Source organism: Rhizobium sp. N731 (assembly GCF_001664145.1).
Classification (GTDB): Bacteria; Pseudomonadota; Alphaproteobacteria; order Rhizobiales; family Rhizobiaceae; genus Rhizobium; species Rhizobium esperanzae.
In genome coordinates this window covers 55,917-171,259 of record NZ_CP013603.1, presented here as the reverse complement: position 1 = coordinate 171,259, position 115,343 = coordinate 55,917, and the positions used below count along the sequence as shown (strand labels likewise).

The 115,343-nt window shown below is 60.3% G+C and carries 100 protein-coding genes and 3 pseudogenes (2 of these 103 cut by a window edge); 49 read left to right on the top strand and 54 right to left on the bottom strand.

What is annotated here, in order from left to right:
- The 5 genes from AMK02_RS22480 to AMK02_RS22460 all read right to left on the bottom strand — a co-directional run.
- A protein-coding gene (locus AMK02_RS22480; protein ID WP_064806909.1) for a CbbQ/NirQ/NorQ/GpvN family protein crosses the window boundary here: on the bottom strand, positions 1–499 show its 5' portion. It extends 317 nt beyond the left edge of the window; 499 of the gene's 816 nt are visible here — the first part of the coding sequence; it begins with the start codon at positions 497–499; the stop codon falls past the left edge of the window.
- Between the two features lie 35 nt (positions 500–534).
- On the bottom strand, positions 535–1,875 hold the full coding sequence (locus tag AMK02_RS22475; RefSeq protein ID WP_064806905.1) for a cbb3-type cytochrome c oxidase subunit I: 1,341 nt from the start codon (positions 1,873–1,875) through the stop codon (positions 535–537).
- 19 nt (positions 1,876–1,894) lie between these two features.
- Positions 1,895–2,347 (bottom strand): c-type cytochrome, encoded by a 453-nt coding sequence (locus AMK02_RS22470; protein ID WP_064806903.1) that lies wholly within the window; start codon positions 2,345–2,347, stop codon positions 1,895–1,897.
- 101 nt (positions 2,348–2,448) lie between these two features.
- Positions 2,449–2,742 (bottom strand): hypothetical protein, encoded by a 294-nt coding sequence (locus AMK02_RS22465; protein ID WP_064806901.1) that lies wholly within the window; start codon positions 2,740–2,742, stop codon positions 2,449–2,451.
- A complete protein-coding gene (locus tag AMK02_RS22460; protein ID WP_064806900.1) occupies positions 2,739–3,287 on the bottom strand; it encodes a cytochrome c oxidase subunit 3 in 549 nt (182 codons plus the stop codon). Before AMK02_RS22460 ends, AMK02_RS22465 begins: the two co-directional genes overlap by 4 nt.
- A 96-nt stretch (positions 3,288–3,383) precedes the next feature.
- Between AMK02_RS22460 and AMK02_RS31850 the strand changes: the two genes are divergently transcribed.
- Both AMK02_RS31850 and AMK02_RS22455 read left to right on the top strand, forming a co-directional pair.
- A complete protein-coding gene (locus AMK02_RS31850) occupies positions 3,384–3,539 on the top strand; it encodes a hypothetical protein (RefSeq protein ID WP_167377210.1) in 156 nt (51 codons plus the stop codon).
- 1 nt (position 3,540) lies between these two features.
- Positions 3,541–4,029 (top strand): hypothetical protein, encoded by a 489-nt coding sequence (locus tag AMK02_RS22455; RefSeq protein WP_064806898.1) that lies wholly within the window; start codon positions 3,541–3,543, stop codon positions 4,027–4,029.
- Positions 4,030–4,056: 27 nt separating this feature from the next.
- On the opposite strand, the gene AMK02_RS22450 is transcribed toward AMK02_RS22455, so the two are convergent.
- From AMK02_RS22450 to AMK02_RS22425, 6 genes are all read right to left on the bottom strand, one after another.
- The gene (locus AMK02_RS22450) at positions 4,057–4,539 is read right to left on the bottom strand and encodes an NUDIX hydrolase (protein ID WP_064806896.1); all 483 of its coding nucleotides are present in this window, start codon (positions 4,537–4,539) and stop codon (positions 4,057–4,059) included.
- A gap of 66 nt (positions 4,540–4,605) precedes the next feature.
- Positions 4,606–6,135, bottom strand: coding sequence for a copper resistance CopC/CopD family protein (locus AMK02_RS22445; protein WP_237358364.1), 1,530 nt, complete (start codon positions 6,133–6,135; stop codon positions 4,606–4,608).
- A gap of 218 nt (positions 6,136–6,353) precedes the next feature.
- Positions 6,354–6,881, bottom strand: a complete 528-nt coding sequence (locus tag AMK02_RS22440) for a YcnI family copper-binding membrane protein (RefSeq protein WP_064806894.1) — start codon at positions 6,879–6,881, stop codon at positions 6,354–6,356.
- A gap of 58 nt (positions 6,882–6,939) precedes the next feature.
- Entirely contained in the window at positions 6,940–7,383 is a 444-nt protein-coding gene (locus AMK02_RS22435; RefSeq protein WP_064806892.1) for a pseudoazurin, read from the bottom strand.
- A gap of 330 nt (positions 7,384–7,713) precedes the next feature.
- Positions 7,714–9,639, bottom strand: coding sequence for a hybrid sensor histidine kinase/response regulator (locus AMK02_RS22430; protein WP_064806889.1), 1,926 nt, complete (start codon positions 9,637–9,639; stop codon positions 7,714–7,716).
- A gap of 26 nt (positions 9,640–9,665) precedes the next feature.
- A complete protein-coding gene (locus AMK02_RS22425) occupies positions 9,666–10,391 on the bottom strand; it encodes a Crp/Fnr family transcriptional regulator (RefSeq protein ID WP_064807183.1) in 726 nt (241 codons plus the stop codon).
- 236 nt (positions 10,392–10,627) lie between these two features.
- Between AMK02_RS22425 and ccoN the strand changes: the two genes are divergently transcribed.
- The 16 genes from ccoN (at position 10,628) to AMK02_RS22345 (ending at position 27,294) form a co-directional block, all read left to right on the top strand.
- Positions 10,628–12,250: a cytochrome-c oxidase, cbb3-type subunit I gene (gene ccoN / locus AMK02_RS22420; protein WP_064806887.1), complete on the top strand. Its 1,623-nt coding sequence runs from the start codon at positions 10,628–10,630 to the stop codon at positions 12,248–12,250.
- Positions 12,251–12,258: 8 nt separating this feature from the next.
- Positions 12,259–12,993, top strand: a complete 735-nt coding sequence (gene ccoO / locus AMK02_RS22415) for a cytochrome-c oxidase, cbb3-type subunit II (protein ID WP_064806885.1) — start codon at positions 12,259–12,261, stop codon at positions 12,991–12,993.
- Positions 12,994–13,001: 8 nt separating this feature from the next.
- Positions 13,002–13,154 carry a CcoQ/FixQ family Cbb3-type cytochrome c oxidase assembly chaperone gene (locus tag AMK02_RS22410; RefSeq protein ID WP_003568501.1) on the top strand — a complete coding sequence of 51 codons (153 nt, stop codon included), beginning with the start codon at positions 13,002–13,004 and terminating at the stop codon, positions 13,152–13,154.
- A gap of 1 nt (position 13,155) precedes the next feature.
- Positions 13,156–14,019 carry a cytochrome-c oxidase, cbb3-type subunit III gene (gene ccoP, locus AMK02_RS22405; RefSeq protein WP_064806883.1) on the top strand — a complete coding sequence of 288 codons (864 nt, stop codon included), beginning with the start codon at positions 13,156–13,158 and terminating at the stop codon, positions 14,017–14,019.
- A 10-nt stretch (positions 14,020–14,029) separates the two neighbouring features.
- The gene (locus AMK02_RS22400; RefSeq protein ID WP_016737114.1) at positions 14,030–14,215 is read left to right on the top strand and encodes a hypothetical protein; all 186 of its coding nucleotides are present in this window, start codon (positions 14,030–14,032) and stop codon (positions 14,213–14,215) included.
- A 170-nt stretch (positions 14,216–14,385) separates the two neighbouring features.
- Complete coding sequence (gene ccoG, locus AMK02_RS22395; protein WP_064806881.1) at positions 14,386–15,954, top strand: cytochrome c oxidase accessory protein CcoG; 1,569 nt, start codon at positions 14,386–14,388, stop codon at positions 15,952–15,954.
- The gene (locus AMK02_RS22390) at positions 15,951–16,433 is read left to right on the top strand and encodes a FixH family protein (RefSeq protein WP_064806879.1); all 483 of its coding nucleotides are present in this window, start codon (positions 15,951–15,953) and stop codon (positions 16,431–16,433) included. The genes ccoG and AMK02_RS22390 overlap by 4 nt, the downstream gene beginning before the upstream one ends.
- Positions 16,430–18,712 (top strand): cation-translocating P-type ATPase, encoded by a 2,283-nt coding sequence (locus tag AMK02_RS22385; RefSeq protein WP_064806878.1) that lies wholly within the window; start codon positions 16,430–16,432, stop codon positions 18,710–18,712. The genes AMK02_RS22390 and AMK02_RS22385 overlap by 4 nt, the downstream gene beginning before the upstream one ends.
- On the top strand, positions 18,709–18,867 hold the full coding sequence (gene ccoS, locus AMK02_RS22380) for a cbb3-type cytochrome oxidase assembly protein CcoS (RefSeq protein WP_064806876.1): 159 nt from the start codon (positions 18,709–18,711) through the stop codon (positions 18,865–18,867). The genes AMK02_RS22385 and ccoS overlap by 4 nt, the downstream gene beginning before the upstream one ends.
- A gap of 32 nt (positions 18,868–18,899) precedes the next feature.
- Positions 18,900–19,565: a Crp/Fnr family transcriptional regulator gene (locus AMK02_RS22375; protein WP_064806874.1), complete on the top strand. Its 666-nt coding sequence runs from the start codon at positions 18,900–18,902 to the stop codon at positions 19,563–19,565.
- A 97-nt stretch (positions 19,566–19,662) separates the two neighbouring features.
- Entirely contained in the window at positions 19,663–20,535 is an 873-nt protein-coding gene (ccmI, locus tag AMK02_RS22370; RefSeq protein WP_064806872.1) for a c-type cytochrome biogenesis protein CcmI, read from the top strand.
- A complete protein-coding gene (ccmE, locus tag AMK02_RS22365) occupies positions 20,532–21,044 on the top strand; it encodes a cytochrome c maturation protein CcmE (RefSeq protein ID WP_064801355.1) in 513 nt (170 codons plus the stop codon). The genes ccmI and ccmE overlap by 4 nt, the downstream gene beginning before the upstream one ends.
- Positions 21,041–23,035, top strand: coding sequence for a heme lyase CcmF/NrfE family subunit (locus AMK02_RS22360; protein WP_064806870.1), 1,995 nt, complete (start codon positions 21,041–21,043; stop codon positions 23,033–23,035). Before ccmE ends, AMK02_RS22360 begins: the two co-directional genes overlap by 4 nt.
- A gap of 132 nt (positions 23,036–23,167) precedes the next feature.
- Positions 23,168–23,845, top strand: a complete 678-nt coding sequence (locus AMK02_RS22355) for a CBS domain-containing protein (RefSeq protein WP_064806868.1) — start codon at positions 23,168–23,170, stop codon at positions 23,843–23,845.
- A 275-nt stretch (positions 23,846–24,120) separates the two neighbouring features.
- A complete protein-coding gene (gene hemA, locus AMK02_RS22350; RefSeq protein WP_064806866.1) occupies positions 24,121–25,335 on the top strand; it encodes a 5-aminolevulinate synthase in 1,215 nt (404 codons plus the stop codon).
- A gap of 96 nt (positions 25,336–25,431) precedes the next feature.
- Positions 25,432–27,294 (top strand): ABC transporter transmembrane domain-containing protein, encoded by a 1,863-nt coding sequence (locus AMK02_RS22345; protein WP_064806864.1) that lies wholly within the window; start codon positions 25,432–25,434, stop codon positions 27,292–27,294.
- A gap of 45 nt (positions 27,295–27,339) precedes the next feature.
- Here AMK02_RS22345 and AMK02_RS22340 read toward each other — a convergent pair whose 3' ends face one another.
- Complete coding sequence (locus AMK02_RS22340; RefSeq protein ID WP_064807181.1) at positions 27,340–27,543, bottom strand: hypothetical protein; 204 nt, start codon at positions 27,541–27,543, stop codon at positions 27,340–27,342.
- Between the two features lie 129 nt (positions 27,544–27,672).
- On the opposite strand from AMK02_RS22340, the gene AMK02_RS22335 reads away from it, so the two are divergent.
- The gene (locus AMK02_RS22335; protein ID WP_064807179.1) at positions 27,673–28,236 is read left to right on the top strand and encodes a hypothetical protein; all 564 of its coding nucleotides are present in this window, start codon (positions 27,673–27,675) and stop codon (positions 28,234–28,236) included.
- Between the two features lie 187 nt (positions 28,237–28,423).
- The gene (locus tag AMK02_RS22330) at positions 28,424–29,797 is read left to right on the top strand and encodes an ISNCY-like element ISRel26 family transposase (protein ID WP_064802647.1); all 1,374 of its coding nucleotides are present in this window, start codon (positions 28,424–28,426) and stop codon (positions 29,795–29,797) included.
- Positions 29,798–29,994: 197 nt separating this feature from the next.
- Here AMK02_RS22330 and AMK02_RS22325 read toward each other — a convergent pair whose 3' ends face one another.
- From AMK02_RS22325 to ugpB, 7 genes are read right to left on the bottom strand one after another with little or no spacing between them, the layout of a single operon-like run.
- Positions 29,995–30,795, bottom strand: a complete 801-nt coding sequence (locus AMK02_RS22325) for an HAD family hydrolase (protein ID WP_064806862.1) — start codon at positions 30,793–30,795, stop codon at positions 29,995–29,997.
- Entirely contained in the window at positions 30,792–31,574 is a 783-nt protein-coding gene (locus AMK02_RS22320) for a DeoR/GlpR family DNA-binding transcription regulator (RefSeq protein WP_064806860.1), read from the bottom strand. The genes AMK02_RS22325 and AMK02_RS22320 overlap by 4 nt, the downstream gene beginning before the upstream one ends.
- A 9-nt stretch (positions 31,575–31,583) precedes the next feature.
- Positions 31,584–32,333: a glycerophosphoryl diester phosphodiesterase gene (locus AMK02_RS22315; RefSeq protein WP_064806859.1), complete on the bottom strand. Its 750-nt coding sequence runs from the start codon at positions 32,331–32,333 to the stop codon at positions 31,584–31,586.
- 59 nt (positions 32,334–32,392) lie between these two features.
- Positions 32,393–33,439, bottom strand: a complete 1,047-nt coding sequence (locus AMK02_RS22310; protein ID WP_064806856.1) for a sn-glycerol-3-phosphate import ATP-binding protein UgpC — start codon at positions 33,437–33,439, stop codon at positions 32,393–32,395.
- Between the two features lies 1 nt (position 33,440).
- Positions 33,441–34,289: a sn-glycerol-3-phosphate ABC transporter permease UgpE gene (gene ugpE / locus AMK02_RS22305; RefSeq protein ID WP_064806854.1), complete on the bottom strand. Its 849-nt coding sequence runs from the start codon at positions 34,287–34,289 to the stop codon at positions 33,441–33,443.
- A gap of 12 nt (positions 34,290–34,301) precedes the next feature.
- Positions 34,302–35,186 (bottom strand): sn-glycerol-3-phosphate ABC transporter permease UgpA, encoded by an 885-nt coding sequence (gene ugpA, locus AMK02_RS22300; RefSeq protein WP_064806852.1) that lies wholly within the window; start codon positions 35,184–35,186, stop codon positions 34,302–34,304.
- Positions 35,187–35,244: 58 nt separating this feature from the next.
- Positions 35,245–36,567, bottom strand: coding sequence for a sn-glycerol-3-phosphate ABC transporter substrate-binding protein UgpB (ugpB, locus tag AMK02_RS22295; protein WP_064806851.1), 1,323 nt, complete (start codon positions 36,565–36,567; stop codon positions 35,245–35,247).
- 470 nt (positions 36,568–37,037) lie between these two features.
- Here ugpB and AMK02_RS22290 point away from each other — a divergent pair, with 470 nt between their 5' ends.
- Complete coding sequence (locus tag AMK02_RS22290) at positions 37,038–38,330, top strand: mechanosensitive ion channel family protein (protein WP_064806848.1); 1,293 nt, start codon at positions 37,038–37,040, stop codon at positions 38,328–38,330.
- A 30-nt stretch (positions 38,331–38,360) separates the two neighbouring features.
- On the opposite strand, the gene AMK02_RS22285 is transcribed toward AMK02_RS22290, so the two are convergent.
- Positions 38,361–39,083: a hypothetical protein gene (locus AMK02_RS22285; protein WP_064807177.1), complete on the bottom strand. Its 723-nt coding sequence runs from the start codon at positions 39,081–39,083 to the stop codon at positions 38,361–38,363.
- Positions 39,084–39,155: 72 nt separating this feature from the next.
- Positions 39,156–39,941, bottom strand: a complete 786-nt coding sequence (locus tag AMK02_RS22280; protein ID WP_064806847.1) for an IclR family transcriptional regulator — start codon at positions 39,939–39,941, stop codon at positions 39,156–39,158.
- A 202-nt stretch (positions 39,942–40,143) separates the two neighbouring features.
- Here AMK02_RS22280 and AMK02_RS22275 point away from each other — a divergent pair, with 202 nt between their 5' ends.
- The 5 genes from AMK02_RS22275 to AMK02_RS22255 are packed head-to-tail and all read left to right on the top strand — an operon-like array spanning position 40,144 to position 45,483.
- On the top strand, positions 40,144–41,661 hold the full coding sequence (locus tag AMK02_RS22275) for an ABC transporter substrate-binding protein (RefSeq protein WP_064806846.1): 1,518 nt from the start codon (positions 40,144–40,146) through the stop codon (positions 41,659–41,661).
- A gap of 33 nt (positions 41,662–41,694) precedes the next feature.
- Positions 41,695–42,615: an ABC transporter permease gene (locus AMK02_RS22270; protein WP_064806845.1), complete on the top strand. Its 921-nt coding sequence runs from the start codon at positions 41,695–41,697 to the stop codon at positions 42,613–42,615.
- On the top strand, positions 42,612–43,529 hold the full coding sequence (locus AMK02_RS22265) for an ABC transporter permease (RefSeq protein ID WP_064806844.1): 918 nt from the start codon (positions 42,612–42,614) through the stop codon (positions 43,527–43,529). The genes AMK02_RS22270 and AMK02_RS22265 overlap by 4 nt, the downstream gene beginning before the upstream one ends.
- Positions 43,529–44,500 (top strand): ABC transporter ATP-binding protein, encoded by a 972-nt coding sequence (locus AMK02_RS22260; RefSeq protein ID WP_064806842.1) that lies wholly within the window; start codon positions 43,529–43,531, stop codon positions 44,498–44,500. The genes AMK02_RS22265 and AMK02_RS22260 overlap by 1 nt, the downstream gene beginning before the upstream one ends.
- On the top strand, positions 44,497–45,483 hold the full coding sequence (locus AMK02_RS22255; protein ID WP_064806841.1) for an ABC transporter ATP-binding protein: 987 nt from the start codon (positions 44,497–44,499) through the stop codon (positions 45,481–45,483). The genes AMK02_RS22260 and AMK02_RS22255 overlap by 4 nt, the downstream gene beginning before the upstream one ends.
- A 33-nt stretch (positions 45,484–45,516) precedes the next feature.
- Here AMK02_RS22255 and AMK02_RS22250 read toward each other — a convergent pair whose 3' ends face one another.
- Positions 45,517–47,736: an EAL domain-containing protein gene (locus AMK02_RS22250; RefSeq protein ID WP_064806839.1), complete on the bottom strand. Its 2,220-nt coding sequence runs from the start codon at positions 47,734–47,736 to the stop codon at positions 45,517–45,519.
- A 360-nt stretch (positions 47,737–48,096) separates the two neighbouring features.
- Between AMK02_RS22250 and AMK02_RS22245 the strand changes: the two genes are divergently transcribed.
- Complete coding sequence (locus AMK02_RS22245) at positions 48,097–49,500, top strand: NfeD family protein (RefSeq protein WP_064806836.1); 1,404 nt, start codon at positions 48,097–48,099, stop codon at positions 49,498–49,500.
- Positions 49,501–49,529: 29 nt separating this feature from the next.
- On the top strand, positions 49,530–50,291 hold the full coding sequence (locus tag AMK02_RS22240) for a slipin family protein (RefSeq protein WP_064806834.1): 762 nt from the start codon (positions 49,530–49,532) through the stop codon (positions 50,289–50,291).
- 70 nt (positions 50,292–50,361) lie between these two features.
- On the opposite strand, the pseudogene AMK02_RS31990 reads toward AMK02_RS22240, so the two are convergent.
- Positions 50,362–50,466: pseudogene (locus tag AMK02_RS31990) on the bottom strand (ATP-binding protein); the annotation flags it as partial.
- Positions 50,467–50,961: 495 nt separating this feature from the next.
- On the opposite strand from AMK02_RS31990, the gene AMK02_RS22235 reads away from it, so the two are divergent.
- Positions 50,962–52,311 carry a polysaccharide biosynthesis C-terminal domain-containing protein gene (locus AMK02_RS22235; protein ID WP_082929709.1) on the top strand — a complete coding sequence of 450 codons (1,350 nt, stop codon included), beginning with the start codon at positions 50,962–50,964 and terminating at the stop codon, positions 52,309–52,311.
- Between the two features lie 205 nt (positions 52,312–52,516).
- On the opposite strand, the gene AMK02_RS22230 is transcribed toward AMK02_RS22235, so the two are convergent.
- The 4 genes from AMK02_RS22230 to AMK02_RS22215 all read right to left on the bottom strand — a co-directional run bounded on the left by AMK02_RS22230 (position 52,517) and on the right by AMK02_RS22215 (position 55,730).
- Positions 52,517–53,323, bottom strand: coding sequence for a hypothetical protein (locus AMK02_RS22230; RefSeq protein WP_237358366.1), 807 nt, complete (start codon positions 53,321–53,323; stop codon positions 52,517–52,519).
- Between the two features lie 124 nt (positions 53,324–53,447).
- On the bottom strand, positions 53,448–54,110 hold the full coding sequence (locus AMK02_RS22225) for an acetyltransferase (RefSeq protein ID WP_237358363.1): 663 nt from the start codon (positions 54,108–54,110) through the stop codon (positions 53,448–53,450).
- Between the two features lie 195 nt (positions 54,111–54,305).
- Entirely contained in the window at positions 54,306–54,980 is a 675-nt protein-coding gene (locus AMK02_RS22220) for a class I SAM-dependent methyltransferase (protein WP_064806827.1), read from the bottom strand.
- A gap of 42 nt (positions 54,981–55,022) precedes the next feature.
- A complete protein-coding gene (locus tag AMK02_RS22215) occupies positions 55,023–55,730 on the bottom strand; it encodes a WbqC family protein (protein ID WP_064806825.1) in 708 nt (235 codons plus the stop codon).
- 178 nt (positions 55,731–55,908) lie between these two features.
- Here AMK02_RS22215 and AMK02_RS22210 point away from each other — a divergent pair, with 178 nt between their 5' ends.
- The 5 genes from AMK02_RS22210 to AMK02_RS22190 all read left to right on the top strand — a co-directional run bounded on the left by AMK02_RS22210 (position 55,909) and on the right by AMK02_RS22190 (position 60,012).
- Positions 55,909–56,214: an EamA family transporter gene (locus AMK02_RS22210; RefSeq protein ID WP_189637035.1), complete on the top strand. Its 306-nt coding sequence runs from the start codon at positions 55,909–55,911 to the stop codon at positions 56,212–56,214.
- 20 nt (positions 56,215–56,234) lie between these two features.
- Entirely contained in the window at positions 56,235–57,188 is a 954-nt protein-coding gene (locus tag AMK02_RS22205) for a class I SAM-dependent methyltransferase (RefSeq protein ID WP_082929708.1), read from the top strand.
- Positions 57,188–57,802 carry a class I SAM-dependent methyltransferase gene (locus tag AMK02_RS22200; protein WP_064806821.1) on the top strand — a complete coding sequence of 205 codons (615 nt, stop codon included), beginning with the start codon at positions 57,188–57,190 and terminating at the stop codon, positions 57,800–57,802. Before AMK02_RS22205 ends, AMK02_RS22200 begins: the two co-directional genes overlap by 1 nt.
- Positions 57,803–57,907: 105 nt before the next feature.
- A complete protein-coding gene (gene rffA, locus AMK02_RS22195) occupies positions 57,908–59,065 on the top strand; it encodes a dTDP-4-amino-4,6-dideoxygalactose transaminase (protein WP_064806819.1) in 1,158 nt (385 codons plus the stop codon).
- A gap of 8 nt (positions 59,066–59,073) precedes the next feature.
- A complete protein-coding gene (locus tag AMK02_RS22190; protein WP_064806817.1) occupies positions 59,074–60,012 on the top strand; it encodes a glycosyltransferase family 2 protein in 939 nt (312 codons plus the stop codon).
- 63 nt (positions 60,013–60,075) lie between these two features.
- Here AMK02_RS22190 and AMK02_RS22185 read toward each other — a convergent pair whose 3' ends face one another.
- The 3 genes from AMK02_RS22185 to AMK02_RS22175 all read right to left on the bottom strand — a co-directional run bounded on the left by AMK02_RS22185 (position 60,076) and on the right by AMK02_RS22175 (position 64,368).
- A complete protein-coding gene (locus AMK02_RS22185; RefSeq protein WP_082929707.1) occupies positions 60,076–61,140 on the bottom strand; it encodes a class I SAM-dependent methyltransferase in 1,065 nt (354 codons plus the stop codon).
- Positions 61,141–61,514: 374 nt separating this feature from the next.
- Positions 61,515–63,356, bottom strand: coding sequence for a hypothetical protein (locus tag AMK02_RS22180; protein ID WP_064806813.1), 1,842 nt, complete (start codon positions 63,354–63,356; stop codon positions 61,515–61,517).
- A gap of 19 nt (positions 63,357–63,375) precedes the next feature.
- Complete coding sequence (locus AMK02_RS22175) at positions 63,376–64,368, bottom strand: glycosyltransferase family 2 protein (protein WP_082929706.1); 993 nt, start codon at positions 64,366–64,368, stop codon at positions 63,376–63,378.
- Positions 64,369–64,747: 379 nt separating this feature from the next.
- Here AMK02_RS22175 and AMK02_RS22170 point away from each other — a divergent pair, with 379 nt between their 5' ends.
- The gene (locus AMK02_RS22170; protein WP_064806811.1) at positions 64,748–66,589 is read left to right on the top strand and encodes a hypothetical protein; all 1,842 of its coding nucleotides are present in this window, start codon (positions 64,748–64,750) and stop codon (positions 66,587–66,589) included.
- Positions 66,590–66,684: 95 nt separating this feature from the next.
- On the opposite strand, the pseudogene AMK02_RS30340 reads toward AMK02_RS22170, so the two are convergent.
- Both AMK02_RS30340 and AMK02_RS22160 read right to left on the bottom strand, forming a co-directional pair.
- Positions 66,685–67,634, bottom strand: a pseudogene (locus AMK02_RS30340) (IS630 family transposase).
- Positions 67,635–67,923: 289 nt separating this feature from the next.
- Positions 67,924–69,597 (bottom strand): hypothetical protein, encoded by a 1,674-nt coding sequence (locus AMK02_RS22160; RefSeq protein WP_145924250.1) that lies wholly within the window; start codon positions 69,595–69,597, stop codon positions 67,924–67,926.
- A 445-nt stretch (positions 69,598–70,042) separates the two neighbouring features.
- Between AMK02_RS22160 and AMK02_RS22155 the strand changes: the two genes are divergently transcribed.
- Both AMK02_RS22155 and AMK02_RS22150 read left to right on the top strand, forming a co-directional pair.
- A complete protein-coding gene (locus AMK02_RS22155) occupies positions 70,043–72,601 on the top strand; it encodes a thiol-disulfide oxidoreductase DCC family protein (RefSeq protein WP_145924249.1) in 2,559 nt (852 codons plus the stop codon).
- A 27-nt stretch (positions 72,602–72,628) separates the two neighbouring features.
- Complete coding sequence (locus AMK02_RS22150; protein WP_064806805.1) at positions 72,629–73,441, top strand: phytanoyl-CoA dioxygenase family protein; 813 nt, start codon at positions 72,629–72,631, stop codon at positions 73,439–73,441.
- A 233-nt stretch (positions 73,442–73,674) separates the two neighbouring features.
- Here AMK02_RS22150 and lpdA read toward each other — a convergent pair whose 3' ends face one another.
- From lpdA to AMK02_RS22115, 7 genes are all read right to left on the bottom strand, one after another.
- Positions 73,675–75,069, bottom strand: a complete 1,395-nt coding sequence (gene lpdA / locus AMK02_RS22145) for a dihydrolipoyl dehydrogenase (RefSeq protein ID WP_064806803.1) — start codon at positions 75,067–75,069, stop codon at positions 73,675–73,677.
- A 3-nt stretch (positions 75,070–75,072) separates the two neighbouring features.
- Complete coding sequence (locus AMK02_RS22140) at positions 75,073–76,311, bottom strand: dihydrolipoamide acetyltransferase family protein (RefSeq protein ID WP_064806801.1); 1,239 nt, start codon at positions 76,309–76,311, stop codon at positions 75,073–75,075.
- A 3-nt stretch (positions 76,312–76,314) separates the two neighbouring features.
- Positions 76,315–77,328 carry an alpha-ketoacid dehydrogenase subunit beta gene (locus tag AMK02_RS22135; protein WP_064806799.1) on the bottom strand — a complete coding sequence of 338 codons (1,014 nt, stop codon included), beginning with the start codon at positions 77,326–77,328 and terminating at the stop codon, positions 76,315–76,317.
- 1 nt (position 77,329) lies between these two features.
- Positions 77,330–78,562 carry a 3-methyl-2-oxobutanoate dehydrogenase (2-methylpropanoyl-transferring) subunit alpha gene (locus tag AMK02_RS22130; RefSeq protein WP_064806797.1) on the bottom strand — a complete coding sequence of 411 codons (1,233 nt, stop codon included), beginning with the start codon at positions 78,560–78,562 and terminating at the stop codon, positions 77,330–77,332.
- Positions 78,563–78,627: 65 nt separating this feature from the next.
- Positions 78,628–79,755, bottom strand: coding sequence for an acyl-CoA dehydrogenase family protein (locus AMK02_RS22125; protein WP_064806795.1), 1,128 nt, complete (start codon positions 79,753–79,755; stop codon positions 78,628–78,630).
- 19 nt (positions 79,756–79,774) lie between these two features.
- A complete protein-coding gene (locus AMK02_RS22120) occupies positions 79,775–80,962 on the bottom strand; it encodes an acetyl-CoA C-acyltransferase (RefSeq protein ID WP_064806793.1) in 1,188 nt (395 codons plus the stop codon).
- 22 nt (positions 80,963–80,984) lie between these two features.
- Positions 80,985–81,752, bottom strand: a complete 768-nt coding sequence (locus AMK02_RS22115) for an SDR family NAD(P)-dependent oxidoreductase (RefSeq protein WP_064806791.1) — start codon at positions 81,750–81,752, stop codon at positions 80,985–80,987.
- A gap of 82 nt (positions 81,753–81,834) precedes the next feature.
- On the opposite strand from AMK02_RS22115, the gene AMK02_RS22110 reads away from it, so the two are divergent.
- The 6 genes from AMK02_RS22110 to AMK02_RS22085 all read left to right on the top strand — a co-directional run bounded on the left by AMK02_RS22110 (position 81,835) and on the right by AMK02_RS22085 (position 89,111).
- Entirely contained in the window at positions 81,835–82,902 is a 1,068-nt protein-coding gene (locus tag AMK02_RS22110; RefSeq protein ID WP_064807173.1) for an AraC family transcriptional regulator, read from the top strand.
- A gap of 298 nt (positions 82,903–83,200) precedes the next feature.
- Entirely contained in the window at positions 83,201–84,346 is a 1,146-nt protein-coding gene (locus AMK02_RS22105; RefSeq protein WP_064806789.1) for an isovaleryl-CoA dehydrogenase, read from the top strand.
- Positions 84,343–85,953, top strand: a complete 1,611-nt coding sequence (locus AMK02_RS22100) for a carboxyl transferase domain-containing protein (protein WP_064806787.1) — start codon at positions 84,343–84,345, stop codon at positions 85,951–85,953. Before AMK02_RS22105 ends, AMK02_RS22100 begins: the two co-directional genes overlap by 4 nt.
- Positions 85,954–85,960: 7 nt before the next feature.
- Positions 85,961–87,826 carry an acetyl/propionyl/methylcrotonyl-CoA carboxylase subunit alpha gene (locus AMK02_RS22095; RefSeq protein WP_064807171.1) on the top strand — a complete coding sequence of 622 codons (1,866 nt, stop codon included), beginning with the start codon at positions 85,961–85,963 and terminating at the stop codon, positions 87,824–87,826.
- On the top strand, positions 87,826–88,278 hold the full coding sequence (locus AMK02_RS22090; protein WP_064806785.1) for a MaoC family dehydratase: 453 nt from the start codon (positions 87,826–87,828) through the stop codon (positions 88,276–88,278). The genes AMK02_RS22095 and AMK02_RS22090 overlap by 1 nt, the downstream gene beginning before the upstream one ends.
- Entirely contained in the window at positions 88,275–89,111 is an 837-nt protein-coding gene (locus AMK02_RS22085; RefSeq protein WP_064806784.1) for an HpcH/HpaI aldolase/citrate lyase family protein, read from the top strand. The genes AMK02_RS22090 and AMK02_RS22085 overlap by 4 nt, the downstream gene beginning before the upstream one ends.
- An 18-nt stretch (positions 89,112–89,129) precedes the next feature.
- Here the strand turns inward: AMK02_RS22085 and AMK02_RS22080 are convergent, their stop codons facing one another.
- The 3 genes from AMK02_RS22080 to AMK02_RS22070 all read right to left on the bottom strand — a co-directional run bounded on the left by AMK02_RS22080 (position 89,130) and on the right by AMK02_RS22070 (position 92,675).
- Positions 89,130–90,581, bottom strand: a complete 1,452-nt coding sequence (locus tag AMK02_RS22080) for an efflux transporter outer membrane subunit (RefSeq protein WP_064806782.1) — start codon at positions 90,579–90,581, stop codon at positions 89,130–89,132.
- A gap of 115 nt (positions 90,582–90,696) precedes the next feature.
- The gene (locus AMK02_RS22075) at positions 90,697–91,986 is read right to left on the bottom strand and encodes a HAMP domain-containing sensor histidine kinase (RefSeq protein ID WP_064806780.1); all 1,290 of its coding nucleotides are present in this window, start codon (positions 91,984–91,986) and stop codon (positions 90,697–90,699) included.
- A gap of 2 nt (positions 91,987–91,988) precedes the next feature.
- Positions 91,989–92,675, bottom strand: a complete 687-nt coding sequence (locus tag AMK02_RS22070; protein WP_064806778.1) for a response regulator — start codon at positions 92,673–92,675, stop codon at positions 91,989–91,991.
- 153 nt (positions 92,676–92,828) lie between these two features.
- Here AMK02_RS22070 and AMK02_RS22065 point away from each other — a divergent pair.
- The 5 genes and pseudogenes from AMK02_RS22065 to AMK02_RS22045 all read left to right on the top strand — a co-directional run.
- A pseudogene (locus tag AMK02_RS22065) lies at positions 92,829–93,766 on the top strand (efflux RND transporter periplasmic adaptor subunit); the annotation flags it as partial.
- A gap of 34 nt (positions 93,767–93,800) precedes the next feature.
- Positions 93,801–94,790 carry an SDR family NAD(P)-dependent oxidoreductase gene (locus AMK02_RS22060; protein ID WP_064806777.1) on the top strand — a complete coding sequence of 330 codons (990 nt, stop codon included), beginning with the start codon at positions 93,801–93,803 and terminating at the stop codon, positions 94,788–94,790.
- Between the two features lie 79 nt (positions 94,791–94,869).
- The gene (locus tag AMK02_RS22055; RefSeq protein ID WP_064807170.1) at positions 94,870–95,226 is read left to right on the top strand and encodes a hypothetical protein; all 357 of its coding nucleotides are present in this window, start codon (positions 94,870–94,872) and stop codon (positions 95,224–95,226) included.
- A 545-nt stretch (positions 95,227–95,771) separates the two neighbouring features.
- Positions 95,772–96,830: an efflux RND transporter periplasmic adaptor subunit gene (locus tag AMK02_RS22050; protein WP_406869906.1), complete on the top strand. Its 1,059-nt coding sequence runs from the start codon at positions 95,772–95,774 to the stop codon at positions 96,828–96,830.
- Complete coding sequence (locus AMK02_RS22045) at positions 96,830–99,985, top strand: efflux RND transporter permease subunit (protein ID WP_064806773.1); 3,156 nt, start codon at positions 96,830–96,832, stop codon at positions 99,983–99,985. The genes AMK02_RS22050 and AMK02_RS22045 overlap by 1 nt, the downstream gene beginning before the upstream one ends.
- Before the next feature lie 219 nt (positions 99,986–100,204).
- On the opposite strand, the gene AMK02_RS22040 is transcribed toward AMK02_RS22045, so the two are convergent.
- The 12 genes from AMK02_RS22040 to AMK02_RS21985 form a co-directional block, all read right to left on the bottom strand.
- Positions 100,205–100,924: a ribonuclease activity regulator RraA gene (locus AMK02_RS22040; RefSeq protein ID WP_064806771.1), complete on the bottom strand. Its 720-nt coding sequence runs from the start codon at positions 100,922–100,924 to the stop codon at positions 100,205–100,207.
- Positions 100,925–100,934: 10 nt separating this feature from the next.
- Entirely contained in the window at positions 100,935–102,677 is a 1,743-nt protein-coding gene (araD, locus tag AMK02_RS22035; protein ID WP_237358362.1) for an L-arabinonate dehydratase, read from the bottom strand.
- An 82-nt stretch (positions 102,678–102,759) separates the two neighbouring features.
- Positions 102,760–104,181 carry a hypothetical protein gene (locus tag AMK02_RS22030; RefSeq protein ID WP_064806770.1) on the bottom strand — a complete coding sequence of 474 codons (1,422 nt, stop codon included), beginning with the start codon at positions 104,179–104,181 and terminating at the stop codon, positions 102,760–102,762.
- The gene (locus AMK02_RS22025) at positions 104,178–105,194 is read right to left on the bottom strand and encodes a hydroxyacid dehydrogenase (protein ID WP_064806768.1); all 1,017 of its coding nucleotides are present in this window, start codon (positions 105,192–105,194) and stop codon (positions 104,178–104,180) included. Before AMK02_RS22025 ends, AMK02_RS22030 begins: the two co-directional genes overlap by 4 nt.
- Positions 105,191–106,018, bottom strand: a complete 828-nt coding sequence (locus AMK02_RS22020; RefSeq protein ID WP_064806766.1) for a sugar phosphate isomerase/epimerase family protein — start codon at positions 106,016–106,018, stop codon at positions 105,191–105,193. The genes AMK02_RS22025 and AMK02_RS22020 overlap by 4 nt, the downstream gene beginning before the upstream one ends.
- Before the next feature lie 30 nt (positions 106,019–106,048).
- Entirely contained in the window at positions 106,049–107,911 is a 1,863-nt protein-coding gene (locus tag AMK02_RS22015) for a GH39 family glycosyl hydrolase (RefSeq protein ID WP_064806764.1), read from the bottom strand.
- Positions 107,912–107,961: 50 nt separating this feature from the next.
- On the bottom strand, positions 107,962–108,795 hold the full coding sequence (locus tag AMK02_RS22010) for a 5-deoxy-glucuronate isomerase (RefSeq protein WP_064806762.1): 834 nt from the start codon (positions 108,793–108,795) through the stop codon (positions 107,962–107,964).
- Positions 108,795–109,853, bottom strand: coding sequence for an ABC transporter ATP-binding protein (locus tag AMK02_RS22005; RefSeq protein ID WP_064806761.1), 1,059 nt, complete (start codon positions 109,851–109,853; stop codon positions 108,795–108,797). The genes AMK02_RS22010 and AMK02_RS22005 overlap by 1 nt, the downstream gene beginning before the upstream one ends.
- The gene (locus AMK02_RS22000; RefSeq protein ID WP_064806760.1) at positions 109,853–110,902 is read right to left on the bottom strand and encodes an ABC transporter ATP-binding protein; all 1,050 of its coding nucleotides are present in this window, start codon (positions 110,900–110,902) and stop codon (positions 109,853–109,855) included. Before AMK02_RS22000 ends, AMK02_RS22005 begins: the two co-directional genes overlap by 1 nt.
- Positions 110,892–112,025: an ABC transporter permease gene (locus tag AMK02_RS21995; protein WP_064806759.1), complete on the bottom strand. Its 1,134-nt coding sequence runs from the start codon at positions 112,023–112,025 to the stop codon at positions 110,892–110,894. The genes AMK02_RS22000 and AMK02_RS21995 overlap by 11 nt, the downstream gene beginning before the upstream one ends.
- Before the next feature lie 12 nt (positions 112,026–112,037).
- Complete coding sequence (locus AMK02_RS21990; protein ID WP_064806758.1) at positions 112,038–113,024, bottom strand: ABC transporter permease; 987 nt, start codon at positions 113,022–113,024, stop codon at positions 112,038–112,040.
- 99 nt (positions 113,025–113,123) lie between these two features.
- The gene (locus AMK02_RS21985; protein ID WP_064806757.1) at positions 113,124–115,049 is read right to left on the bottom strand and encodes an ABC transporter substrate-binding protein; all 1,926 of its coding nucleotides are present in this window, start codon (positions 115,047–115,049) and stop codon (positions 113,124–113,126) included.
- Between the two features lie 188 nt (positions 115,050–115,237).
- On the opposite strand from AMK02_RS21985, the gene AMK02_RS21980 reads away from it, so the two are divergent.
- Positions 115,238–115,343, top strand: the beginning of a protein-coding gene (locus tag AMK02_RS21980) for a LacI family DNA-binding transcriptional regulator (protein ID WP_082240366.1). 902 nt of this gene lie beyond the right edge of the window; only the first 106 of its 1,008 coding nucleotides appear in the window; its start codon is at positions 115,238–115,240; the stop codon falls past the right edge of the window.

Genomic DNA, 115,343 nt, shown 5'->3' with positions numbered 1-115,343 from the left:
TGCTGGGCTTCAGGGATTTCATCAGATTCTGGTAGCCGGGATTGTAGGATACCACCACCATGAAAGACGATTGCGCCTCGATGAGTTCACCGGTGCGCTCGAGCGGCAGGAGCCGGCGGTCGTCGGTCAGCGGATGAAGAACGACGGCGACGTCTTTGCGCGCTTCGACGATCTCGTCGAGGTAGCAGATGCCGCCCTCGCGCACGGCTTTCGTCAGCGGACCGTCGACCCAGACGGTTTCGCCGCCTTTCAAGAGATACCGGCCGGTCAGATCCGCAGCGGTGAGATCGTCATGGCAGGAGACGGTCGAGACCGGCAGCCCCAGGCGCGCGGCCATGTGATGCACGAACCGGGTCTTGCCGCAGCCCGTCGGCCCCTTGAGCAAAATCGGCAATTGCCGGCTCCAGGCGCTCTCGAACAGCGCGCATTCGTTTCCATGGGCAGTGTAGTGCGGGATTCCCGCATTCGCATCGAGCGGCAGATTAAACGCGATCGTCATTTCTTCTGTTCTCCAAAGAGGGGAGGGGAGCCCGCCTATTCGGCGGGCTGTGCAATTGCGTCGGGCAGGCGGGCGCGGCCGGGGACGAGAACCGACCAGATGAACATCAGCGCGCTGATGAAGACGAAGATGCCGGAGCCGAGCCTGACCCAGTAGAAGACGCTGAGCTGATCCTGCACGTCCATGTAGGACTCGCCGAGCACCCTCTGCAGGTGAACCTGGATGATGCCTGCAAATGTGAGGGCGAAGGTCATGACCGACATCGCCGAGCACATGACCCAGAAGCTCGTGATCGAGAGCCACTGATTATAGGGCGCGCGGCCGCGGATCTGAGGAATGGCATAGGCCATTGCCGCGAGATTGAGCATGACGTAGGCGCCGAAGAAGGCCAGGTGCCCGTGCGCCGCGGTAACCTGTGTGCCATGCGTATAATAGTTCACCGAAGACAGCGTATGGAGGAAACCCCAGACGCCGGCGCCGAAGAAGGCCATGACCGAGCAGCCGATCGACCACAGCAGCGCCGCCTTGTTCTCGTGCTTGCGGCCGGCCTTCCAGGTCATCACGAAGGTGAAAACCACCATGGTGAAGAACGGGGCAACCTCCAGCGTCGAAAAGAGCGAGCCGATCCACTGCCAGTATCCGGGCGCGCCGATCCAGTAATAGTGATGGCCGGTGCCGAGAATGCCCGAGAAGAGCGCCAGGCCGATGATCACATAGAGCCATTTTTCGATGACTTCCCTGTCGATGCCGTTCAGCCTGATCATCAGGAAGGCCAGAACCGACGCCATGATCAGCTCCCAGACGCCCTCGACCCACAGGTGGACGACATACCACCAGTACATCTTGTCCAGCGCGAGATTGACCGGGTTATAGAAGGCAAAGAGAAAAAAGATCGCCACGCCCCAGAGTCCGAACAGCAGGATGTTGGTGATCGTCGTCTTGCGTCCTTTCAAGGCTGTCATGGTGACGTTGAACAGGAACATCAGGGCGACGATAACGATGCCGACCTTGATCGCGAAGGGCTGCTCGAGAAACTCGCGGCCCTCGTGAATGTGGAACAGGTAGCCTGTGACGGCGACCGCCGCGGCCACCAGGAATATCCAGAACTGCGCGATGGCGAGTTTCGGGCTGTAGAGCTCCGTCTCGCATTCCTCCGGAAGAAGAAAATAGGTGGTGCCCATGAAGCCCATCAGCAGCCACACGATCAGCGCGTTCGTGTGGATCATGCGGACGATATTGAACGGCAGCTCGACCGACAGCGTGTTCGGCAGGACATAGATCGTTCCCGCCAGGACGCCGAACAGCAGCTGTGCCATGAAAAGGCCGAGAGCTCCGTAGAAATAGAGCATGGCGACGCTTTGTGTCTTGTATTTCATTGCTTGATCCTCTCGCCCGTCAGCCCGCCTGGTTCGGCGGCCACCCCTGCGTGTTCATCTTGCTGACCCATTCGAGGAAGTCCGCGAGATCGTTCACTTCTTCTTCCGTTAGATTGAATTGCGGCATCTGCCTGCGGCCCTCGATGCCGGAGGGTTGTGCCGCCATCCAGGCGTGGAGCGCCTCGCGCGCGCTAGCCGGGTCCTTGTCGCCGCCCCAGCGGATCCAGACATTGGAGAGCTCGGGAGCGAAATAGGCGCCTTCGCCGTCCAGCGTGTGGCAGTTGATGCAGGCGTTCTTTTCCCAGATGTGTTTGCCTCTGGCGACGCTCTCGGTAAGTGTCGCCTCGTTGGTCGAGACGGTCCGGATGTAATAGTGGCTGTGGGCGGTAAGCCCGATGAATATGGCGAAGAAAAAGGCCGATCCGCCGTAGAACACGTTTCGGGCCGCGGTTTTTGTCAGGCGCTCAGCCATCGATGATCCTTTCATGTCCGTGGCGGAGCCCGCCGTGACGTCGAAAACGGAGCCTAGGGCTCACGCTTCCTGGATGACGGAATGGCGGCGGCGGGTCTTTGTTAATTCGCAAAGACCGCCGAGAATGCGAGCGCACTGGCCAAGGCCGGGAGCAGCACGGCTGCCGCCCACAGGATCAATGCGAGGCCGAGCGGCGAACCCTTGAAGCGCAGGCCGAGGAAACCGGAGACGACCAGACGCACTTTCGCCAGCGCAATCAGCCCGGCGGCTAGCGCCAGTGCGGGCTTTGCCGCAGCGCCCGACAGAAGCGTCGAGGTTGCGAAGACGCAGGCTGTCAGCATCAGCAGAAAGATCAGCGCCCGCGAGGGAGCATTCACCCTGTTTTGTACAGTCATAAGAGATAGACCACCGGGAACATGACCAGCCAGACGATGTCGATGACATGCCAGAGGGTCGTCACGAGATGGATATTCTGAGGCGATGGAAACCGGGCCATCAGCGCCAGGACCAGAGATCCGAACAGGACATGAACCAGGTGAAATCCTGTTATCAGGACGTAGAGCTGCCAGAAGCTGTCCTCGGCAAGCAGCGATGCGCCTTCCACCTGGTATTCGTAGAGTTTGAGGGCGACGAACAGAATCCCGCCGGCGGCCGAAGCAAACAGGGCTTGCCGTTGCTGCCGCAAATTGACGGACCGCGCGGCGAGCGCCGCACACCAGCCGCTCACCAGCAGGACCACTGTATTTGCGAGTGCAATTTCATGATGGAGCCTGGCCTTTCCGGCCGCAAATAATTCCGGCTGGAACCACGACGCGATGACGAAGCCCATCATCATCGCCGCAAAAGCCGCGAGTTCGCTCCACGCCAATATCCACACCATCAGGTCGTCGCTTTGGGCTGTGGACTGGCTGCGGAGCTCGGGGGAAATCATCGCTGTCATGGCTGTGACGATAGAGATGATTTCGCGCGCGCTCTTTGACCGATCGCAAAGAGTGGGCAGATCAGAAGACCTAGGTTTTGCCGAAAGGAGAACCCGATGACCGATGCCCAGATAGGACTGTCGATAGCAACGCCCGTGATCATCATATTCGCGATCGCCCTCTATCGGATGGGCGTCCTGCAGCGGACGGGCACGGTCTCCGCGGTTCTCGCGGCGGTTGCGATCGCCGCCAGCCTGTTCCTGCAGAGGTAATATGATGAAGCCGATCCCGACCGATTTCACAGAACTCGAACGCTGCTACGATCAACTGATGTCGTGGTGCGACGTGCTCCAGGCAATCGCCGATTTCCTGCCTTGCCACATCGACGAAGACATTTGCGACCGTATCTCAGACGGCCTGCTTCCGCTGCTGCAAACGACACACGAGCTCGAAGAGCAGCTGACCTCCTCCGGGCTCGGATTGATCATGGACGCCGCAGAAAAGGCCGGCGCGGAAGAACGGCGGCGGGCAGGCCGCCTGATCGATCGTGGCGCCGCGCGAGACGTCGTCGTCACGCTGGAAACGCTGGGCGAGGGACGCTGCCGGCTCTCCTGGGAAGCCGTCGGATACCAGCTGCGTTCGTTCTTCTGCTCGACGCGCGGTCATATCAGGTCCGAACGCGAAATCATGAGGTTAGTGCAGCGGGCGATGGAAATTGCCGCGCGGTTAGAAGAGGCGACCGATCAGACCGAAGCGGCCTGAGCAAAGGCGGATCACCGTCCCGACGCCTCAGGGAAGCGCTTGCCGTTCCACGCGCCGCAACAGGCTTTTCAATTCCGGCTCGTTCACCAATGAGGCCGCTTCGAGAGGCGGCATCCAGGCGAGCTTGCGCTCCTTGTGTTCCGGGAAATGGGCCTTGGTGCGGCGAACCGTCATGACGTGCACCGTCACGAATGACGGCACCTGTTTTCCGTCCGGAAGCGTCTTGAGATAGGAGAAGCAGCCGAAAGCACGTTTCTTCGCCCGCCCCTTCACACCCGCCTCTTCCCAGGCCTCGCGCTCGACCACCTCATGCGGCGCGAGACCCTTGATCGGCCAGCCCTTGGGAATCGTCCACCTGCCGGTTTCGCGCGTCGTGATGAGCAGGACCTCAAAACCGCCGCCAGGCTCCTCCCGCAGGCAAAGCGCGCCGAATTGCTCCATGGCCTTGCCGAGGAGAATCGTCTCGGCATGGCCGGCAAGCTGGGACAGGAGTGTCGGCGCCTTGTTCATCGATCAAAGATGTGTCGGCTGTTTATCTTGGCAAGTAGACGCCATGGTTGAATTCCGGAGTGACCGTCATTCCGACAGGCTGCCTTCGAGATGCACCGAATGGAAATCGTCGATCAGCACCTCGAGATCCGCCAGCCAGCCCTTCGGATCGCGCACCGGAAGGCCGCTCGTCTCCCACCCGCCCTGCGCCGCCCGGGCGAGTTCGAATTTCATCGGCTCGATTTCGGAGTCCGGCTTCTTCAGGCGAAGAACGACCTGTCGGGGATCGAGCGCGCCGAAATCGGGAGCCATGACCGCCACGTGGATCTTCCCGGTTCCGTTTGGCTCGGCTTCCAGCTCCAGTTGAGCCATTGCGCTGTCGGCATGCAGATGAACGGATGCTATCGGCGTAACATCGGCGGCATCCGCTTGCCCGGGGCCGGCAAACCGCCAGAGGCCGGCCGCGCCGATGATTGCGACGGCCAGGACAATTTCAAAGGCAATGCTTCGGCGCAGACGTCTTCTCGCAACCGCGTCTCCCGCCAAAGTCGCGCCGGTCAGCCAGAAGCGGTTGTAGGCGGCCAGCATACAAAGAACGGCGACAAGCATGATCTTGACGACGAGAATCCGGCCGTAGAGCGACGACTGGATTTGCGCGAGCGCCGGAAGCTCCGCGACCGCCAGTACGGTTCCGGCAACGATCGTCACGGCGAACGCAAGGGGAATGCTGCGCGAGAAGCTCTCCAGCGGACGCAGCTCCAGCGGCATTCGGCAGAGCCGCCAGAGCGGTGGAAGGCTTCCTATCCAGAACAGCAGCGTTGCGCTCTGGAGAAAAATGGCGGTCCTTCCTATCCAGCGCGGCTCGACGATACTGCAATGCCCGCTGAATGCGAAGGCGCCCGCGGCCAGCGCCAGGGCAACGGCGGCAAGGATGCGGCCGGCGATTTTGCGGTCGCCAAAGGGAAGCGTGGTGACCATGAGCGACAGAAAGAACAGGCCGGCGCAGATCGCCGCATTGCCTTGCAGTGCGATCTCGAACGGTTCGCCGCCGGCCAAGACAAGGCCACGTCCTGCTTCGTCCAGCCCCTGCAGGTAGAGGCCCGCCGCCAGCAAAGCGGCTCCCGGCAGCAGGACCGCTGCGACGCCTGCTGCCCGGCCGCGGCCCGCGCCCAGCCAGCGATCGAAGAGCGCGCCGCCGACGATGAATGCCATGAACAGAACCGTGGCGGTATGCACGAGCCAGATGGCGATCGGCAAAGAAGGGTCCGTCCGTTCGCCAAGGGCAACGGGCAATCCCGTGGAGGGCGCGCCGATATTGAACGCGAGGGCGCCGCCGACGGGATGGCCGTCCTCGGACTCGACGCGGTAGCTCACAATCACGGTGCCGCGGACATTGGAATTTGCAAATCGCAATCGAACGTCGGCACCCGAAGTCTCGGCGGCCAGCTCCTGGCTCGGGCCGCTGCCGTCGTTTGCTGTCGCCCGGATAAGCCGGACCGGTTCATTGAAATGCAGTTCGACTGCGGTCGGCGGCCGGTCCAGTGTCTCGTTGGCGGCCGGCGTCGAATTTTTCAAGGTGGCGTGGGCAAGCGCGCCTGTCGGCAGACACGTGCCCATAACTATGACAGCGGCAGCGCAAGCCGGCCTGGAGCAATTCCAGGAAAAGTGCGAAGCGGGTTTTCCCAGGCAAAGCGCGAAGCGCTTTTGCCGGGAATTGCGTAAATCCAAAAGGTTGGAGCGGTTCCGCGCTTCCATGAAAAGCTGAACCGCTCTAAGGAGCCGTGTCGCGAGGTTTCCCATTCTCAAGGGCCACATTATCGACGGCTCTCACCCGTTCACGAACGCGGTTGTTCGATCACGTCGAAATAGGGAGCAGGGGCGTCATAGTAGTCGGAAGACTTGCCTGCCGCAGGAATTTCAATCCAGCGTTCGACCGCGCCTTCAGTGCATTCCTGGACGACAGGAACGTAAATGCGGGTTTTGGCCGGGATCTCCTTTGCGACCGTCGCACGGAAAACGAACTCGTCATATTCATCGTCGGCGAGGTTGCCGCCTGACCATGTGATCTCACTGACGCCTTCCTTCACAGGTTTGCCGTACAGATCGTAGCTCTGCTGATAGGCCGCATTCGCCTTCTCGACGGTCCAGCCGGGTTTCGGCATCGGCTTTGCCGATAGCAGACCCTCCGGGATCTTCACGCGGATCTTGACCGTTGCCTTGCCCTCGCACCCATGTCCGACGCGAAGCACTGCCTTGTACGCTTTGCCCGACAGCGCCTGGTTCTGCTCGAGGGTAATGTGAGCATCGGCCACCCCGGCCGCGCAGACAACTGCCGCGAAAGCAAGCATCATGGGCTTGAACATGATGGTTCTCCATCGTGCGGGATGGCGCGCGAGCGCTGCCATCCGCACCGGTCGTTGATCACTGGGTGATATGGACAAGATCGGCATCGAGCCGCTTGCGTACCATGTTCGGCACCTTTGCCGTCTTGATCGCGTCGAGATTGGCGGGGCTGTCGCCGACCTGGATCAAGGCAACCATGCCCATGCCGGCATGCGGCGTGCATTTCACGACGTAGGCACCGGGGACATCGAATTTCGCCTGATACTGTTCGTTCGGCTTGGATTTGAATTCGGCGACGCCGTCCGGAATGAGGCCCTTGAAGGTCTCGACGTTGTGGCTCTTGTCGGTAGGAATGAAGGTGATGGTGTCGCCGGGGGCGATCTTCAAGAAGCCGGGCTCGAACACCATTGCGCCGTCGGCGCCCTTGTTAAGCATCTGAACCTGGTGGTCGGCGGCCAGCAATGGCGCTGCCGAGGCAATCAAGGCTGCCGCTGCAGCGATCAGACCGAATTTCAAACGCATTTGCAATCTCCTGTTCTGCGAGGCTCGATCAGCCTCATGAACATGGTTTAAGAGATACCGGAACCGGGTTCTTTGACGCCCGTCAAATTCGCGAAAAAAGCCGGGAACCAGGTTTTGGCTGTTTGCCCGATGCCGTGCCAAGAATGCCATTGCCTTGCGCGGCCATGCGGCCTTGCGCCAGTTGCCGGGCCGGCGATCCAGTTTTTCAACGGCGATCGCAACTTGCCGGAACGCTCCGACGAAGCCGTCGGGCGACGCGGATGACGGGCAGGACCTTCGCTTGGCGAGCGTCAGTTCCAGACGGCTATTCGAGATGGCGCAGGCCTGAGATCACTTTGCGTCGAGAAGCTCGCGGATCTTCAACGCCAGCTCTTTGGCGGTATAGGGCTTGCGCAGCCACTGTGCGCCGGGAACGATGCCTTTGCCCGCAAGGCCCGGCTCGGAATATCCCGACGTGAACAGAACCGCGATGTCGGGGCGCAAAACGCGCACCTCCCGGGCGAGTTCGTCACCGGTGATTCCGCCCGGCATGACGATGTCGGTGAACAGGAGCGCAATGTCGTCGTTTTCCTGCAGGACTTCGAGTGCGCGGCGGCCGTTTTCGGCTTCACGCACCGTGTAGCCCATTGACGCGAGCCTGGCGACGGCCACGCGGCGGACGCGGGCGTCATCCTCGACGACCAGCACCGTTTCATCGCCGCACGGCAGCTGGCTCTCGCCGGCGCCCTGGTCCAGCGCCGGCTCGCGGGGCTTGGCGCCGGCGACGGCCGGCAGATATATCCGAACCGTCGTGCCGCGTCCCACCTCACTGTAAAGCTGGAGATGCCCGCCCGACTGTTTGACGAAACCATAGACCATGCTGAGCCCGAGACCCGTGCCCGAGCCGACTTCCTTCGTCGTGAAAAAAGGTTCGATCGCGCGCTTCCTGACCTCCTCGGTCATGCCCGTGCCGGTATCCGTCATGGTAATGAGGACGAAGTTGCCGCTGCGCACCTCCGGATACATTTTCGCATAATCGGCATCGAGGTGAACGCGCGAAATCGTTGTCGTCAGGCTGCCGCCCTTCGGCATGGCGTCCCTTGCGTTCAGGGCGATGTTCAGAATGGCGTTCTGAAGCTGTGAACTGTCGACGAGAACGTTGAGGCCCGACCCGTCAATGACGGTCGACAGCCTGATATCTTCGCCGAGCGTTCGCCGCAGCAGATCCGAAAAGCCGCTCAGGAGCTGACCGAGATCGGCATGCTTGGGGTTCAGCGGCTGCCGGCGGCCGAAGGCCAGCAGCTGGCCGGTCAAGATCGCTCCGTCCTGCGCGGCGGCCTGGGCCTCGTTGAGAATGTCACGAAGGCTGCCGGGCGGCAGCTTGTCCTCGATCATTTCGAGATTGCCGCTGATGACGGTCAGGAGATTGTTGAAGTCATGCGCGAGGCCGCCGGTCAGCTGTCCGATCGCCTCCATCTTCTGCGCCTGGCGAAGATCCTCCTCGATCTTGAAACGGCTTGTCAGGTCCCGGACGAAACCGGTGAAAATGCGCTCGCCGTTGGCGGTCGCCTCGCCGACATGCAGTTCCATGGGGAATTGTGAGCCGTCGGCCCGCTGTCCGGTTACCACGCGCCCGTAGCCGATGATGCGCTTCTCGCCGGTTTCAATATAGTGGTCGATATAGCCGTCATGAGCCTCACGGTAGGGGGTCGGCATCAGGTTGCTGACGTTGCGGCCGCAAATCTGGTCCGCGGGCATTCCGAACAGCTTTTCGGCGGCCTTGCTGAACGACAGCACCGTTCCCTTATGGTCGATCACCACCATCGCATCAGGGACGGTATCGAGGATCGAGCTGAGATGCGCCTCACGCGACTTGACCGCCTCCTGAGCCTGCCTCAGGGCGCTGACATCGCTGTTTGTCTGGATCACGGTAAGCTCCCCGTCCGGCAGATTGACCAGCACGCAGCGGGATGCGACATGAATGTCGTGCCCGCTCTTATGGCGATGAATGATTTCGCCCTGCCAGAAGCCGCGGGATTTCAGCTGATCGCGGATATTTTCCGCCGGTTCGGAAAACTTCGTCGCCAGAAGTTCGTGGACCTTCTCGCCGACGGCCTCCTCTCTTGCCCAGCCATACATGTTCTCGCAGCCGATCGACCAGTGCGTGATCGTTCCGTCGAAACGATGGACCACGATATCCGCTCCGTCGAGCACGTGCACCATAGCGTCCAGCTCCTGCGGCGATGCGGTTCTCGGTGACACGAGGCGGTGAGGCATGACGGTCGATCCTGCGGCTTGTTGCATCAGTGCAGGTTGACCCTATGACAGGAATCGTCAGAAAAATCATCAGCGTCGCCGGACAACTGTTTCAGCCGGGCGAGATTGACGATTCTCAGGTCGTGCCTGCCCTCGGGAATGACGATGTTGCGCGACGCCAGTTTCGTGATCGTGCGAGACACGGTCTCGATGGTGAGGCCGAGATGATCCGCAATGTCCTGGCGGTTCATGGGAATGCGCACCAGACCCTGGCGCGGGTTGCGGCGGGATGCAAGTTTGACGATGAAGCTGCAGAGACGCTCCTCGGCATTCTTTTTCGACAACAGCACCATCTGCTCATGCGCGGCGGCCGCCTCCTGGCAAAGCAGGGAGATATAGGCCGGGCCGAGTGCGTCGGAGCGGGCGACTTCGTCATGAAAGCTCTTGCGCGACATGCGCCGGATCTTGCATTCGGTGACGGCCTCCGCCGTGAAAATGAAGTCATTTTGCAACGAGGCGCCGATGAGATCGCCGGCAAAATGGAAGGCGGTGATCACCCGGCGGCCTTCGCCGATGATGCGATGCAGGCGAACGACGCCTTCTTCCACCTGAAAGAGATGTTTCGCCTGGTCGCCCTCCCAGCAAATCGCCTTGCCGGCGGCGACGGGTTCCGCCGCCGAGCTCAGGAAAAGCGACGAAAGCGATTGGCCGGCATTAATGGCTTCGCCCGTTTTCTCGGCATTTTCGAACGCGTGGTTGTCCTGCATCAGCATCGTCATGTCCCTCGTGGCAGTGGGTGCAGTAGAAAGCCGCTGCGTCACACGCGAATGAGCGGACGGTGCCAAAGGGTGAAAGAGTGTAACAATGTGTAACAGCGGCGGCCCATTCGCGGCTTGGAGTCTCCTTGTTGATGTAGATCAAGGAGCCGTCGCCGGCTTCGTGACAGTCCTGCCCCGAACTACGAGAAAGCCGGCCGCGGGGCGGTCGTCTTTGCACCGGGGACGACATCATGAATTATACGATGGAAACAATGATGCTCGCGGTCGCGGCATTTCTAGCACTGCTGGGAGCCGCATTCGCGCACGATCATCTCTTTGCGGTCCATATGGGCATACTCAGCTTCTGCCTGATTGCGGGAACCCTGCTCCTTGTCAGGAGGGTCGACTTCGCACCGGCGGACCAACGGCGGAAGGTCGACCTGTCCGGCTATTTCGACGACGTGATCCGCTATGGCCTGATCGCCACCGTATTCTGGGGCGTGGTCGGCTTCCTGGTCGGCGTCATAATTGCGCTGCAGCTGGCCTTTCCCGATCTCAATATTGCGCCCTATCTCAATTTCGGCAGGCTGCGGCCGGTTCACACATCGGCGGTCATCTTCGCTTTCGGCGGCAATGCGCTGATCATGACGTCCTTTTACGTGGTGCAGCGGACCTGTCGCGCGCGCCTCTTCGGCGGCAGTCTCGCCTGGTTCGTCTTCTGGGGCTACCAGCTTTTCATCGTCATGGCGGCGACCGGTTACGTGCTCGGCATCAACCAGGCCCGCGAATATGCTGAGCCCGAATGGTATGTCGACCTCTGGCTGACCATCGTCTGGGTCGCCTATCTCGCCGTCTATCTCGGAACGATCCTGAAGCGCAAGGAACCGCATATCTATGTGGCGAACTGGTTCTATCTCGGCTTCATCGTCACCATCGCGATGCTGCACGTGGTCAACAACCTTGCGGTTCCCACCTCGTTCCTGGGCTCCAAGAGCTATTCTCTCTTCTCGGGCGTGCAGGATGCGCTGACGCAATGGTGGTACGGCCACAACGCCGTCGGCTTTTTCCTCACCGCCGGCTTCCTCGGCATGATGTACTATTTCGTGCCGAAGCAGGCCAACCGGCCCGTCTATTCCTACCGGCTGTCGATCATCCATTTCTGGGCTCTGATCTTCATGTATATCTGGGCCGGTCCGCACCACCTGCATTACACGGCGCTGCCCGACTGGGCGCAGACGCTCGGCATGGTGTTCTCGGTCATGCTCTGGATGCCCTCCTGGGGCGGCATGATCAACGGCCTGATGACCCTTTCGGGCGCTTGGGACAAGATCCGCACGGATCCGATCATCCGCATGATGATCGTCGCCATCGCCTTTTACGGCATGTCGACCTTCGAAGGCCCGATGATGTCGGTCAAAACAGTCAATTCGCTCAGCCACTATACCGAATGGACGATCGGCCACGTGCATTCCGGCGCGCTCGGCTGGGTGGGGATGATCACCTTCGGGGCGATCTATTACCTGACGCCGAAGCTTTGGGGACGCGAGCGTCTCTATAGCCTGCGGATGGTCAACTGGCACTTCTGGCTCGCGACCCTCGGCATCGTGATCTACGCCGCGGTGCTCTGGGTTGCCGGCATCCAGCAGGGGCTGATGTGGCGCGAATACAATTCCCAGGGCTTCCTCGTCTATTCCTTCGCGGAGACGGTCGCGGCGATGATCCCCTATTACGTGCTGCGCGCGGTCGGCGGAGCGCTTTACCTGGCGGGCGGCCTGGTCATGGCCTGGAACGTGTTCATGACGATCCGCGGCCACCTGCGCGACGAAGCTGCAATCCCGACCACTTTCGTGCCCCAGGCACAGCCTGCCGAATGAGGTGAGACATGGCATCGATACTTGATAAACATAAGATCCTCGAGAAGAACGCGACGCTTCTTCTGGTCGGCTCGCTGCTCGTCGTCAGCATCGGCGGCATCGTCGAAATCGCACCGCTGTTCTACTTGCAGAACACGATCGAGAAAGTGGAAGGCATGCGGCCTTACACGCCGCTGGAGCTCGCCGGACGGAACATCTACATCCGTGAAGGCTGCTATCTCTGCCACAGCCAGATGATCAGGCCGTTCCGCGATGAAGTCGAACGTTACGGCCATTACTCGCTGGCCGCGGAATCGATGTACGACCATCCGTTCCAGTGGGGCTCCAAGCGAACCGGGCCGGATCTGGCCCGCGTCGGCGGACGCTACTCAAACGAATGGCACGTCCAGCATCTCGCAAATCCGCGCGCCGTCGTGCCGGAATCGATCATGCCGAGCTACGCCTTCCTCAAGGAGCAGGAGGTGACGGTCAAGGATGTCGGAATGGACCTCAAGGCCAACGAGGACGTGGGCGTGCCTTACAGCGACGACATCCTGGCGAATGCCGAGGCCGACATGAGGGCTCAGGCCGATCCGAATGCGGACACGACGGCGCTGCTTCAGCGCTACCCGAAGGCGAAGATCGGCGATTTCGACGGCGACCCGGCCAGGCTGACCGAAATGGACGCCCTGGTGTCCTACCTGCAAATGCTCGGAACGCTGGTCGATTTCTCGACCTATGACGACGCGACCGGCTACCGGTGAGGGAATTCATGGAAACCTATACTGCAATGAGACACTTCGCCGACAGCTGGGGCCTCCTGGCGATGGCGGCATTCTTCGTCGGCGCGGTCGTGTTCACCCTTCGCCCAGGCAGCAAGCAGACGGCGAAAGAAGCCGCCGATATTCCCTTGAAGGACGATTGAGATGTCGGAAAACCATATCGATGAATTGAGCGGCGTCGAAACGACCGGACATGAATGGGATGGCATCCGAGAACTCAACAATCCGATGCCGCGCTGGTGGGTCTGGACGTTCTACGTCACGATCCTGTGGGCGATCGGCTATGCCATCGCCTATCCGGCCATCCCGATGATCACATCCGCCACGAAAGGCTATTTCGGTTACTCGACGCGCGCCGAGCTGCAGCAGGACCTCGATCTCGCCAAGGCATCCCAGACGAAGTTCCATGATCTGATCGCTGCCAAGACGGTGCAGGAAATCGACGCGGATCCGGCTTTGCGTGAATTCGCCATTGCCGGCGGCGCGTCCGCTTTCAAGGTCAACTGCGCGCCCTGTCACGGCTCGGGCGCGAGTGGCGGCCCAGGGTTCCCGAATCTCAACGACGATGACTGGCTGTGGGGCGGGGACCTCGATGCGATTCAGACCACGATCGCTCATGGGATCCGCTTCGACGGCGATACGGAGACCCATGCTTCCGAGATGCCGCCCTTTACCGACGTGCTGCAACCCATCCAGATGAAGCAGGCCGCGGCCTATGTCTGGGGCCTGACCAATACGCCCTCGGACCCCGCTCTCGCAGAGGCGGGAAAGCAGGTCTTCCTTGACAATTGTGCCGCATGTCACGGCGAGGACGCCAAGGGCAAAGCCGAAATGGGCGCGCCGGATCTCGCCGATGCGATCTGGCTCAAAGCGCGCGGCGAAGACGCCATCCTTCGCCAGGTGGCCTCTCCCAAGCATGGCGTCATGCCGGCTTGGGCGGGACGTCTCGGCGATACGACAGTCAAGGAGCTGACCATCTTCGTCCATTCGCTCGGCGGCGGCACGTAAGGAGAAAGCCATGACAGCCCACGACCACAATCCGATCCTCGGTCTCTACGGCACGCCGCGTGCTGTTATCCGATCGCGTGTCTCGGCGCGCGCCCAACCGATGCCTGCATCTTCGGAGCAGGACGACCCGGCAAAGATCGGCAATTCGATCGTGAGTTTGACCAGCCTCAAAGATCACAAGCAGACGAGCCGATAGTATCGGCTCCTGTCGAGGACGTCCCAGCGGCGTTTCTCCCCCGCTGTCCTCCGGCCACGCCCTTACCCCGGGCGTGGCCTTTTCGCTTCCGGAAAGGTCATTCTTGATCTGCATCAAGGAACGAATGCGCCGCGGATGGGACAAGAGCGGGTGAAAACCGGACAGGTCCCATGAATCTCTATACCGCCCCCGATCCAAATGACATTGAGCGCGTCAGCGTCGAGCCGGTCAATGCCCGGCGCAACCGCCAGCCTCTCTATGCGCCGCGCAAGAAGATTTTCCCGAAGCGCGCCGAGGGGCAATTCCGCCGGTTCAAATGGATCGTGATGCTGATTACGCTCGGCATCTACTACCTCGCGCCGTGGATCCGTTGGGATCGCGGCCCCTACGCGCCCGACCAGGCAATCCTCGTCGACCTCTCCTCGCGGCGTTTCTTCTTTTTCTTCATCGAGATCTGGCCGCAGGAATTTTATTATGTGGCGGGCCTGCTGGTCATGGCGGGGTTCGGCCTGTTTCTCGTCACCGCCGCGGTCGGCCGTGCCTGGTGCGGCTACGCCTGTCCGCAGACCGTCTGGGTCGACCTCTTTCTCGTCGTCGAACGCGCCATCGAAGGCGACCGCAACGCGCGCATGAAGCTCGACGCCGGTCCCTTCACCTTCGACAAGATCAGGAAGCGGGTGACCAAGCATGCGATCTGGCTGCTGATCGGCATCGCCACCGGCGGCGCATGGATCTTCTATTTTGCCGACGCGCCGGGCCTGGCGGCGTCGCTGTTTGCCGGCAGCGCACCCGCGGCCGCCTATGCCACGATTGCCATCCTGACCGCCACGACCTATGTCCTCGGCGGCCTGATGCGCGAGCAGGTGTGCACCTATATGTGTCCGTGGCCGCGCATCCAGGGCGCCATGCTCGACGAGAATTCGCTTGTCGTCACCTACAATGACTGGCGGGGCGAGCAGCGGTCGCGCCACGCAAAGAAGGCCCAGGCCCAGGGTCTGCCGATCGGCGATTGTGTGGATTGCAATGCCTGCGTCGCGGTTTGCCCGATGGGGATCGACATTCGCGACGGCCAGCAGATGGAGTGCATCACCTGCGCGCTGTGCATCGACGCCTGTGACGGCGTCATGGACAAGCTCGGAAAGCCGCGCGGCCTGATCGCCTATGCGACGCTCAGCGAATATTCGAGCAACATGTCGCTTGCGACGGACGGAGGGCAAACAGCCATCCGCCCCTCCAATGTGCGAAACGACGACGGCAGCTTCATCCCGGCGGTCCGGCATTTCGACTGGCGCATCATCTTCCGTCCGAGAATTCTCTTCTATGCCGTCGTCTGGGCATCGATCGGCGTCGCCATGGTCATGCATCTCGCCTTCCGCGAACGGCTCGAGCTCAACGTCGTCCACGACCGTAACCCCCAATATGTTCTGGAAAGCGACGGTTCCATCCGCAACGGCTACACGCTTCGCGTCCTCAACATGGTGCCGAAGCCGCGGGACGTGACCATCACCCTGGTCGGGCTGGAGGGAGGCAAGATGCGCATTCCCGAGTTCGGCCGGCAGGATGGCCGCAGCTTTACCGTCCATGCCGAACCCGACGCGGCGACGACGCTCAAGGTCTTCGTCACACGCAAGCCCGACGGAGCCGCCATCAGTGAATTCCTCTTCGTCATCGAGGATACGGACCATGCCGACCGGGCGACCTATCGCGCGGCGTTCAATGCACCGGGAGACGTGAGATGAAGGCTTCCAGAGGTTTTACCGGCTGGCACATGCTGCTTGCCACCTCCGCATTCTTCGCCGTGGTGATCGCCGTCAACGTCACCATGGCCGTCTATGCCTCTTCCACCTGGAGCGGCCTGGTCGTGGAAAACACCTATGTGGCCAGCCAGGAATTCAACGGCAAGGCGGCAGCGATGAAGGCGATGGCCGCCTCGGGCCTCGAGGGCGCGCTCTCCATCAAGGGCCACGAGATCCGCTACGACGTCCACGATGGCAAGGGTGCGCCTGCGATCATCGACGATGTCACGCTGAACTTCAAACGGCCGGTCGGCGATCACGAGGACTTCCACCTGACGCTCCGGAAGATGGGCGAGGGCCGCTTCGAAACCGATCATGAGGTCGCCGGCGGCGACTGGATCGTCGAAGCCATATCGACAAGGAACGGCGCGGTCGTCATGCATGAGGCCAAGCGCATCGATACTGCGGAGTTTGGCCAATGACCTGCTGCTCCATGGATACGGAAAGCGTGCTCGCCCTCAGTGCGACATCCGCCAGCGCCGAGGAAGTCCGGCTTGCCAGCCACTCGCTCGGGGCCGGATTGCACCAGCTCGACCTCAGCGTACCCGACATCCACTGCGGCGGCTGCATAGTCACCATCGAAAAGGCGCTGTCGGCGCTTCCTTTCGTCCGGAGAGCCCGGGTCAATCTCACTGCCCGCAGGGTGAGCTGCGTCTACCAGGAGGAAATCGAGACGCGGCCGACCGATCCGTCGGCAATTCTCACCGCCATCAACGCGGTCGGATACCGCGCGCATCTCTTCACGCCCACGGCACCTGAAAACGACAGGACCAGGAACCAGCTGCTGCTGGCGATCGGCGTTTCGGGTTTTGCAGCGGCCAACATCATGCTGCTCTCGGTGTCGGTCTGGTCGGGCGCCGATGCGGTGACGCGTGACATGTTTCACTGGGTTTCGGCGATGATCGCGGCCCCTGCGCTGGTCTATGCGGGACGCTTCTTCTTCAAATCGGCCTGGAACGCGCTGAAGCGCGGGCGCACCAACATGGACGTTCCGATCTCGCTTGCAGTGACGCTCTCCTATGCCGTCTCTCTGTGGGAGACCGTGCATCACGGCGAACATGCGTGGTTCGACGCCTCGGTTTCGCTGCTGTTCTTCCTGCTGATCGGCAGAACCCTCGATCACGTGATGCGCGAAAAGGCGCGCGCGGCGATCAACGGGCTGGCAAGACTGGCCCCGCGCGGGGCGCTGCTGATGATGCCGGACGGATCGCGCCGCTACGTTCCGGTGGAAGAGATCACGGTGGGTGATGACATCGCGATCGCGGCGGGCGAGCGCATCCCCGTCGACGGCACGATCGTCAACGGCGAGAGCGACGTGGATCTCTCCATCGTCACCGGTGAAAGCAGTCCGGTCGCCGTCGCCAAAGGGAGTGCGGTGAATTCGGGTGCGATGAACTTGACCGGCTCGCTCATCCTGCGGGCGACGAAAGTGGCGAGGGATTCCCTTCTATCGGAAATCATCAGCCTTATGGAAGCCGCCGAAGGCGGCAGGGCCCGCTATCGCCGGATCGCCGATCGGGCCGCAGCGCTCTATTCCCCGGCCGTGCACCTGTTGGCGCTGGTCTCCTTTCTCGCCTGGGGATTTTTCGGCGGCGACTGGAAACAGGCGATGCTGGTGGCGGTCGCGGTGCTGATCATTACATGCCCGTGCGCGCTCGGCCTTGCCGTTCCCGTGGTCCAGGTGGTCGCGGCGGGTGAGCTTTTCCGCAAGGGCATCATGGTCAAGGACGGTTCGGCGCTCGAAAGACTGGCCGAGGCGGATATCGTCGCCTTCGACAAGACCGGAACGCTGACAATGGGGCGGCCCCGTCTCGTCAGGGTCGAAGCGACCGAGGCAGGCAACACTGCGATCGCCTGCGCATTAGCCGCGCATTCACGGCATCCTCTTTCCCAGGCGCTGCTGCGGGACATGGAGCAGGCTTCTTCATTCTCGTTCGACAAGGTCACGGAAATCCCCGGCGGCGGGCTGGAGGCCAGCAACGGATCGGATGTCTATCGGCTGGGCAACCGGGCCTTTGCCTGCGGAACCGGCCTTACGCCCGGCGCGGGCGACAGTCCGTTTTCGGAGGTGGTCCTGTCGAAGAACGGCGCCGATCTGGCATGTTTCCTCTTTGACGACACGCTTCGCCCGGGCGCTGCCGAGGCCGTCCGCGATCTCACTGCCGCCGGCCTTGAAACGCTGATGGTATCGGGCGACAGGCAAACTGTCGTCGACAACACGGCGCAGGCTCTCGGCATTCAGAGGGCTCTGGGCGTCCTGGCGCCGAAGCAGAAGGTCGAGGAATGCCAGAGGCTGAGCGGCGAGGGCCGCCGCGTGCTCATGGTCGGCGACGGGATCAACGACGCTCCGGCGCTTGCCGCCGCGCATATCTCGATGGCGCCCGCCACGGCATCCGACATCGGCAGGCAGGCCGCCGACCTCGTCTTTTTCAACGAACGGCTCGATGCCGTCCCGCAAGCGATCGCCGTCGCGCGAAGATCCGCAAGCCTCATCCGGCAGAACTTTGTTCTGGCCATCGGTTACAACGTGCTGGCGGTCCCGATCGCGATTGCCGGCCTGGCGACGCCGCTGATCGCAGCGGTGGCCATGTCGACATCATCGATCATCGTCGTAACCAATGCGCTGCGGTTGAATGCCTTCGGCAAACATTCCCCCATCCGGACCGAAGCGCGAGCCGGCGGAGAGGTGAAAACCGCATGAACATGCTGATCTATCTGATCCCGATCGCGCTGCTGATGGGGGGGATAGGCCTCCTGGCATTCCTCTGGTCGCTGAAAAGCGGCCAGTATGACGACCTTGAAGGCGCCGCCTGGCGAATTCTCGTCGACGACGAAACCGACCGCGAAAAATCTTGAGCCGCATACAGATCAAGACGAGAGGAAGATCGATGCTTGCGAAAAATCCCGTACTTTTGCGGTCTGACCTATTCGACGGCCTCGACGAGGCGACGGTAGAGGAGCTCGCCGCTGCGGCTCAGTTTCAAACCTTCGCGCCGGATGAGCGGATCATCGCCGAAGGCCAGCCGGCGTCATTCGTCTATTGCGTGATGAGCGGGTTCGTCCGACTTTCCAAATCCGAATCCGCCGGACGCGAGGCGGATATCTGCATCTGCGAGCCCGGCGAAACCTTCGGCGAGTATCTTCTGTCGGGCGGCGGCGCCTACGCCTACAGTGCGTGGTCCGCCGACGGGGCGGAGGTGGCCTTGTTCGAACTTCCGGACTTGCGGGCGCTCGCCGAGCGGTACCCCATCATTCATCGCAACGTCATGCGGATCATGACCCGGCATCTGCTCGGCGCGATGGATTGCATAGCAGGAGACCGGCTGCACACGGCCGCGCAGCGTGTCGCGAACTACCTCGTAAGCCGATGCCCGGCCTCGGCCTCGCAGGCCACGTTTCGCCTGCCTTACCGGAAGAGAATTCTGGCCGGCAAACTGGGGCTTGCCCCCGAAGCCCTGTCCCGAGCGTTCGCCGCGCTCGTTCCCGCAGGTGTCGAAGTCAGAGGCAAGATCGTGCTGGTCGACAGTGTCGACCTGTTGCGGAAGGCGTGCTGACATCGGGAACAAGCCGGAAAGCACGCCGTAATTTGACCGGCGTCAATGTGGCCAGCGCCCGTTCCACTAAGGTCAGGGCAAAAGGCACCTCGACGTCATGCTTATCTGGATTGTTTTCGCGGTCATCGCGACTGCCGTCATCGTTTCCCTTCTTCATCCGCTTGCTTCGGGCCTTGCCCGGATCGACAGTGGCGCGGCTGATGCATGCCAGGTCTACCGGGACCAGCTTGTCGAGCTCGACAGGGACATGGAGACGAACCAACTCCCTCGCAACGAGTATGAATATGCCCGTGCCGAAATCGCGCGGCGGCTTTTGAAGGCAAGCGAGCAGCAGCGTGAAGAGCGCCGGAGACCGCCGCATACCCATCGATGGCTGAAGCCGGCCATCGTCTTATTTCTGCCGCTCGCAAGCATCGGCCTTTATGGCCGGCTGGGTTCGCCCGACGTGCCGTCGCAGCCGCTGCAGGCGCGGCTGGAAGATCCCGGCCGGAATATCGCAATGCTCATTGCAAGGACGGAACGCCATCTCGCAAGCCAGCCCGATGACGGGCGGGGATGGAACGTCATCGCTCCGGTCTATCTCAGGACCGGCCGGATCGCCGAGGCACAGTTGGCTTATCGGAATGCGCTGCGGATCCTCGGCCCCGACGTCGATCGCCTGGGCGGCCTTGCCGAGGCCCTGATGATCGAAGCGGAAGGTTCGGTGACCGCGGATACGCTCGACATCCTGCGGCAGATACTTCGGCTCGAACCGAAAAACCCGCGCGCGCTGTTCTACATCGCTGTCGGCATGGAGCAGGCGGGGCGGACCAGCGAGGCGCTGGCAGATTTCGAAGGGCTGGCAAAATTGTCGCCTGCCGGCGCGGCGTGGCTGCCGCTCGTCAACCAACATATTTCCGCCAATGGCGGCGTTCCGCTGACCGCTTCGGGGCAGAAGCCTGACATGACAGCTGCAGGAGGTTCGAGATGACGCGCAAGCAGAAGCGCCTTGCGGTGATTGCTGGCGGGATGAGTTTCATCCTGGCGGCGGTGTTGTTGGTGATGTTCGCCTTCAGCCAGTCGGTGGCCTATTTCTACATGCCGGCCGATCTGGCAAAGACGCCGGTGGCGCCGGAGACCCGCATCCGGCTCGGCGGCCTGGTCGGGGCCGGCAGCGTCGTGCGCGGCGCCGGTTCGACGGTGGAGTTTTCCGTCACCGACGGCAGCGCCAATGCGGTGAAGGTTCAATATACCGGCATCCTGCCCGATCTGTTCCGCGAAGGGCAGGGCGTCGTCACCGAAGGCATGTTTGCCGCCGGAACGAACGTCTTTACAGCCGACACGGTTCTCGCCAAGCATGACGAGACCTATATGCCGAAGGAGGTGGCCGACAAGCTGAAGGCGCAGGGCCTGTGGCAGGATGGCCAAGGCGGACAAAGCCAAGGGGGACAAGGCCAAGGGGGACAAGGCCAAGGGCAGGAGGCGAAAGCGACGCCATGATCATCGAGATCGGCCATTACGCTTTGGTGCTGGCGCTGGCGACGGCGCTGATCGTCTCGATCGTGCCTGTGATCGGCGCCCGCCGCCATGACCGGGCGATGATGGATGTGGCGAGCGTCGGTTCGCTTGTCATGTTTGCGCTCGTCGCCTTCGCCTTCGCCGTTTTGACCTATGCCCATGTCGTCTCCGACTTCTCGGTCGAGAACGTCTGGGAGAATTCGCATTCGCTGATGCCGCTGATCTACAAATATTCCGGCGTCTGGGGCAATCACGAGGGCTCGATGATGCTCTGGCTGCTGATCCTGGCGCTGTTCAGCGCCCTGGTCGCGATCTTCGGCGCCAACCTGCCGGAGACGCTGAAGGCCAATGTGCTTGCCGTCCAGGCCTGGATCTCGCTCGCCTTCACCCTGTTCATTCTCTTGACCTCCAATCCCTTCCTGCGGCTCGATCCGGCCCCGGCCGAGGGCCGCGACCTCAATCCGGTGCTGCAGGATATCGGGCTCGCCATCCACCCGCCGCTGCTCTATCTCGGTTATGTCGGCTTTTCCGTCTGCTTCTCCTTTGCCGTGGCGGCTCTCCTCGAAGGCCGGATCGACGCCGCCTGGGCCCGCTGGGTGCGGCCCTGGACGCTGGCTGCCTGGACCTGCCTGACGCTCGGCATCGCCATGGGCTCCTACTGGGCCTATTACGAGCTCGGCTGGGGCGGCTGGTGGTTCTGGGATCCGGTGGAGAACGCCTCGTTCATGCCGTGGCTGGCCGGCACCGCGCTGCTGCATTCGGCCCTCGTCATGGAAAAGCGCGAGGCGCTGAAGATCTGGACGGTGCTGCTCGCCATCCTGACCTTCTCGCTGTCGCTGATGGGCACCTTCCTGGTGCGCTCCGGCGTGCTGACCTCGGTGCATGCCTTTGCCAGCGATCCCACCCGCGGCGTCTTCATCCTCTCGATCCTCTTGATCTTCATCGGCGGGGCGCTGTCGCTGTTTGCCCTGCGGGCGCCGAAGCTTGCGGCCGGCGGGCTGTTTGCGCCGATCTCGCGCGAGGGCGCGCTCGTCCTCAACAATCTGATCCTGACGGTCGCCTGCGGCACGGTGCTGACCGGCACGCTCTATCCGCTGCTTCTGGAGACGATCACCGGTGACAAGATCTCGGTCGGGCCGCCCTTCTTCAACCTGACCTTCGGCCTGCTGATGGCGCCGCTGCTCGTCATCGTGCCGTTCGGGCCGCTGCTGGCCTGGAAGCGCGGCGATCTGCTCGGCGCCCTGCAGCGGCTCTACCTTGTCGCGGCTCTCGCCTTCGCCGCCGCTCTGGTCTTCTTCTATCTCCAACATGGCGGGCCGGTGCTCTCCGTGCTCGGGCTGGCGGCCGGGCTGTTCCTGATCCTCGGCGCCATTGCCGATCTCTGGTATCGGGCCGGCATCGGCAAGGTGGCGGGCTCTGTCGCCTGGCGCCGCCTGTCGGGCCTGCCGCGCTCGGCTTTCGGCACGGCGCTTGCCCATGCCGGGCTCGGCGTCAGTGTGCTCGGCATCGTCGCCGTCACCACCTTCCAGAGCGAACATGTCGTCGAGATGAAGCCGGGTCAGACGGTCGAGGCCGGCGGCTACAGCCTTGAGTTCGACGGCATGCGGGCGGGCAGGGGGCCGAACTACACCGAGGAGCGCGGCCACTTCACCATCCGGCGCGCCGGTGTCACCATTGCCGACACCTGGTCGGCCAAGCGGCTCTATACCGCCCGGCAGATGCCGACGACGGAGGCGGGCATCCTGACCTTCGGCCTCAGCCAGCTCTATGTCTCGCTCGGCGACGCCACCAAGGACGGCGGCATCGTCGTGCGCATCTGGTGGAAGCCGTTCATCCTCTGCATCTGGGGCGGCGCCCTGATCATGGCCGCCGGCGGCTGCGTCTCGCTCTCCGACCGGCGCCTGCGCGTCGGCGCCCCGCGCCGGAAGGCGAAGGCAAAACCGGCCGCGCCTGTGATGGAGGCGGCGGAATGATGCGGCAAATCCCCGCCCGCGCCCGGAGCGAATGTGACGGCGATCATGAACAGTTTGATGAAGATCAAAGCGGTATGACCGCCCGCTCTCTAGCATATCTCTAGAATAATAATGATCGGTGAGGCAGAGACCATGCAAGCAAGGGATATAATGACCACGAATGCGGTTTCGATCAGCCCGGTGGTCAGCGTGCGCCATGCGGTCGCGACGATGCTGCAAAATCACGTCAGCGGCCTTCCCGTCGTTGACGACCACGGCCGCGTCTGCGGCATGATCACGGAAGGCGATCTGCTTTTACGCCGGGAGGTCCGCTTTTCTCCCCGTCCGGCGCGGGCGCCGGAGCTGATTTCCGAGATCGACCTCGAGCGTTACATCGGCAGCAACGGATGGTGTGTGGCGGACATCATGTCCCAGGACGTCATCGTCGCCCGGCCGGACAGCGAAATCTCCGATATCGCAGAAAGCTTGCAGGTGCACCGCATCAAACGGCTACCGATCGTCGAAGATGAACGTCTGGTCGGGATCGTGAGCCGACGGGATATCCTGCGTGTCATTGCCGAGGCGCCGACGACCGTATTGCCGCGGGGAGACGAGGCCATCAGGCTGGCGGTGCGAACCCGGCTGAGATCGGACCTCGGTCTCACGCCGCAAAAGGTCCAGGTATCCGTCCGGAACGGGCAGGTGACGGTCGACGGTCAGGTGGAATCCGAACTCAAGCGCAGGGCGATCAAGGTTCTCATCGAGGGCCTTGGCGGGATCGCCGGCTATAAGGATTGCCTGCTCGTATCGCCTGTTCAAACCCAGGATTGAAAGCTCGCTTGCTTTGGCGCGCCGTCATCGCGCCAAATGACGAGGAGGCTTGCTCGATCTGTCAAGATCGAGCAAGCCATCTGTCAACTTCCCTGCTTGACACGGAAACTCCCGACTCGCCCTAGGATTTTAGCCCAACCGCCGGACTTCCTCTTTGATGAAAGTCAATCGCGCCGAGATCGACGAAAGCACGCGACTTGCGCCGAACTTGACGGAGATCAAATACCGACCGGCTGCCCCGATGTATCGGTTGACCGTGCAAAAGGGAGCATATGATGGATTTCGAAGCATTTTTCAAAAACGAGCTGGACGGGCTTCATGCCGAGGGCCGCTACCGCGTTTTTGCCGATCTCGAACGTCACCGCGGCAACTTCCCGCGGGCGACGCGCCATACGGCCGATGGCGAGAAGGAAGTCACGGTCTGGTGCTCCAACGACTATCTCGGCATGGGCCAGAACCCGAAAGTGATCGAGGCGATGAAAGCCGCCATCGACCACTGTGGCGCGGGTGCGGGAGGCACCCGGAATATTTCTGGCACCAACCATTACCACGTCCTGCTCGAGCGTGAGCTTGCCGATCTGCACGGCAAGGAATCGGCGCTGATCTTCACCTCAGGCTATGTCTCCAACTGGGCCGCACTCGGCACGCTCGGCGCCAAAATCCCCGGCCTGATCATCTTCTCCGATGCGCTCAACCATGCCTCGATGATCGAGGGCATCCGGCATGCCAAATGCGACAAGGTGATCTGGAAACACAATGACGTCGCCGATCTCGAAGCCAAGCTTGCCGCCGCCGATCCGAAGGCGCCGAAGCTGATCGCCTTCGAGAGCGTCTATTCGATGGACGGCGACATCGCCCCGATCAAGGAGATCTGCGACCTCGCCGACAAATACGGCGCGATGACCTATCTCGACGAGGTGCATGCGGTCGGCATGTACGGCCCGCGCGGCGGCGGCATTGCCGAGCGCGAGGGGCTGATGGACCGGCTGACGGTCATCGAGGGCACGCTCGGCAAGGCCTTCGGCGTGATGGGCGGTTATATCGCCGCGTCGACGGCGCTGTGCGACTTCATCCGCTCGTTTGCCTCCGGCTTCATCTTCACCACGGCGCTGCCGCCGGCGCTTGCCGCCGGCGCCGTCGCCTCGATCCAGCATCTGAAGGTCAGCCAGTTCGAGCGCGCCCGCCATCAGGACCGGGTGCGCAAATTGCGCTCGCTGCTCGATCAGCGCGGCATTCCGCATATGCACAATCCCAGCCATATCGTGCCGGTGATGGTCGGCGATGCAGCCAAGTGCAAGTGGATCTCCGACCTCTTGCTCGACAATTGCGGCGTCTATGTCCAGCCGATCAACTATCCCACCGTGCCGAAGAAAACCGAGCGGCTGCGCATCACCCCGACGCCGCTGCATTCCGACGCCGATATCGCCCATCTCGTCGACGCCCTGCATTCGCTCTGGTCGCGTTGCGCGCTGGCCCGGATGGTAGCCTGACACACGGGAAAATGCCCAATATTGACCGCGATCAAGGATTTAGCTCGCCGCTCGCGGGACAAGGCGCGAAGCAAGCACCGAGGAGACAACGCGTTGATGATAGCCCCGCATGACCGGCAAGCCGCCATCTCATCAGAAACAGTCTCCGCTATCGGCGAGGAGGTCGAGAAAGAATCCCCTTCGCGGAACCGCACATTCACTCCGCTCTTCAGCCTGCTTCCGCGTCTTCGCCGACATAGGTCGCTCTCGGTTTGCGCTCTTCTGGCGCTCACATCGGCAGCGCTCATCTCGCTCGCCCTACCGATGGCTGTGCGGCGCATGGTCGATCACGGCTTCAACCAGGCGGACGGAGCCTTCATCAATCGCTATTTTCTCATGCTGATCGCTCTCGCCGTCGCGCTGGCGATAGCAAGTGCGGCGCGCTATTACTTCGTCACGACATTGGGAGAGCGGCTGGTCACCGATCTTCGCTTCGAGGTCTTCCACCATATCATCCGGCTTCCGGCGGCATTCTTCGACCGAAACCGCTCGGGCGAAATTGCGTCGCGCCTCGTAGCGGATGCGACCCAGATCAAGTCCGCCATCAGTCTCACGGCATCGGTGGCTTTGAGAAATTCAATCCTCTGCCTCGGCGCCCTGGCCATGATGTTCGTGACCAGTGCCGGCCTATCGGCCATCGCTCTCGGGGCCATTCCCCTGGTGGTGGCCCCTCTGGTCCTGTTCGGTCGCTCGGTGCGAAAGAAGTCCCGCATAGCACAGGATGCACTTGCCGAGGCTTCGGCCTATGCGAGCGAGATCATCGCGGCAAGCCGCACCGTGCAGGCCTTCAACGGCGAAGATGCTGCAGGGCAGAGATATGGGCGCGATGTCGAACTTTCCTTCGACCGGACAGTCGCGGCCTCCCGGGCAAGAGCCCTGCTGACTGCCATTGCCATCACGCTGGTCTTCGTCAGCGTCGTCGGCGTGCTGTGGCTGGGCGCCCATAAGGTGCTGGCGGGAACGCTCTCGGCTGGCAGCCTGAGCCAATTTCTCATCTACGCGGTGATCGCAGCCGGTTCTCTCGGCTCACTGTCGGAAGTCTGGGGAGAACTTTCGCAGACAGCCGGCGCCGCCGGACGGCTGTTCGAACTTCTGAACGAACAGACCGACGAGCGCGAACCGCAAGCCTGCATGTCGCTCCCCACCCCCATCCAGGGAGGCATGGAACTGCATGACGTGCGCTTTTCCTATCCGGGCGCACCGGAAAAGGAGGTTCTGAACGGCCTTTCCTTTCGCGTTTCGCCAGGCGAAACCGTCGCCCTGGTCGGCCCTTCCGGATCCGGAAAGAGCACCGTTTTCTCCCTGCTCCTCGGCTTCTACAAAAACCAGACGGGCAGCATTTCCATCGATGGCAGGGAACTCGGCCTGATCCCGCCGCAGACCCTGCGCAAGGAAATCGCCATTGTTCCGCAGGAGGTGACGATGTTTGCGGCCTCCGTTTACGACAACATCGCCTTCGGAAGGCCGGATGCACTGCGCGAAGACGTGATCGCCGCGTCGATCAAGGCACAGGCGCACGGTTTCGTCGCGAAGCTGCCGAACGGCTACGACTCGGTTCTCGGCGAGCGTGGGCTGACGCTGTCTGGCGGACAGAGACAGAGGCTGGCCATCGCACGGGCCATGCTCAAGAACGCTCCGATCCTGCTCCTGGATGAAGCCACCGCATCGCTCGACGCCGAAAACGAGGCGCTCGTCCAGCGCGGCCTGGAGGAATTGATGGAGGCGCGGACCACGATCGTGATCGCGCACAGGCTCGCCACCGTGCTCAAAGCGGACAGGATTCTGGTGATGAACAAAGGCAGGATCGTGGAGGAGGGGACTCACGCCTCGCTCTTGCGCCAGGGCGGCCTTTACACGCGCCTGGCGGAGTTGCAGTTCAAGATTCCGGCCGGTCTCGAACCGGAACAGGACGCAGCGTGATGATATCATCCGGCGTCCGCGCAGCGGCACTTTGATCTTCCGGCGCTATTCTTCCAGGAGGAGAGCCGTCGCGAGATAACCCATGCCGATTGTGCTCGCAAAGAGGTAGATGAACAGGCCCTGAGCTAGATAATTCTGAGGCGCGCCCGCCGCAGCAAAACCGTTTTGCCAGATGAAGAACCCCACGGCGCATCCGATTGCAAAGCCCGTGGCCAATCGAGTGAGCATGAACCTGATCATGCCGGGCATGGCGCTTACCTCTGACATAACCGCAATAAACGTCCGGGGTGCCCGGAATGTTCCGCCCCGGAAATGATCTCTGTCAACGACCGCCAGGCGCGGCCGTGCAAGAAGTGGAAGAAACCGGAGATCGTAACAGTGCATCTTCTGCCTTTCGCAGCGGGCGTTTTCACGCTTCTCATCCTGCCCGGACCGACCAACGCCATATTGGCGATGGCATCTCAGGGCCTGACTTTCGGACGCGCCATCGTGCTGCTCGCCACCGTCCTGTCCGCCTATCTTGCGATCGTCCTTCCGGCGTCCAGTCTGGCCGGCTCTTTTCTCCGCGACCACCCTCTGGTTTCGCAAGGCGTCAAACTTGTCTCGGCGATCTGGGTTTTGTACCTGGCGCTGCGGCTCTGGGGCATCGGATCGAGTCCCGTCGAGGCCGTGCGCGTGCGGCAGCTGGCCGTGACGACGCTGTTAAATCCCAAAGCGCTGATCATCGGATTGACGATGATGCCTGCAGCGCGAGAGGTGCCTGTGACGGCCTCCATCGCCATTCTCGCATCCGTGGTCCTAGCGGTATCCTCGATCTGGCTGTCGATCGGCAGGCTCATCCTCGGACGTGAAAAACGGATACCGTCATTTGCCCGGCGGTGCGGATCCGCAACCCTCGTGGCATTCTCCGCCGTGCTGACGCTCAGCGCCCTTGGCGGATGAACCTCCGGCTACGCGCTGCGCGCGGCCTAGCGAACACCTACACAAGCCGTCGTGCGGCTGGAAAAGGCTGTTGTTCCATAATGCGTCTTACGCCACATTTTACTGTAGCCGCAAAGTTAAAGTGTCCTGTTTCTGCAAAGTTAGAATGTCACTCTCTTCCCGTTTTTGATGACGGTGGAGATTGCGGATGGGATTGATAGCGATGAGCGAGCGCGATCTGCAGCGGATCGAGATTTTGTCGAAGGTGGTCGACGGCCGCATGACGTTGGTGTCGGCGGCACATGTGCTTGATCTGAGCGAGCGCCAGGTGCGTCGGCTGCTGGATCGGATCCGCACTGACGGCGCGGCATCGATAAGGCACAAGGCGATCGGTCGGCCATCGAACAACCGGATCAGCGACGGCGTTCGCGATTATGCGATGACGTTGGTTGGCGAACGCTATGCGGATTTCGGTCCGACGCTGGCGGCCGAGAAGCTGGCCGAACGCGATGGATTGCGTGTGTCGCGCGAGACGTTGCGCAGCTGGATGGTGGAGGCTGGCCTGTGGCTATCTGCCAAGCAGCGGCGGACGTTTCATCAGCCGCGGCTGCGGCGCGAGGCCTATGGCGAGCTGGTGCAGATCGACGGGTCGGAACACCGCTGGTTCGAGGATCGCGGGCCGCCGTGCTCGCTGCTGGTGTTTGTCGACGATGCGACTGGCAGATTGATGCAGTTGCGGTTTGTGCGCTCGGAAAGCGCCTTCAGCTATTTCGAGGCACTGGCGCTATACCTCAGGCGTCACGGCGCGCCTGTGGCCTTCTACTCCGACAAGCATTCGGTATTCCGGGTGGCGAAGAAGGACGCCAAGGGTGGCCAGGGGATGACCCAGTTCGGGCGGGCGCTTTGCGAGCTAAACATCGAGATTCTTTGCGCAAATTCGAGCCAGGCCAAAGGTCGCGTCGAGCGCATGAACCGGACGCTACAGGATCGGCTGGTCAAGGAATTACGGCTGGCGGGGATCTGCGACATGGAGACTGGCAATGCGTTTTTGCCTGGCTTCATGGAGCACTACAATGCGCGGTTTGCGATCATCCCTGCCCGGTCCGAGGATTTGCACCGGCCGCTGAATCTGGCCCCGGGTCGGTTAACTGAGATCCTTTGCAAGCGCGAGCAGCGTTACGTCGGGGCGCAGTTGACGTTTTCGTTTGAACGCAAGCGGATCATGCTGGAGGAGGCCGAGGTGACGCGCGGTCTGGTGGGCCGCTATGTCGAGACCTATGCCTATGCTGACGGCCGCCTGGATGTGCGCTGGAAGGGACATTCCCTGCCCTACACGGTGTTCGACAAGGACCAGCGGGTGACGCATGCGGCAATTACCGAGAACAAGCGGCTCGGTGATGTTCTGGCCTATATCAAGGAGCGTCAGGACCAGCAGGAAAAGCCGGTCGTGAAGAGCAACAGCGACAAAAATGGCTATAAGCCGAGAGGTCGCAAGCCCGGAAGGCGCACGGACTACATGAATGATCCGGCGGTGATTGCGCGGCGAGAGAAAGCGCTGTTGAGGCAGCAGGCTGCCGAGTGAACCGTCGATCGGATAGTCTCAAAGCTAAAGCCGAAGGGGTGTCTCTCACCCGCCCCGATCTGCTCTTGCAACCGGTATCAGCCGCTCAGATCGGGGCTGATCGGTGTGCCGCGTAGCAACCTCGCGGACATTTCTACTTTGCACAACGGCGGACATTCCAACTTCCCCGCCACATTTACAATTTTAGATTTGAATAGCTAGCTATCGGTACATTCTGTCCTGGCATTCAGAATGGTCGAGGCAATATCGGCAAAACCAAGCCCTGCAGGCTGGGAGGAAATCCACCTCGGCACATGCTGCAAATACGGAAGAACAGGAAGGATATTTCCGACGCCGAAAGAATTTCGGATGAAACCGAACATTGGCACATCGTTTCGAGAATCGCCGACGAACGCCGTGACGGAGGGCAATTCAGCGGGGTCGACCTCGAACATGCCGGTCAGGAGGCGTTCGCTCATGGCGCGTTTGTCATAAACGCCTATCCAGGTGTTGATGTGGATGGAACTGATGGCGACGGTGCCGCCGATTGCCCTGATATCGGATGCCAGATCTTCGACGTCCCGGGTATTATGACCCTGAATGTCGATTGCCACGTCAGCCAGGCGGAACACCTGGTCGTGAGCGATCTTGAAGGTGCCGCCTTTTTCCGAGATCAGCTTTTCGATGGCACCAAGATGCTGGCGTTGACGCTCGCCCTGCAGTGCGCCGTTCTCCCAGTATTCGAAAACAACCTCACCGTTGCGGCGCATAACGGCATAAGCGCCGCTTTCGCCGATGACCGCGGCAACCGGCCAGGCACGGACGATGTGTTCGCACCAGCCGGCAGAACCACCCGTGACCGGCACGACGGCGATGCCGGCCCGGCTGAGCTCCCAAAGGGACTCATAGGTAGACGGCAGAAGCTTGCCTTCCGTCGTCAGCGTATCGTCGATATCGGTGAAGAGATAACGCACGTGCCGCAGTTCCTGCGCAGAGGGTGCCAGATCTACGAACGTCACGTCATGTCCTCGCAGGTGACCACCTCCATGCTGCTCTCGGCCAGCACAGAAGCGACCGACGGATCAGGCGGCAGCCGGTCCGTGTAAAAGCGGGTGATTTTATTGAAAGGCGCTACGCGCACCGCCGCGTGGCGGGTCCATTTGCTGACGTCTGCGGCCAAGAGACGTGTTTGCGAATTCTCCAGAAGCGCATTGGTGATCTGCGCCTCGCTATAGCTGAAGTCCATCAGGCCGTTCACCGGGCTCAGGGCACCGGCACCGACGACTGCATAGGTCGCATAGAATTTTTCCACGAACTTGATCACATCGCTACCCACCACGTCGCGGTCGTCATGGCGCAGCAGACCGCCGGTGAGATGGACCTCGACACTCGGGGAATCGCAAAGAGTGAGAGCGACATGGATATTGTTGGTGATAACGGTCAGCCCCTGGTGATCGCGCAACGCCTCTGCCACGAATTGAACCGTACTGCCGATCCCGAGGAATACCGTCGCATCCGGGCCTATGTCGGCGGCGACCCGCTTTGCGATCAGCCGCTTGGCCCGACGGTTCAGTTGGGCACGGGCGTTCAGCGAAATATTGCTGCCTTCGACGGGCACATCGACACCGCCGTGAAAGCGGCGGGCGTGCCCGAGATCACACAGGGCATTGATATCACGGCGGATCGTCTGGGTCGTCAGATCGTACCGGCGCGCCAGATCATCGATATACTGGACGCCCTCGGTTTCGATCAGCGCAAGTATTTCGCGTTGTCGGCTCGATATGACCCGCTGCCCCATCGCTATTTCCTATGAGAGATAGACACTCGGGTCGTCTGTTATCACACCGGTCAAGCCGACAGGCCAAAAAGATGCGAGCAGCGTCGGGTCGTTGCAGGTCCATGCCCGCACCTTGATCCCCTGGTGCACCGCCTCCTCAAGGAAACCGATGCTGAGAGACTTGTAACCAAGATGGACCGTTCCCGCGGGAATTGATTTAAGAACATCGCTCCAGTCATCCGGCAGTTGACTCCACAACATGGCAAGCTCGTAATCCGGATCGATTTCGTGCATGCGCCTGAGCGCCGCCGCGTCGAAGCTCGATATCATGATCTTGGTCTGCGGCGCGCGCGCCCTCAGATGTTCGTCAACGGTCTTCACCAACTGGTCGAGAGATTTGTGATGCGGATGCTGCTTGATCTCGACATTGGCGTTCAATCCCAGCTCACCCAATGCGGACAGGACCTCGGCAAGGGTCGGCAAGGGTTCCCCCTTGAAGCGGGGATCGAACCACGCGCCGGCGTCGATCTTCTGCAGGTCGGTTACGGTGAGATCGCTGAGCCTGCCGGTCGACGAGGAGCAACGGTCGACGGATACGTCGTGGATTACGACTGCGGTCCCATCGCCAAGGAGCGCGACGTCCAGTTCGACCCATTGGGCGCCCTGGTCGGCAGCCGCCCGAAACGCGGCGATCGTGTTTTCGGGCGCGACAGCGGATGCGCCTCGATGTGCTTGAACCTCACTGCGGCCGGGTCCGGATCGCGGCTCTGACTGTGGCATGTCTTTCTCTTTCCTCACTTTTCGACGCTGCAGATGTCGGACAGCTCTATCCGGCCGTTTCAGTCCGTGCGTCGTCCAGTCTTGCTGTTGAAGGGATGCATCTGATCAATCCGCGCGAAGATCTCGATCCTGGCAGTCTCGGCGAAGTCCGGCCGGCCTTGAACCGTCAGGACGACCGTCTGCTGGCCCTCCCCCAGTCTGACATGCAGGTGGCTTTCGCCGCCGATCGGCTCGAGCAATTCGACGATGGCGTTCAGACGAACGGAAGGCTCGGCGGGCTTTGTTATGAGAAGAGCATCCGGCCTGAGACCGACAATGTCCGTTCCGTCGGGCAAGGCCAGGACGTTCCCGGCATCGGCCGCAGCCAGCACCTCGAGCGGCACGAGGTTCATCGGCGGAGAGCCGATGAAGCCGGCAACGAACAAACTTGCCGGACGGTCGTAGACTTCGACCGGCGTTCCCACTTGTTCGACCAGTCCGCCATTCATGACGACGAGCCTGTCGGCAAGCGTCATCGCTTCGAGCTGGTCATGGGTGACGTAGATGCTGGTGGTCTTCAGCCGGCGTTGCAGCCGGCGTATTTCAACCCGCATCTGCACACGCAGCTTGGCATCGAGATTGGACAGAGGCTCGTCGAAAAGAAACGCCGCCGGTTCGCGCACGATGGCCCGTCCCATCGCGACGCGCTGGCGCTGTCCTCCCGACAATTCACGCGGCTTGCGCGCCAGCATTGGCCCGATTTCGAGGATGTCGGCCGCTTCTTTGACGCGGCGATCGATTTCCGCTCGCGCCGTACCCCGATTCTTCAATCCATATTCAAGGTTTCCGCGCACCGTCATATGCGGATAAAGCGCATAATTCTGGAAGACCATGGCGATATCGCGTTCGGCCGGCTCCGCCTTGTTGACGTTGCGGCCACCAATCTCGACCCGGCCGTCGGTGATCGACTCCAATCCGGCGATCATGCGCAGCAAGGTTGACTTGCCGCAACCGGAAGGGCCGACGAGCACAATGAATTCGCCGTCTTCGACAGCCAGATTGATGCCTTTGACAGCAGGAACCGAACCATAGTTTTTCTTGACGTCGACAATATTGATCGGGGCCATTTCATTTCTCCGTTTCGACCAGGCCTTTGACGAAAAGGCGTTGCATGGCGACGATGACGAGGACGGGCGGCAAGGCGGCAAGGATGACCGCTGCCATGACGAGATTCCAGCGCGGCTCGGCATCCGCGACCGCGGCCATGCGCTGGATACCCATGACGACAGTGTAGAGGCTCTGGTCGGTTGTGACGATGAGCGGCCACAGGTACTGATTCCAGCCGAGCACGAACAGGATGATGAACAAGGCTGCGATATTGGTCACCGACAACGGCAACAGGATATCGCGGAAGAATTTCATCGGCCCCGCCCCGTCGACGCGCGCAGCCTCCATCAGCTCGTCGGGCACGGTGAGGAAAAACTGTCGAAACAGGAAGGTGGCGGTCGCCGATGCGATCAGCGGAATGATGAGCCCGCCATAATTGTTCAGCATTCCGAGGTCGGCGACCACCTTGTAGGTCGGCACGATGCGCACCTCGACCGGCAGCATCAGGGTGATGAAGATCATCCAGAAGGCGAGCGTGCGAAAGGGAAATCGGAAATAGACGATGGCGAAGGCAGAAACGATGGAAATGGCAATCTTTCCAACCGCAACACCGACGGCCATGATCAATGAATTGATGAGCATCGGCCCGATCGGCGGCGCGCCGGAACTCGTCATTCCCGATGATAGCATGGTCGAATAATTCTCGAGGATGTGCGGTCCCGGCACCAGCGGCACGACACCGGACAGAAAGTCGTTGGGGCCATGGCTCGAGGCGATGAAGGCGATATAGACCGGGAAGATCACGATCGTGACGCCGAGGATAAGGACGAGGTGAGCCAGGAAATTCAGGAAAGGACGATTTTCAACCACCTTTGACGCTCCTCAATATTGCACGCGGCGTTCGATGAAGCGGAACTGGACCGCGGTAAGAGCGACAACGATGATCATGAGTATGACCGACTGCGCCGCCGAGGAGCCCAGGTTGAGGCCGATGAAACCGTCGAAATAAACCTTGTAGACGAGGATTTCCGTGGCGCGCGCCGGTCCGCCTTGCGTCGTCGCATGAACGATGCCGAAAGTATCGAACATGGCGTAAACGATGTTGATGACGACCAGATAGAAGGTTGTCGGCGAGATCAACGGGAAGACGATCGTCCAGAAGCGCTTCACCGGCCCGGCGCCATCGATGGCGCCGGCTTCCTGGAGCGAGCGCGGCACGGATTGCAGCGCGGCAAGGAAAAACAGAAAGTTATAGGAAATTTGTTTCCAGGTGGCGGCGATCACGATCAGGACCATCGCATTATCCGGGTTGATCAGATGGTTCCAGCTGATCCCCATGCTGCGAAGCATATAGGCAACGATGCCGATCGAGGGATTGAACATGAACCACCAGAGTATGCCGGCGATCGCAGGCGCGACGGCGTAAGGCCAGATCAGCAAGGTCGAATAGATGCGGGACGTCCGCAGCACACGCATGGCCGCGGCGGCCAGAGTGAGTGCAATCGTCGTCGACAAGATCGTCACCGAGACGGCGAAGACCAGCGTGTGACCAAAGGCGTCCATATAGAGCGGGTCGGCAAACAGCCGGCGATAATTCTGAAACCAGACGAAGTTCGTTTTGAAACCGAACGCATCCTGGCGAAGGAACGATTGCCAGAAGGCGGTTGCGGCCGGCCAAAGAAAGAAGACGACGGTTATCAGAAGCTGGGGAGCAATAAGCAGATACGGCAAGACCCTATTGGGAAAGACGGTTCGTTTCGTTTGCATGGGCCCTCACAGAATGATGGAGAGGCAGGGCCGGCCAGGCGGGCCCTGCCCCGAGCCCTTAGTTGGCGGATTCGAAATCGCGAAGCTGTTCGTTGCCGCGCGCGACAACGGAATCGAGTGCTTCCTTTGCGGTCTTCTTGCCGCCGAGCAATGCCGCGAATTCGTCATCGATGATGCCGCGGACCTGAACGTAATTGCCGAAGCGGATGCCCTTGGAATTTTCGGTCGGCGTCACCCGCGTCAGCTGCTTGATGCCGACATCTGCACCGGGGTTCTTTTCGTAATATCCCTGCTCCTGGCTCAGCTTGTAGGCAGCCTCGGTGATCGGCAGATACCCCGAGAACTGATGCCAGTCGGCCTGAACTTCCGGCTTCTGCAGATAGGTATAGAATTTTGCCACACCCTTATATTCTTCTTCCGGGCGCCCCTTCAGCGTCCAGAGTGTGGCGCCGCCGATGATCGAGTTGAGAGGCTGCTTGATGACGTCGTCATAGTAGGGAAGCGGCGCAAAACCGACCTTGAAGGCTTTGGCATTGTTGATGACGCCCGCCCGGCCGGCGGACGAGTTCATGTACATCGCGCATTCCTGCGAATAGAACATCGGAGGCGCGTTGTCACCGCCGACCGGCCCGCCGAATTTGAAGAGCCCTTCGTCCTGCCACTTCTTCAGGTTCCCCCAATGGCGGATGGTCAGATCGTTGTTGAAGGTGAATTCCGCATCCAGGCCGCCGAAACCGTTGGCCTTGGTGGAATAGGGTTTGTCGTGCAGGGCGTTGAGATTTTCCGTCTGAATCCAGGAGATCCAGGCGCTGGTGAAGCCGCATTTGGCGGCGCCGGACTTGATGATCGTGCGCGAGAAGGCCTCCACATCGGCCCATGTCTTCGGCGGCGTCTCAGGATCGAGCCCGGCTTTCTTGAAGACATCCTTATTGTAATACATGATCGGAGTCGACGAATTGAAGGGCAGCGACAACACGTTGCCGCTGGTGTCGGAGTAGTAGCCGACCACCGGCGCAATGAACTTGTTCTGGTCCCAGGGCTCGCCTTGGTCCTTCATCAACTGATACACCGGATAGACCGCGCCCTGCGCTGCCATCATTGTGCCGGTGCCGACTTCATAGACCTGCACGATGGCCGGCTGTTGGTTGGCGCGGAACGCAGCTATGGCGCCCGTCAGCGTCTCGTCGTAGGTGCCCTTGTAAACCGGCACGATTTCATAGTCGGACTGAGACGCGTTGAAGCCCTTGGCAATTTGCTCCAGCTTCGCGCCGTTCTCCCCACCCATCGCGTGCCACCACTGGATCTTCGTGGCGGCCATCGCCGGAACTGATAAGGACAGGCTGGTCAATCCTGCGGACAGGAAAAAAGCGATCTTGTTCATAATCTCTCCCACTTCTCTCGGTCCGCAGCCTCCCGCTCCAGACGCGCGGATGGTAGCAGCCGAGTTTCACTTTGCAACAACGGAATGTTCAAATGAACATTTGAAGCGCTCGCAAACCGAAAGCCGCACGGGCCTCTTGCTCCCAAGCGTGATTGGCTCGCATGGATTTCGCCATCAGCCGCTCGGATGCTCGATACAGTGTTCAAATGAACGTCTTGTGTCAGTGGGCGCCGAAATATATTTTTTGGCGCGGACGCAGATTTTGCCGCGCACCGTTCCATCCTCGGCGTGAAGCTCAGCGAAAGAAGGGCGCGCACGGCTGCGCGGGCGCGCAAGCTGATCGATATCCGCGAGCGGCGTTTCATCGACCTGTTTTCGCACGACGAAATGGAATGCTGATGCTTGTTTCTTCCAAATGAACTAAACTCGTGCGCTAGCTTTCTCTAGCTGACATTCGTCGGATCATCATCATGAATATCAGGCAGATGACCGAGATCGCCGAGCAGTGGCTAACGACATTCATTCTGAACGAATGGACGTTCTTTCAGCTTGCGATCATCGTGGCGGGCTTGGGTTTTGCCTCCTTACTTGCGTCACGCACAGAGCCTGCGATGGAGGCAAAGGCGCGCCTGATCAAGGGTAATCCAGACCTTCTTCGGGTCATCATTGCTCCTATGCGCCGGATGATGTGGCTTTTCCTTGTCGGTTGGTTGTGGCTCGCCAACGTCGTGCTGAGCAAGAGCGCATGGCCTTCACAACGCTGGCTTGTGTCCACGGCTCTGACGCTGGCAGCGGCATGGTTCCTCATCTCCGTCCTGACCAAAATCATCCGCAACCCAACGCTGTCACGCGCCGTTGCGATCGGCAGCTGGAGCTACATCGCTCTTTATGCGGTCGGCCTTGACGGCCCGGTTCTATCTGCTCTTGACGGGCTCGCGATTAATTTAGGTGCGGTGAGACTCTCGCTTCTCCTTGTGCTCAAAGCCTTCGTGCTGGCGATCGCCTTGATCTGGTTGGCCGTCCTCATCGGCAACATGCTTTCCCACTGGGTTCAGCGCTCGGCCGACTTGTCGCCTTCCATCAAGGTGTTGATCAGCAAATGCATCAAGATCAGCCTGATCATAATCGCTGGAGCCATCGCTTTGTCGGCGACCGGGGTCGACCTGACGGCGCTGACCATTTTCTCAGGCGCAGTCGGCGTCGGAATAGGCTTCGGCCTTCAAAAAGTGGTATCGAACTTCATATCCGGCATAATCATCTTGATCGACAAGTCGATCAAGCCGGGTGACACGATCACCCTTGGCGACACGTTCGGGTCGATCCGTGACCTGCGCTCGCGGTTTGTTTCCGTCATCACTCGCGATGGCAAGGAGTACCTCATTCCAAATGAGGACTTCATATCGCAGCAGGTCGTCAACTGGTCGTTTTCCAGTGATTATGTACGAATCGACGTTGACTTCGGAACGTCCTATAACAGCGATCCGCATCAAGTCGTTAAGATCGCCATTGCGACAGCGTCGACGGTGCCCCGGGTCGCAAACCAATATAAGCCACCCGTCTGCTGGCTGACTGCCTTTGGCGCTTCGTCCCTCGACTTTCGGCTTCGCTTCTGGATCTCGGATCCAGCGAACGGGCTGACAAATGTTCGTGGGCAAGTCCTGATGGCGCTGTGGGACGCCTTCAAGAAAGCTGGCGTCTCTATTCCGTTTCCGCATCATGAAATCATCATGAAAAGCCCTATAGAGATCAAACAACCGGAGTGATTTCGGCCGGGATTGACCCTTGCAAGCACTTCAGACGGCTTCGACACGAGCCTTGCGCCACGCTTCAAACCGCTCGAGCGTCTCTTTATTAGGGGGATAGACGCCGAGTGTCGATTTACCGGATTCGATCTCCAGCTTGAGGAACTCTTCCTGCTCCTCCATCGCGACGGCCTCATCGGCGATTTCGCTGACATATTCGCGAGGAATGATGATGACGGCTTCGCTGTCTCCGAACACGATGTCGTCCGGATAGACCGCAACGCCGCCGCAGGCAATCGGCTGGTTCATATCCGATGCGTGATGGGCAACCAGATTGGCGGGCGCTGCCGGCCCGAGGCAATAGGTGGGAAGCCCGAGCTGGGCGATATCGGCAGTGTCGCGAACGCCTCCATCGAGCACGAGACCGGCGCAGCCGCGATAGATAAGGCGACGAGCCAGTACCGCGCCAATGCCGGCAATCTCGGCCATCGAACGGCAGTCGAACACGAGGACGTGGCCCTCCGGTATCGTGTCGATCGCCTTGCGCTGCTGGTTGGACGGATCGGAACTGTAGGTCGAACCGTCGATATCCTCGCGGGCCGGAATATAACGGACGGTGACGGCCGGACCGATCATCGGTTTTTCGGCCGCCGCGAGCGGCCGCACGCCACGAACAGCGGTGTTCCTAAGCCCCCGCTTCAGCAGCAAACTGCTGAGACTCGCCGAATTCGTCTGCAAAAGTTTGGCATAAACCGATGGGTCCAAAGCGGTCACAAGATCCCTCCCCTTGTCGGCGACAAGATCTACCATATCAAAGTAATTGTTCAATAGTGAATTTAGAGTTTCTTATTTAGACAACGGATGGAGCCCATTGATGGTTTTCGTCAGCGTCGCAGCCGCCTCCAAGACCTCGCGCCGGATCGACCGAGCCCGATCCGGTGTTGCCTCTCCAATGAACGGCACGCTGACGGTGGCGATCAGACGACTTTGATCATCGAATACCGGCGCGGCGAAGGCGCGCAAGCCGAGGTTGGATTCCTGATTGTCTTCAGCATAGCCGTTGCGGCGAATTTCCACCAGCGCCTCTTTCAGCGCCTCCGGATCGGTGATCGTATAGGGCGTCTTGGCCTCCAGCCCGCCGGCGCAGTAGGCTTCGGTTTCACTATAGTCCGAATAGGCCAGAGCAAGCTTGCCTGCGGCTCCGACGTGCTTGCGCGAACGCCCGCCGACCTTGATAAACAAAGCATAATCGCCGGGACTCGAAGCGGCAAATATCGTCATCATCTCACGTCCCTCGGGCACGGCCAGCTTGAAGGATTCCATTACCCGCTCCGCCGCCGCCGCCAGGATTGGCCTTGCCGCCTCAATCAGCGTCACCCGATCGGCGCCGGGCGATATCCGCCGGGCAAGCTCGACGAATTTCGGCCCGAGTTCGTAGGAGGCTCCGCCATTGACCCGCGCGACCAGGCCATGCGCGGTCAGCGAATTCAAAATGCGATAGACCGTCGAGCGAGGCACGCGCAGCTGATCGACCAATGCCCCAAGGGAAATTCCCGTTTTCGCATCGGCCACCGCCTCAAGCAGATGCGCCGTCTTTTCCACCACTGGAGAACCATGCTTTGGTTCATTCATGAATTTCGAATTCCATTAGAGAATTAATCTGCTTGACTTCTCTCAGGGCGGCAACCATGTTGTCCCTCGCAAGTGTCGTATTTGACACTACGCGCTTGCGGGAGGAAGTAAAGCCATCAGAGCGCCGAAGGGATCCGCGCAGCCGAAGGGGCTGCCACAAAACGGATGTAGGCGCGCGCGGCTGGAACGGGAGGAGGCTTTCATGACGATCAGGAATATGCACGCGTTACGCATCGGGCTTGCGATCTCCTTGGCGGCGGGTGTCGCAATGCCGGCCTACGCCGCCGAGGACAAGCTGACGGTTGTGGTGACGGACGAGCCGAAGTCGCTGGATCCCTGCGACACCGATCTTTCGGGAAATTCCCGCATCCTGCACAACAATATCACCGAAGCACTGGTCAACCTCAGCCCGGCAGACGGATCGGTCGTTCCAAGCCTTGCCACCAGCTGGCGACAGGTCGACGACCTGACCTGGGAGTTCAAGCTGCGCGAGGGGGTGACGTTCCATGACGGCAAGCTGTTCGATTCCAACGCAGTCGTCGCCGCCGTCAAGCGTGCTCAAGACCCGGCACTGGCCTGTGAAGTCGGACTGGCCACTTTGAAGGGCGTCAAGCTCAATGCGGTGGTCGTCGACCCGACGACCGTCCTCATCAAAACCGACGTCGTCGAGCCGATCCTGCCGAACAAGATGTCTGCCGTCGACATCGGTTCGCCGGCGACCCCGAATGACGGCAAGACGCGCAGCCCGGCTGGAACCGGGCCTTACAAGCTGGGAGCATGGACAGCAGGCCAGTCGGTGACGCTGGCGGCCTATGACGGATATTGGGGCGATAAGCCGGCAATCAAGAATGCGACGATCATCTGGCGTGCCGAATCTGCCGTTCGTGCGGCAATGGTGGAGACCGGCGAGGCGCAGATCGCTTACGAAATCGCGCCGCAGGATGGCACGAGTAAACAGGATCAGGCCTTTCCGAACGCTGAAACGTCGCTGCTGAGGATCGATGCCCAGGTGCCGCCGCTCGACGACAAACGCGTGCGTGAAGCGCTCAATCTCGCGATCGACCGGGACGGCCTCGTCGGAACCATTTTCCATGAGGAAGCCCAGAAGGCAATGCAGGTCGTGCCGCCTTCGGTGTTCGGCTTCAATCCCGACATTCCCGTCTGGACCTATGATCCGGAAAAGGCGAAGTCGCTGCTTGCTGCGGCCAAGGCCGATGGCGTGCCGGTCAACAAGGAGATCGTCATCTACGGTCGCATCGGCATATATCCCAACTCGTCGGAAAGCCTGGAGGCCATTCAGGCGATGCTGGCGGAGGCTGGTTTCAACGCGCGGCTTGAAATGCTCGAGACCAGCCCATGGCTGAAACGGCTTCTGAAGCCGTGGGACAAGGAACGCCAGGCGTCCATCCTGCAGACGCAAATCGACAATGCCGAGGGGGATGCGGTGTTCACCCTGCCCAACCGCTTCACCACCGACGGCAATCAGTCGACAATCGCAGACGCCAAGCTCGACAAGCTGATTGCCGATGGGTCGAAGGCAACCGGCGACGAGCGCAAGAAGCTGTTCCAGGAGGCGTTCCGATACATCGCCGTCGATGCGGTCAATATCGCGCCGCTCTTCCATATGGTCTCGATCGCCCGCGTCGCAAAGGACGTGAACTACACCCCCGATGTGCAGGCCGGCAACGAGATCAAGCTGAAATCGATCAGCTATCGCTGACAGAGCCTAACGTCTGTCGCCTGAGGAGAGCGGATGTCGCTGACCTATTTCCTGAGACGTGCAGCCTTCGCGGCGCTCGCGCTTGCTGCCCTGATGACGTCGGCTTTCTTCCTCGTGCGGCTGACGGGTGATCCCGTCAATCTCTATCTGCCCGTCGACGCCTCGGCTGCGGCGCGCGAAGCCATGCGCGTCCGCCTTGGGCTCGATCGTTCCCTTCTCGCCCAGTTCTTCGATTGGGCCTGGGATATGCTCCGCCTCGATTTCGGGACGTCTCTCTGGCACAATCGCCCGGCCATGGACGTGGTGCTGGAAGCGCTGCCGAACACGTTGGCGCTCGGCGCCGTCGCGTTGGTACTGGCCTTTGCGGCAGCGATCGTCGTCGGGTCGATCGCGGCGGTCAATGCCGGTGGCTGGGTCGACCGGGGCATCAATCTCCTGTCGCAGGCGGCCGCCAGCGTACCCGATTTCTGGCTCGGCCTGATGGGTGTCCTTCTGTTTGCGGTCACGTTCCGAATTCTGCCGACCTCAGGCTTTGGTGGTCCCGTCTACTGGGTATTGCCGGTCGCCTGCCTGTTTGCCCGACCTTTCGGAACGCTGGTGCAGATCGTCCGTGGCTCGATGATCGAAGCTCTGAACGCGACATTCGTCCGCACGGCCCGCGCCAAGGGTGCCCGCGGCGGACGCGTCACCTTCGTGCATGCGCTGCGCAACGCTCTCCTTCCGGCAGTCACGGTGACGGGCGATCTCGCCGCCCAGTTCGCCGGCGGCGGCGGCGTCGTCGAAGTGGTTTTCGGCTTTCCAGGCATCGGCAAACTGCTGATCGACGGCATCCTGAAACGCGACTTCGCCATCGTTCAGGCATCGATCTTTGCCGTCGCCGTCGTCATCTTCTTCATCAATATCCTGGTCGACATGCTCTACGCCTCGATCGATCCGCGGGTGAGGGTCGAATGACCGACACATCCGCTGAGCTCCTCCCCGCCCGCGCGCGCCGCGACCGGCGCATCCTCTGGCTCATGCGGGCGCTGTCGGGTGACCCGATGGCGGTCGCGGCCACCGTCTGGCTGCTGATCGTCGTCCTTGCCATTGCCGCTGACAGCCTTTCCCTCCTCGGCGAACATCGCATCTCGCTCAAGGCGCGCAACCTGCCACCCTTCGGCTTCGGGCAACCCTGGACCTTGTGGCTGGGCGCCGATGCGCTCGGACGCCCGCTCCTCGTCCGTCTGATCGAGGCGGCATCGACGACGATCGGCATCGCTCTCGTCACGGTATTGACGAGCCTCGCCGGCGGTACGCTGCTCGGCGTGATCGCCGGCTATTTCGGCGGCTTCGTCGGCAGCCTCATCATGCGGATCTGCGACATTATCCTCGGCTTCCCGACGCTGCTGGTGGCCTTGTTCGGCCTCTATCTATTCGGCCCGAGCGTCAGCAACCTCGTCATCGTACTCGCCGTGACCCGCATGCCGGCCTATATCCGCGTCGCACGAGCCGAAACGCTGGAGGTCCGCGAGAGGCTCTTCGTCGATGCGGCGCGCGTCTTCGGCGGCGGGCCTGTCTGGATCCTGCGCACGCACATTCTCCCGAGCGTCGCGCCGACAATGCTGACGCTCGCCTCCGTCAATCTCGCCATGGTGATGCTGTTCGAATCCGGGCTCAGCTATCTCGGGCTCGGCATCCAGCCGCCTTCGGTCAGCTGGGGGCTGATGGTCGCACAGGGCCAGGGCTACCTGTCGTCTGCCTGGTGGCTCAGCTTCTTTCCCGGCCTTGCCGTCATGTTCACCACCATGTCCTTCAACCTACTCGCCAACTGGTTCCGGATCGTCAATGACCCGTCGCAGCACTGGCGGCTTGTAAGCCGGAGGCGCTGATGGCCCTTCTCGACGTCAAAGACCTTCAGGTCAGCTTCGACACGGCTGCCGGCCGCATCCTCGCCCTCAACGGCGTTTCCTTTTCGCTCGAGCGCGGCGAGGTTCTGGCGCTGCTGGGAGAGAGCGGTTCGGGAAAGTCGGTGACCGCCTCGGCCATCATGGACCTCGTTCCCAACCCGCCCGGCGCGATCGACCGCGGATCGATCCGCTTCGAGGGAACCGAGTTGCTGCAACTTCCGCGCAACGAACGGCGTGATCTCTGCGGCGACCGGATCGCTCTGATCTTCCAGGACGCGCTGGCCTCGCTCAATCCGGTCTATCCGGTCGGCTGGCAGATCGCCGAGATGTTCCGCATCCATGGGCGCAAGCCGGAAGGGGGTGTGGAAAATGCGGTAATCGACCTCCTGACGGCAATCGGCATTCCCGACCCTGAACGTCGCGCCCGGCAATATCCGCACGAATTTTCCGGCGGCATGCGCCAGCGCATCATGATCGCGATGGCTGTGGCGCTCGAACCGGACATCATCATCGCCGACGAGCCGACGACGGCGCTCGATGTGACGATCCAGGCACAGGTGGTCGATCTGCTCCGCACCATCCGCGAACGCAGCAATGCCGGCATGATCTTCATCACCCACGATCTTGGCGTGGTGGCCGAGCTCGCAGACCGTGTCGCGGTCATGTATGCCGGCCGCATCGTCGAAACCGCGAGCGTCTTCGAACTCTTCGACGATGCTCGGCATCCTTACAGCGTCGGACTGCTTGCCTCGCAGCCGCGCATCGACACCGACGAGGACGAACTGGTCCCGATCCCCGGCTCTGCCCCCAATCCTGTCGCCCTGCCGTCCGGCTGTGCGTTCCGAACGCGCTGTCCGCGCGCCGCGGCTGTCTGCGCCGAGCTCGCGCCTCACCTTGAAACCGTGGGTCCAGGCCGCCAGGCCGCCTGCCACTTCCCGGTACTGCCAGCATGACCGAACCTCTTCTCAAAGTGCAAAACCTCTCCCGGCACTTCGGCAGTGGCGCAACAGCAGTTCGCGCCGTCGACGACGTCAGCTTCGAGATCGCCAGGGGCGAAACGGTCGGCCTCGTCGGCGAAAGCGGATGCGGCAAGACTTCGCTGGTGCGTACGCTCCTGAAGCTCGGGCCGGCAACGAGCGGCAGCGTCCGGCTCGACGGCGTCGAGATCACTGAGGCAGGCGGCCGCCAATTGCATGATTTGCGCCGAAAGATGCAGGTCGTCTTCCAGGACCCCTACCAGTCGCTCAATCCGCGCCTGCGGGTCGACCGACTGATCGCCGAACCCTGGGCGCTGCATCCCGGTGTGCTGCCGAAGTCCCGGTGGCGGGAGGAGACGATCAGGCTGCTCGAATCCGTCGGATTGCGCGCCGAACATGCGGAACGCTATCCATCGGAATTTTCAGGCGGCCAACGTCAGCGGCTCGGCATTGCGCGCGCTCTGACGCTTGATCCGACACTCCTCGTCTGCGACGAGCCGGTCTCGGCCCTCGATGTGTCGGTCCAGGCGCAGGTCGTCAACCTGCTCGCCAGGCTGAGGCGCGAGCGCAATCTGGCGATGCTCTTCGTCGCCCATGATCTGGCCGTCGTGCGGCATGTCTCGGACCGGGTGATGGTCATGTATCTCGGCAAGATCATTGAAACAGGACCGAAACACTCGATCTTCAGCGCGCCGGCCCATCCCTACACCCAAGCCCTGATGTCGGCCGTGCCGACACCGGATCCGCGGCTTCGCGGACACCGCAGGCGCATCGTCCTGAAAGGCGACCTGCCAAGCCCGGTCGATCCGCCGAGCGGATGCCGTTTTCGAACACGCTGCTGGAAGGCGACATCGATCTGCGCCGAACAGGAACCGGCCTTGAAGAACAGGACGGCAGCTGCCGGACTGCTGACCGCCTGCCACCACGCCGATCCGAATCTTTCCACGGCCGCCGCCTGAGCCTTGTCGGAGCGGCGAATACCTCGCCCCCTGCTATCCGAGGAGACGCGGTTCCTCCTGCGGTCGGTCGGCCTTCTCCGTCACGCTGGTTTTCCGTGCACACAGGTATTCGCCAACACGTTCGCGGCCCATAGGTTTGGCGAACAAATAACCCTGCAGCGTGTTGCAGCCCATTTCCAGCAAACACATCGCCTGCCGATGGCTCTCTACGCCTTCCGCCGTGACTTTCATATCAAGCTTCCGCGCCAGATTGAGCACTAGTTCAACAATTGCGAGGCTCGATTCATCCACGAGCATCGTGTCGATAAAGCTCTTGTCGATCTTGATGATATCGACCGGCAGACTTCGCAGATGCGTCAGCGATGCATAGCCTGTCCCGAAGTCATCGAGCGCCACTGTCAGGCCTTTTTTGCGCAAACGTTGCAGGGTTGTCGCAACGGTATCTTCCAGGCCCTGCAGGAAGACCGTTTCCGTCACCTCCAGCACAAGCTTGTCCAGCGGAATGCCTCTGGACGCAAAGGCGGCAACGATCCGGGTTTCCAAGTCGCCCCTCATGAAATCGGAGGCGCTTATATTGAGACCGACCCGCCCGAATTCCAGCCCTCGGTCGATCCAGCTTCGAATGTCGACCGCGACCTGTTCAAGCATGCGGGTCGTAATGTGGTGGGTAACGCTTGGATCTGTGAACGCCTCGTGAAATTGCGCCGCCGACACGATTGAACCATCCGGACGCTGCATTCGCACAAGCGCTTCAAACGCCCAGACCTGACCGTCGGCACTACCAACGATCGGCTGATAGTGGGGCACCATCCGATGTTCGGTAAGAGCCGCTTCCACCTCCCGGACGATCTGAATGCGTCGCGCGATCCTCGAACGCAGGCTCGGCTCGTAGTGTACATAGCTGCCGCGCCGCGTTTCTTTGGCATGATAGAGGGCGAAATCCGCGTTTTGGGAAAGCGTTGCGGCATCCATCATGCCCTCCGAAATTGCCCCACCCACAGTTATCGTCGGATTTATCGTCGATCCCGCAACCTGCAGCGGGCGACCGATATATTCGATCAGGTGGCGCGCGAGCGAACCCATGCGGCGTACACTCGCGGGCGCGTCCAGGACAACGGAGAACTCATCGCCGCCAAGGCGAAAGACCTTTCCTCGCTTTCCCAAACGTTCATCCAGACGTGAGGCCACGCCTTTCAGCAGCAGGTCACCTGTCGCATGGCCAAGGATATCGTTCACTTGCTTCAGGCGGTCGACGTCGATCAGCAGCAAGCCGATGGAAGGAGCGTCGGCCGCTGTGAGCCGCTCCATATGAGCATTGTAGGCTGCCCGGTTGGCAAGTCCGGTCAGAGAATCGACATTAGCCGCCTGAAGCAGACGTTGCTCGTAGCGCACTTTTTCGGAAACATCCTGAACGATGCCGAACAAACGACTGGGCTCGCCGTTCAAGCGTTCGATATCGCTGACCACGCGAATCCAGCGTTCCTCGCCTTCCGGCGTTACGATGCGATATTCCCTGTCGATTCCGGCCCCGGAGCCATTGAGGACATCGCCAATCCTGCGCCTGACGCTTTCACGCTCTTCGGGAGCATAGCAGCCGATCACCTCCTCCGAGGTCATGCGTTTGCCGACCGGCAATCCGACGGTGCGGTAAATCTGGTCCGACCAGATGATCGTGCCGGTGCTGAGATCCATCTCGAAGCCGCCGACCTTGGCAGAGCGTTCAGTCTGCTCGAAGCGAGCCTGCTTCAGTTCCAATTCGCGTTGCTGCTCTCTCAAGAGGCTTTGCTGACGATGTTCCCGGATCAGGCCGACGACCACGCGTGCCAAACTGCGAAGCTGTTCGATATCCCGATCGCCGAAGCGGCGGTTCTTCGTGTCGAGGACGCAAAAGCTGCCGTAGCAGGTCTCCCCTTCCGAAAGCGGCACTCCCGCATAGAACCGGACCGAACGCTCTCTAACGAAGGTGTTTCCGGAAAAGCGAGAATCCTTGTCGGCGTTTTCGACGACGAGCGGTGACTTCGTTTGTACGATATGGCTGCAGAAGGAATGCTCGCGAGGCGTCTCTTTCAAAAAGAGACCGTGCTCGGCCTTGAACCACTGCCGATCCCCGTCGACGAACGAAACCAACGCCATCGGCATGTCGAACACACTGCAAGCCAGCCGCACGATAGCATCGAACTCTTCCGTCGGCGGCGTATCGAGAATGCTGGCCTGGTGGAGGAGATTCAATCTCTCATCTTCTGAAAGTGACATGCGACCTTGGGCTCCTCGCAGCGCTTGATGACGCGGAGTGAAACCCTTCATGGGTCGTAGAAGCGGAAGAACTAGCCGCTGACGCTCTATAGAATTGCATAATCTGGTTGCCAAATATTGAAGCTGTTGACATATAGTTTGGTCGTAAGGCGTCCTGCCGAACGAGATATTCTCGTCTGGCGATAAGATCCTGAAGTATCTGATTGGCCGTCAGCGACCTTCAAGAAACATAGGCCACGCGGCTCGCATCCGTGCAATGCGCTTAGCCAACCTCGCCTTACGAGCGCATAAGACGGCTTGAACATGAGCCTTTGATGCCTCCGTCTTTTTCTTTGTAATTTCCGACATACATTAAATACTATGTACGTTCCGCCGATTGGCACGCGGGGATTGAGGTGTTGGCGATGGCAACCGCCAATCTTCACTTTGTTGTTTTTGCTGCTTTCAGCTTGGGGCTTCGGCATACCGTCGGCGTCTGACCGCGCGTCTGTCGTCCTCAAGGTGAATGGCGCCATTGGGCCTGCTATAGCTGACTACGTGGTACGAGGCATTCAGCGTGCTGGCGAACGTGAAGCGGTCTTGATCGTCCTGCAAATGGATACACCAGGCGGTCTTGACACCTCCATGCGGGAAATCATCCGCGCGATCCTTGCCTCGCCGGTGCCTGTCGCGAGTTTCGTCGCGCCAAGCGGGGCACGGGCTGCCAGCGCCGGCACCTATATTCTCTACGCAAGCCACATTGCGGTAATGGCCCCTGGGACCAATTTGGGTGCAGCGACACCAATCGCGCTCAGCGTGAAGCCTTTCGGCGGTGATGAGGAACCCGAAAAGAAGCCGAGCGAACCTAGCGGCAAGCAACCGGAAGCTCCAGGCAATGCCCACGAAGCAAAAGCCGTTAACGACGCAGTCGCTTACATCCGTGGGCTTGCGGAATTGCGCAATCGCAACGCCGACTGGGCAGAGCGTGCTGTCCGCGAAGCTGCTAGCCTTTCATCCACAGCGGCAGTGCGCGAACATGCCATCGATTTCACGGCAGCTGATGTCAACGATCTCCTTGCAAAGGCGCAGGGCCGCATGGTGCGGGTCGGTCAAACGGAGGTCCGGCTCGATACCGCCGGTTTGGCCGTGCAGGAATTCGAGCCGGACTGGCGCACGCGCCTGCTTTCCGTCATTACCGATCCGAACATCGCAATCATCCTGATGATGGTTGGTATCTATGGCCTGATCTTCGAATTTCTCGCACCCGGGACAATGCTTCCTGGCACGATCGGCGGCATCTGCCTCCTCCTCGGTCTCTATGCCCTGGCATTGCTGCCGGTGAGTTTTGCCGGCCTTGGGCTTATTTTGCTCGGCGTAGGATTGACTGTGGCTGAGGCGCATTCGCCAAGTTTCGGCGCATTTGGCATTGGCGGCGGGGTAGCCGTGATCCTGGGAGCAACCATCTTGTTTGATACCGAGATACCCGGCTTGGAGGTGTCGCGCCCCCTACTGGGCGCAATTGCAGTTGCGACTCTTGCCTTCAGCCTTGTCGTTGCTCGCCTGGCATTCACCTCGCGCTTTCGCCAGGTTGCCACCGGTGCAGAGGAGATGATTGGCATTTCCGGTAAAGTTGAGAGTTGGACGGGGCTCACGGGGTACGTCATCGCGCATGGCGAACGCTGGAAGGCCGTTTCCGCCGAACCCCTTGTCGCTGGTGACCCTGTCAGGGTGACCGGCCGCAACGGGCTGGCGCTCGAGGTCACCAGCCGTCCTAAGGACACCTAGCGGCACTCAAGAACGCAGGAGGAGAAGCCATGGATATGTTTGCAGATCTTGCCTTCTATTTGGTGGCCATTGTCATTGCAGTCGCCATCCTCGCATCCGCGGTTAAGATCCTGAGGGAATATGAACGCGGCGTCGTGTTCACACTTGGCCGCTTTACCGGAGTCAAGGGACCCGGCTTGATTCTGCTCATTCCCTATGTCCAGCAGATGATCCGAGTCGACTTGCGCACGCGCGTACTCGATGTCCCCAGCCAGGACGTCATCTCACATGACAATGTCTCGGTTCGTGTCAGCGCGGTGATCTACTTCAGGGTCATTGACCCCGAGAAATCGACAATACAGGTCGAGGATTTCATGATGGCAACAAGCCAGCTTGCTCAGACGACGTTGCGCTCCGTGCTCGGCAAGCACGACCTCGATGAAATGCTGGCAGAACGCGACAGGCTCAACTCCGATATTCAGGAAATCCTCGACGCTCAAACGGACGCTTGGGGAATTAAAGTAGCCACTGTCGAGATCAAACATGTCGATATCAACGAGTCGATGATACGCGCGATTGCCCGCCAAGCGGAAGCCGAACGCGAACGCCGCGCGAAGGTCATCAATGCCGAGGGCGAACAGCAAGCCGCAGCGAAGCTACTGGAAGCGGCGGAAATTCTGGCCAAACAGCCGGAGGCGATGCAACTTCGTTACTTGAGCACTTTGAACGTCATCGCCAGCGAGAAGACTTCGACGATCTTATTTCCCTTCCCGATGGAGTTGGGCACTCTGATGGCCATTAAGCCGAAGTGATCGACCGAATGGGCATAGCCTGGAGCCTGATACCCGCGTGGCGAGTTTTTCGAGTGGATTTCAGCCGGTCTTTTCGGGCGCGACTTTGCGCGAGACGATAGCTATCACCATTCGTCCGGAGAATATTGACGTGGTCGGCAATACGATCGAGCAGCGCTCCGCTCAGACGCTCGGTCCTCATTCAATTTCCGGTTGGTAACGGATCGTTCACCACGTAGATTGCATCGGACAAACTATTGGCTTAGCGAGATGTTCGGGATGCTCTATAAAATTGTGGCGATTGCGATGTTGGCTGCCTGTGCTTTGGCAGCTGTATTTGCCAGCGCAAGTGACCCCTATGTCCCAGCGGCCTGGCCACAAATCCAAGCTCCGAAGACCAGCCGTTTGGCGCCGGCACCCCAGCCCAATATGAGCTCTACCCGCGTTGGCCCGGCGGCGACTCCCAAACTCGACGTTGTCACGAAATCGTTGATCGTCTCCCAGGAACCAAGGTAGCGTCGTGGCGAAATTCTTGCTCGTCGAAAACGGGCTCCTGAACGGCGGAAGGCGAAAGGTCGCACCGCTCGCCGAATTCATGACATTCAGATCTTCGTGGCGCAACCTTGATTGGGATAAACCGCGGCACGCAACACTTGTTGCCATGAGCCGCTCACTCGGATAGAGCAGGAAAATGAACATACCAGCGATTGATGCTCGCCGGGTTGAGACAAAAGGTCAAGGGCGCCGGCTGGAGAAGATGAATTTTCGATCCGAGACTTATGTTAGGCTTCGGTCGGTTGCTAGTACAACGATTGCCGTCCTGCTCGCCAGATCCTTGTCACTTGGGCTGTTCGCGCTTTCTGCACGGCTTTTGTCTCCGACTGAGAATGCAGGGCTAATTTACGTCACGGGGGTTTCGAACCTCGTCGTTCAGATCGGCACACTAGGCTGGCTCAATCTCAGCCGCAGGATGGCGGCTCGTTTCGATGATGAGGATCCAGCGCGGGCAAAAGGCTTCCTTCTGAGATCATTTCAAATTCCGACCGCAGTTGTCACGACTATCTGTGTTCTTTTGATCTTTCTGTCCTTTACCGACTGGGTTGATCGCGGTCTTTCTGAATCGATTTTCTACACCGGCATTGTCAGTTTGCCTCTTCTTTTCAATCTGATGCTTAGGGAATATCTCGCCGCCCTCAACCGACCTGCCATTAGTGTCCTTTCTAGCGAGACCATTCCGTTAGGGCTGGCGCTCGTGCTTTTATACGCCATCGGCGCTGACGACCTTCGCAGTGCGTCGTTCTGCGTGGTGGCGGGTTCGGTATTTGGCCTCATTTTGCAGATATTTATTACTGCCAAGCCGTTCGGCGTTCTGCTGGCGTCGACAACAACAATCTACGATACGAGAAAATGGTCGCGTATTGCCGCCTATACGTTGGTTGGGTATGGTGGCAAGCTTCTAATGGATCGAATGGACAGCCTCCTTTTGGCCCCCATCGCGGGGCTGGATCAATTAGCGTTCTTCAACTCCGCCGTTCGTATCGCCAATCTGATGTTGCTGGTGCCGACGATATTGCTCCCCGTATTTGCTCCCCGTATCAGCAAGGCGTACATGAACAACGATGTGCGGCAGCTTCGTTTTGAAGTCTCCGTCCAACTCGCCCTGATCGGACTGTCGGTCGGCCCCCTAGCTGCCGCCCTCGTCCTGTTTCCCAATGAAGTAGTTGGTTTTGTATTCGGCGACACATACCGCCAAGCAGGCGAAATCATGTGGCTTGTCGTCATATCGCAAACAGTGTTCGCTTTCTCTCTTCCGCTCAGCAACCTGCTCTTGATGACCGATGGTGAGACAGCCTATGCTGCTGCAAGCATAGGTGCGGTAGTTGCGAATTTTATGCTGGGGCTGCTACTCATAAGCCGCTATTCGCTCACCGGGGCGGCAATAGCCACTGCAATCTCCACCTTCATTCTAGCCGCAATTCTCACTGTTTCGGCGAGCAAATACCTGAACCTCGGAATACGATCCCGCCTGGGAGCTGGGTGATTTCCAAGTCAGGCAGGATCTGAGTCGCGATTCCCTGCATCGCGAGTGCACGAGTCCCTAGCTTCTCGGTCAGTTCTCTGTGGGATTTAGAAAACAGTTAAGCTGCTCAATTTCTGTCGGCGAACCCTGCATGTAGCCCAAAAACAAACATCGCCCGCCTGAAATACACGCTCAAATTCGCGTTCCCTGAGACACGCCTTACCAGTCAAACCGTCAAGACCGCCAATCCGAAACCGCTCTTACCATAGCCATTGCCATTGTATAAAAGATAGCGGTGAGCTCCAATATCGAAGACGCATGGATATGTGCATTCGTTATTCTCCCATTCTTGGGGCTCATTCGCAAACACGATAGCCGAGTCATCACGTGTCCAACTCATGCCGTCCGCGGAGTACGCGCACCCAATTTCGTAATGAGGTCTACGGCGCGCATACCACATCGAATAGGAACCATCCGTTTCCTTGATAACTGTTGGACGCGAGATCGCGAATTCAGCCGGGTCCAGGGAACCATGCAAAGGAACGACGGTATTCTCCGACGCTACCCAGGCAAGGCCATCGGTAGACTGCGCCGTTTTAACGATGTGCTGCATCTCGAGGCCCTTCTCGCCCCAGAACAGATGGCTTCCAAACCACATTCGATAAGCTGAATCCTCTCGAACGACCCAAGGATAGCCAACCGTCAGCGGATTTGCCTCACTTCGTCCGACGATGGGGACCTGACTATGCCGTTCAAACTTGTCGTCTCGAGACTCCGCAATAGCCAGACCGATAAAATTCGTGAAGGGAACGGAGACGCCGACAGTCCAACCGAGGTAATAGGCGAACAGCCGCTCGCCGTCCTGGATAACACAGCCAACCGTGACACCGTCACTATCGAATGCACCTCGCCTTCCGGGTTCGAAAAGCGGACCTTCGGGTTCCGAAACGATACGAAATCCGCTCGGCTCAACAGACAATGTCGTGCGTGCTAGCGAAGAACGGTTGAGCGAGTCACGAACAGAAAAATACACGTCAACCAAGCCGTCCGCCCGCACAACGGCCGTCGGGTAACTCGCGTGGCTTCGCCACCAACCCCGGTCGGAACGTGGTTCAATGACGCGGCCGAGGCGCTGCCATATTTGAGTCATAGCTATTCTAGAATTTCTTTAGGCGAGTGGAAGGAACCGAGCGTTTCTCCGCTTTGAATGGCAACGCATAAATACCCTCGGCGTCGGTATTTTCGCCGATCGGCACTCCAGCTCCTATGAGACTAAAGGGCGCAACAGAAACGTGGTCAGAAATCGTCGAGTTCACGCCGAGGAAGCTGTTATGTCCGACGGTTACGCCGCCGGAAACCACTACGTGCGAAGAGATAAAGACGTTTTCTTCGATTACTGAATGATGGCCAATGTGGTTGCCGGACCAAAGAGTCACATTATCCCCGATGCGAGAAAACGGCTGAATCGTATTGTCTTCGAGAATGAAACAGTTCTCTCCGATGTCATCAGTAAAGACGTTTGCATGAGGACTGATGTAGCTGGTCAAGCTATAACCGACTTGCCGCATTGCATCGACTTTGGTGGCCCGCACCACGTTCATCCTTGCATAAGAAAGAGCGACAAAACCGTCATGGACGGAAGGCGGGAAGGTTTCAGCGACGTTCTGAAACGCGATGACGGGGCGCCCTTGAAAGGTTTCCTCCCTGATGAAATCAGAATCGACGGTGAACCCTGCCACCTGACGCCCCAGTGTTTTTTCGAAATAATAGGCGGCAACTTCGGCGATTTCGCCCGTTCCAAAGATGAGTATTGGCTTCACGTAAAATCCCTCGCAGAGTACAGATTCCATAGATTCGAAAGAGCGGTGACGCAGATCCTCTTCGAATGCTCGGCAACGTTGAACGCACCTTTCTGCGTCGCGACCTCTCCTGCGCGATAGACCGGGACCAAAGCTGGGGTCCCGAAATCCATCAGCCGCAAGCCCTGATATCAGAAATCCGCTTGTCATTCAACTTCAACGGGTTAGGCTTATTCGGACGGTGAACTCATAGAGATCATAGTCGTGAGCCAACAAAACTCGTCGCCCAAAGTGCTTGAGGCAATGGTTTAGAATATAGCCAGGATCGGGATACCAGAGATTGCCACGCATTCGCTCTGGATCCGAATGCGCAGTTAGACAATTGAAGGCAATTCCCTTGCGGGCGCATCCAGCCATGGAAGAGATAGCATCCCAGACATACTGCAGCCAAACGTCGTCATCGTAATCAAAGCGGATATTGAATATTCCGCTGGCGATAACATAGTCCACCTGTTGGCTGGGTTTCGTGGATTGTTCGAATTTGACCCTTTTGAGCGAGCTACAATAATGTGACGCGGCCTTGAGCATGCTTGTGGAAATATCACACCCAAGATAGTCGAAATTTAAATTCTGCTGGCGCATGTACACCGGCAAAGCTCCATACCCACAACCAATCTCGGCAATGGAACCCACTACGTCGTTCTTAACTACAAGCAAAAGCTGGTCAAAACGCTTACGCTGGCTTTCTTCGTCGCGCCAATCAGCTCCCTGTGGGGTCGCGCCAAAAGTTTCGACTTTTTCTGAATAATAGCCTGCAACGCGGTCTAGAATACTAGATGTATCTTTTGTCAAATTTTCTTCTCCGGTCCCTATTTGGCTGCGGGTAGCCATCGTATCCTTATTAAATCAGCAACAGAGCCAGTTTGAGCTGCTTCACGGAGAGATGAAAGATCGCGACGCTTCACCAAGATGGAAGACGAGATCTAACGCCGAGACTGCATGCTCGAAATCACCGTGCAACTGCTCATATTGTCTATAAGGCCCATACTCCATCCATTCTACGACGACACCCGCATCGCTGAAAATCTTTTCGTCAAGGTATTCTCGCGCACTCGGTCCGCTTAGATAATGCGTGGCGCCTGCGGCGACACAGAGTGAAAGCAGACGCTCGCTTCGTCGCCCCTCACATGCGTAGTCGGAATCCCGACGGATTTGCAGGCTCATACCGAGTTGCATGCAAAGTTCGCGCAGAAACAACTCGTTGACTTCCGTAAGCTTGGAAAGGCCGCCGGCCCGTACATAGAGATCCCTGATACGTTCCGCGTGTGTCTTGAAATGTGGTGCGCGGGCATAATTGAGTTCAATGCTTCGCCAATGCTTTTCCGCCCACGGCTCAGCGATTTCCACTTCATCAATAGGCTGGTCGAATTGTGACTTGGTGATGACCGGTATTGTCAACCATTCAGCACCGCGCTGTGTTTTGATCTTGTTCCTGTTGTGCCAGTGCCTCTTGCGATACTGGGCTCCATCGAGAATTATATATTCGTCGCAACGGCCGATGAGATCGAAAAAACCTTTCCATGGGATATAGCAGGATTGAATGATCGCAATCCGCTTCTGGGGCCTGACTGCAACGCTCATTTCAGATTTCACCATCGGAACGATCACTCGCTTAGACATAGTTGCTCAAGTTGAGTGGGTGTGATACCCGGAACCCGTAACCTTAGCCATACATCTCATCAGAAAATGCTAGGCAAATATGGACCGACTAAATTGGATTGGGGCAACGCTCGCCCTATCGTTATATGGCCAGCTGATCATGAAATGGCGCTCCGGCTTGCACGCGCAGAACACGAGCGAGTTGGGACGATACGGCTACATCTTTGCGATGTTGACCGATCCGTGGGTATTAAGTGGCCTTGGCGGAGCGTTTTTGGCAAGCATCGCGTATATGATGGCAATTGATAGACTTGGACTGGCTTACGCTTATCCTTTGATGGCCCTGTCATTCGTTATTGTTCCGCTCGGCGCAGTGGTCTGTTTTGGCGAACGCATCCAACTGATGCAGGCGATGGGGCTGGCTCTAATCGCGTTGGGCGTTACGTTGTCCGCCTTTTCGCGTTGAGTGGCAGCCGGAGGCGATTCATGCAAATAGGGACAGCTTTAAGCTCGAAGCAGGCGCAGCGTATATGTCCTGGCTGCGGTGCGGCGTCATCGATCGCTGCGGACGAGCTCTCATGGCCGACGTCCTTTGTGTGTGGCCAATGCTTGTTCTCGGCACCGGTAATAAACGAAATTGCGCTGACCGCTCCAGCGCTCGCGGATACTGTTTCGGGATTTGACCCTCAGGACTTTCAGTATCTGGCAGAAGCTGAGCTTAGTCACTTTTGGTTTGTCGCGCGCCGCCGCTTGATCGTCTCACTCGCTGGCAAGTATGCCCCCTCCGCCCGAAGCTTCATAGAGGTCGGCTGTGGTTCGGGAAACGTTGTCAAGGCTTTGGCCGAATCGCGCCGGTGGGACCGTATTCTTGCGACAGAAATTCATCCGAGCGGACTGGCGTTCGCGCGCTCGCGAATGCCCGCTGATGTTGAGTTTCTGCAGGCGGACGGACGCAATCTTCCATTCGACTCAACGTTTGATCTCGCTGGTGCTTTCGACGTGCTTGAGCATATCGCCGAAGACGAAGCCGTCTTGGCTGGCATCAACAGAGTTCTTGCGCCTGGGGGCACGCTCATCGCCACGGTCCCGCAACACCCGTTCCTTTGGGGGCCGGCGGACGAGGTTGCTCACCATGAACGCCGCTATCGTCGAGGTGAACTCGAAGCGAAGTTAAGAACAGCAGGTTTCGACATCGTCTTCTCCACTAGCTACACGGCGATACTGCTGCCGCTGATGATACTCAGCCGTCTTTTGGCAAAACGAAATGCGTCCGGAGGCGATATGCGCGCGATAGCACGCAAGGAGTTTGAAATCTCCAAAGCTCTCAATGGTCTGTTGAAGCGAACCTTGTCGTTGGAGGTGACGCTGACCGAGCGCGGCCTGCGCTGGCCGGTTGGCGGCAGCCGTGTAGTTGTCGCGCGCAAAGTAGAGGGTAAATAGTGGCTCAGATAACTTCCGGCATTCATTCGATCTTGTCGGTTCCGGCAATTTACGATCTCGCCCAAACGATAATGGGTGCATCTCGGAACCGGAACTGGATGCAACGCGAATTCATTCGAGCCAGACCTGGAGAGCGCGTGCTCGATGTCGGATGCGGGACAGCAGATATTCTCTCTGTCATGCCCGAGATCGACTATGTTGGGTTCGATATCAGCGAACCATATATAGCCAAAGCAAAGGCCCGTTGGGGGAAGCGCGGTGAGTTTCATGCGGAATTTCTGGACAGCGCGCGTATCGAGCATTTTGGCAAGTTTGATCTGATCCTCGCGACCGGGCTCCTTCATCACCTCGATGATCACGAGGTCGATTCATTGTTCGAAACATTGGCTAAAGGACTGAAGCCGGGCGGGCGTATCATCACTGTCGACGGAACTTATGTTCAGGGGCAGAATCCCGTCGCCCGTTTTGTAATTAGCCAGGATCGGGGGCGGAGCGTGCGCCGCCCGGAAGCATATACAGCGCTGGCGAAGTCGCATTTTGGCAATGTGGAAGGCTGGCTCGAGCCGCGAACCTGGATACCCTACACGTATTGGATCATGCGCATCGGGCATTAACCCCAGCCGACCAAATAAGCGTCTCCGTTAAGTTCTAATACTCGGCAACAGAAATTAATCCACAGGCAACAGCTTGATGGTTTCGCTCAGGAAAGAGCTAGCGATATGGCTTTGAAAATCGAACCACGAACTGACAAAATCCCATTCAATTCAGCAGGTATTCTCGGAAATGAGCTTGCCTACATAGCCAAAGCGATTAACGAAAAGAGCATTTCGGGTAATGGCAGGTTTACCGAGCTTTGCAGTGCCTATCTAATGGATCTGCTGAAGAGCCCCGCGGCATTCCTGACGCCGTCATGCACCGCGGCGCTGGAGATGGCTGCGATTTTGTGCGATTTGCAGCCTGGCGATGAAGTCATCATGCCGTCCTACACTTTTACCAGCACGGCTAATGCGGTCGTGCTACGCGGCGCGGTCCCGGTTTTTGTGGACATTCGACCCGACACTTTGAATATCAATGAAACGCTCATAGAGAACGCCATAACAGCCCGCTCCAAAGCGATCATGGTTGTTCACTATGCCGGTGTCGGTTGTGAGATGGATGCAATCCTCGACATCGCCCGCAAGCATAATCTTGTCGTAATCGAGGATGCCGCTCAGGCGATGTATGCTGACTTTAAAGGTAAGCCTCTGGGTTCCTTCGCTGAGCTTGCCACCTTCAGTTTTCACGAGACGAAGAATATTGTGTCAGGCGAAGGCGGCGCACTGATTGTGAACGATCCGAGCAAGATAGACCGCGCCGAGATCGTCTGGGAGAAGGGGACCGATCGTGTCAAATTCAAGCGAGGAATGGTAAATAAGTACAATTGGGTGGATATCGGCTCGTCTTTCCTGCCGAGTGAAATTATCGCTGCATTCCTCTGCGCCCAGTTCGAGAACGGACAAGAAGCGACTCAGTCACGGCTGGCCCTATGGGAAGGATACAAAAAGGGACTCGAACCCATGGAGCGTGCGGGGCGCCTGCAAATCCCCCATCCCCCCGAATACTGCAAGCATAATGGCCACATCTTCTACATTTTGGCGCCCGACGCACGGTTGCGCGAAATTTGGCTGGACGAGTTGGCAAGAACCGGTATCGGCGCAGTTATTCACTACGTTCCACTGCATTCGGCACCGGCTGGTCGCAAGTTTGCCAGGGCTCACGGCAATTTAACCGTAACAGACGATGTTTCCAGTCGGCTGATTCGTCTGCCACTTCATTTGGGCATGACACAGGCGCACTTGAACAGAGTGATCGAGCGCATCGACCGGCTCTCGGCCTGAGTTAGATCATGAGCCCGAATTCTCAATTGTCTACCCGTTCGTCTGTCGAGCTATCGATTGTCGTTGCCATCTACAAATGCAGGGGCTCACTTGTCGAATTACATCGTCGTCTCGGCCTTGCACTTGAAGCCCTAGTCGCTGATTACGAGATCATCTTTGTTGATGACGACTGTCCAGACAAATCCTGGGAGGTAATTGAGGAGCTTGCCGCTACGGACCACCACGTGCGCGGGATCAAGTTGAGCCGCAATTTCGGCCAATCCATTGCAATTGCCGCCGGTTTATCGGAGGCTCGCGGAGCACGCGTGATCGTGATGGACGGAGATCTGCAGGATCCGCCGGAGGCTATCAAAATTCTCTGGGACGCCGCAGAAGCGGGCGCGCCGCTTGTTTACGGCAAACGCCATTCCGACCATCAATCGGTCGCAAGGATAGGGGCAGGAAAACTCTACTTCACCTTTCTGCGACTGATATCTGGTCGCAATATCGATCCTGGCTACGGCACGTTCACTTTGCTTTCGAGGGAGGTGGTTGACGCATACCTTCAGTTCAATGAACCAAACCGACACTTCCTTTTCGTTCTGTATTGGCTCGGGTGTGGCGGTATCGACGTGAAATATGATCGCGACAAACGCGGTGTCGGCAAATCCAGCTATCGTCTTTCGCGCCTCTTGCGACACTCCTATCAGGGCGTGATCTTTTATTCGCAATCCCTACTGTATATCTTGATTGCTGTTGTGGGCGCATTGACGGTTGTCTCCCTAAGTTTTGCACTGATTGGGACGGGTTATCCGCTTATACGATCAGGTCAAATCGCCACGTTTGGAGTCCTGCTCTCCATCGCCATTCTCATTCTGGGCGTATTCGCGTCCAATATTCTTGACTATACGAAGAGACGCCCCCTTTTTATTGTACTAAAACGCACAATGGAGGCAGACAAGCTTTAATTTCACATATGTATATTTACGATATTTCGCTGCCTACTGAACAATGTTCAAGCGGATCCCCGACTACCCATCAGATCGGACAAGATCATCCCAGCGAATCACGATGTTACCGTCGCTAGTGAGTCGATTCGCTACGGTCTCCTGAATTTCAGGGCGGACGGCCAGAAGCACTGTCCGCCGCTTGCCGGTTCGCACGCCGCTGTAGAGAGTTACCGGCCGCCCGTCAAACGACCCTTCGCTGTCAGCAATAATTCCACATACCATTTCCCAAGTTCGTGGCGCGTATGCGCGCAAAAGCTGTGCGTTTTCGCCACTCCCAAAGGCAAAAAGGTCCGTAACGTTGCGGACTCTGTCCAGCAAGGCTTCATCAAGGCGCTGCCAACCGCGAAGAAAGCTGACCCGACGGTTATAGAGAGCGTCGGCCAACGGCACAGAGATCTGCGTGCCTGATCCGGGCACCAGCACAACAGCCTGGAACGCACCTAATGCAGCCGGAGCCAGTTGTTTGTCGGCGACTGCAAGTCCCGCACGCTGAGCCATCCTCTCAAGTGCATGCGAAGTGAAAGAGTGGATGTGATCATAGACCAACATCTCCGTCGTCGGCCGGTCCCCGTCAGGGCAGATCGTGACGATACACCCGCCGTCCGCAATGGCAGTTCTCGATTGCTGCAAAAACTCTATTGGATTGTGCACATGTTCGATCACGTTGACTGAGAGCACTACGTCGACCCGCAGCACTGCAGTGTCGATATCCCTTAAAAGCCCACACTCTATATCGAGTCCGTCAGCACGTCGGGATACCGCCGAGGAGACGGGTTCGACGCCGTTCAGCCGCAATTGAGGCGCGCGGCGTCGCAGCTCGGCCATCAGTGATCCCGTGCCAGCCCCGATCTCAAAAATTGAGTTGACCCTCCGATCTCCAAGTAGACTGAGGATCCAGTCGGCATAAATGCGTTGACGCTGATCTTCGAATATATTGTCTATCAAACGGTCGTGCAGCGCATAATCGCGGCTGAATATCGCTTCCACCTCCTCTTGAGAAGGCGGGGAGGCATGCCGGATCAATCCGCAGTCCTCGCAGTGCTCCTTTTCCAACGGTTCGCCAATATTGCGCCCATCAGAAAGCATGGACTGGTGGGACCAACTCGGCAAGGCGCGCCATCGCAAAGACGAGCACGCGGGGCAATTCGCTGGAGTGTTCAAATCACAAACCTCCCGCAAGACGTGGTTCTCCACTTTTGACTGGCCACGAAGATCGTATCCTTGATGCTGTGTAGTGGCGATTTCCTTGCCGCAGGCTCCACTTAGCCGGCGTCAGAAAGCCACCTCGACTAATTATCAAAATCCCTGTTGCTGCCTCCGCCGTGAAGCGCAACACTGTATTCGTTCGATCGGGCCGGCGGGACTATTCAGATCCTCTTTCGACCGCTCCCCTGTGTTCGGCAATTCCAAAATCCAAAAAATCCGTGCTTACCGCGGAGGTGGTGTTGTCTTCTGCCTCGTTACGGTCCTTGGTTGATTTCTTTCTGTACTCGGCTGTGGTCTTCACAAATTGAGGTCGCCTCATCAATAGTCCTTGTGGGACGAAGCAATAGCTGCCTGATGTCAGGTCCAGCATCCGGGTCTGGTGGGCGCACCGTGGAAGCTATTGTATAATCGGTCTCAGGATCGATTCCAAAGTTATCGAGAATCGATGTCGGTAGGCTGCGCGTGCCATTCGGCTCCATCAACAGCCAAGAACCAGCTATCTGCCTGCAACCCGCCCGTTCGAGAGCCCTTTTTGCGATGTCGGTGCTGCCGACATAGCCGCCGATCATCCATGCCCTGCCCACCGGCGTTGCGCCCATCAAGTAAAGTGTGCCCGGATACTGACCCGTAAGATCAGTAATTTGATCACCGTGGCGGAAACCGTTGTTGCCAGCGTCCGCGATGAGACGCTTTAGATAGTCTGCAACGTCAGAAGAGAGAAGAAGCTGTGCTCCGGAAGGTAGCGTTATCGGTTCGGTCTGCATTACGAGCGCGTGCGACTGCCGGTAGGGGTATTGGAGCGAAATCAATAGCACGACGAAGGTGAGGATTTGGCCATAGGCAGCGATTGGAAGAAGGCCTCGCAAAAAGCCTGGATAAGACCGCAGAAGAAGAATGCCGCCTATGACCCAAAATAACCCCGCGGATGCGGCGCTGGCCCAGTAGTTGCTCATCGTTCCAAAAGTATAGACAAAAGGAAACGCAAAAAAACAAAGCGACAACGCCCACGTATCGGCCGGCCAAACAGGTTTTTTTCTCCAACGAGCAATAACAAGGACCGCGGCGACCGCGGCTGGAACTGCAAAGATCTCCAGTGCAAAATATTTCGACGGCATTATCTCGATGGACCCGACTATCACCGAGAGCGCCAACACAGCCAAGGTAGCGGCGGCTGTCAGCCCGATGAAGAGCCGACGAAAATCGGAAAGGCTGAGAAGCAGTGCTAGAGTTAGCACGATACAGATTGAAATTGTCAGCAGGGCAATTCCGGCACTAGGAGTGCGAATGTCCAATCGCACGATTGTACCGAAAGAATAGGAGGCGGGACCACCGATGCGGCGCGCGAAAGACGCTCCCTCGTTCAAATCTGCGAAAAAAGCTGCGACGGATCCGTGAACAAACGATCCGTACATGAGGATAAACGCGATAGCGGTGCAACAAGCTAGCGCGGCTGGCAGCAAATACGCACGCGGCCGACGAAGAAAGTACAGGCCTGCGACGAAAATCAAGGCAACCGCAGTTGTCGGTTTCGCCATAAATGCCAGATAGACGGCCAGTCCCACAGCCTGCCAACCGAAAATTCGCCATCCGGAGACTTTTGCATCCACCAGCAGCAGGCCGATGCCAGCGATAAGAAGTGCCTGGAAAGCAAGGCTGTTGTAGCTTGGTGTCGGAATCCACACTTGGAAAAACATCAACGATGTGCAGGCGATTGCCAGCGACATCATCGTCAGCCAATAGAATTTGGACAACGTGATGCCGATCTGAACGAAACGAAATAGCGCCGCTTGACCAAGAATGCTCGAAAGCAGAAAAATGGCCAGAATGTTTAGCTGCCGCAGCAGCGTAATATCGCCCTTCACCAGACGGTAGATCGGATGATAAATATAGCCAAACTGCGTGACTTCGCCCTTAAATACCCACGGGTTGGAGATCCAGGCCAAATAGTAGCCTTCATCGGTGAAGTCGATCCCGCGATTCGCGATCGCAAGCAGACGAAATAGGAAGGCGGCAGATGCGATTGCTAAAAGGCCGATTATCGCCGCGTCAAACCGCGCGATGAAAGCCCGGCTTTTCGTTTCACTGTAAAAATGCAAGCGCTGGTCCTATCCGAAGCTATCGAGCGTTCAACCCTGTATCCGTTCGGTTGGCGTCGGGCAACCCCGCATCCCGCGGGGTGCGCCCCCCTTCCTGCCTGCGGTAGACAGCGCTAATGATGACTCGGGGCCGGCGCTTAACCTCAAGAAAGATGGTCCCGATGTAGATCGCTATGACACCATTGAAGAGCGTAAGGACACCGCTGAAGAGTATCAATGCCGCCATAACGGATGTCCAACCTGGGACACCAACTCCTGTGATGAAGTAGCGCGCAATTAGGAACAAGATAAAGAAGAACGCTCCCGTGCTGATCATCACCCCTGCCAAAAAAACACCGATCAACGGGGTGATCGAAAAGGCAGTAACGGCCGTAAGGAAAAGGCGTAGCAACTTTTTAAATGTATAGGTTGTAGGAGAGCGCGAGATTTTATCAACCAGGAGCGGGACCTGTTTGAATCCCGTCGCATGCATCAGGCCGACAAAGAAACTCTCCCTCTCATCGTGTGAAAGCAGAGCCTCAACATACCGCCGTGTCATCAGGCGAGCGGTCGAAACATCACGCGGGAACTCGAAATCGCCAACGGTGTCCAACACTCGGTAAAATGCGTTTCGACACAGTCGGTAGGCGAAATTTCCTTTGGGACGCTGCTGAACACCGTAGACGACGTCGGCCCCGTTTTCTTTCATCGTGGCGATGAACCGGGTGGCCCAGCGCGGGTCCTCTTCAAGGTCGCCATCCAGAGTCATGATCAGGTCGCCGGTAGCCATTCCAAGCCCCGTCCACAATGCCTTGTGCTGCCCGAAATTCCTTGAAAGATCGACAACCACGACACGCGCGTCGCGCTCCGCTAGAGCCTTGGCGACATCGAGACCGTTATCCGGAGAGCCATCGTTAACAAAAATCACCTCGCATTCGACACCAAGATCTTTGCACACCTCAAAGCAAGAGTCTGCAAACGGGTCAATATCATCTTCGGTACAGTAAATGGTTGTAATAAATGATATTTTCAAATCCGTCAGCTCCGCCTTGGCTTCAGAAATGTCATTCTTAGCATCCTATCAAACCTTTTTTGACTCATTTTCACAGACAGTTTTCCCCAAGGTGAATGTTATGTGCGTGGCTTCTGACGGTGAGTCGCTTCAAATGCTGACAGATGGCAACCAGCTTTGAACCACTCGTTAAATTTGCATGAGCCATCGGCTCGAAAAAAGTTCCCATTACCATTCGATTCTACGAAGGACTGGGCACTAACTCTCGAAAACCGTGCCACGTGCACGCAGAATTCTTGCCATTCCGCCGGAATTGTCGCAGAACGCCGCCCTGTGATTGCGCGTAAATACAAGACATAGTTACGGCAATTAGAAAGATTGACCGCATTTTGGTGACAGGATGGCCTCTTATTCGAGGGTGACGGAGAAGGAAGACAACGCGGCATCGCACCACGATGCGACGTCAAACGAGCGGGGAGTGTCCATTAGCAGAACTGGGGGATTATCAGCTCTCCTTTTGGTTCTCGTTCTCCCGAATATCTGGTTGTTTTCAGGATTCTTCCAAGTTTTTCAGCCTCCCGGATGGGTAGATCCCGGCATCTACCTCGGCTACTTCCTCGGACTCGGCCCTAGGATTTCAACCTACGGCGCGAACTACTTCTCAATGCGTCTGCCATTTACGGCTCTTGGAGCCTCGTTGTTTTACGCCTTTCCCCCTGAAGTAGCCCAGCGGGTCTTGATCGTTTTTTTCAATTCAATGGCCGCGGCATCAGTCTTCGTACTTGTCAGCCGGCGTGGTGGATTAACTGCAGGTGTATTTGGGAGTTTGTGGTTAACGCTTAATCCCCTTTGGATCGCTTCGATTGCCCGGGGATACGTCGACGGACCCGCAATGGCGTATCTCTTGGCCTCGCTTGCCCTGCTCGACTATAGGCAGGATTGGAAGCGTCGCAGGTTGACCGTTGCGGTGGGCGGTGCGTTTTCGGCTTTGGCAGTTTTTACCCACCCGATCACCGCACTTCTGCTTTTGCTTTTCGGTCTCCATGATATTTGGTGCTCACGGCGGCAGATGGCTGCTCTACTAAAGGACACTTTATGGGCCGCTGTTGGCGGCATTGCCGGCACTGCGGTATTGGCCATTGTCAGCAGGATGGTCGGCGGCCGATTTTTCTTTTTCCTCGCCGATACGACTGTCTTTTCTCGCTCTCTGAACGGTTTCGGCGCCAACTACCGCTATGACCTCGTCGACTGGGTGCCCGCCGCTTATCGTCTCGCGCCGCCCTTAGCGCTGCTGATACTGGGGGGGATTCTAGTTATCCAATGCAAGGAGCCGAACATTCGAGCACTGGCATTGCGCGGCCTTTCAATGGCGGCGGGCGTCGGCCTGTTTCTGCTGCTCTGGGACTATGGAGTTGGCGGCGCGATGCTACAATCGTCATTCTATGCCAGCTACATGATCGTCGGACAGGCGCTGATCGTGGGCGCCTTAGCGGCATACGCATCTCGTCATATTAAGCACCATCTCGTTACCGTCATTACAACCGGTACGATCGCGGTCGCCTTCGCGCTAGCAATATACGGGTATACCACGACAATCTGGTCCCTCGTCGGCGCCGAACTGGGCCATTTGCTGACATGGGCAGCACTTGGGGTAGCATTTGCTATCGCGGGTGCGTTGGTGTTTTCACGCTTGGCGCTAGCCGGACTTATTCTTTTGTTGGCGTCAACAATGGTTGCCGGGCTGCTCAATCACGATACGCGAAGGATCTTCAATACGCACGACAGCGTGGATTTTGTGACAACGTTCCGCTCGACGATCAAAGTGGCCAATTTTGTAAACCGACATGTTGGGCCAGATGAGCGGCTGTTGTTTTGGTTTCAGCGAGATGAGATGTCGCGTCGAGAGGCGCCGCGCAGCGCGTTCACGCTGTATACACTTCGCTACCGAGACAACTATCTGCTGCTCAACTATTGGGACAGCCTGGTTGCAGTCTGGCTTTGGGATCGCGCCCTACTCGGCTCAAATATGCCTGCGCTTACTGTTGATGAACTGAACAATCTGCGGGCATTCGAGGGTCAGACATCCGTTGTAACCTTGTGCCTCAATGAAGTCGCTTGCAATAATGCTGCCGCGGCTCTCGGCGACTATGGATTTGACGTCACCGGTAATGAGAAGATCGCAGTCGATACCGGATATCTTCCGATGACCGCGGTGCTCTACAAGCTTTCAAGGCACCGCTAGGACCAATCGACATTCAGGACTCCCGATGAAGCTGCGTATATCTCGTCGCAGCGATGAATCTGGCTTCGATCAATGTTGAGCCGTCCTAGAGCGTTTCAGGTTTTCACGGAAGCATATCCGGCATTGGCGAAGTAGTTGCTGCATTCGTTGGGCTCGATGGTTGTGACGAGGTGTCCGATATGGCGCCAAGTGTCATCGATCGTTCTCTTCTGAGCCAAGCGCATCCAGTGCTTTATTTTGGCGAAGGCCTGTTCGATCGGATTGAGGTCGGGAGAGTATGGCGGTAGGTACCAGAGTCGCGCACCAGCGTTGCGGATCATCTGACGGATGGCGACCGACCTGTGGGAGCCAAGATTATCCATCACGACGATGTCGCCGGGTTCGAGCACCGACAGGAGTTGCTGTTCGACATAGGCTCGGAAGCATTCGCCATTGATGGGTCCATCGAAGACACAAGGTGCGGCAAGCCGATCGTAGCGCAACGCGCCCAGGAAAGTCAGGGGTGCGCCAATGGCCATGCGGGGCGAAGCCGCGCAGGCGTTTGCCCTTCGGCCCCCAGCCCCGAAGCGGCGCCATGTTGGTCTTGATCCAGGTTTCATCGATGAAGACCAGCCGCCTAGGATCGAGACCGGTCTGCCAGGACCGCCAGCGTTGTCGTCGCCGCGCGATGTCGGCACGTCCCTGTTCAAGGGCGAACAGTGTTTTTTTTGAACCGCAGCCCCTCGCGCCGCAGGAATTGCCATACGGTGTCGTGGGATACCTTCACCCCTCGTGCGGCCAATTCTTCCTTCAATCCGTGCAGTGATAGATGCGGCGTCTGGTTAATTCGCTCGGCGATAAACGCCCGGTACGGCTCAAGAACACGCTTGCGGTGACCGCCCATCTTCCCAGGCGCGACAGATCCGCTCGAGCGGTAGCGCTGAGACCACTTCACCGCTGAAGACACCGCAATACCGAACCGCACCGCCACCGACCGGCAGCTCTCGCCGGCTTCGATGGCATCAACAACACGCTTGCGAAGATCATTTGAAAGAGGTCGAGTCATCCGATGCTGGCCTCCACTCCAGCCAGCATCTTGAATCACAAAACGGCCAGAAACGGAATCCCTTCCGATTCAGCTAAAAACGGAAGCGCTCTAGAGCACCTCCGTTTTCTCCGAATCAGAAAGCAACCCGGCGGCGGTGAGATCGAATAATACGGGTGCGCATACGACACGTGCCTTCCTTCGAGAAACGGAAACCAAATTCGGACTCGTTGATCTGGATCAATCCACCCGCTTTGGACTTTGACGGTTGCACCGCTGCCCTGACTTTGCGGCGCCCCATTGGCAAAGATCAATTCTGCTTTGACGATTCGATGATGTAATCGACGATCAGGACGGTTATCGGTTGCAGCCCTTCCTCCCAGATAATCGTGCGCGATCGTATTTGTGTCGGAATTTTCAGCGCATCGAGCTGCAAGTGTCCCTGCCCGCAGGTTTCGGTCGTAGTACAAACTAAAATCAGGGATGTCGGTATCTGAGCCCTCTCTAACCACTGCCTGTTCTCAGGAAAGACTGTCGGCATTTCGAAATTGATTACACCCTTATCCCAAAGCCAAAGACCGGCCAAGCTGTCAAAACTGTTCAGGGCGAGCTTCTTGCCTCCGACGAAAAATCTATAGGTGGCATGTTCGTCGCTTTTCGCGTCGCCTGTCGTGAAATTGTTGCGGTCGACCCACAAGGCCACACGTCGCCCTTGTAGGCGGGTGCTATCTGCCGATCTTCGGATGTCGAGCGAAAGTTCGAAGAACGTACGGAAAGGGACAGTTCCAGGCAGAGCAAAGGCGAACCGAGTATCCGAATTGGCAATTCCCACAATGGACGTCATCAACGCCAATCCGACGAGCGCGGTTCGTACCATTCCGATCATGGCGACCAGGATTAGACATGCAGACAAAAGAGAAATTCCAATCCATGTCACCGTCGCGCCGCGGTAGTCAGCGAAGCTTTCGATGGCTTCATGCACGCTGAGGGTCCCAGCGATAATAACTCCATAGGCTATTAGAGCGCCTAAGTCCCTACGGACGCTTATCTCGCGTTTTGCGAGCAACGTGCCGGAGATGAAGGCCACCAGCAGACCCTGACCGATTAGCAGGTAGCTGGCGTAGAACCACGTTTGCGCCATGAGGCCTTGCAACAGAAGATCCCATACCCCTATGAATACCAACGTTGCCAGCAAAGTCAGCAATCCCAAACTGAAGAGATGTTTCCTTGCGACTGCCTCTCCCTTTCCGGTCCGGACCAGAAGAATTGTAGCCAGCGCCAGAAGGATGAATGGAGTGCCGAGGCGGAAAGCTCCGGGTAACCAGTCGCTTGTTGGACGGACAAAAGGCAGAGCGTTGCCAGCGATCGCGTTCCTGATCGGAGCCGAGTCGTGCAGTAAGAAAAGGAATGGACCGCCTATTGCATAGCTGTATATGGCCATTGCCGATAAGCCAAACAGACAGCCGGCGACCATAGACAGCATCCGCACAAGATTGCTTGAAATCGATGGCAGTAGAAAAAGCGCTAGGAGCAGCGCAACAGCCGTGAGAAGTGCCGGCACCGGATGCAGCGCCAGTACGCAAGCAAACATAAAACCAGACCCTGCGGTCGCCAATAAGCTACTCACACGCTTGCGCAAGTCCGTTCCGTGTATCAAAAGGGCGATTGAGGCAAGGGCAAAAGCTATCGCTGGCGCGTCGATATAGCCGCTGGTTGCCGAGGCGATCCAGAGAGGATTAGTTCCTAGCCACCATCCCGTGAACACGCCGGCAAGCGGGCCACCGGCCTTTTTGCCTATAACGAAGAGGGATATGAGTGCGACAATCTGAAAGACGATCCCCAGAGCCAAGTGCGCGTAGGCTGGGGATAAGAACTTGTAAGAAAGAGATCCAAGTGCAATGACAGGTACGCGCTGAGAAAAATAATACGGACCATAATTTCGGATTTGACCCGCTGCATCCAGGAAATATCCCACGTAGATCATGGGGTCGACCCAGCCAGGCCGCGGGAAGAGCTCGTAGGCGCCACTGAACTGAGCAAAGAGGGGCAAAGATAGCAGCAACACCAGCCTCCCCCACGCCAGCTTCGCTTTGCAGTCTCGGCCGCATGAGTTTCCATCGATGTGGCATGTTTCGAATATGCCAAGCCAGCATCTAATCCTGTCGGAGCGCGCAGGTTGTGGGGCCTCGTGATGAGTTTGACTAACGTCAGGAATCATAGTCTGGATCCAATAGGGCAAAGGCAAAAAACTCGCTACCATCCGTTATATTCGCCATGCGCTGTCAAGCCGGTCGATGCCGCGAAAACTGGTTTAGTGCTAAACCCGTGGAGTACCACCAATGATGACTACTCTGTCTTGAAATGCTCAAATTTTTGACGCATTGTCCTCGCCAAAAACAATCGCAAGTTCAAAAAGTATAGGTAGGCCTTTGATAAGCCCTGGTTTTACAGACGGCAATCCGATCAGGGAGTTTTTAATTTTCGTCGGAATTTTATTGGTCGCGTTCTGCGTATCAATGTTTTTCCCAGCTGTCTTTCGGGGAACAGCGCTCCTCGCCGAGAAAATAGCGAATACCGTACGTCGCCGGAATGCACTGCCGGAACATGATCTCTATGCAGATCTTCGCACGCTGGACCTGTCACGCATTATAGTGGGCGGATTAGCGGCTTGGCGGTTCGGCTATATTTTCCTCGTCGCCACAGAGGGCGGCGATCCTTTTACGTTGGCGATAGCGGGTTCGGCAACAATCCTTTCGTTGCTTGTCGCGATCGGATTCGCGACCCCAATCGTTTCGATCGTGTTGATGTCCAGCTCTAATATGCTGATCGATAATTTTCTCGGTTCGTCTACCCTTGGAACAATGGTGCTTGCAATTGTACTGGCTCTGTTCGTCCTGGGGCCGGCCGGAAGAAATTTTTCGATGGACAGCTATCTGCTGGGTAAAGGTGGTTGGGTCGCCCGGCTGATTGCCGCTCAGAACCGGTTTTTCGGCGAGCCAAGTGCGGATCGCTTAGTCATCGCGAAGCTGGGTGCGCTTCTCGCCTATTACTGCCTTTGCCTTTACTCTGTGTCTTGGCATCTTCACGACGATGCTTGGCGTTCAGGGCTCATCATCGCTTGGGTGTTCCTTTCACCTGGATCAAACCCGCATTTTTCAACTCTTGCTTGGAGTCTGTACGAGAGTTGGCCGTGGCTATTCGTAAACTTTTCCAAGTTATCGATCTTGGGAATGTTCATATGGTATATGGCCATCTTGCCCGGGCTTTTCGTTCATACCATATCGAGAGCATTCGTAATTCTCTGGGGGCTTGCATTTTTCCTCGTTAGCGCCTTCGTCCTGCCCCTTAGTTTTCTTGGATTTTTCGAGCTGGCATTTTGGTTTGCCTTATTTGCTACGGGTCCGGCGTTCGGCTCTCGACCGCAATATCCTCTGTCTGTGATGTTCGATGACCGATGCAACCTTTGCGATCGTACTGTAAAAACCATTGCAACCCTCGATATTTACTCGCGCATCACCTTCCGCCCAATACGCAGGAATATCGAATTCGCGCAAAGCCATGGAGTCACCCTTGAGCGGGGCCTGACCGACCTTGTGGGCGTTGATCAACGCAACGGTGATCGCTATGACGGATATGCCCTCTACGAAACCATCTCACGACGCATTGTGTTGCTTTGGCCGGTCTGGCCAATCCTATTGCTTGGTCGCATCACGCGCGTAGGGCCGTTGGTCTACCGCTTCATTGCTGACAGACGGACGAAGATTTTTGGCGTCTGTGAGTTTTCCAACATTCCGGATGAGTATATTAACCGGCCAAAGAATGCGGAGGTATTCTGCAATTTACAGGCCTTTACGCCTGTGATCTGCGGGGTGTTGATCACGCTCGTGACGATGGCATCGCTTTTTGTCATGCGTTTGCCGGCTTTCTCGACAAGTGCTGACGCTGGCCCTCCGGGTCGATGGTCGAAGGATCTCGTTGGATCTGCACCCCTTGGTTTCGGCATTGGCCAGATCAACGTCTTCAACGCAGTCGATCTCGCACTTTTCAAGCTTGAATTCTCAGCATTCCGACGTCCCGTCGGCTCGAATGGCAATACGACCAGTGCAATCACGAAGACGGGTTCGGATCCGGCCTCTCCTCTTTTCAATCTTACAGACAGGCAACGCTATTTTATTATCCGCCATGCGCGACGCATGTCGCGTATGAACATCGGTTGCGATCGAGAGTTCTGGGATGCCGTCGCTCCCATGTATGTTGAGGCCCTCGTTCCTGAGGAGCGCGTCAAAACAAATGAGTCGCTTGTCATCACGGCCGGTATTTTCACTTGGCCAACCCGCACTGAACTCCTAAACTATACCAGCTCACCGAGAAAGTTTTGGCGTCTCTGCACCGCCGAGATAAGTGTCGACACGGGTCAAGTCCTGCAACTTCAATTCGACCAGGCCGGTGTGGACGAGGCAGCCCGCCGAAATGATTGGCCGCCGATCCTTGAGGCGCCAGCTATCCCCGCCGCGATTCAGTATCCTTGTCGTGCGGATGCCGGTTGGCTGAACACTGTTGTTGATCTGAACGCCTCGCTCGTCAACTCCTCCTCTATCCTTCGTGATGCTCGCGGTTTGTTCGAGGACCGGTATGGCGAATTTCAACTCGACTGTTTGTTTAGAGCAATAAGCTTCATGAAGTCCGATCAGGCGTTGCGAACCGATGTCCCTCAACCGGACTCTCGCAACCTTTGCGAAGCCGGCCTTGCACTGGCGCCAGAGTTGGTTAAAGCAGTGGAAGGCGTCTCCGAGTTACACGGTCGTTTCAATGTAATTGCTAAAAATGCGTTGGATGCCCACCGCGCTGGCAAGAATGGTGAATGTACACAGGCGGTAGCCGCGATGCGCAGGACGTATTTTGAATACATACTCAAGCCGTCGGGAACCCTGCCGCTGCTTTCAAGCCACGGATTACAAGGATCCATTCAAGAAACGATGGTTAGATGAAAGCAATCAGAGGCAAGAGTAGGACAAATGGGCAAAATTTCTAGCTACGGCATCAAACAGCAAACCCAAGCGACGACGGTAGTTGACTTTGCGGCTGAGCAGATCAGCCTTCTGGGCTATGCGGTCGTTGATGGCGGCTATAGCCCGGGCGAGGTTGAAGCTTTCGGTAGGGCTTTTGATTCCGCTCGTGTAGCCATGGAGATGCGGCACGGCGGCAGAACGGCGCTGGAAACTATCGACGAGCACAACACCATTCGACTTCCGATGCTTTATGACGATCTATTCCTTAAGCTTGCAATGAATGACAACATTGTGGAGCTTTGTGGCAAGCTTATCAGCGATTATTTCGTACTGAACCAGCAGAATGGTATTAGCAATCCCGGCGGCTCTGCTCGCTATAATCAGGGCTCCTATCATCGCGACCTACCTTTCCAGCACTTTACGTCGAGCAGGCCATTGGCAATAAATGCTCTGTTCTGCATAGATGATTTTACAGTTGAGAATGGAGCGACGTTTGTTGTACCTGGTAGCCACAAACAGGAGGCTTTCCCTTCCGATGGAAGTGTAGCAGCTCTTCAGATCCAAGTCCCGGCGCGAGCAGGTAGCTTCATCGTGCTCGACTGCATGACCTATCATTCCGGCGGCGTAAACCGTACGGAACGCGAACGGCGGGCCGTTAATCATGTATACACGATCCCACTATTGAAACAGCAGATTGATTTTCCCAACGCGCTGCAAGATGATTTCACAGCTGATCCGAAAGCTCGACAACTTTTAGGCTATGGCCTGAGCGTCCCAGCGGATGTCGAAAGTTTTTATCGTTCACGCGCGCGCAGGTAGTGACCTACCACTGACGTTTTCATCCAGCGGCGATGAACCGCCGATGTTGAGGACGCGAAAGCGTCTGCCGCAGGTGAACCAGTCGGGACGAAATCCAGGGATCAGCGGGCGTTGACTTTCGATTCGACCCGGGTCGGTGCAGGCGTCGGCGGCACGTAGATCGCCAGACACTTATCCGAGTCTTTTCTCGTTCAATCTTGGAAAGATTGACGCTATTCGCAGCGGACTTCAGCTCAGATGTGCAAAGCGCTTCCCATGGCTTTCAGCGCTGCCTCCATGACCGCTTCACTGCGGGTCGGATGGGCGTGGATGGTGCCTGCAATATCCTCCAGGCGCGCGCCCATCTCGATCGCCAGGGCAAAGGCCGCCGACAGTTCGGAGACCCCTGCCCCCACCGCCTGCAGGCCGAGAACGAGGTTGGTGTCGGCACGGGCGACGACGCGCACGAAACCCTCCTCCGAGAGCATCGTCATTGCCCGTCCATTGGCGCTGAACGGAAACTGGCCGGTGCGGATTTCATAGCCTTGCGCCTGCGCTTCCGCCGGCGAGAGGCCAGCGCTGACGATCTCGGGGTCGGTAAAGCAGATGGCGGGTATGCAGCGCTTGTCCCAGGCGCGCTTCTTGCCGGCGATGATCTCCGCCACCATCTCGCCTTGCGCCATGGCCCGATGCGCCAGCATCGGTTCGCCGGTGACGTCGCCGATCGCATAGATGCCGCGCATCGAGGTGCGGCAGCGATCGTCGATCCTGAGATAGGGACCAGCGCGATTGAGATCGAGCTCTTCGAGACCGGATCCCGCCGTTCGCGGGCGGCGACCGACGGTCACGAGGATGCGGTCGGCAGGCACGCTTTCTCGGCGGCCATCGGAGGTTTCGACAAGCAACGCCTCGCAATTGGCAAGGCCCATCGCCTTGCCGCCTGTCAGCACCCGGATGCCGCTTTCGGTGAGCTTGCGCAGGACGGGCCGCACGAGTTCGGCATCGTAGAGCGGCAACACCTGCTGTGTCGCCTCGACCACCGTCACAGCCGATCCCATCTTGGCGAAGGCCATTCCGAGCTCCAGGCCGATATAACCGCCGCCGACCACGACCAGTTTTCTCGGCAGCTCGGTCAGCGACAGCGCCTCCGTCGAGGAAATGACGCGGCCGCCGAATGGCAGATTGGCAAGCTCCACCGGATCGGAGCCGGTGGCGATCACCACGGTCTCGGCGCGAATGATCTGCTGGCCGGTTTCCGTCTCGACCTCCACCGTCTTGCCGTCGCGAAAATGAGCCCGGCCATGGACGATCTTGACCCGCGCCTTCTGTAACAGCCCCGAGACGCCGCCTGTCAGCCGGCCGACGATGCCGTCCTTCCAGGCGATCGTCCTGGCAAGATCGATCGAGAGACCTTCGACGCGGATGCCCATCGGATTTTTGCCGGCGAACATCCTCTGCGTCGCGTCGAATTCCTCAGCCGCATGGATCAAAGCCTTGGAAGGAATGCAGCCGACCGTCAAGCAGGTGCCGCCGGGCTTGCCGGCTTCGACGATGACGGTATCGACACCGAGCTGCCCGGCGCGGACGGCGCAGACATAACCACCCGGGCCGGCGCCAATGACGAGGAGCTTGCAGACAATCTCTTTCATGGATCAGCCTTCGATGAAAATGAGCGCCGGGGTTTCGAGGAGCATTCGGATGCGCTGGACAAAGGTCGCCGCATCCCAACCGTCGATGATGCGATGATCGAAGCTGGAGGACAGGTTCATCATCTTGCGCGGCACGAATTGGGTGCCGTCCCAGACCGGGCGTGTGGCAATCTTGTTGACGCCGATGATCGCCACTTCGGGATGGTTGATGACAGGTGTCGAGACGATACCGCCAAGCGCGCCGAGGGAGCTGATGGTGATGGTCGAGCCGGAAAGCTCGTCGCGCGTCGCCGTGCCCGAGCGCGCCGCTTCCGCCAGCCGGTTCATTTCGGCGGCGCAATCCCAGATGCCGCGGGCTTCCGCGTGCCGAACCACCGGCACGGTCAGACCCGCGGGCGTCTGGGTGGCGATGCCGATATGCACGGAACTGTGGCGTGTGATGATGCCGGCATCGTCGTCGAAGGTGGCGTTAACGTCGGGCTGGTCGGAAATGGCCTTTACGAGCGCCCGCATCAGGAAGGGCAAGACCGTCAGCTTCGGGTGCTCTTCCCGGCGGTCGCTGTTCATGGTGGCGCGCAACTCCTCGAGCGCGGTCATGTCGACTTCCTCCACATAAGTGATGTGGGGAATGCGCGAGGTGGACAGCACCATCTTCTCGGCGATGCGGCGGCGCAGGCCGGTCAGCTTGATCTCCTCGGTCGCGGTCTTTCTGGCGAGACCATTCTTTACCGTTGCTGGCGCTGCTCCCTGAGACAGAAAGTGCTCGACATCCTCGCGCAGGATGCGTCCGGCAGGTCCAGTGCCCTGCACTTGCCGGAGATCGACGCCGCTTTCCCTGGCGAAAAGCCGCACAGAGGGGGCTGCCAGCGGCTTTTCGGCCGGAGGCGACGCGAGAGCCGGCGGGGCCGCAGCAGCCGGAGCCGGCCGTGCAGCTTCGACCTTGACCGGTTCCGCAACCGGCGCCTGCGAGATCTGTACAGGCGAAGCCTCGCCGGCATCGCCTGCCGTTTCGATCCGCACCAGCGGCGCCTTGACGGCGATACGATCTCCGATATCGCCGGCGAGCCAGATGACGGTGCCATCGACGGGAGAGGGAATTTCAACTGTCGCCTTGTCGGTCATCACCGCGGCGATCACCATATCCTCGCGGACGGGATCTCCCGGCTTCACATGCCATTCCACCAGCTCGGCCTCGGCCACCCCTTCCCCGACATCGGGCATCTTGATGATGAATTCGCCCATGGCTCAGGCCTCCATGACTTCGGCAAGCGCCCGCCCGACCCGGCCGGGGCCGGGGAAATAGTCCCATTCCTGCGCATGCGGATAGGGCGTGTCCCAGCCCGCGACGCGCACAACAGGCGCTTCCAGATGATAGAAGCAATGTTCCTGTACCAGCGACACGACCTCGGCGCCGAAGCCCGACGTCAAGGTCGCCTCGTGCACGACGACGCAGCGCCCGGTTTTGGTGACCGATTTGACGATCGTATCGAGATCGAGCGGCAGCAGGCTTCTCAAATCGATCACCTCGGCATCGATGCCGGCATCCTCGGCCGCGGCGAGCGCCACATGCACCATCGTGCCGTAGGCAACGACTGTTACCGCCGATCCCACGCGCCGCACCTCGGCCTTGCCGATCGGGATGGTGTAATGGCCGTCGGGAACCTCGCCGAGATCGTGTTTCGACCAGGGCGTCACCGGCCGCTCATGATGACCGTCGAAGGGACCGTTATAGAGCCGCTTCGGCTCGAGGAACATGACCGGATCGGGATCCTCGATCGCCGCGATCAGCAGGCCCTTGGCATCATAGGGATTGGACGGCACGATCACCTTCAGCCCGCAGACATGGGTGAAGAGCGCTTCCGGGCTCTGGCTGTGGGTCTGGCCGCCGAAGATGCCGCCGCCAGTCGGCATACGCACGACGATCGGGCAGGTGAAATCGCCGTTCGATCGATAGCGGATTCGCGCCGCCTCCTGCGTCAGCTGGTCATAGGCAGGATACACATAGTCCGCAAATTGGATCTCGACGCATGGCTTCAGCCCATAGGCCGCCATACCGATCGCCGTGCCGACGATGCCGGATTCGCTGATCGGCGTATCGAAGCAGCGCGTCCTGCCATATTTTGCCTGCAGGCCCTGGGTGCAGCGGAAGACGCCGCCGAAATAGCCGACATCCTCACCGAAGACCACGACATTGTCGTCCTTCGCCATCGAGACGTCCATGGCGCTGCGCACGGCCTCGATCATCGTCATCCTGGCCATGTCAGTACCCTGCCTTCTGCCGCTGGCGACGGATATGCGCCGGCATCTCGGCATAGACGCCCTCGAAAATATCGCGCACCGAAGGCCTGCCGCCAGCATGCAGCGTGCCATGCGCCTCGGCCTGGCGCTGCGCCTCGATCACTTCGTCCATGATTTCGGCTTCCGCCTGCACATGCCGCTCCTCCGACCATACGCCCTTGACGATCAGATGTTTCTTCAGCCGCAGCACGGGATCGCCGAGGGGCCAGGCTTCCGATTCCGTCTTCGGCCGATAGGCGCTCGGATCGTCGGAGGTCGAATGCGCGCCGACCCGATAGGTGACATGTTCGATCAGCGTCGGCCCGAGATTGCGCCGGGCGCGTTCGGCAGCCCAGCGGGCGACCGCATGGACGGCGAGATAATCGTTGCCGTCGACCCGCAGCGCCGGAATGCCGAAGCCGAGGCCGCGGGCGGCAAAGGTGCCGGAGCCGCCGCGGGCAATGCCCTGGAAGGTGGAGATCGCCCACTGATTGTTGACGATGTTGAGGATGACGGGCGCCTTGTAGGTCGAGGCGAAGACGAGCGCCGAATGGAAGTCGGATTCCGCCGTCGATCCGTCGCCGATCCAGGCCGCGGCAATGCGGCTGTCGTTCTTGATCGCCGAAGCCATCGCCCAGCCGACGGCCTGCACATATTGTGTGGCGAGATTGCCCGAGATGGTGAAGAAGCCGTGTTCCTTGGAGGAATACATGATCGGCAGCTGCCGGCCGTGCAGCGGGTCGCTCTCGTTCGAGTAGATCTGGTTCATCATCTCGACCATCGGGTAGTCGTCGGCGATCAGGAGGCCCGCCTGACGATAGGTCGGGAAATTCATGTCGCCCTTAACAAGCGCCTTGCGGAAGGCGCAGCTGACGGCCTCTTCGCCGAGATGCTGCATGTAGAAGGAGGTCTTGCCCTGGCGCTGCGCCATCAGCATGCGGGCATCGAAGGCTCGCAGCTTCATCATGTTGCGAAGGCCGGTCAGCAGCTCCTCGTCGGAGAGCGATCCGGCCCAGGGACCGACCGCCTCGCCGTCACGGTTCAAGACGCGGATGATCGAATAGGCGAGATCGCGGATATCCTCGGACGCGACATCGACCTCCGGCCGCGGCACGGAGCCGGCCTTGGCGATCTTGACATTGGAAAAATCAGGCTGGCCGCCCGGGCGGACGGCAGGTTCGGGGACGTGCAGGCTCAAACGAGCGGAATCCACCATGGTTTTTTCTTTCCTCCCTTTGCCGGCCCTGCCCTTCTCCCCGGAAGCGGGACCGGATGTCATTCCTATAGATTGCGGGCAATCACCATGCGCTGGACGTCGCTCGTTCCCTCGTAGATCTGGCAGATGCGCACATCGCGGTAGATGCGCTCGACAGGATAATCGGCCATGTAGCCATAGCCGCCATGGATCTGGATCGCATCGGAGCAGACGCGCTCGGCCATCTCCGAGGCAAAGAGCTTCGCCATCGAGGCTTCAGACAGGCACGGAAGCTCCGCTTCCCTGAGGGAAGCGGCGTGAAAGACGAGCTGCCGCGCCGCCTCGATCCGTACCGCCATGTCGGCAAGGCGGAAGGCAACGGCCTGATGTTCAAAGATCGGCTTGCCGAAGGCGGTACGCTCCTTCGCGTAGTCGCGCGCCGCCTCGAAGGCTGCGCGCGCCATGCCGACGGCCTGCGCGGCAATGCCGATCCGCCCGCCCTCGAGATTGGCGAGCGCGATGCGATAACCTTCGCCTTCCGCACCCAACCTCAAATCCGCAGGAATGCGCATGGCGTTGAAGGCGATCTGGCAGGTATCGGTGGAATGCAGCCCAAGCTTTTCTTCGACCCGGATCACCTCGTAGCCAGGTGTGTCCGTCGGCACGATGAAGGCGGTGATGCCCTTCTTGCCGGCGTCGGGATCGGTGACGGCAAAGACGATGATGACATTGCCGTTCTTTCCCGAGGTGATGAACTGCTTGGCGCCGTCGATCACATAGTGATCGCCGTCGCGCCGGGCTCGGGTCTTGAGGTTCGAGGCATCGGAACCGGCCTGCGGCTCGGTGAGCGCAAAGCCGCCGATCCATTCGCCGCTCGCAAGCCTCGGCAGGAAACGCTGCCGCTGCTCTTCGGTGCCGAATTTGAGGATCGGCACGCAGCCGACGGAGCTGTGCACGCTCATGATCGTCGAGCACGGCCCATCGCCGGCGGCAATCTCCTCGAGTGCGGCGGCATAGGCGATGACACCCGTATCCGAGCCGCCATAAGCTTCCGGCACAAGCATGCCGAGCAGCCCGAGTTCGCCCATCTCCTGCAATTCCTCGCGCGGAAAGAGATGCTCCCGATCGCGCCTGGCCGCCCCCGGCGCCAGCCGATCGCGGGCAAAGTCGCGGGCGACATACAAGATCTGCTGCTGGAGTTCGGAAAGAATCATGTGGCTCCTCCCCTTCCCGCTAGTGCCGCTCGATGGCGACGGCCGTCGCCTCGCCGCCGCCGATGCAGAGTGCCGCCATGCCGCGCTTGAGGTCGTAGCGCTCCAATGCTGAAAGCAGCGTTACCAGAATGCGGGCCCCCGATGCGCCGATCGGATGGCCGAGGGCGCAGGCGCCGCCATGCACATTCACCTTTTCATGCGGCAGATCGAGATCGCGCATCGCCGCCATGGCGACGACGGCGAAAGCCTCGTTGATTTCGAAGAGATCGACATTCGAGAGCGCCAAGCCGGTCCGGTCGGAAAGCTTCTGCAGCGCGCCGATTGGCGCGGTGGCGAAAAGATTGGGTGCTTGTGAGTGGGTGGCATGGCCGAGGATGGTGGCGAGCGGCGTCAAACCGCGATGCTCCGCCTCGGATCGGCGCATCAGAACGAGGGCGGCCGCGCCGTCGGAAATCGAGCTGGAATTGGCGGCCGTCACCGTGCCGCCCTCGCGAAAGGCGGGCTTCAGCGTCGGGATTTTGTCGAGCTTGGCCTTGCCCGGCTGCTCGTCGCGGCTCGCCAGCTGCTCGGCCTTGCCTGATTTTACCGTGACCGGCACGATCTCGCTGTCGAAACAGCCATCCGTGATCGCCTTCTGCGCCCGCGTCAGAGAGGCGATGGCGTAATTATCCTGCGCCTCGCGCGTGAACTGATACGCCTCGGCGCAATCCTCCGCGAAGCTGCCCATCAAGCGCCCCTTGTCATAAGCATCCTCCAGCCCGTCGAGGAACATATGATCCACGACACGCCCATGGCCAAGCCTGTAGCCGCCGCGGGCCTTGTCAAGGAGATAGGGCGCGTTCGTCATGCTTTCCATGCCGCCGGCGACCGCCACCGAGGCGCTGTCGGCGGCGATCAGGTCATGCGCCATCATGACCGCCTTCATGCCCGAGCCGCACATCTTGTTGACGGTGCTGGCCCCCGTCGCGAACGGCAGACCGGCGCCGATCGCCGCCTGACGCGCCGGCGCCTGGCCAAGGCCCGCCGGCAACACGCAGCCGAAGACGACCTCCTCGACCGCCTCGGCCGAGACCCGGCTGCGCTCCAGTGCAGCGCGGATCGCCGTTGCTCCGAGCTCCGGCGCCGTCACCTCCTTCAGCTCTCCCTGGAAACTGCCGATCGGCGTGCGCGCCGCGCCGACGATGACGATGGGATCCTGCAGTGCCATCTTTCCTCCTTGGGGCAGACGCTCAGCGCGCGCCCATCCGCAATGCGCCGTCGAGGCGGATGACCTCGCCGTTCAGCATATTGTTTTCAAAGATATGGCGCACCAGCCCGGCAAATTCCGCCGGCCGGCCGAGCCGCGGCGGAAAGGGCACGCTCTGGCAGAGTGCCGCCTGAACTTCGGCCGGCATGCCGGCCATCATCGGCGTCTCGAAAATGCCGGGCGCAATCGACACGACACGGATGCCGTGACGGGCAAGCTCGCGGGCGATCGGCAAGGTCATCGCCGCCACCCCGCCTTTGGAAGCGGCATAGGCCGCCTGGCCGATCTGACCGTCGAAGGCGGCGACCGAGGCCGTGTTGACGATCACGCCGCGTTCCCCTTCGCCATCCGGCGCCGCAGTCTGGATCGCGGCAGCCGCAAGCCGGATCATGTTGAACGTGCCGATCAGATTGATGCCGATGGTGCGCGCGAAACTCTCCAGGCGGTGCGGCCCGTCACGGCCGATCACCTTTTCGGCCGGCGCCACCCCGGCGCAATTGATCAGACCGCGCAGGCTGCCGAAGGCTTCAACAGCCGCCGCGACCACAGCTGCTCCCGCCTCGCCATCGGTCACATCGGCCTTGACGAAGCGAGCATCGCTGCCGAATTCCCGCGCGAGCGCCTCGCCCGCGTCAACATTGAGATCGGCGATCGTCACATGCCCGCCGGCCTCGAGCAGCATGCGCGCCGTCGCCGCTCCGAGCCCGGAGCCGCCGCCGGTGACGATGAAACTTGCCCCATGGATCAGCATGGATCTCTTCTCCTCGCCGCCGGCCATTTCCTCCAGATGTTGCCGGCAGGCAGGATTCTATTCGCTCCAGCTATTGCAAGCGATGACAGAACTGCTCCATTATTTCGGCCATTATTGCCATAGCGAGGTTGGGATGGCCGAGATCGAGCGACGCATGATTGCACCGGGTTTCGTCGAGGAGGCGCTCGACAGCCTGCGGCGGCTCGGCAAGCCAACGGCGCCGATCCTTGCCCGGGTCGGGCTGCCATCGGCCGTCGATCAGCCGGTGTCTGCCGAGACCTATGGCGCGCTCTGGCTGGCAATCGCCGCCGAGCTCGATGACGAATTCTTCGGCATGGGCGGCCGGCCAATGCGCAGCGGCAGCTTCACCCTGCTCTGCCATTGTGTTCTGCATGCGCCGACGCTCGGCCAAGCGCTCCGCCGGGCCCTGCGCTTCCTCGATGTCGTGCTCGACGATCCCCGAGGGCAGCTCGTCATCCGCGACGGCCTCGCCGAGGTCGAACTCAGGGATGCGGGCAGCCCGCGCTCGGCCTTCGCCTACCGTACCTACTGGATCATCCTGCACGGCATCACCTGTTGGCTGGTCGGCCGCCGCATCCCCATCCGGCTCGTCGACTTCCGCTGTGCCGAACCGAAACAAGGCGCCGACTACCGGCTGTTCTTCGGCGCGCCGGTGCGCTTCTCGCAACCGATCAGCCGTCTCGGCTTCGACAGCACTCTGCTCGACCTGCCGATTTCACGCAGCGAGCAGGCGTTGAAACAGTTCCTGCGCGGCGCGCCCGCCAATATTCTGGTGCGCTACCGCTACGATGCCGGCATCGCCGCCGCCGTCCGCCGGCGCTTGAACCAGGCAACGCCGGCCACGTGGCGAAGCTTTGCCGAACTCGCCGCCGATATGCGCATGCCGCCCTCGACGCTGCGCCATCGCTTGCACGACGAAGGACAAAGCTATGCCGCCATCAAGGACGAGATCCGCCGCGATCTCGCCGTCGAACTGCTGCTGAATACATCGAAAACGATCGGCGAGATCGCCGTGCAGCTCGGCTATTCCGAACCCAGCGCCTTCTTCCGGGCCTTCCGGAAATGGATGGGCAAGAGCCCGGAGACGTTCCGGCGTGAGGAAGCGGGTGAACAAGATCGCGAGCGGTAGCATAGAATCTTGATCAGCGCTGCGATCTGGCGCTGGCCGTCCAACACGTTCCCTCATGCCTGTGCTCGTCACAGGCATCCAGCACGCCCAAGTCCTTGGGCGCAAGAGACGCCCTTCAAAAATGAGTCATTCACCGCGCGGACGCGCGGTGGCTGGATGCCTGTGACAAGCACAGGCATGAGGGAGGAACGGGCGGGCTTGCCGCACCACCTTCCATTAGCGCTTCCAAATACCATTCAACCAACAGCACTTTGAACCTTTCGCAACCCGCGCTACATATTTTAGCGGGAGGAGTGCCATGTTTGATTTTTCGCTCGGCGAAACCGCGGATGCGATCCGCGAAGCGACGGCGCGGTTTGCTGCCGATCACATTGCTCCGCTGGCTGCGGAGATCGACGAAAGCAACACGTTTCCGCGCCAGCTCTGGCCTCAGATGGGCGCGCTCGGCTTGCATGGCATCACCGTCGAGGAAGAATTGGGTGGCGCCGGTCTCGGTTATCTCGAGCACGTTGTCGCCATGGAGGAGGTCTCGCGCGCCTCGGCTTCCGTTGGCCTCAGCTACGGCGCCCATTCCAATCTCTGCGTCAATCAAATCCGCCGCTGGGCCTCGGCGGAGCAGAAACGCCGCCATCTGCCGAAGCTGATCTCCGGCGAACATGTCGGCTCGCTTGCCATGTCGGAGGTCGGCTCGGGCTCCGATGTCGTCTCGATGCGGTTGCGGGCCGAGAAAAAAGGCGACCGCTATGTCCTCAACGGTACCAAATTCTGGATCACCAATGCACCGCATGCCGACGTGCTCGTCGTCTATGCCAAGACCGATCCGGCCGCCGGCCCGAAGGGCATTTCCGCCTTCATCATCGAAAAAGCCCTGCCCGGCTTCAGCGTCTCGAAGAAGCTCTCCAAGCTCGGCATGCGCGGCAGCGATACGGCCGAACTGGTCTTCCAGGATTGCGAGGTGCCGGCCGAGGCGTTGATGGGCCGGGAGGGAGAAGGCGTGAAGATCCTGATGTCCGGCCTCGATTACGAGCGCGCTGTGCTCGCCGGCGGCCCGCTCGGCATCATGCAGGCCTGTCTCGATGTCGTGCTGCCCTATGTCCGCGATCGCAAGCAGTTCGGCAGGCCGATCGGCGATTTCCAGCTGATGCAGGGTAAGATCGCCGACATGTATGTCGCGCTGAATTCGGCCCGCGCCTATGTCTATTCCGTCGCCCGCGCCTGCGATGCCGGCCGCGCGACGCGCACCGACGCGGCCGCCGCAATCCTCTTTGCCAGCGAGAACGCGGTGAAGGTGTCGCTGGAGGCGATCCAGGCGCTTGGTGGCGCCGGCTATACCAAGGAATGGCCGGTCGAGCGGTTCCTGCGCGACGCCAAGCTCTACGATATCGGCGCCGGCACCAATGAGATTCGCCGGTATCTGATCGGGCGGGAGCTCATCGCATCATGACGGTGATTTCGACTGCGATCGATCGACACAGCGAAAGCTTCAAAGCCAATACCGCCAAGAATCGAGCGCTTATCGACGAACTCTGCGAGCGTTCGGCGAAAGCGCGCGAGGGCGGATCGCAGGCGGCGCGCGCGCGCCATACCAGCAAAGGCAAGCTCCTGCCGCGCGACCGCATTCAGCTCCTGCTCGATGCTGGCAGTCCCTTCCTGGAGATCGGCACGCTGGCTGCCAACGGCATGTATGGCGGCGAGGCGCCGGGCGCCGGCATTATATCCGGCGTCGGCCGCGTTTGCGGCCGCGAGGTAATGATCGTCGCCAATGATGCGACGGTGAAGGGCGGCGCCTATTTTCCGATGACGGTGAAGAAACATCTCAGGGCGCAGGAGATCGCCCTGCAGAACCGGCTGCCCTGCCTCTATCTGGTTGATAGCGGCGGCGCCAATCTTCCGCATCAGGCCGAGGTCTTCCCCGACCGCGACCATTTCGGTGCGATTTTCTACAACCAGGCGCAGATGTCGGCCGAAGGCATTCCGCAGATCGCCTGCGTCTTGGGAAGCTGCACCGCCGGCGGCGCCTATGTGCCGGCCATGTCCGACGAGACGGTGATCGTCCGCAATCAGGGCACGATTTTCCTCGCCGGCCCGCCGCTGGTCAAAGCCGCCACCGGCGAAATCATCTCGGCCGAAGAGCTCGGCGGCGCCGAGACCCACGGCCGCCGCTCCGGCGTCGTCGACCATGTCGCAGAGAACGACGAACACGCACTGCTCCTGGTGCGCGACATCGTTGCCAGCCTCAACAGCGTGAAATCGGTCGATATCGACATCCAGCCTCCGCGGCCACCGAAGCTAACCGTCGAAGACCTTCACGGCCTCATCCCCGATGACGTGCGCTCACCCTATGACGTGCGCGAAGTCATCGGCCGGATCGTCGACGGTTCGGAACTGCACGAGTTCAAACCGCTCTACGGCACCACCCTCGTCTGCGGCTTCGCCCGCATCTGGGGCATGCCTGTCGCCGTCATCGCCAATAACGGCGTGCTCTTTTCCGAAAGCGCGCTGAAGGGCGCTCATTTCATCGAGCTCGCCTGTCAGCGCCGGGTGCCGCTGCTCTTCCTGCAGAATATTTCAGGTTTCATGGTCGGCGGCCGATACGAGGCCGGCGGCATCGCCAAGGACGGGGCAAAGCTGGTGACGGCGGTCGCCACGGCGACCGTGCCCAAGGTGACTGTCATCATCGGCGGCAGTTTCGGCGCCGGCAATTACGGCATGTGCGGCCGCGCCTATCGCCCGCGTTTCCTCTTCACCTGGCCGAACAGCCGCATCAGCGTCATGGGCGGCGAACAGGCGGCTTCCGTGCTCGCCACCATCCGCCGCGACGCGATGGAGGCGCGCGGAGAGAATTGGTCTGCTGACGACGAGGAGGCTTTCAAGGCGCCGATCCGTGCCGACTACGAGGCGGAGGGCAATCCCTATTACGCCACCGCCCGCCTTTGGGACGACGGCATCATCGACCCCAGCCAGACGCGCGACGTCCTTGGTCTTGCGTTCTCCGCCTGCCTGAATGCGCCGATCCCGAAAGGGCCGCGCTTCGGCCTGTTCCGGATGTGAGGCGGCGATAATGGAAAGCCTTCTCATTGCCAATAGGGGCGAGATCGCCCGCCGCATCATCCGGACAGCAAAGATCGCCGGCATCCGTACGATCGCCGTCTACTCCGAGGCCGATGCCGGCCTGCCCTTCGTGAGAGAAGCCGACGAGGCGATCGCCATCGGCCCGCCGCCCGCCCGCGAAAGCTATCTGTCCGAGGCACGCATCCTCGAAGCAGCCCGCAAAACTCGTGCTACCGCGATCCATCCGGGCTACGGCTTCCTGTCGGAAAATGCCGAATTTGCCGAAGCGGTCGAGAAGGCCGGCTTCATCTGGGTCGGGGCGCCCCCGGCCGCAATCCGGGCGATGGGACTGAAGGACGCCGCCAAGGAACTGATGCAGGCGGCCGGCGTACCGGTCACACCGGGTTATCTCGGGCCGGACCAGAGCGAAGCAAGGCTTGCAGCTGAGGCCGATGCCATCGGCTACCCTGTTCTCATCAAGGCTGTCGCCGGCGGCGGCGGCAAGGGCATGCGCCGCGTCGACCGCCGTGAGGATTTCAGCGAGCTCCTCGCCTCCTGCCGCCGTGAGGCCGCCGCCTCCTTCGGCGACGACCGCGTTCTGATCGAACGCTATATCGCCAATCCGCGCCATATCGAGGTGCAGGTCTTCGCCGACAGCTTCGGGAACTGCGTCCATCTCTTCGAACGCGACTGTTCGCTGCAGCGCCGCCACCAGAAGGTCATCGAGGAAGCCCCCGCCCCCGGCCTCGATGCTGCCACCCGCACGGCGATCTGCGATGCGGCGGTGAAGGCCGCAAGAGCGGTGAACTATGTCGGCGCCGGCACGATCGAATTCATCGCCGATGCCTCGCAAGGCCTGCGTCCCGACCGTATCTGGTTCATGGAGATGAACACGCGCCTGCAGGTGGAGCATCCGGTCACTGAAGCAATCGCCGGCGAGGATCTGGTGCTCTGGCAGCTGAAGGTGGCAAACGGCGAGCCGTTGCCGAAAAACCAGGACGAGATCGCCATCAACGGCTGGGCCTTCGAAGCCCGGCTCTATGCCGAAAATCCCGCCGCCGGCTATCTGCCCTCGACCGGCCGGCTCGACCATCTGAAACTTCCAGAGGCGGTCCGCGTCGACAGCGGCGTCGAACAGGGGGATGAGATCACCGCCTTCTACGACCCGATGATCGCCAAGATCATTGCGCATGGGCCGAACCGCGAGGCCGCCCTGTCGAAGCTCGCAGCCGCCTGTGCCGGCATCGAGGTCTGGCCGGTCAGATCCAATGCCGGTCTTCTTGCCCGCATCGCCGTCGACCCGGATTTTCGCGCCGCCCGAATCGATACCGGCTTTCTCGACCGCCATGGTGAAAGCCTGGTGGCGAAGGAGCCGGATGAGACGACAATCGACAAGGCGGCCACGGCACTTTCGAAGGCCGCGAATGAGGATCCCTGGTCGGCGCTGACCGGTTTTCGCATCGCCGGGCCAGGCGACGGCCGCGTCCGGGTGCGCATCGACGGTCACCTCCGCTGGGGGCGCGTACGACCCGACCTTGAGGCGAATGCCGTTTGGGCCGACGAGAAGACCGTGCTTTTCGAGGCCGGCAATGCCTGGCCGATCGGCCTGCCTCATGCAGGTGAGGTCGAGGCAAGCCAGGGTGCAAGCGACGGCGCCATCCTTTCGCCCATGCCCGGTCTCGTCATATCGGTCGATGTCGCCGAAGGCGACGCTGTTGCAAAGGGGGATCGTCTGCTGACGGTCGAAGCGATGAAGATGGAACATGCTCTACGCGCGCCCTTCGACGGCATCGTTGGGAAATTGCAGGTTTCCACGGGCGTCCGGGTTTCGGAAAACCAGCTGGTCGTCAGCGTCATCAAGGAGGAGGCGTGATGGCCGGCCGCTATTTCGACGAATGGACGGTCGGCGACCGCATCGCCCACGAGATCCGCCGCACCGTCACCGAGACCGACAATCTGCTGTTCACGACGCTGTCCCACAATCCGCAGCCGCTGCATCTCGATGCCGATTATGCCGCCGGCACCGAGTTCGGCCGGATCGTCGTCAACGGCACTTTCACCTTTGCGCTCACCATCGGCCTTTCGGTCGGCGACACCACGCTCGGCACGCTCGTCGCTAATCTCGGCTATGACAAGGTGACGATGCCGAAACCGGTCTTCATCGGCGACACGCTGCGGGTGGAAACCGAAGTGACGGAGCTGCGGCGCTCGAACTCCCGCCCCGATGCCGGCATCGTCACCTTCCGACACTTGACCCTGAACCAGCGTGATGAAATCGTCTGCCAGTGCCTGCGCACGGCGATGCTGAAGGTAAAACCGTCATGAGGCTGCGCTCGCTGCTCTTCGTGCCCGGCGACCGGCCGGAGCGTTTCGACAAAGCGCTCGCCTCCGGCGCCGATGCCGTCATTCTCGATCTGGAAGATTCAGTTGCGCCCGCGAACAAGCCAAAAGCACGGGAGGCCGTGCACGAATTCGTCCTCGGCCATACCGGCGAGACCGCTCTCCTGATCCGCGTCAATCCCCTCACCTCCCCTGAATTCGAAGCCGACCTTGCCGCTCTGAACGGTCTTCATCCCTTTGCCATCATGTTGCCGAAGGCCGAGGGGGCCGTTTCCGTGGGCAAACTCGCAGCCTCGTTGACGCCGGCCGTTCCCATTTTGCCGATCGCGACGGAAACGCCGTCCGCGATCTTCGAGATCGGCAGCTACCGCGAGGTCTCGACGAAGCTTTGCGGCCTGACCTGGGGCGCCGAGGATCTGCCCGCCGCAATAGGGGCTGCGACCGCGCGGAGGACGGATGGCCGTTATACGCCGCCTTACGAGCTTGCCCGCTCGCTCACTTTATTCGCAGCCCATGCCGCCGCCGTTCCGGCAATCGATACCGTCTATCCCGATTTTCGCGATCTCAACGGTCTCAGGTCCTATGTCGGCCGTGCCCGGCGCGACGGCTTTTCCGGCATGATGGCCGTTCATCCGAACCAGGTCGAAGCGATCAATCACGCCTTCACACCTGACGCCTCCGAGGTCGCCTGGGCCGAGAAAGTCGCCGCCGCCTTTGCCGCCAGGCCCGACGCCGGCGTCATCCAGCTTGACGGACGCATGCTTGACTTGCCGCATCTCAAACTTGCGCTGCGCATTCTGGAAAGCGCCGGACGATAGGCCCGACCTCCCATCCAATCAGCCCGACTTAGCAGTTTGCTTGGAGGCGGCCTGTTCCGGCTCGAGATAACCGGCGCCGATGGCCACATAGAGGTCGACATAATCCTTCGCGACCTGCTGCACGGTGGCAGCAAGGCTCTCCTGAGCATTTGAGACCGAGCGCTGCGCATCCAGGACGTCGAGCAGCGAAGAGGCGCCATCCTTGTAGCTCGTGGTCGAAAGCGCCAGCGATTCCTGCGCCGTCTGCACCTGCCTGCGCAACGGTCCCAGCGCCTGCGTGTCGTGGCGAACGGCCGCAAGCGCGTTCTCGACCTCTTCGACCCCGTTCAGCACCGCCGCCTTCCACGCCAGATATTGGGTTCTGGCATCGGATTTCTCGATGTCGACATTGGCCCGCAACTTGCCGCCATCGAAAATCGGCAGGTTGAGCGTCGGGCCGAACGACCAACTGGTCAGGCTTGCGCCGCTGGCGCCCGATGATTTGACCCAGCTCGGCGAAATCGAGCCGGAGAGCGAGATCGACGGGTAAAGCTGGGCTTCGGCTGCACCGATATCGGCCACAGCCGCCGCCAGCTCGCGTTCGGCCTTTCTTATATCGGGACGGTTGCGGATAAGATCGGCCGGAATGCCGGCGCGGATGTCGCCGCGGAACACCGGCTGGCCTGTATTCTTGCGCAGCTCGTCCGTCAGCGAAGCCGCCGGCATTCCGAGCAGAGTGGCAATGTGATGGGTCGACTCGGTGAAGCTCTGTTCGAGGCCGGGAATGTCCGACTTTGTCGACTGTACCAAGCCCTCGGCCTGAACGACGTCGAGGCGGGAGGCCGCACCGGCTTTCAGCTGCAGCTGCGTAAGTTCGTAAGTCTGCTGGCGGGATTTCAAATTCGCCTGTGAGAGTGCAATCCGTTCCTGATAGTAGCGGGCGTCGACATAACTCTCGACGAGGTCTTTCAGAAAGGTGAGCCTCGCATTGTCGGCCGTCGCATAAGCGGCTCCAAGCGAGGCGATGGCGCTCTCTTTCGAGCGACGGTACTGGCCGAAGACGTCGAGCAGCCAGGACAGGCTGGCATCGCCTCCCGTCGTGTTCGTGGTGCCGACCGTCGTGCGCAGCCGCCCCTTCTCGCCGGATATCGTGTGCGATGCGTCCACGCTCAAGCTCGGCAGAGCGCCTGCCCCAGCAATCGTGACGTTGGCGAAAGCGGAGTTGATGTTCTCGAGCGCCTGCAGCACATCGAGGTTCTCTCTGAGGCCGTGAGTGACCAGCCCGTCGAGCTTCTTGTCGCGATAGGCCGTCCACCATTCAGTCGCCACGACATCGCCGTTGCTCTTGCTGCTCCCCGCTTCGAATTTGGCGGGAAGCGGCATCTCAGGGGGGACGTGATCCGGGCCGCTGACGCAGCCGGTCAGCAGCAGTGTGAATGCGGATGCGGCGTAGCGGAGGGATGAGAGTCTTGTGCGAAGCGAGGTACTCACTGGCGAGCCTTCTGAACCGGGATTGGGCGTTCAGGCTTAGCGGTGCCAGCGTTAACAGCAGTTAAGAAACTGTAAAGTTAGGTAAAATCCGGCGCGCCTCAGCGGGCGATCCGGATCAGTTTTCATCGTCGGCTGCACCATAGGACGTTGGCCTCCTGGGAAGCTCCAGTGTGATCGCCAGGCCGCCGGCATCCGGTAGCGACGCATGCACGCGCCCGCCGTGACGTTCGATGGCCTGCCTGGTGATGGCGAGGCCAAGACCGTATCCTCCTTTCGGCACCGCCTCTTTTCCGCGTGAGAACGGCTGAAAGATCCGTTCAAGCTCATCCCGCCCGACGCCAGGCCCCTGATCCGTGACGCAGACCCTGAGGCGCTCGGCAGTCCACTCGCAGGAAACGCTTATGTGCGAATGCTCGGCGGTGTATTTGACGGCATTGCGCACGACGTTTTCGAAGGCCCGGTAGATCAGTTCACCCTCGACCTCGGCCCGAAATGTGCCGTCGATGCTCGTCGTGATCGAGACCTTCCGCGCCTGGGCTTCGAAGGCCGCATCGCCAAGAATTTCGTTCAGCAGTTCGATGACATCAAGGGTCTGCGTCTTCAGCGGCCGGCCGGATCCGGCCGTCAGCCTGGCAAGGGTCAATACCTCCCCTACCAGCATGTCGAGGCGTTCGACCTCCCGGTCCATTCGATCCAGCATGGCGGCGAGTTTGGCTGGGCTCTGCCTGAGTACGCCGACGGCGGCCTGCAGGCGGGACAAAGGCGAACGCAGTTCATGAGAGACGTCGTGAAACAGCCTCTGCTGCGCATCCTGAAGTTCCTGAAGCCGTGCGGCGGTCGAATCGAAGTCGTAGGCGAGCGCCGTCACCTCGTCCTTCCGGCCGGCCATCTTGTCGCCAATGCGAAAATCGAAGCGGCCATGCGCAAGCGCGCTCAAGCCATCGCGCAAATGCACGACGGGGCGGATCAAATACCGGGCGAGCGCGCCCGCCGCAATCGTGCTCGCAACCAGGATGGTGAGCCACGGTATGATAGGACCAAGCCTATCGAACGTGAAGCTGGGGGGCGCTGAGAGAGAAAGCCGATAGCAAATCCCATCCCTCAGCACGTCCCGGGTGGTGACCGTGCTCTTCGTGGTACAGGCGCCGGCTTCAGCAGGCTTCGAAAGCGTAAGGCCGAGGGGCTGAGTTCTCTCGCTTGTCCGAACGAAACGCGCGGCGGCGTCTTCGCCGTCGTGGAGCAGGATGTTCTCCGTCAGATTCATGACAATCGCCCGTCGCTCCTGGTCCAGCTGCCGCGCAAACGGAACCGCTTGAAGGAATTTGACGAGCAGGATCACGACTGCGAGGCTTATCGCCAGCGTCAGCCAAATGATCCTGAAGAACTTCCAGAAAAGACGTGGCATTTTCAGTCCATGAGAAGCTGGTAACCCTGGCCACGAACGGACTGGATCCAGGATTGCCCGTCCTCCCTCAGCCCGAGCTTCTGACGGACGCTGCTGATATGGACGTCGATACGCCGGTCGAACGGCGTAAGCGGCTTGCCGAAGGCGCGTTTTGAAATGTCCTGCTTCGACACGAGCTGACCGCCATTGCGGGCAAGAACCTCAAGCAGGCTGAATTCCGTGCCGGTCAGATCAAGGGGTTCTCCGCGCCACTCGGCAATCCTGCTGCCCGGATGGATCACGAGCTGCCCGGCCCTCACCGTGTCGATCGAGACTCCGGCGACCGGCTGACCCGCTCGACGCAGGATAGCGCGAACCCTCGCCGCAAGTTCGCCGGGCGAGCACGGCTTCGGCACATAATCGTCGGCGCCGAGATTGAGACCGGATATCCGATCGACATCATCTCCTCGGGCGGTCAGCATCAGAACGGGGACTTGGCTGAGCTTCCTGATTCTCTGAAGCACTTCGATCCCGTTCATTCGCGGCATCATGATGTCGAGCACAATAATGTCGGCCGTGTTGCCGGCGGCTGCGGCAATCGCCGCACGGCCATCCGTGTCAGTGGCGACGTCATATCCTTCTTCCGTCAGATATTCCTGCAGAAGCGTCGTCAGCTCGACGTCGTCGTCGATGAGGAGAACCTTGTTCATTCGCGTCGTCCGTCATTCATGTCAGCGGTCATACAGCACAAATGGGAACACTCCATCAATTTTACCCAGCTTAACACTAACTTGACCGCACTTTACGTTCGTCCCGCTACTGATCGATATGACGGCATCGATCGGCTCTGACACGACCTGCCGGTGCTTAAAACGGCAAGGAGTGGCATCGTGAGAAAGTCGCTTGGGACAGTTGCCGCCGCATGCATCGCGGCAACGCTTCTCTTTCTCTTGCGCAATGCCATGCTGGAGCAGGTGGCTGCGCCCGCGCTGACCGTCTCACTTTCGGCGCAGCGGGACGGACCTGAGACCATTCCCGCAGGCGGATGGCTGAAACCGTGGCAGGAAGCGATTGTCGCCTCCGAGGCGAGCGGCCTGCGCATAACCGATGTTCTCGTCGATGTCGGTTCCGTCGTCACCAAGGGACAGACGCTCGTCCGGCTGTCGCAGAAAAGCGTGCTGGCCGATATGCGCAAGCAGGAGGCGGCCGTCGCAGCCGCCAAGGCAAATCTGTCCAAGGCCAAGCTCAACGCCGACCGGGCACGGCAGTTCTCCCCAGCGGGAGATCTTACCGCCGAAAAGATCGCCGAATATCTGGCCGACGAACGGGCGGCAGAAGCGAGCCTTGCATCTGAAGACGCGGCGCTCGACAGTGAAAAGATCAAGCTTGCGCAGACGACCATCACCGCCGTCGACGACGGCCTCATCATCTCGCGCTCCGCCGAACTGGGAGCTGTCGTCTCGGCCGGTGCTGAGCTGTTTCGCCTTGCGCGCCAACAGCGCGTCGAGTGGCAGGCCGAAGTTCAGGCGCACTACCTCCCGCGCATCGCAGAAGGTCTGAGCGTCGAAATCAACGGACCGGATGATCGGCCAATTCAAGGCAAAGTCAGGCTTGTTGCACCTTCGGTCAGCACCGATACCAGCCGCGTGATCGTCTATGTGGCGCTTCCCGCGGACTTGCGTCCGCGCACCGGCCTTTATGTGACCGGCAATATCGAACTGAAGACCGCTCCAGCCCTGCCACTTCCCGCGAGCCGATCATGTTCGGGGACCGGATAAACTGCGCCGCGACTGCGGCCCAAGGAATCGAGATGGATAATTACGAGATGATCAGCCATGGATAGAACCAAGCCACAGCGTGTTGTCGTCATGACCGGAGTCACCGCGGGGCTTGGCGCACACGCTCTACGGCACATCGCCGCCCAGCCCGACACGCGCGTCATCGTCGATGCCCGTGGAAATGGACGGAAAATCCCGCGTGGCGTCGAGGTGATACCGCTCGATCTCGCCTCGCTTGCCAGTGTCCGCCAATTCATCAACACGGTAAGGGATCAACTCGGTGAAGCCGGCATCGACGTCCTCGTCCTCAACGCTGGCATGCAGTCCTCCACGAGCGAAGGGCGGAGTTCGGACGATTATGAGCTGACATTCGCGGTCAATCACCTCGCACATTATCTGCTGGCAAGACTGCTGCTGCCTGATATGGCCGACCACGGCCGCCTGATCATCACCACCAGCGAAACCCATGATCCCGCCGTTACTCCGATCGCTCCCAAGACTCTTGAGCCGCAGGTGCTGGCGCGCCCGGGCAAGAGTGGCTTCGGCTCGGGAATACGCGCCTATGCCGCCTCCAAGCTGTGCAATCTTTTGACCGCACAATCCTTCGCTGCTCTCGATGACGTCAAGGCACGCGGGATCACCGTCGTCGCCTTCAGCCCCGGCCTCACCGGCGGCACCTCGCTCGGCCGCGACAGTCCGCGCGTCGCACGGGCGCTTGTCATGTTCCTGATGCATACTGTCTTCCGCCTGGTCGGCCTCTTCCGTCCCGAATACGTGGTCGGAACACCTGAGCGCGCCGGCGAAGCACTGGCCGAGGTCTCTCTTGGCGCCGTCACCCTGCCGGCGGGCCGAATTTATCTCTCCCTCGTCAAGGGCAAACCAACATTCCCCGATCCCTCGGCGCTGGCGCAAAGCCCGGACGCCCGGGAACGGTTGTGGCGCGAAAGTGCCGTCATGGTCGGCCTCGGTCAAATGGCAGGCGATATCGGCGAACCGGACGCAGGTGAACACTACCGTGACCGCGGCAATGAGGCCGCTGTCCCTTGATAGCAACGGAAAACAGATGCCGCGACATGCGCAATCTGACGCTCGCTTTCCTGATATCAGAGAAAGAAAGGATACCAGCATGAAACGTCTAACGCTCGCGATGGCGGCCGTCGCGGTTGTTGCCGCAGCACCCGCTTTTGCCGCAGAGGGAAAAGCCTATCTGCCGCCGCAGACAGCGGCCGCTATTATCGCCAATGGAAAGCCGTGGTCGGCGGAAGCGCCAAATGGCAGGAACTTCAAACTCACTCTGAACAAGGATGGCACGGGGAACATCAAGGGGCCTCTGCTGTTTCAGCTGACCGTAAACTGGGCCGTCAAAGGTGACGCGATGTGCATCTCCGGCACGATGATGTCGAAGTGCCTCCGGTTCCGCGAGATTCCCGACGGTCTCCAGGCTTGGGATGGGGAGAAGCCCGACCTGAAGCTCACCCACTAGAGCTTTTCCGGGTTAGATTGAAGCATTGGCTCAAACGAAGTCGGATGGTCGACCGGCCGGCGCGCGTCGTAGCCCAGCTCTACGGCCAAGCCGGCCGGTCGATCAGCCGGCCCGTTTCAGCCAACCCGAAGGGCCGGGCATCTTTCCGCCAGGATCAGAGGCGATCGGCTCGGACATACCTTGGGGTATGCCCGTCGCCAATCGCCTCTGCCCTGACGAAAACCTGCTCCGGCAGAATGCTTCAATCTAACCCGGAAAAGCTCTAGCTTCGCAGGATTTTGGGCCGTCTCGGCCCAAAATCTTTACTTGCGCCCAATTTCCGAGCAGGCACGATCCCGTCCACCGCTCGCCCGTCGGCCATGATATCCCGCGGCTTGACAGCTCCATGTTCGGGCACTCCGCCCAACTTTACCCAGCTTAACACTAACTTGACCGCACTTAACGTTCGTCCCGCTACTGGTAGCAGGGGCGGCATCGGTCATGCGGCAGGATTTGCCCGCGCCTGTGCCGGAACTGCAAGGATTTGATCGTTGAAAAAGCCGTCTATGACATTTGCCGCCTTATGCGTCGCGGCCGCACTTCTGTTTTCCTTTCGCGGCGCCGCGGCCGAGCAAGCCGCCGCACCCGCGCTCACCGTCTCGCTGACGGCGCCGGAGCAGCGGGATTGGCCTGAGACAGTGCCTGCCAGCGGATGGCTGAAGCCCTGGCAGGAAGCAGTCATCGCGTCCGAGACGAGCGGTCTGCGGATAACCGATGTTCTCGTCGATGTCGGCTCCGTCGTAACGAAGGGGCAGACGCTCGTCCGGTTGTCACAGGAGAGCGTGCTGGCCGACCTTCGTAAGCAGGAGGCGGCCGTCGAGACCGCCAAGGCAAGCCTTGCGAAGGCCAAGGCCAATGCCGACCGGGCACGACAGCTCCAACCCTCAGGTGCGCTCTCCGACGAGAAAATTGTCGAATATCTCGCGGACGAGCAGACGGCTGAGGCGACTCTTAAGTCCGAAGAAGCGGCGCTCGACAGCGAAAAGATCAAGCTTGCACAGACGACCGTCGCTGCCGTCGACGACGGCCTCATCACGTCGCGCTCCGCCGACCTCGGCGCTGTCGTCTCCGCCGGCACTGAACTCTTCCGCATGGTTCGCCAGCAGCGGATCGAATGGCAGGCCGAGGTTTCAGCACGTTACCTTCCGCGCATTTCAGAAGGTTTGCGCGTCAAGATCAACGGACCGGACAACGAATTCATCGAAGGCAAGGTGAGGCTGGTCGGTCCGTCGGTCAGCACCGATACCAGCCGGACGATCGTCTATGTCGCGCTTCCCGCAGACGCACGTCCTCGCACCGGACTCTATGTGACCGGAAATATCGAGCTGCAGACCTCCCCGGCGCTGACCGTTCCCGAAACGGCAATCGTGTTCCGGGACGGGATCAGCTACGTCTTTACCGCCGCCGCGGATCAACGGGTGCAAAGGGTCCGGGTCGAAACCGGTCGCCGCAACAATGGCGAAGTGGAAATCGTCTCGGGCATAGAGCGCTCGGCCAAAGTGGTGACTTCGGGCGGCGCATTCCTGTCGAATAATGACCTTGTGAAGATTGCGGAGAAAAACTGATGAACTTCTCAGCATGGTCCATCCGCAACCCCGTACCGGCGATATTGCTGTTTGTGATGCTCACCGTTGGTGGGTTCCTGGCCTTCAACCGGCTGCCGATCCAAAACTTTCCCGATATGGACCTTCCGACGATCACCGTCAGCGCCACGCTCGAAGGAGCGGCGCCGACGCAGCTTGAGACCGAGGTCGCCCGCCCTATCGAGGATAGTCTCGCCGCGCTCAGCTATCTCGACCATGTCACCACGACGATCACTGATGGCAGCGTCTCGATCAAGGTTTCCTTCAAGCTGGAAAAGGATAGCGAAACAGCGTTGAACGAAGTCCGCAATGCCGTCGACAGCGTCAAGGGTGATCTGCCGGCGCAGATGGAGACGCCGAGCGTCACCAAGGTCACGGTACAGAGCACCGCACTGGTTACCTATGCCGTACGGTCGACCGCTCTCAACGAGACCGAGCTGTCCTGGTTTGTCGATAACGATCTGACGAAAGCGCTGCTGTCCGTCTCCGGCGTCGGGCAGGTCAATCGCATCGGCGGGATCGACCGCGAGGTTCATGTTGATCTCGATCCTTCGACGATGGCCTCGCTCGGAGTTACCGCCGCAACCGTGTCGTCACAGTTGAAGGCCGTGCAGGCGGATACGTCAGGTGGCCTCGGCGAAATCGGCGGCACCCGTCAGACGCTGCGGACACTCGGCGCCCTGCCATCGGTCGAAGCGCTGAAGGCGCTCAGAATTCCGCTGGCCAACGGCCAGCAGGTTCGCCTCGATGAGGTCGCATCCGTCACGGACAGCTTTGCCGAGCGCTCCTCGCTCGCCTATCTCGACGGCAAACCGGTGATCGCGGTCGAAATCAAGCGTTCGAACGGCTTTTCCGACAGCGGTGTCGCTGCCGACGTCGACAGGACGATCAAACAATTCGCAGCCGCGCATTCCAACGTGCAGATTGATGAGGCTTACAGCACGATTGGGCGGATCCTCGACAATTACGACGGCTCAATGGAAATGCTGTACGAAGGCGCGATCCTCGCTATCGTCGTCGTCTGGTTGTTTCTTCGCGACTGGCGGGCAACGATCCTGTCGGCCGTGGCGCTGCCCTTGTCGGTCATCCCGACCTTCCTCGTCATGTACCTCGCCGATTTCAGCCTGAATATCGTCACGCTGCTGGCGCTGTCGCTGGTGGTCGGCATCCTCGTCGACGATGCCATCGTCGAGATCGAAAACATCGCCCGCCACCTGCAGATGGGCAAGCGGCCTTTCGATGCAGCACTCGAAGCCGCCAACGAGATCGGGCTTGCCGTTATCGCAACCACCTTCACGCTGGTCGCGGTTTTTCTGCCGACGGCCTTCATGAGCGGCATACCGGGTCTCGTGTTCCGTCAGTTCGGCATCACCGCGGCCGTCGCCGTTCTTGCCTCGCTCGTCGTCGCCCGCCTGCTGACGCCAATGATGGCGGCCTATTTCATGAAGGCGCATTCGGCCGAGGCAACGGATGGACGGGTCATGACCGCCTATATGGCAGTCGTGAAAGCGGCCATGCGCCGCCGGAAGACCACGGTGGCCCTGACCGCGGTCGTCGTTGCGCTGTCTCTTTCCACCATCCCCTTGCTCAAATCAGGTTTTCTGCCTGCTTCCGACGATGCGCGAACCCGCATCACGCTCACCATGCAGCCGGGCGCCACCATTGAGCAGACCGATGCCGCCACCAGGAAGGCCGCCGACATCGTCGGCAAGCTCAAGGACGTCACGCGTGTCTTTTCCTCGGTGGGTGTCGCCTCTTCGAACGGCGGCGGGCCTAACGTCACCACCTCGAGCGATCTAGGCTCTGCCACGATCGTCGTCGTGCTCAAACCCATCGATGAGCGCAATCGCAAGCAGTCGGAAATTGAAAACGACATCCGCCAGGCCCTCTCGGCCCTCCCCGGCATGCGGGTGGAGGTCGGCAACGGCTCTAACGGGACGAAGCTCGAGATCACGCTCGCCAGCGACGATGCAAACGCACTCGATACGGCGGGCGCGGCGCTTGAGGAACAGCTCCGCACCATAAAGGGCATTGGAGCCGTGACGTCGACGGCATCCCGTCAGGCTCCGGAAATTCAGATCACCCCCGATTTCACGCGTGCTGCGGCACTTGGGGTAACATCGACTGCCATTGCCAGCGCAGTGCGCGTCGCAACCAACGGCGAATATTCCTCAGACCTGCCCAAGCTCAATCTGCCTCAGCGGCAAGTTCCCATCGTCGTTCGCTTCAGCCCCGAGTCCCGCACGAAACTCGACGACATCAGGAACATGCGGGTGGCGGGCACGAACGGCAATGTCGACCTCGGATCGATTGCCGATATCCGCATCGGCGGCAGCCCCTCCGAAATCGATCGAATCGACCGCATGCGCAATGTGACGGTGTCCGTCGAACTCAACGGCCGCATCCTCGGCGATGTCAACCGCGAGGCACAGGCGCTGTCGGCACTTCGGCATCTGCCGCCGGGCGTCACGCTTGTTGAACAAGGCGAGCTTCAGCGCAGTTCGGAACTCTTCCAAAGCTTCGCGCTCGCAATGGCAATTGGCGTGTTCTGCATCTATGCGGTTCTCGTCGTGCTCTTCCACGATTTCCTGCAGCCGCTCACCCTGCTGATGGCTCTGCCGCTCTCGCTTGGCGGGGCATTGGTACCGCTCGTCGTGACTGGAACCAGCTTCTCCATGCCGGCCGTCATCGGCCTGCTCATGCTGATGGGCGTGGTAACGAAGAATTCTATCCTTCTCATCGAATATGCGATCATGTCGCGCCACCAGGGCATGTCGCGGTTTGACGCCCTGGTGGATGCCTGCCACAAACGCGCTCGGCCGATCGTCATGACCACCATTGCCATGGCATCCGGTATGCTTCCGGCGGCTCTCAGCCTGATGGGCGGCGATTCCAGCTTCCGACAGCCGATGGCCATCGTGGTGATTGGCGGGGTCATCATGTCGACGCTGCTCAGCCTTATCGTCATCCCCGTCATTTTCACCTTCGTCGACGACCTGCATGAGGCATTGAAGCGTCTCGTGCGCCGGTCCGGGCCGCACGATGAAGCCGCGGAAAGGGAGCCGCAGGCCTCCAACGATCGCACCGCGATCGCTTTACTCCCCGAACAATCCAGGCGCGGACAAGGTCAGCGATGACGTGCGGTCCGCAAATGTATCCCCACACGGTTCCACGCCGCCTGACGCTCGGCACTTGTGGCAAACCTGTTCGGTCGCGTTCCAACCCTCACAGGAACAAGACCGCGGGACGTGTCCCCCCGCAGGCGGTATCATGCCGCCTGCGCGTCCTGCCATCGGATCGGCAAGCATGCAGGGTCAAGCTCATCGACATGAAGAGAACATAACGTCCTCAGCTGGTCAGCGGCCGTGTTTGGCCCGCCAGGCGGCGAATTCCTCGAGATTGCGCGGCTGCGTCGCCGGATAGAGACCGATGATCGATTGGCCGGCCTGCACGCGCTCGGTAACGAAATCCTCATAGGCGGTCATTTCCACGGCCTCCTCGGCGATCTCGTCAGCGAGCTCGGCGGGAATGACGATCACCGCTTCGTCGTCGCCGACCATGATATCGCCGGGCCAGACCGCCACGTCGCCGCAACCGATCGGTACATTGATGTCGAGCGCCTGGTGCAGCGTCAGGTTCGTCGGCGCCGAGGGGCGGTTGTGATAGGCAGGGATGGCCAACCCCGCTATTTCGGGGCTGTCGCGGAAACCGCCATCGGTGACGACACCCGCCACGCCGCGCACCATCAGCCGCGTGACGAGGATCGAGCCGGCGGAGGCGGCGCGCGGATTCTTGCGGCTGTCCATCACCAGCACGGAGCCCGGCGGGCAGGTTTCGACACAGGCGCGCTGCGGGTGTTCCGGATTGCGGAAAACCTCGAGCTTGTTCAGGTCTTCGCGCGCCGGAATGTAGCGGAGCGTATAGGCCGGGCCTACCATGTTGCAGCCTTTGTGAGCGACCGGCTGCACATCCTGGATGGTCTGGTTGCGCAGGCCGCGCTTGAAGAGCGCCGTGCTGATGGTGGCGACGCTGACCCGCATGAGTTTGTCGCGCGTAGTGTCCGAAAGTGTCGTCATACATGTCCTCCTAGAAAATGTCCGGTTCTCCGGCTGCCGCACCGAATTCGGGCAGCAGATAATCGAAGTCGCAACCCTTGTCGGCCTGGCTGACATGGGAGGCGTACATCCAGCCGTAACCGCGGCCGAAACGATCCGCCGGCTTCATCCAGGCGGCGCGGCGCCGGATCAGCTCCGCCTCATCGACCAGCATGTCCAGCCGGCGGCTGGGAATATCGATCCTGACGATGTCGCCGTTCCGCAGCAGAGCGAGCGGACCGCCGACATGGGCTTCGGGCGCCACATGCAGCACGCAGGCGCCGTAGCTGGTGCCGCTCATGCGCGCATCCGACAACCGCAGCATATCGCGATGTCCCTGCTTCAGCAGCGCCTTGGGCATCGGCAGCATGCCCCATTCCGGCATGCCGGGACCGCCGAGCGGCCCGGCATTGCGCAGCACCATTACGTGATCCGGCGTCACATCGAGTGTCTCGTCCTCGACCGCCGCCTTCATGTCGGGATAGCTGTCGAAGACCAGCGCCGGCCCTTGATGCACATGGAAGCGCGGATCGCAGGCCGCCGGCTTGATCACCGCGCCGTCGGGCGCCAGATTACCCTTGAGCACGGCAAGCGAGCCCTCCGGATAGATCGGATTGGAAAGCGGCCGGATCACGTCGTCATTATAGATCTTTGCATCGGCCAGCGCCGCGCCCAGCGTTTCACCCGAAACCGTCAAGGCGTCCAGATCGAGCCGCTCGCGAATCTGCGACATCAGCGCCAAAAGGCCGCCGGCATAGTAGAAATCCTCCATCAGATAGGTCTTTCCGGACGGACGGACATTGGCGACGACCGGAGTGACGCGGCCAAGCGCGTCGAGATCGTCAAGCGTCAGCGCCACCCCTCCCCTGCGCGCCATGGCCAGGAGGTGGATGACGGCATTGGTCGAACAGCCGGTCGCCATGGCGACCGTCGCGGCATTGCGAATGGCCGCCGGGGTGACGATCCGGTCCGGCGTCAGATCTTCCCAGACCATCTCGACGATCCGCCGGCCTGAATGAGCCGACATGCGGATATGATTGGCATCGGGCGCGGGAATGGATGAGGCTCCCGTCAGCGTCAGTCCCATCGCATCGGCAATTGCGGTCATCGTCGAAGCGGTGCCCATCGTCATGCAGTGGCCGTAGGAACGCGCGATGCCGGCTTCGATGCCGGCCCATTCTTTGTCCGATATCGTTCCCGCGCGCCGCTCATCCCAATATTTCCAGGCGTCCGAACCGGACCCGAGCTGCTGGCCCGCATAATTGCCCCGCAGCATCGGCCCCGCCGGCAGGTAGATCATCGGCACGCCGGCGCTGAGCGCGCCCATGATGAGGCCCGGCGTGGTCTTGTCGCATCCTCCCATCAGCACGACGCCGTCGACGGGATGGGCGCGGATCTGCTCCTCGGTCTCCATCGCCAGGAGGTTGCGGTAGAGCATGGTCGTCGGTTTCATAAAATTTTCCGACAGCGCCAGCGCCGGCATCTCCACCGGAAAGCCGCCAGCCTGCAGCACGCCACGCTTCACGTCTTCGACGCGATGCTTGAAATGGGCGTGGCAAGGATTTAGGTCCGACCAGGTGGACAGAATGCCGATCAACGGCTTGCCGGCCCAGTCGCCGGCATCATAACCCATCTGCATCAGGCGCGAGCGGTGGCCGAAGCCGCGCAGGTCCTCGGATGCGAACCAGCGCGCCGACCGCAGCTCCCCCGGTGTCTTGACGGTTTTCAATGACATGCCGACCAGCCTCCAATATTGACATAGCTTGAAGTATCCGAGGCCAGCAAGATACAGGCTCCCGTCTGAACGTCCATGGATGTCAAGAGAGCCGCTCCATCGCTTCGAAATCAGGCAAGGCGCCGCTGGCGTAACCGATCGCCGTCAGCGAGCCGATGTCGATCCGGCCGCCGCGGATCGACAGGATCGGCCCGTCGGCGCCTTGCTGGTAGAGATCCGGGTGGGCTGCGGCAAAGCGCGCTTGCTCTGCCTGAGGCGCACCCTGCATGCCGGCCACATAGTGATGACCGTTACGCTCGACATGGGAGAGGCCGAGCAGTGAGACCAGCGCCAGATCCTGCTGTACCGCAATTCCGGCCTGGCAGGTGAGATCCTCGCCGGAGAGGAACAGTCCCGGCACACCTCCCGTCCTGATGCGGACCGCCTTGATGAGCGAGCGGTAAATGCCCTTGCAGGTCTTGGAGGAGACGCCGGTATAACCGAGCCCCCGGGCGCGGGCGAAGGCATCGTCGCCATCATCGCTCTCGTCGATCAGAAAGGGCAATTGCGCCGCCAGATCTCCCAGCGGCGTCTCCATGGTGATCTCGCGCGAGAACGGCTGCTCGACAAAGGCGATGGTCGCCCGCAACCTCTTCAACCGCGGGGTTTCATCGATCCGCGCCAGCACGGCGCCAAGCTGATCGGCGGCGCCGAACTGTTCGTTGCCGTCGACCGTCACCCGGTAGTCGGGCAAGCGGTCCAGCACGGCGGCGATCCGGGCCAGGCGGTCGATATCGGCATCGATCGCGCCGGACAACTTGATCTTGAACCAGCGGTTGCCGTAACGCGTTATCACGGCCTCGAGGCTTTCCGGCAGGCCGTCCTCGACGGGATGGGCGACATCGCCCTCGGTGATCGGGTCGAGCAGTCCGATCGTGTGCCGGGCTGCGATCGAACCGGCAGGGCGAAGGTCGGCAAGCGTCGCCGATGACGCATCCGCATGGATATCCCCCGGCAGCATCGGCCCGCCGATACCGATGAGATTGCGGCGCACCGCATCGAAGAAGGAAATGCCTGCAAGGCGGCAATAGGCGTCGAGCGCCGCGCGGGCGACAAGCGAAGGGCCGAAGCCGGCCGCCAACGGATTTCCGGGCAGGCGCCGCACCGTCTCCAACTCGTTCAGCCGGGCAGCGGCAAACAATGTCGTCGGCGTGGATGCTTCAAGGGACGCAGCGCCGGCAAGGCGGATCGAGGCGCGCAGTTGATCGACATTTTGCGCCGGCGTCAGGGCCGGATTCTTGTCGAACCATTTCGGCACCATCATCTCGGCGGCGGCGCCGATGGCGGTTTTCCCTTGCTCGTCCTCGATACGAACCCTGAGAAAGGCCTGCGGCGCCTGCTCAAGGGTAGCCGCACCGAAGCGAAACGGCAGGCGCAGCCGGATATCGCGCTCGAAGGCGTCGATCTCGACGATTCTGACACGCGGCGCCTCCACAGGCCCTCCAATGCTTCTGTCCATGGTCATGCCATCCGCTCGAGCATGGCGCGGGTCACCTCGTGGTGGAGCGCTTCTCCGCGAAGCAGCCGGCCGATCTCGTCCACCATGGCCTGCCCCTGGGCGAAATGTGCCTCTTCGGTGTGGCCAGCAGTATGAGGCGAAATGGTGAGGTTGGCGAGCGCAGGGTCGCGGAAAGGGCTGTCAGGATGCAGCGGCTCGTTGTCAAAGACATCAAGTGCCGCTTCGATACGGCCGGACCGGATTTCGGCGAGCAATGCTGTCTCATCAACGAGTTCGGCACGGGCCGTATTGATGAACAGGGTGCCCGGACGCAGCAGCGCCAGTTCGCGGGCACCGATCATGCGGCGCGTTTCGGGCAGGACGGGCGCATGCAAGGAAATCACCTCGCTTTGAACCAGCGCATCCTCCAGCGCGACACTGACAACGCCAAGTGCTGCGGCCTCCCTCTCGTCCAAATAGGGATCAACGACCAGTACGCGACAGCCGAACGGAACGAGCAGGCGCATGACCGCCCGTCCGACATATCCGGCGCCGACGATGCCGACCGTGCGGGCGCCCAGCAATCTCTGCGGCACTGCTGCACGAACGTCGAGCCATTCGCCGCCTCCACGCAATTGAGCATGCAGCTGGTGAATGCCGCGCATGGAAAGCAACGCTTCGGCGACGACGAATTCGGCAACCGAGGCAGCAATTTTCGAGGCAGCATGGCTGACGCGAAGGCCCTCATCGAACAGACGGGCAGGAACGAGCGTGCGGATGCTGCCGGCCGAATGCGCGGCGAGGGCAAGTTGCGGATGGCGCTGGCGCGTGGCGGCATCGAAGGGCGGCGTTCCCCAGCCGGTCAGGCAGGCGGTGGCGCCTTGCAGCAGCCGGTCGGCATCGGCGGCGTCGATAACGGCGCCGGTCGGCCAGCGCACCTCGCCGAGAGCGTTCAACTCAGCGGTCGCCGCATCGTCCAGCATCATGCGGCGGGTCTTTTCGGTCAAAAGGACGGCAATGATGGAAGCCTGCTCGTTCATCTTTCTGCTTCTTTCGCTGCGGCGACCAGGCGCCTGAGATAGGCAAGATCGGCGCGGACCTTGTCGAGCGCCTGCGGCCGGGGAACCCGGTATTGGGAATGCACCGAGAGCACACCGGCAAATCCGGTGACGACCAGATGGGGGATGATTTCGTTCCAGGGCACCATGCCCTCGTCGAGCCCCTGCCAATCCGAATGCCATGCGCGCTGACCGCCGGCGCCGTAAGCGCCGGGAAACCAGCCGCCATTCTTGACGCCCAAGCAGCAGAACCATGGATCGAGAACGTCGAGGGTGAGGCGCCAGTCCTCGCTTCCCTCGCGAACGATCTGATTGGCTGGATCGGGATAGACGCCGATCCGCGCCGGATCGTGTCCGGTCAGCAATTGCAGCGCCAGCGCGCCCGAGCTGTGCAGCGTCCCGCCGTGGAGCTGGATGGTCAGCTTGATGCCGAAGCGTGCGGCCAGGCGCTCAAAGCCGTCAAGATCGTGCCGCGCCTCGTCGAGCTGGACTCTCCAGCGTCGAGAGGGATCATAGCGCCAGAAACCGAGCCTGATCTGCCCGATGCCAGCCTCGCCGCAATGCCCGAGAATCCGGGACGTAGCATCGTCGGGCCGTGTGGAATCAATCGTCGCCATCGGTATGCGAAGGCCGGCCGCGGCTAAGAGTTTCACCGCCTCGACAATCTGCTCCGGCCTGTCGGGGGAAACGGCATGGCCGTCGCGGATGAGCAGGTCGGCACAGTCGAAGCCCAGATCGGCGGTGATCTCCGCCGCCTTTTCGAGCGGCAGTCCCTCCAGTGTCTTGGTGAAATAGGCGATATCCATGATCAAATCCGAAGTGGAGAAGGCCGTTCATCAACGGGAAACACAAACTTCGCTCCGGCGGCCGAATGCATCACGGGCGCAGACCGCGTAACGTGAACCCTCCGGCGGCGACATGTGCAGGAATGCCGTCGAGATCAGCGGCACGGAATTGGCTTTTTCGAATGTCTTGCCATCCCTGCTGACCAGGACATCATAGAAGATGGCAGGGCTCGTATCGGCGGCGGCCCAGAACAGCATGCGCCGCTCCCGGCCGCCGAGACCAAGGTAACGTTCGATAACGAGGTCTGTAGGCGCGGCCGGAGGGCTGCCGAGATCGGGAACGACGAGCACCTGCGTCAGCGACGGCAAGGGCACGTCCAGATCGACGCTGATCCGGCCTTCGCTACACTCGATGGTGCTGATCGGATGCAGCAAGGCGGGCTCCTGCGCACGGCGCAATTCGGCGAATTGCGCTTCGCTCGGCTCGGGTGGCGCGCCGACCGGCTCGAAGGGTCCGCGGGGATTGCTTTCGTCGCGCTGCGCCTCCCAGACCTCCATCGGATTGGTGAATTCCTCGTCGATGCGCAGCAGGCACAGCGCATGGCGGCCGGGAACCAGCCCGCTCACTTCGAGGCGGACAGCGGTCCGCCCCGAACGGTTGATCGCATCGACGCTGTGGATGAGGCTGATGGAAACACCGCCGTCCGGCAGCCGTGTCGGCAGGATCGCCAGGCCATCCTGGTCGGGCGCCAACGGCGGCTCGGCCGTCACCTTGCAGACGGTGTCGCCGAGCGTTGCCAGCAATTCCATCGATGTCAGGCCGGGCTTCTTGATGATGTCGAAGGGCGGCGCCTTGTCGACATCGGTAACCAGTCTGTTCAGATCGGTCTTGTGCTCCCATTGCGCCTTAGTGAAATTGCGCGAACCGAAATAGGCAAAGATCGTGCGCTGGCCCCAGCCGCCGATAAAGGCATGGTCATTGCTGAGGAAGGTGAAATCAGCCGCCTTCGGGGCAATGATGCGCCGGTCGTGCTGTTCGATGATCCGGGCGATGATACCGGCATAGTAGGCCTTGCCGTGCCAGCTGTGATGATCGCTCCAGCCGAGCTGCGGATCGCATTCATCATTGACGATCGGCAAGGCCGCAAGCCGCGGATGGTGCTCCTTGAGATAGTCGACGACGAGAAGCGTGCGGTCGACGATGGCGTGGGTTTTCGGGGTCAGGTCTTCCTTGCTGCCGTTGACGCCCTTTTCGTGGATCGAGATGTAGTCGAGGCGCGGCGGCCCCTCGCCGGTGAGGCAGCTCGTGCCGACGTCGCAATGGGCCATCAGGGCGCCAAAGATCGGCGAGAGCGTGCGGGCAGTGCCGGGCCCACCCATGGGCAGGCCGGGATCGATGGCATCGAGCCCGGCGACGCAGGCGTCGTAATAATTGGTGTAGCCTTTGATCCCGTATGTCCACCAGCCGGAGTCGGCCTCGTTCGTCGTTTCGAAATACCAGCTGCGCAATTCGTCCATGCCGTAACGCGCGCCATAGCGGTCGGCCGTCGCTGTGACGAGATCCCGCCAGCGCTTGACCTGGTCCATGTCCTCATAATCGGTGAAAAGGCCGGAGGGATTGCCCATCAGTTCGAAGAACGGCTTCAGACGATGTTCGATTATCACGTCGAGCGCGCGGTCGAGCAGGGACCAGTCATAACCGGCGCCGCCGGTCGAGCGCAGCAGATTGTAGAGATAGTGCACACGCAGGTACCGGATGCCTTCGTTCGGCAGTCCGCCGATATAGGCGAGCATCTGGCGCATTTCGGGTTCGAGCAGCAGTTCGGCCGGCGAAAAGCCGGTGCCGCGCCAGAACCGGGTAAAGGGGCGCACCGCCTCATCGGCATCGACCTTTATTCGCGTACGTTCACGCATGGATCGTCTCTCCTCGAACGGGCAGTGTCCGCAAAGCGGCCGGAGCCGGATTATTTGAACTTGTCGCGCATCGCGTCGATGCCGGGGATTGTTTTGGTCAGATGCTGATGGGCGGGATCGAAGCGCTGGATCAGCCCCCGGCGGTGCTTGCCGACCAGGATGGTGAAGATATAGCCGCGGTGCCCCGGCGAGGTGACCGTCGGGTGGTAGCCCCGGTCGAGCAGGAAGGTGTCGCCGTTACGGGTCATGAGGATCTTGACCGGACCATTTTCGTCATAGGTGATCTGACTGCCGAAGCCGGTCTCTGGCTGAAAACGGTAGTGATAGAGCTCCTCGTGCAGGGTCTCGGCATCGCCGTCTTCGGTATCGTGCTTGTGCGGAGGATAGCCCGACCAGCAACCCTCGCCGGCATAGAGTTCGCTGACCAGCAGATTGCCGCAGCGGCCGTTCTGCCGTTGCCCGAGCAGGTGGACGATCCGCCGCTGGCTATGCGTGTCGGGCGAGCCGACATTGACCGCATCGACCTCGTCGGGCGTCACCCGAAACGGTGCGTAGCGCGTATCGCAAATGCCGCCGGCAATGGCGATTTCCGCCGGGCCGCCACGGGCCGATATCCGGACAATGGCGTCGACGGGCGCATAAACCGAGTCCGCGTCACCTCCCCAGATATCGGCTCGCCGGCCCACGGCTTCGAAACTGATACCATCCACTTCGATATCCACCTGCCCCGACAGCACGACGTAGAGGCTTTCGTGCAAGGGCAGCCGCCGCGCGTCCCAGCCATCGGCCGAAAGCGTGACGAGGTCGAAATAGATGAGATCGAGCGTCCTGGAGGAGGTATCCACAATCGGACGCTGCTCGGAGCGTGGAATGAATTCGGGCATCAATTGAACTCCGGAACGGTACGGTCGGCAAAGGGATTGAGGGTCAAGGATTCGGCGTAGTGGCAGGCGACTGCGTGCCCATCGGCGGTCACGGTGCGCAGGGCCGGCACCTCCTGCCTGCAAAGCTCGGTTGCGTAGCGGCAACGCGGATGGAATGCGCAGCCGGGAGGCGGATGGGCGGGGTCGGCCACCTCCCCCGCCAGCCGGATGCGCCGGCCGTGACGGCGCAGTCTCGGATCGGCGATCGGCACGGCCGAAAGCAGCGCTTCGGTATAGGGATGGCGCGGGCGGGAAAAGATCTGCTCCGTCGGCGCCTTTTCGACGACACGGCCGACATACATGACGGCGATGTTGTCCGAGATGTGCCGTACGACCGAGAGGTCGTGGGCGACGAAGAGATAGGTCAGGCCGAACTGCTCCTGCAGATCCTGCAGCAGGTTGATGGTCTGGGCCTGAACGCTGACATCGAGCGCCGAGACGGCCTCATCGGCGATCACCAGGCGTGGATTGGACGCCAGCGCCCGGGCGATGCCGATACGCTGGCGTTCGCCGCCGGAAAAAGCATGGGGATAGCGACGCATATATTCGGGCCGCAGGCCGACGCTCTGCATGAGATCGGCGACCCGGTGTTCGAGTTCCCGGCCCCTGGCGATACCGTTGACACCAAGCACCTCGCCGATGATATCGATGACGGGAAGGCGCGGATTGAGCGAGGATTGCGGATCCTGGAACACCATCCGCAGATCGCGGTGGATTTCCTTGAGCGCCGGGCCTGACAGCCCGGCGAGATCCACAGTGCCGCCGCTTCGGTCGCGATAGCGGATTTCTCCGCTTGTCGGCCGATAGATTCGCAGGACGGTGCGGGCAAGCGTGGACTTGCCGCAACCGGATTCGCCGACGATTCCGAGCGCCTCGCCGTCCTCGACACGAAGCGAAACGCCGTCGACCGCCTTGACGTGCCCGACAACGTGCCGAAACGCGCCCTTGCGAATGGGGAAATGCATTCTGAGATCATTGAGCTCGAGCAGCGGGCTGCGTGGTGTCGCGGGACCGGTCATCACACTCCTCCCTTATAAAGCAGACAGCTCGCAACATGCCCATCGCCGATGACGACGGATTGGGGATCCTCCCGGTCGCAGAGACCCGCCCTCGCCTCTCTGCATCGGGGATGAAAGCTGCAGCCGTCGGGCCGGTCGAAACGCGAGGGCACCATGCCGTCGATAGTCGCGAGCCGTTTCGTCGGCTGGCCATGCATGCGCGGCACCGATTGCAGCAGGGCCTTGGTGTAGGGGTGGGCCGGCGCGTGGAAGATCGTATCGACATCGCCTGCCTCGACGACCCGGCCGAGGTACATGACGACGACTTCGTCGGCGATTTCGGCGACAACGCCGAGATCATGGGTGACGAACAGCACCGAAAGCCCGAACTCGGCCTGTAGCGAGGCGAGCAGATCGAGGATATTGGCCTGGGTGGTCACATCGAGCGCCGTAGTCGGCTCGTCGGCGATCAGCAGTTTGGGACGGCAGGCGAGCGCGAGCGCGATGCAGACGCGCTGGCGCATGCCGCCGGAAAACTGAAAGGCATAACTTTCCATCCGTTCGGCAGGACGGGGGATGCCGACCAGCGCCAATGTCTCGATTGCATGTTCACGCGCCTCCTTCTTTCCCATCTTCAGATGCAGGCGGATTACTTCCATCATCTGGTTGCCGATCGTATGGACGGGCGAAAGCGCTGCCATCGGCTCCTGGCTGATCAGGCCGATCTGGGCACCGCGGATCGCTCGCATGTCACGGCCGCGCGGATCAAGCGCCGCCAGATCGATGGCCGGTGCCGCCGGATCCGGCCGGTAGCGGATCGCGCCCGAGACGATCCGCCCGCCGCGCGGAACCTGGTTGAGGATCGAGCGGCCGGTGATGCTCTTGCCCGAGCCGGATTCGCCGACGACGCAGACCGTCTTGCCGCGTGGAATGCCAAAGGACACGCCGTCGACCGCCCTAACCGTGCTCGCGCCGCCGAAGAAGTGGGTCCGGAGATCGTCGACCTCGATCAGCGAGTCACGCTCGGCGTGCCGGCCGCCGGCGGCCGCGAAATTTCTATCAGTATTCATAGGGATCTGCAGCATCGCGTAATCCATCACCGAGGAAATTGAGGGCGAGCACGGTGACGATCACCGCAAGGCCGGGAAGGAACAGCCAGGGGGCGCTCGAGACCGCGAGAATGTTCTGCGCTTCCTGAAGCAGCACGCCCCAGCTCACGACAGGCGGACGCAGCCCGATGCCGAGAAAGGAGAGCGCGGTTTCGGCAAGAATCATCGTCGGGATGGCGAGCGTGACCGACGCGATGATGTGGCTCATGAAGGATGGCACCATGTGCCGCCAGATGATGCGCATCCGCGAACAGCCATCGAGATGGGCGGCGATGACGAAGTCCTCGGTCTTCAGCGACAGGAAACGTCCCCGCACGACGCGCGCCAGGTCGGTCCAGCCGATCAGCGACAGGATGACCGTGATCCAGAGATAGACCAGGATGGGATCGGCGCTGATCGGAACGGCGGCCGCAAGCCCCATCCACAGCGGGATAGTCGGGATCGAGTTGATGAGTTCGATAGAGCGCTGGATCACATCATCGACCCAGCCGCCATAGAGCCCCGAAATGCCGCCGAGGATGATGCCGAGGATCAGGCTGATCGCCACCCCGATGAGCCCCACGGACATGGAAATGCGGGTGCCGTGCACCGTCCGGCTGAAGACGTCGCGGCCGAGCCGGTCGGCGCCGAACAGGTAGAATGGTTTGCCCGCCTCGGCCGGGCCGATCAGGTGCCGGTCGAGATCGAACAATCCCCAGAGCCGGTAAGGCTCGCCTTTGACGAAGAAACCGACGGGGATGACGACGGCGGGATCGGGCACATAGGTGCGGCTGAGCGCGATCGGGTCGACCTTCATCGAATAGCCGTTGACATAGAGCGGATGAAATCCCCCCGCCGTGTCATAGCCGGCGAATCTCAGCTGCTGGGGCGGCGCATAGGTGTAGCGGGAATCGTAGGTCTGCGATGAAACCGGAGCGAGGACCTCGGCAAACAGCGCGACCAGATAAATCAGGAAGATCACGACGCCCGCCGCCAGCGCCAGCCGGTGGCGGCAGAAGCGCCGCCAAATGAGTTTCCACTGACCGGCGGCGGCGTCCGAATTGCGAATGGGTTCGGGCGATAGTGCGATGGCTTGATCGGTCATGTCTGTCGTCCTTCAGCCGTTGCGGATGCGCGGATCGAGCCAGGCGAGCAGCAGATCGGAGATCAGCGTTCCGATCAGCGTCAGCATGCTCATCAGCAGGATGAAGGTGCCCGCCAGATACATGTCCTGGGCGAAAAGCGCGTTGAGCAGGAGCGGCCCGGTGATTGGCAGGCTGAGCACGATGGAGACCACCACCGAACCGGAGACGAGGTGCGGCAGCACCCAGCCGACGGTGGAGATGAACGGGTTGAGCGCCACCCGCACCGGATATTTCAACAACAATCGGATTTCGCTGAGACCCCGGGCCCGCGCCATGTCGACATAAGGCTTGTTGAGCTCGTCGAGCAGATTGGCGCGCATGATGCGGATCAGCGCTGCCGTAGCGCCGGTGCCGAGCACGACGACCGGGATCCACATATGCGACACGAGATCGCCGAGCTTGGCCCAGCTCCAGGCGGCATTGATATAGGTGGGCGAAAACAGCCCGCCGACGCTCTGGCCGAAATATTGCGCCGAGACGAACATCAGCACCAGCGCCAGCAGGAAGTTCGGGATGGCAAGGCCGAGAAAGCCGAAGAAGGTGGCGAAATAGTCCCCCACCGAATATTGCCGCACGGCCGAATAGATGCCGATCGGAAAGGCCACCGCCCAGACGAAGAGCAGCGTGGTGACCGAGACCACCATGGTCAGGCCCATGCGCGCCCAGATCAGCTCGCTGACCGGCTTGTTCCAATCGAGAGACTGGCCGAAATCGCCGCGCAGCAGGATGCCGCTGATCCATTTCCAGTATTGCACCGCCCAGGGCTGATCGAGGCCGTAGCGTTCACGTAGGCCGGCGATGATGCCGGGATCGATCGTTTCGTTCTGCGAGGCCAGACGCGCCGTCATCGCGGTCAGGAAGTCGCCCGGCGGTAGCTGGATAATGATGAAGGTCACGACCGAGATCGCGAACATCATCGGGATCATGTAAAGCAGACGTCTGATGATGAAGCCGGCCATGTTCAAGCTCCTTCGACCAGCGATCGCCGATCGGTCTGAATGATGGGGCGGGGCTGGTGGCGGAATGCGCGCGGGCGCCATTCCGGCCGATCATGTGTCTTATTGCTGGTAGTAGAAGGTCTCGGGCTTGGCCGGTCCCGGCGTCATGTAGAACGAGGTGCTGGGGATGACCTTCGGGACATTGTGCATATTGGTCTTGACGATGCCGACGCGGTCCGGCTCCAGGTTGGTGCCGATGACGTAGAACTCGTCACGGGTGATCGCTAGCAGTTCCTTCATGGCTTCAAGCTGCTTTTCGAGCGTCGGGGCTTCCTGCACCTGCCGATAGAGATCCATCTGCTTCTTGGCGGCCGGGCTCGGCTCCTCAGCGTTCGGATCCTTGGGGTTCTGGTAATAGAGGCCCCAGGCCGTCGCGAAGCTCGATTCATATTCGTGCGGGAAATACCATTTGGGATCGAGCAGGCCGAGGAAGTCGTAGCCACCGCCGCCGACCCATCCCAGGCCGTCATTGTCGTTGTTCTGCAAGCGCGAGAAGATCAGTGACCGTTCGGCCGGACGGGGCTGCATGTCGATGCCGACGGCCCGCCAGTAGCGCTGGATCATCTCAAGCGCGTCGACCTGGATCGGACTTCCGGTCAAGGCGTCGATCGCAAAGGTGATCCGCTTGCCGTCCTGGCCGAGGCGAAAACCGTCGGCGTCGCGTTTGGTCAGACCCGCCTTGTCGAGATATTGGTTGGCGAGATCCACGTTATATTCCAGATATTGAGTCGCCATCTTCTCATCGTAGAGCGCCGTGCCTTCGCGCGGGGCGGCCTGATAGGGCTTGGCCTGACCGGCATAGATCAGCTGGTTGAGTTCCTCGCGGTTGATGGCGTAGCTGAGGCCGATGCGGAAATCCTTGTTGGAGAAGACGGCGCGGAGCGCCGGATTCTTATGGGTCTGGTTGAGCGTGATCAGCAGAGCGTTCGACCAGGCCGGCCGGGCGATGAACAGTCCGTAACCACCCTTCTGTTGGTTCTGCACGATCACCGTGCGGGCGTCCGTGGTCTCGATGAAGCGGTTCTGCATGTCGATTTCGCCGCTGATCGCCTTCAGGATGATCGCCTGGGTATCCTGCATCACGTCGATGGTGATGCGATCGAAGTAAGGCAGCTGGTTTCCTGCGGTATCCACCTTGGCATAATAGGGATTCCGTTCGGCGACGACCTGGGTCGTGCCGTTATATGGCGCGGTCAGCACCCAGGCATCCAGCGTCGGCCGGCCGAGATCGCGCCAGCGGCCGGGAAAGCCGATCTTGTTGTTGAAGAGCTGAACCCAGTCGGTTGCGCCGGCCGCCTTCACCAGGGCGTCGATGCCGTCGGGATTGAAATCCTTGTGGAACTGCTTGAGGTAATGCGCCGGTGCGGCCGCCAGGATATCGGAGCCGCGCACGGTCGCCATATTCATCAGGAACAGGCCGTTCGGCGCGGCAAATTTGAAGACGACCTTGTCGTCGGCGAGCTTTTCGACCTTGACGGTCTCTCCGCCGGCGGTCAGCCAGTCGGGTGCGGCGGGCGTGATCTTGGTGTTGCGCAGCACATTCTCGTTCCACCAGACCAGATCGTCGGCGGTGAAAGGTTCGCCGTCCGACCAGCGCGTTCCTTCGCGCAGGGTGAAGGTATATTCGGTCGCATTGTCGTTGACCTCAACGCTCTTGGCGATGTCGGGGATCACCTCGGTCCATTCCGGATTCCAGCGCACCAGTCTCGTATAGCCGATCGAACGTTCGATCTCGCTGTCGCCGCCGCCGAAAGTGGCTGTTCGCCAAGTGCCGCCATAGCTGCCGACCGATTCAAGAGGAGTGAGCACCAGCGGCTCTTTCGGCAGCCGCTGTTCGACCGGCGGCAGCTTGCCGGCATCGACGAGCGCCTTGAGTTCCGGCGCTTCCTGAAAACCGAAGGCAGCACCCGCCCAACCGGAACCAATGAGAATAGCAGCGGCAACGGTCGAGACGACCCGCCCTCGTAGGATTCTGACGTGTTGCATTCTCTCCTCCCAATGATCTCGTTTAGGTTATCGTTAACGTATTTCCTCCGTCTCGGACGTTAACGTTACCGTTCAACCTTGTCAAAGAAATTCTTAAATACGTGAGCCAAGCCTGAGCATCCTTGGTTTTCCTGCAAATTGTGTTAGTTATCGTTATCGCAATTCCTGCCGTTCGAGAGACTGTCCCGTTGAGCCGCACCAAAGAGCCGGAAGCCAAGATAACCATTGCCGATGTCGCGCGCGCCGCAGGCGTATCGCCGATGACGGTGTCGCGCGTGCTCAACGATCAGGGCG

Excerpts from the sequence above, each read along its gene's own strand:
- AMK02_RS22120 (WP_064806793.1), bottom strand. The coding sequence starts at position 80,962 with ATGGCACTGCAGGATCCCATCGTCATCGTCGGCGCGGCGCGCACGCCG.
- AMK02_RS22465 (WP_064806901.1), bottom strand. The coding sequence starts at position 2,742 with ATGACTGTACAAAACAGGGTGAATGCTCCCTCGCGGGCGCTGATCTTT.
- ccmI (WP_064806872.1), top strand. The coding sequence starts at position 19,663 with ATGCTTATCTGGATTGTTTTCGCGGTCATCGCGACTGCCGTCATCGTT.
- AMK02_RS22050 (WP_406869906.1), top strand. The coding sequence starts at position 95,772 with ATGACATTTGCCGCCTTATGCGTCGCGGCCGCACTTCTGTTTTCCTTT.
- AMK02_RS22115 (WP_064806791.1), bottom strand. The coding sequence starts at position 81,752 with ATGCTGATCCATGGGGCAAGTTTCATCGTCACCGGCGGCGGCTCCGGG.
- AMK02_RS22110 (WP_064807173.1), top strand. The coding sequence starts at position 81,835 with ATGACAGAACTGCTCCATTATTTCGGCCATTATTGCCATAGCGAGGTT.
- AMK02_RS22435 (WP_064806892.1), bottom strand. The coding sequence starts at position 7,383 with ATGCGTTTGAAATTCGGTCTGATCGCTGCAGCGGCAGCCTTGATTGCC.
- AMK02_RS22030 (WP_064806770.1), bottom strand. The coding sequence starts at position 104,181 with ATGACCATGGACAGAAGCATTGGAGGGCCTGTGGAGGCGCCGCGTGTC.
- AMK02_RS22375 (WP_064806874.1), top strand. The coding sequence starts at position 18,900 with ATGCTTGCGAAAAATCCCGTACTTTTGCGGTCTGACCTATTCGACGGC.
- AMK02_RS22160 (WP_145924250.1), bottom strand. The coding sequence starts at position 69,597 with ATGATCTACGTGGGATATTTCCTGGATGCAGCGGGTCAAATCCGAAAT.
- AMK02_RS22005 (WP_064806761.1), bottom strand. The coding sequence starts at position 109,853 with ATGACCGGTCCCGCGACACCACGCAGCCCGCTGCTCGAGCTCAATGAT.
- AMK02_RS22355 (WP_064806868.1), top strand. The coding sequence starts at position 23,168 with ATGCAAGCAAGGGATATAATGACCACGAATGCGGTTTCGATCAGCCCG.
- AMK02_RS22460 (WP_064806900.1), bottom strand. The coding sequence starts at position 3,287 with ATGACAGCGATGATTTCCCCCGAGCTCCGCAGCCAGTCCACAGCCCAA.
- AMK02_RS22010 (WP_064806762.1), bottom strand. The coding sequence starts at position 108,795 with ATGCCCGAATTCATTCCACGCTCCGAGCAGCGTCCGATTGTGGATACC.
- AMK02_RS22360 (WP_064806870.1), top strand. The coding sequence starts at position 21,041 with ATGATCATCGAGATCGGCCATTACGCTTTGGTGCTGGCGCTGGCGACG.
- AMK02_RS22345 (WP_064806864.1), top strand. The coding sequence starts at position 25,432 with ATGATAGCCCCGCATGACCGGCAAGCCGCCATCTCATCAGAAACAGTC.
- AMK02_RS22260 (WP_064806842.1), top strand. The coding sequence starts at position 43,529 with ATGGCCCTTCTCGACGTCAAAGACCTTCAGGTCAGCTTCGACACGGCT.
- AMK02_RS22210 (WP_189637035.1), top strand. The coding sequence starts at position 55,909 with ATGAAATGGCGCTCCGGCTTGCACGCGCAGAACACGAGCGAGTTGGGA.
- ccoS (WP_064806876.1), top strand. The coding sequence starts at position 18,709 with ATGAACATGCTGATCTATCTGATCCCGATCGCGCTGCTGATGGGGGGG.
- AMK02_RS22430 (WP_064806889.1), bottom strand. The coding sequence starts at position 9,639 with ATGCCTCACCGCCTCGTGTCACCGAGAACCGCATCGCCGCAGGAGCTG.
- AMK02_RS22235 (WP_082929709.1), top strand. The coding sequence starts at position 50,962 with ATGAACATACCAGCGATTGATGCTCGCCGGGTTGAGACAAAAGGTCAA.
- AMK02_RS22150 (WP_064806805.1), top strand. The coding sequence starts at position 72,629 with ATGGGCAAAATTTCTAGCTACGGCATCAAACAGCAAACCCAAGCGACG.
- AMK02_RS22385 (WP_064806878.1), top strand. The coding sequence starts at position 16,430 with ATGACCTGCTGCTCCATGGATACGGAAAGCGTGCTCGCCCTCAGTGCG.
- AMK02_RS22205 (WP_082929708.1), top strand. The coding sequence starts at position 56,235 with ATGCAAATAGGGACAGCTTTAAGCTCGAAGCAGGCGCAGCGTATATGT.
- AMK02_RS21990 (WP_064806758.1), bottom strand. The coding sequence starts at position 113,024 with ATGGCCGGCTTCATCATCAGACGTCTGCTTTACATGATCCCGATGATG.
- AMK02_RS22000 (WP_064806760.1), bottom strand. The coding sequence starts at position 110,902 with ATGAATACTGATAGAAATTTCGCGGCCGCCGGCGGCCGGCACGCCGAG.
- AMK02_RS22315 (WP_064806859.1), bottom strand. The coding sequence starts at position 32,333 with ATGCCACAGTCAGAGCCGCGATCCGGACCCGGCCGCAGTGAGGTTCAA.
- AMK02_RS22020 (WP_064806766.1), bottom strand. The coding sequence starts at position 106,018 with ATGGATATCGCCTATTTCACCAAGACACTGGAGGGACTGCCGCTCGAA.
- AMK02_RS22075 (WP_064806780.1), bottom strand. The coding sequence starts at position 91,986 with ATGCCACGTCTTTTCTGGAAGTTCTTCAGGATCATTTGGCTGACGCTG.
- AMK02_RS22290 (WP_064806848.1), top strand. The coding sequence starts at position 37,038 with ATGAATATCAGGCAGATGACCGAGATCGCCGAGCAGTGGCTAACGACA.
- AMK02_RS22090 (WP_064806785.1), top strand. The coding sequence starts at position 87,826 with ATGGCCGGCCGCTATTTCGACGAATGGACGGTCGGCGACCGCATCGCC.
- ccoO (WP_064806885.1), top strand. The coding sequence starts at position 12,259 with ATGGCATCGATACTTGATAAACATAAGATCCTCGAGAAGAACGCGACG.
- AMK02_RS22270 (WP_064806845.1), top strand. The coding sequence starts at position 41,695 with ATGTCGCTGACCTATTTCCTGAGACGTGCAGCCTTCGCGGCGCTCGCG.
- AMK02_RS22025 (WP_064806768.1), bottom strand. The coding sequence starts at position 105,194 with ATGAACGAGCAGGCTTCCATCATTGCCGTCCTTTTGACCGAAAAGACC.
- AMK02_RS22060 (WP_064806777.1), top strand. The coding sequence starts at position 93,801 with ATGGATAGAACCAAGCCACAGCGTGTTGTCGTCATGACCGGAGTCACC.
- AMK02_RS22340 (WP_064807181.1), bottom strand. The coding sequence starts at position 27,543 with ATGCCCGGCATGATCAGGTTCATGCTCACTCGATTGGCCACGGGCTTT.
- AMK02_RS22390 (WP_064806879.1), top strand. The coding sequence starts at position 15,951 with ATGAAGGCTTCCAGAGGTTTTACCGGCTGGCACATGCTGCTTGCCACC.
- AMK02_RS22190 (WP_064806817.1), top strand. The coding sequence starts at position 59,074 with ATGAGCCCGAATTCTCAATTGTCTACCCGTTCGTCTGTCGAGCTATCG.
- AMK02_RS21985 (WP_064806757.1), bottom strand. The coding sequence starts at position 115,049 with ATGCAACACGTCAGAATCCTACGAGGGCGGGTCGTCTCGACCGTTGCC.
- AMK02_RS22470 (WP_064806903.1), bottom strand. The coding sequence starts at position 2,347 with ATGGCTGAGCGCCTGACAAAAACCGCGGCCCGAAACGTGTTCTACGGC.
- AMK02_RS22125 (WP_064806795.1), bottom strand. The coding sequence starts at position 79,755 with ATGATTCTTTCCGAACTCCAGCAGCAGATCTTGTATGTCGCCCGCGAC.
- AMK02_RS22275 (WP_064806846.1), top strand. The coding sequence starts at position 40,144 with ATGACGATCAGGAATATGCACGCGTTACGCATCGGGCTTGCGATCTCC.
- AMK02_RS22410 (WP_003568501.1), top strand. The coding sequence starts at position 13,002 with ATGGAAACCTATACTGCAATGAGACACTTCGCCGACAGCTGGGGCCTC.
- AMK02_RS22400 (WP_016737114.1), top strand. The coding sequence starts at position 14,030 with ATGACAGCCCACGACCACAATCCGATCCTCGGTCTCTACGGCACGCCG.
- AMK02_RS22255 (WP_064806841.1), top strand. The coding sequence starts at position 44,497 with ATGACCGAACCTCTTCTCAAAGTGCAAAACCTCTCCCGGCACTTCGGC.
- lpdA (WP_064806803.1), bottom strand. The coding sequence starts at position 75,069 with ATGAAAGAGATTGTCTGCAAGCTCCTCGTCATTGGCGCCGGCCCGGGT.
- ccoP (WP_064806883.1), top strand. The coding sequence starts at position 13,156 with ATGTCGGAAAACCATATCGATGAATTGAGCGGCGTCGAAACGACCGGA.
- AMK02_RS22105 (WP_064806789.1), top strand. The coding sequence starts at position 83,201 with ATGTTTGATTTTTCGCTCGGCGAAACCGCGGATGCGATCCGCGAAGCG.
- AMK02_RS22450 (WP_064806896.1), bottom strand. The coding sequence starts at position 4,539 with ATGAACAAGGCGCCGACACTCCTGTCCCAGCTTGCCGGCCATGCCGAG.
- hemA (WP_064806866.1), top strand. The coding sequence starts at position 24,121 with ATGGATTTCGAAGCATTTTTCAAAAACGAGCTGGACGGGCTTCATGCC.
- AMK02_RS22170 (WP_064806811.1), top strand. The coding sequence starts at position 64,748 with ATGGCCTCTTATTCGAGGGTGACGGAGAAGGAAGACAACGCGGCATCG.
- AMK02_RS22045 (WP_064806773.1), top strand. The coding sequence starts at position 96,830 with ATGAACTTCTCAGCATGGTCCATCCGCAACCCCGTACCGGCGATATTG.
- AMK02_RS21995 (WP_064806759.1), bottom strand. The coding sequence starts at position 112,025 with ATGACCGATCAAGCCATCGCACTATCGCCCGAACCCATTCGCAATTCG.
- AMK02_RS22265 (WP_064806844.1), top strand. The coding sequence starts at position 42,612 with ATGACCGACACATCCGCTGAGCTCCTCCCCGCCCGCGCGCGCCGCGAC.
- rffA (WP_064806819.1), top strand. The coding sequence starts at position 57,908 with ATGGCTTTGAAAATCGAACCACGAACTGACAAAATCCCATTCAATTCA.
- AMK02_RS22445 (WP_237358364.1), bottom strand. The coding sequence starts at position 6,135 with ATGGGCACGTGTCTGCCGACAGGCGCGCTTGCCCACGCCACCTTGAAA.
- AMK02_RS22215 (WP_064806825.1), bottom strand. The coding sequence starts at position 55,730 with ATGAGCGTTGCAGTCAGGCCCCAGAAGCGGATTGCGATCATTCAATCC.
- ccoG (WP_064806881.1), top strand. The coding sequence starts at position 14,386 with ATGAATCTCTATACCGCCCCCGATCCAAATGACATTGAGCGCGTCAGC.
- AMK02_RS22220 (WP_064806827.1), bottom strand. The coding sequence starts at position 54,980 with ATGGCTACCCGCAGCCAAATAGGGACCGGAGAAGAAAATTTGACAAAA.
- AMK02_RS22135 (WP_064806799.1), bottom strand. The coding sequence starts at position 77,328 with ATGGCCAGGATGACGATGATCGAGGCCGTGCGCAGCGCCATGGACGTC.
- AMK02_RS22330 (WP_064802647.1), top strand. The coding sequence starts at position 28,424 with ATGGGATTGATAGCGATGAGCGAGCGCGATCTGCAGCGGATCGAGATT.
- AMK02_RS22100 (WP_064806787.1), top strand. The coding sequence starts at position 84,343 with ATGACGGTGATTTCGACTGCGATCGATCGACACAGCGAAAGCTTCAAA.
- ccoN (WP_064806887.1), top strand. The coding sequence starts at position 10,628 with ATGAATTATACGATGGAAACAATGATGCTCGCGGTCGCGGCATTTCTA.
- araD (WP_237358362.1), bottom strand. The coding sequence starts at position 102,677 with ATGTCATTGAAAACCGTCAAGACACCGGGGGAGCTGCGGTCGGCGCGC.
- AMK02_RS31850 (WP_167377210.1), top strand. The coding sequence starts at position 3,384 with ATGACCGATGCCCAGATAGGACTGTCGATAGCAACGCCCGTGATCATC.
- AMK02_RS22055 (WP_064807170.1), top strand. The coding sequence starts at position 94,870 with ATGAAACGTCTAACGCTCGCGATGGCGGCCGTCGCGGTTGTTGCCGCA.
- AMK02_RS22280 (WP_064806847.1), bottom strand. The coding sequence starts at position 39,941 with ATGAATGAACCAAAGCATGGTTCTCCAGTGGTGGAAAAGACGGCGCAT.
- AMK02_RS22320 (WP_064806860.1), bottom strand. The coding sequence starts at position 31,574 with ATGGGGCAGCGGGTCATATCGAGCCGACAACGCGAAATACTTGCGCTG.
- AMK02_RS22130 (WP_064806797.1), bottom strand. The coding sequence starts at position 78,562 with ATGGTGGATTCCGCTCGTTTGAGCCTGCACGTCCCCGAACCTGCCGTC.
- AMK02_RS22140 (WP_064806801.1), bottom strand. The coding sequence starts at position 76,311 with ATGGGCGAATTCATCATCAAGATGCCCGATGTCGGGGAAGGGGTGGCC.
- AMK02_RS22250 (WP_064806839.1), bottom strand. The coding sequence starts at position 47,736 with ATGTCACTTTCAGAAGATGAGAGATTGAATCTCCTCCACCAGGCCAGC.
- AMK02_RS22085 (WP_064806784.1), top strand. The coding sequence starts at position 88,275 with ATGAGGCTGCGCTCGCTGCTCTTCGTGCCCGGCGACCGGCCGGAGCGT.
- ugpB (WP_064806851.1), bottom strand. The coding sequence starts at position 36,567 with ATGAACAAGATCGCTTTTTTCCTGTCCGCAGGATTGACCAGCCTGTCC.
- ugpA (WP_064806852.1), bottom strand. The coding sequence starts at position 35,186 with ATGCAAACGAAACGAACCGTCTTTCCCAATAGGGTCTTGCCGTATCTG.
- AMK02_RS22070 (WP_064806778.1), bottom strand. The coding sequence starts at position 92,675 with ATGAACAAGGTTCTCCTCATCGACGACGACGTCGAGCTGACGACGCTT.
- AMK02_RS22185 (WP_082929707.1), bottom strand. The coding sequence starts at position 61,140 with ATGCTTTCTGATGGGCGCAATATTGGCGAACCGTTGGAAAAGGAGCAC.
- AMK02_RS22475 (WP_064806905.1), bottom strand. The coding sequence starts at position 1,875 with ATGAAATACAAGACACAAAGCGTCGCCATGCTCTATTTCTACGGAGCT.
- AMK02_RS22240 (WP_064806834.1), top strand. The coding sequence starts at position 49,530 with ATGGATATGTTTGCAGATCTTGCCTTCTATTTGGTGGCCATTGTCATT.
- AMK02_RS22245 (WP_064806836.1), top strand. The coding sequence starts at position 48,097 with ATGTACGTTCCGCCGATTGGCACGCGGGGATTGAGGTGTTGGCGATGG.
- AMK02_RS22455 (WP_064806898.1), top strand. The coding sequence starts at position 3,541 with ATGATGAAGCCGATCCCGACCGATTTCACAGAACTCGAACGCTGCTAC.
- AMK02_RS22440 (WP_064806894.1), bottom strand. The coding sequence starts at position 6,881 with ATGTTCAAGCCCATGATGCTTGCTTTCGCGGCAGTTGTCTGCGCGGCC.
- ccmE (WP_064801355.1), top strand. The coding sequence starts at position 20,532 with ATGACGCGCAAGCAGAAGCGCCTTGCGGTGATTGCTGGCGGGATGAGT.
- AMK02_RS22310 (WP_064806856.1), bottom strand. The coding sequence starts at position 33,439 with ATGGCCCCGATCAATATTGTCGACGTCAAGAAAAACTATGGTTCGGTT.
- AMK02_RS22015 (WP_064806764.1), bottom strand. The coding sequence starts at position 107,911 with ATGCGTGAACGTACGCGAATAAAGGTCGATGCCGATGAGGCGGTGCGC.
- AMK02_RS22040 (WP_064806771.1), bottom strand. The coding sequence starts at position 100,924 with ATGACGACACTTTCGGACACTACGCGCGACAAACTCATGCGGGTCAGC.
- AMK02_RS22425 (WP_064807183.1), bottom strand. The coding sequence starts at position 10,391 with ATGCTGATGCAGGACAACCACGCGTTCGAAAATGCCGAGAAAACGGGC.